The organism is Aeromonas veronii (genome assembly GCA_041319085.1).
Classification (GTDB): domain Bacteria; phylum Pseudomonadota; class Gammaproteobacteria; order Enterobacterales; family Aeromonadaceae; genus Aeromonas; species Aeromonas veronii_F.
On record CP101033.1, the window covers coordinates 1812918 to 1928260 of the forward strand.

Consider the following 115343-nt stretch of genomic DNA (forward strand, 5'->3'; position numbering starts at 1 on the left):
CCGGTGGCCAACCCGGAATAGGACGCCAAGGACGCTGCTGGCCTGTCGCCAGAGCGCTGCAATCTTCCATACCCCCGAATTTTTTGCCGCAAATGAGGCTGCGTTACATGACGATTCACGATTTTGAGCACAAGTTGTTGGGACTGATCGACAGCATGGTTGCCACCGCGACCGATGATGAGCTGTTTGCGGGGGGTTACCTGCGAGGTCATATCTCATTAGCCGTTGCCCGGGCCGAGCTGGAAGGCAAGACCCTGGTGCGGGACGTCAAGAGCTATGTGTTGCGCAGCCTCAACGAGGCGATTTTGCAAGGTGAGCTCTCCGAAGAGGATGAGAAACTGGTGCAGGCGATGTGGATTCGTTTGCAGCAAGACGCAGAAGCTTGATCGGATACACAATTCAAACTGAAGTTTGAGTTTATTCTTCCCTGAAGTTAGTGAAAGGTTAATAATAAGTTTCGCCTTTTGTTTCAGGGATTAAACTATGGCCTCCTCCTCACGCATTGCCAATAAACTGCCGCTCGAGATGCTCTATCACTGGGAGCGGCAGTGTCCTGATCGAACCTACCTGCGTCAAACCATCAACCGTGAATATGTCGACTTTACCTGGGGTGAAGTAGCCGATGAAGCGCGGCGGATGGTGACGGCCTTGCGTCACCTCGGGCTGGTGGCGGGTGACAAGGTGGCACTGCTCTCCAAGAACTGCGCCCAGTGGTTTATAGCCGATCTGGCGATGCAGATGGGGCAGTTTGTGAGCGTGCCCATCTATCCGACTGCCAACGTCGACACCATCGAATATGTGCTGCGCCACAGCGAGGTCAAGGCGATCTTCGTTGGCAAGCTGGATGACTGGAAGAGTCAGGAAGCTGGCGTGCCCGCCGATCTACTGCGCATTGCCTTCCCCTATGACACCATGCCGGCCAGCTACCAGTGGGACGACCTGCTGGAAGCGCACGAGCCGATCCCTGACAGCCCGGTGCAGGCGCCTGACTCCCTGTTGAGTCTGGTCTACACCTCCGGCAGTACCGGTAAGCCGAAAGGGGCCATGCTGAGCGTCGAGCGTTACGCCTGGTCGTGCGAGAAGCTGGTGGAGACGGTGGGCTTGAGCCAGGCTGATCGGGGCTTCTCCTATCTGCCGCTGGCCCATATTACCGAGCGGGTCTACATCTACGGCGGCAGTCTCTATGGTGGCGCTACTATCGCGTTCCCCGAATCCCTCGACACCTTTATCGAGGACGTCAAACGCTGCCGTCCCACCGTCTTTATCTCGGTGCCGCGGCTGTGGGCCATGTTCCGCATCAAGATCCACGAGAAGCTGCCCCAGAAGAAACTGGAGTTGCTGCTCAAGATCCCGCTTATCTCCGGCCTTATCAAACGCAAGTTGCAAAAGGGGCTGGGGCTGGATCAGGCCCGGGTACTTGGCTGCGGCTCCGCGCCTGTCTCCCCTGCGCTGCTTGAGTGGTATCTGAGCATCGGCCTCAAGGTAACCGAAGCTTGGGGCATGACCGAGAACCACGCCTACTCCACCATCAACTACCCGTTCCGCGCCGACAAGATTGGCACCGTCGGCAAGGCGGGGATCGGGGTGACCATCAAGATCTCCGACGAGGGGGAGATCCTCTGCCGCTGCGAAGGGATGATGCTGGGTTACTACAAGGATCCCGAGCACAGCGCCGAGGCCATCGATGCCGAGGGGTGGTTGCACACCGGCGACATGGGCAAGCTGGACCGGGAGGGTTACCTCACCATCACCGGCCGGATGAAGGATGTGTTCAAGACCGCCAAGGGCAAGTATGTGGCGCCGGTGCCTATTGAGGGGCTACTGGGGCAGGAACCCATCATCGAACAGCTTTGCGTAATTGGTTACGGCATGCCCCAGCCCATTGCGCTGGTACAGCTGGCCGAGAGCGCCATGAAGGGCAATCGGGAGGAGGTCAACGCCAGACTGGAAGCGGCGCGGGTGCGGGTCAACGATCAGCTGGAGTCCCATGCCAAAATTCGCGGTATTCTGGTGGTGAAGACCCCCTGGAATATCGAAAACGGCGTGCTGACCCCCACCATGAAGATCAAGCGTCACCTGCTGGAGCAAAAGTATGCCCATGTCGGGGATCGCTGGCCCTCATCCCAAGTGGTGGTGTGGGAGGAGTAACTCCCGCATTTTCCACAGCGCGACAAACAACAACGGCCCTTGATGGGCCGTTGTTGTGTTTGGGGGTTATTCACTCACAGCTGTTGAGCGGGCACGTGAGAAACGAGCCCCCGGTTAGATCTGCGCCAGCGCGGCTGCCAGATCGGCAATCAGATCGTCGGCATCTTCCACCCCGATGCTGAAGCGGATCAGGTCGTCATTGACCCCGGCGGCGAGGCGGCTTGCCTCGTCCATGGCGGCGTGAGTGGTACTGGCCGGATGGCAGGCCAGACTCTCGAGATCCCCCAGACTCACCGCCTGCACGAACAGTTGCAGGTTGTCGAGCAGGGTGGCGCAGCGTGCAAACCCTCCTTCAAGTTCAATGCTCACCATGCCGCCAAAGCCGCTGGCGAAGGCGCCGAGAGCATCGTGACCCGGATGGTTGGCAAGGCCCGGGTAGATCACCTTCTTCACCGCCGGGTGGGCGGCCAGAAACTCGGCCACTTTCTGCGCATTGTGCAGGTGGGCATCCATCCGCAGGGGCAGGGTTTTGACCCCGCGCTGCAGCAGGTAGGCCTCCTGCGGGCCGATGGGAGAGCCGATATGCTTGAGGGCCACGGTGCGGATCGACTTCATCAGGGCGTGGGAGCCTGCCACCACCCCGGCGATGATGTCGCCGTGGCCGCCCAGATATTTGGTGCCGCTGTGCATCACCACATCGACCCCGAGCTCCAGCGGGCGCAGCAGGTAGGGGGTGAGGAAGGTGTTGTCACACACTGTGATGGCGCCCACCTTGCGGGCCGCTTCCACCACCAGTCGCGGATCCACCACCTTGAGGGTGGGGTTGGTCAGGGTTTCAAACAGTACCAACTTGGTGGCGGGGCGGATGTTGGCCAGCAGATCCCGGTCACTCTCGTAGGCGGTGACCTTGATACCGGCGCGGCTGAAGGTTTGCTTGAGGAAGGCATCGGTGCCGCCGTAGAGCGGGCCGATATAGGCCACTTCATCGCCGCTGTCGGCCAGCGCATACATGATGGCGCTCACTGCCGCCATGCCGCTCGCCACCACCAGCGCCTCATCTGCACCTTCGAGGGCTGCCAGCTTCTGCTCCAGCTCGGCGGTGGTGGGGTTGCCAAAGCGACTGTAGATAAAGCCGGGGGCTTGACCTGCAAAGCGCTCCTTGCCCGCCTGGGCGTTGAAGTAGCTGAAGGTGCTGCTCTGGTAGAGCGGGGTGGTGAGGGCACCGGTCTGTGGGTCGATCCGCTGGCCGCTGTGTACGCTCATGGTCTTGAATTTCATCGTGTTGCTCCGTGATGGCCAGGCTCTGGCCATGACTGGTTGTGTTTTGTAGTTCGTTGCTTGTTGCTTGTTGCTTGTTGTTTTTGTCAGCGCGGGTATGTGCATGCGGCTTGTGGCTTATGCATATACCCGCCTGCGGATCTTTGCGCTGCTTAGGCCGGTACCGCTTTGCTCTCTGTGCGTGGGAGGCGAGCGTGTTCCACCGGCCCATAGTGACGGGCCGCCACATCCGGGTGGGAGCGCAGCCGCCCCTTGAGCACGTTCTCCCCTACCTGATAGAAGAGCGGGTTGGTTGGGTCACTCTCGGGCCCTTGCGCCTGTGCTGCCAGCTCGGGGGAGAGTAAGCAGCGGCACGGTGGCATCGAGCCGCGCCGCCATAAAGAAGGCGCAGGAGAGGCGTGAGACGCCGGGCGGCGGGCTCACCACCCGATGCAGGGTCGCCTTGAGATAGCCGTTGGAGGCGAGCTCCAACAGCTCGCCGATATTGACCACCAGCGCTCCCGGCAGGGGCGGTGCCGAGATCCAGCCGTCGGCCGTCTCGACCTCAAGCCCGGAGTGTGCACCGCCAGCTTCTCCTGCTCCGGCAGGGCAAAGAAGCGCTCTGTCAGCGCCAGAGTCTCTTGCATCTCAAGCTTGCTCAAGCCGTGGCCGACCAGATAGAAAAAGCCGACGTCGCGGGCGGCCGCTGCCAGCTTGGCCAGCATAGGGCGACGCACCTCGGGCGCCCCGTTGAGGGCAGCCAGATCGATGATCGGCAGTGGTGAATGTTCCATGTGCACCTCCTCACTCGTTCGTTATCTCTGGCGCCATCTCTTCTGCTGCCTCTGGAGCGGGCAGGCCTGATGAGCGGCAAACGGGATGGCGCGACAGCATGGCGGTATGCGCTTGCGGTGTGGCGCCATCTGGAATGAAGGGGATGCTACTGTTCGGTGTTATAAGGCGGAAGCAACAAATTATTCTTAGTTATATACAAAATTCGAAATGTAATTCGGAACCTAACTGGAGGACGAGTTTTTGCACAATGATTGAGGGCTCAAGGGGAAATGATGAAAGATGGAGGGGTAGCCAGAGGCAAGCTGCCAGCGGCAAAAATGCCCAAAGCAGAAGGGAGGCGGATGCCTCCCTTCTGTTTGAGCGGGTGTTCACCTGACCGGAAGCACAGGCGAGTGATCGCGCATGTCTGGCCTTAACCGCCTGTTGGCTATCAGTAACCCAGGGTAAAGCGCTGGCGCAGGTGAGCCGGTTTTTCCACCTCGTTCAGCACGCCATCGGCCAGATCGCCAACCGTGATCCCGGCAGGTTGTTCGCCACTGAACAGCACCTGATCGCCACCCAGTCGATAGCCGCCGCGCTTCTCGCCCGGTTCGAGGAACACCGGGGGAGAGACAAAGCGCCAGTCGAGGGCGGTTTCACGGCGCAGGGCGGTGAGACCGTCACGGGCCGCCAGTGCCCCCTGTTGCCATTCGGTCGGGAATTCCGGGGTATCCACCAGTTGCACGCCGGGAGCGACCTCCAGACTGCCGGCGCCACCTACTACCAGCAACCAGCTGTTGGCCGCTTTGGCTGCTGCGACAATCGCGTTGGCGCCCTTGAGGTACTGGTCGTAGATATCCGGTGCGGTCCAGCCCGGGTTGTAGGCGCTGATCACCCGATCGTGCCCCTTGAGCACCTCGGCCAGCGCTGCAGGGTTCTGGGCATCCACCGCCACGGCGGTGACCTGTGGATGGGTGGCCACCTTGCTGACATCGCGGACGATGGCGGTGACGTGATGGCCGCGGCTGACGGCCTCGTTCAGGATGGCTGAACCGACAAAACCGCTGGCACCGATCAGGGCAATCTTCATGGGGAACTCTCCTTCACTGTTGGAATGGGGCTATCCTACGCCGCCATTTATGATTTAATAATCACCTCAAAAATGCATTCACTTATAAGCTGGATTTAATAATGGAACAGCTCAGACGTTACGCCATCTTCGCCGCCGTGGTGGAGGCGGGCAGCATGACAGGGGCGGCCAAATTCCTTGGCATGACCCCCTCTGCCGTCAGTCAGCATATCAGCCAGCTGGAGAGCCTGCTCGGGCTGCCCCTGCTCCATCGCTCCACCCGTCGTCTCAGTCTGACCGAAGCGGGGGAGGTGGTGTGGCAAGGGTGCCGGGCGTTGCAGCAGACCCTGAGCGAGACCGAGCTGCGCCTCTCCGAGGTGCGCGACGCCCTGCTAGGTGAAGTGCGGATCACTGCCCCGGTGGGGATGGCGGGTCAGCCGCTAGCACTGGCTCTCTCGCCGCTGTTGCAGGCCCACCCCGGCCTCACCATCCAGATCATCGCCGACGACGAGAAACGGGATCTGATTGCCGAGCGGATCGACGTGGCATTGCGGGTCGGCACCTTGCCCGATTCGACCCTAGTGGCCCGCAAACTGGGCCAGACCCGGATGCTGCTCTGCGCCGCTCCCGCCTATCTGGCGCGCAAGGGGACGCCGCGCATGCCCGCTGATCTGGCCACCCACGACTGGCTCTGCGGCGAGATGCTGGGCAACGGTTTGCTGCTGCTTGACGAGAAGGGGGGCGAGCATAGAGTGAGGTTCAAGGCCAAGGTGCTCTGCAATAACGTGTTGCCCCTGCGCCAGTTTGCGCTGGCGGGGCAGGGGATCTCGCTGCAACCGGAGGGAGAAATTGGCGAGGATCTGGCGCAGGGGCGTCTGCTCGAACTGCTGCCCGGTTTTCAGGGGGCGCCGATGGAGATCCACGCCATCACGCCGCAGCGGGAGATCCCGGAGAAGGTGCGACGGGTGGTGGAGGCGCTGCGTTCCCATTTCGGGGCCGCTTGAATGGCCCTCATGCCATCTTGTCGCGAATGCGCTCGAACAGGCTCTGCAGGCAGGCTTGATCCCGATCGGCGGCCCGCACCGCGCCGTACATATGGCGACGGATACCGCTGCCGAGAGGACGGGCGCAGAGCATCCCCTGTCTGACAAACTCCTCGCAGGCCCAGCGCGGCAGGGCGGCGACGCCAAGGCCAGCGGCGGCCATCTGCAGCATCACGGAGGTGTTGTCCACCGGCTTGCAGCGGGCGGGCTCGATGTCGGCCGGTTGCAGGAAGCGGCTGAAGATATCCATACGGCTGCGCTCCACCGGGTAGACCAGCAGCACCTCGGGGCGCAGATCCTCAGGCTTGATGGTCTGCTGGCCACAGAGGGGGTGATCCGGCGCCATCACCAGCACCAGCTCGAAGGCGAACAGCGGCTCGAAGTGGAGATCGCCGCGCGCCTGCACGTCCGAGGTGAGCAGCAAGTCGAGCTGTCCGCTGAGCAGGGCACTGATGGCATCAAATCCCGGCACCGACTCCACCTCCAGATCCACCCCCGGCCACTGGCGGCGAAAATCGGGCAACAGCGGCAGTAGCCATTGGATGCAGCTGTGGCAATCGAGCGCCAGATGCAGCCTGCCCGCATCGCCGCTCTGCAGGGCTTGCAACTGCTTCTCGGTCTGGGCCAGGGCAGGCAGTACCTGACGGGCGAGGGCGAGCAGCTGGCTGCCCGCCGCGGTCAGCACCAGCGGGCGGCTTTTGCGCAGGTAGAGCTCCAGATTGAGGCGGGTCTCCAGCTCTTTGAGCTGGTGGGAGAGGGCGGACTGGGTGAGGTTGAGGGTCAGCGCCGCACCGGCCAGCGAGCCCTGCTCGGCCAGCGCGGTCAATGTTTTCAAGTGTTTGATCTCTATCCCTGCATTGCTTGGCACTGCCATAAGATGGCTCCTTGTGAGATTGGGTATGGCGCTGAGGTTGCGGCCGGCGGTTACCCTGCTGCGCTTCTTGACTCCGGCACCTCTTTCACCTGTAAAAATCGGCCTCTGTATCCTCGCGGTGAACCTGATTGGCGGTCAGTTGAGGATTATTTGAGAGCCACTTGAAGAGGATTCAATAGCCAGTGTCACCTTATCTTGTCATTTTGGATGTGTAAACATCTGGACGGCTAAATCATCCAGTTTCCCATCAGATGAATGAGCATAAGGACATGAACCTATGACATGCGCACACACCCTGGGCTTTCCCCGTATCGGCGCCAAGCGCGAGCTGAAATTTGCCCTCGAATCCTACTGGCGTGGCGAGACCACTCAGGCCGAACTCGTTGCCGTGGGCAAGACGCTGCGTGAGCGCCACTGGCAGGCCCAACACGCCGCCGGGGTCAATCTGCTGCCGGTGGGCGACTTTGCCTGGTACGATCAGGTGCTCGGTACCAGCCTGCTGGTGGATGCAGTGCCTGCCCGTCACCGTCATGGCGAGACCGATCTCGACACCCTGTTCCGGGTGGCCCGTGGTCGTGCGCCGACCGGCCCATCTGCCGCCGCTGCCGAGATGACCAAATGGTTCAACACCAACTACCACTATCTGGTGCCGGAATTTAGCCGTGACCAGCGCTTCAAGCTGGGCTGGAGCCAGCTGTTTGACGAGGTGGAAGAGGCCAAGGCGCTGGGGCTGCCGGTCAAGGCGGTGTTGCTGGGGCCGGTCTCTTATCTGTGGCTTGGCAAGGAGAAAGAGAGCGGCTTCTCCCGCCTTGAACTGCTCGATCGCCTGCTGATCGTCTATCAGGAGATCCTGGCCAAGTTGGCTGCCCAAGGGGTGGAGTGGGTACAGATCGACGAACCGGCGCTGACGCTGGACTTGCCGGACGAGTGGCGGCTGGCCTACCTCAACGCGTACGAGCGCCTCGCGGGCCCCTGCAAGCTGCTGCTCACCACCTATTTCGGCTCGGTGGCCCATCAGCGCGACATCATCACCAGCCTCAAGGTAGATGGCCTGCATCTGGATCTGGTGGCCGCCCCCGAGCAGCTGGAGACCCTGGTGCCGCATCTGCCCGCCCAGTGGGTCATCTCCGCCGGGGTGATCAACGGCCGCAACGTCTGGCGTGCCAATCTGGCCAAGCTGGCGCCGACTCTGAAGGCACTGAAAGCCAAACTCGGCGAGCGGCTCTGGGTGGCCTCATCCTGCTCATTGCTGCACAGCCCGGTGGATTTGACCCTCGAATTGGAGCTGGATCCCCAGACCCGCAGCTGGTTCGCTTTCGCCCTGCAAAAATGCTTCGAGTTGGGACTGCTCAGAGACTATCTGGATGGGGGCGAGCTCGACAAGATCACCGCCTACAGCCAGCCCATCGTCGATCGGGAGTCCGACAGCCGGGTGCACAAAAAAGCGGTGCAGTCACGGCTCGCCAGCCTCACCAACAGCGATTTTGATCGCCACAGCCCCTATCCGGTCAGGGCCGAGCTGCAGCGCTCGGATCTCAAGTTGCCACTGCTGCCCACCACCACCATCGGCTCCTTCCCGCAGACCTCGCAGATCCGGGTATTGCGGCAGGATTGGCGCGCCGGCCGTATCGATGACAGTGCCTATGAGGCGGGCATTCAGGCAGAGATCCGCGATGCCATCGCGCGTCAGGAGGCCATCGGGCTGGACGTGCTGGTACATGGTGAGGCCGAGCGCAACGACATGGTGGAGTATTTCGGTGAGCTGCTGGATGGCTTTGCCATCACCCGCTTCGGCTGGGTGCAGAGCTATGGTTCCCGCTGCGTCAAGCCGCCGGTGATCACCCGCGATATCGACCGCCCGACCCCCATGACCCTGGCGTGGACAAAGTTTGCCCAGAGCCTGACCGACAAGCCGGTCAAGGGGATGCTGACGGGCCCTGTGACCATCCTCTGCTGGTCCTTCCCTCGCGAAGATGTGAGCCGCGAGCAGTCCGCCCTGCAAATCGGGCTGGCCATTCGCGACGAGGTGGCTGACTTGGAAGCTGCGGGCATCAAGATCATCCAGATCGACGAACCGGCGATCCGCGAAGGCTTGCCGCTGCGCAAGCAGGATCATCAGGCCTATCTCGACTGGGCGGTGCGCGCCTTCCGCCTGAGCGCAAGCCCGGTGGTGGACAGCACCCAGATCCACACCCACATGTGTTACAGCGACTTCAACCTCATCATCGAGGCGGTGGCGGCGCTGGACGCGGACGTGATCACCATCGAGACCAGCCGCAGCCAGATGCAGTTGCTCGAAGCGTTCGAGCGCTTCAACTACCCCAACGAGATCGGCCCGGGCGTCTACGACATCCACTCGCCGAACGTGCCGAGCCAGAGCTGGATTGAGGGGTTGCTGCGCAAGGCGGCCAAACAGATCCCGGCCGAGCGGCTGTGGGTCAACCCGGATTGCGGCCTCAAGACCCGCGGCTGGCAAGAGACGGAAGCCGCCCTTAAGGTGATGGTCGATGCCACCAAGGCACTGCGGGCCGAGCTGGCGTAACCGGCAAGCCGTGACCGCCACTGATAAGGTGGCGTGCTGACAAACGAACGAGAGAGGGGAAGCCACTGCTTCCCCTCTCTCGTTCGTTGGCCACTTTATCTACTGGATCCTTAACCTTGCCGCAGCCCGCTTTGCACTAGGCTCAGAGTTGGCAGAAGTGGATGGAGTCGCGGCCATGAGAGTCAGTCCGGGGAGCGCAATCCTGTGGGGATTGCTGATGTGGCAGAGTGCATGGGCGGCGTCAGCGGCCGAGGTTGAAGCTGGTCTACTTTGACGACGTTGCTCCATATTCGTGGCGTGACGAACAGGGCAAGATGCGCGGGCTGATGATCGACGTGATGGATCGGGTGGCGGCGCAGATGGGGCTGCGGGTGCGCCATGAAGGTTATCCGTGGCAACGGGCGCAAAAACTGGTGCGGATGGCGCAGACCGATGGCTTCGTGACTATCGCCACCCGGGAGCGGCGCAGCTATACCCTGATTGTGGAAGAGCCGGTCACTACCACTGTGCTAACCATTTTTACCCAGCGAGCCCATCCCCTTTTACCCAGCGAGCCCATCCCCGAATGGCGGAATTTCAGTGTGCCAGCCGCTTGAGCGACTTCAAATCGCTTACCTTTCTCGACTATTTCGGTAACGGCTGGGGCAAGGAGAACCTGGCGAGTTTCACCGTTCATCAGACCATCAATGTCGATAACGTCTTTAAAATGTTGGCGGCGGGTCGGGGCGATCTCATGGTGACTGATCCACTGGTGGCACGCTTCAAACTCAACCAGCTGGGTCTCTCTGGGTTGGTGGTCGAGGTGCCGCTGCTGCTTGCCTCTACTCCGTTCAATCTCTGCATTGGCAAACACTCCCGCTTCAATACCCGGATCGCCGAGTTCAACCGTGCTCTGCAACAGCTGCGGCAAAGCGGCGAGTTGGCGCGTATCGTCGAACGCTATCGTTGATGCGTTGCCGCCATCTGCTGTTTGCCAACGGCGTGTCTATCTTGGCGTCATATCGGCGATGGTTGTCCAGAAGGCATCGATCAAGGGCCCCTTGCTGTGGGGCGGACGTATAAGGCCAATGGTCCAGCAGGCTTCCCCATCTCTCAGGGGGAGGGTGAGTACATCCGGGTGCTCTATGGTGGTGGAGGAGGGGACCAGGGTCCAGGCGATCTCTGCCGCCGCGGTGGCAACACCGGCGGCGAAGTCGTTGACGTACTGGATATCTCGAAAACGCAGCCCGCTCTGGGCCAGATAGTTCATCAGGTGATCGTAAAACGACGGTGCCTTGTCCCGACGCAGGATCGCCAGCGGCTTGTCCACCAGATCCGCCAACTCCCTCACACCGCGGTAGCTGGCGGGCAGCACTGCGACGAAGTGGGCCTCGACCACCGGCAGGGCGTGCCACCCCTTGGGGGCGGGCAGGCGGCAAAAGCCGAGATCCAGCTTGCCTTCACTGAGCGCCAGCAATTGGTGGTGAGTGGAGAGATCGTTGAGCTCTATGGTGACCTGCGGCCGCTCGGCGCGAAAGCGGGCGATGGCGGCGGGCACTAGGATCTTGGTGGCCACGCCAAAGCCGATGCGCAGGGTGCCGACATTGCCCGCCAGCACGTCGCGGGCGGTGCGCGACAGCTGCTCGCTCTGGATGACCACAGCGCGGGCATCCTCATACAGCGCCCTGCCCAGTCCGGTGAGGCGAGTGCTGCTGGCGTTGCGCTCGAACAGTTCGCCGCCCAGCTCCTCCTCCAGCCGCCTGATCTGTTTGCTCAGGGCCGACTGGGTAACATGCTGGCGCACCGCCGCCTGGCCGAAGTGCAGTACCTCCCCCAGTGTGACGAAGGCTTTCAGATCCCGTAGCTCCATCAGGGCTCCTTTCATTCCGCTTGGGAATGTTGAGTGGTCATATTTGTCATTGGACGGAATTTTAGAAGTGATGGATGCTGATGCCAATTCATTTCGGGTGCCCCGACAGGGGGCGCCTAGTTATCAGAGATGGCTGACACCATCAGCGCAGAAGGAGCAACACCAGATGCATCACCACAAGTTCAACGACTTCCCGAGCGATTTTCTGTGGGGCGCCGCCTCCGCCGCCTATCAGGTGGAGGGGGGCTGGAATGCCGATGGCAAGGGGCCCTCGGTGTGGGATCTCTTCACCAAGCTGCCGGGCAAGACCTTTGAGGGGAGCAACGGCGATGTGGCGGTGGATCACTACCACCGCATGGAGGAGGACGTGGCGCTGATGGCCGAGATGGGGCTCAAGGCCTATCGTTTCTCGGTGAGCTGGCCGCGCATCTACCCCACCGGTCGGGGGGAGGTGAACGAGGCGGGAGTGGCCTTCTACGAGAAGCTGATCGACACCCTCTTGGCCCACCAGATCGAGCCAGTGCTGACCCTTTACCACTGGGATCTGCCGCAGGCGCTGCAGGATGAGTACGGCGGCTGGGAAGACCGACGCATTATCGAGGATTTCGAGCGCTACTGCGTGACCCTCTATCAGCGCTTTGCCGGCAAGGTGAAGTACTGGGTCTCTCTCAACGAGCAGAATTACAACCTGACCAATGCCTATCAGCTCGGCACCCATCCGCCGGCCGTGCAGGATCGTAAGCGCTTCTTTGCCGCCAACCATATCGCGTTTCTGGCCAATGCCCGTGCTATCAAGGCGTTTCGCCAGCATGTGCCGAATGGCTTGATTGGCCCGAGCTTTGCCTACTCCCCTGCCTATCCGGCGTCGTGCGACCCGAAAGATATGCTGGCCTACGAGAATGCCGAGGAGTTCAACAACCTCTGGTGGCTGGATGCCTACTGCTTTGGCCGTTATCCGCAGGCGGCGCTCGCTTACTTGCGAGAAAACGATGAGGCGCCGCAGATCCTGCCGGGCGATATGGAGTTGCTGCGCGAGGGGACGCCCGACTACATCGGCGTCAACTACTACTACACCCTGACCTACACAGATAACCCCTTGGGCGGTCAGACCCTGCAGCGGATCAACACTACCGGCAAGAAGGGCACCACGCCGTCCAGCGGCATTCCTGGCCTCTACAAGACGGCGGCTAATCCGCACCTTGAGACCAGCAACTGGGACTGGGCCATCGATCCGACCGGGATGCGCATCGCGTTGCGTCGCCTCTCTTCCCGCTACGGTCTGCCGCTGATGATCACCGAGAACGGCCTTGGCGAGTTCGACAAGCTGGAGGCGGGCGACAAGGTGAACGATGAGTACCGCATCGATTACCTGCGCAGCCACGTCAAGGCGTGCCAGGAGGCGATGCAGGACGGGGTGGAACTGCTCGGCTACTGTGCCTGGTCGTTCACCGACATCCTGAGCTGGCTCAACGGTTACCAGAAGCGCTACGGCTTCGTCTATGTGGAGCGTGACGAGCAGGGGGGGTCACTTCGCCGGATCAAGAAAGCGAGTTTCCACTGGTACAGCCAGGTGATCGCCAGCCAGGGCAAGCAGCTCTGAGGTTGATCGCTTCGCGTACCAAGCGGGCCCGGGCAATCCCCCGGGCCCGCACTGTTTGTGGCGGGGGAGAGGGGACAAGCCGGTTTCTCACCGTGCGACTCATCCCTGTTTGCTGATTTTTGTCCTGCCAAAGCCGCCGACCCCTGCTATTATCTGCGGCCGAACATGAGCCAATAAAAATCAGGATATCGTGATGACTGACCACACTTTTATTCCCGGCAAGGACGCGGCGCTGGAAGACTCCATCGAACGCTTCCAGACCAAGCTGCAAGCCTTAGGGTTTGATATCGAAGAGGCCTCCTGGCTCAACCCCGTGCCGAACGTCTGGTCGGTGCATATTCGGGACAAGGAGTGCGCCCTCTGCTTCACCAACGGCAAGGGTGCCAGCAAGAAGGCGGCACTCGCCTCCGCCCTCGGCGAATATTTCGAGCGTCTCTCCACCAACTACTTCTTCGCCGACTTCTATCTGGGCGAGCAGGTCGCCAACGGCGATTTCGTTCACTACCCGAACGAGAAGTGGTTCCCCATCGAGGGTGACCAGTTCCCGGCCGGTCTGCTCGACAGCTTCACCCGCAAGTTCTACAACCCGGACGGTGAAGTGACCGCCGACATGCTGGTGGATCTGCAGTCAAACAACGAAGAGCGCGGTATCGTCGCCCTGCCGTTCGAGCGCCAGTCCGATCACCAGACCGTCTACATCCCGATGAACATCATCGGCAACCTCTATGTCTCCAACGGCATGAGCGCCGGCAACACCAAGACCGAAGCGCGCACCCAGGCGCTCTCCGAGGTGTTCGAGCGCCACGTGAAGAACAAGATCATTGCCGAGGCCATCAGCCTGCCGTTGATCCCGGACGAGGTCATTGCCCGTTATCCGGGAATTGCTGCCTCCATCGCCGCCCTCGAAGCGGAAGGCTTCCCCATTTACAGCTTCGATGCCTCCCTGGGTGGCCGTTATCCGGTCATCTGTGTGGTGCTGCTCAACCCGAGCAACGGCACCTGCTTTGCCTCCTTCGGCGCCCACCCGCGCTTCGAAGTGGCCTTCGAGCGTACCGTCACCGAGCTGCTGCAGGGCCGTGGTCTCAAGGATCTCGACGTATTCGTGCCGCCGTCATTCGATAACGAGCAGGTGGCGGATCACCACAACCTCGAGACCCACTTCATCGACTCCTCGGGCCTTATCAGCTGGGATCTGTTCAAGCAGGATGCGGACTTCGAGTTTGCCGACTGGGACTTCCGTGGCACCTCGCAGGAGGAGTTCGATCACCTGATCGGCATCTTCCATGAGCTGGAGCAGCCGGTCTATATCGCCGACTACGAGCATCTGGGTGTCTACGCCTGCCGTATTCTGGTGCCGGGCATGTCCGACATCTATCCGGCCGAAGATCTGCTGCTGGCCAACAACAACATGGGCGCCAATCTGCGCGAAGTGATCCTGGCGCTGCCATCACTGGAGTGGGATGCCGAGCAGTACATGGCATTGTTTGATCAACTGGATGAAGAGGGGCACGACGAGCGCACCCGTGTCCGCGAGCTGCTGGGTATCGCTGCCGCCAAGGGCACCGCGTTGCACACCCTGCGCGTGGGCGAGCTCAAAGCCATGCTGGCGCTGGCCGCCGGTGAGCTGGAGACGGCCATGGATCTCATCGACTGGACCATGGAGTTCAACCAGTCGGTGTTCTCGGTCGATCGCGCCAACTACTACCGTGCCTTGCGCGCCTGCATCGAGCTGTTCCTGGACGAGGAGCGGGATCCGGAGCAGTATCGCGCCGTCTTCACCCGCATGTATGGCGAAGAGACGCTGGCACAGGCATGGGCCAACGCCAGTGGCGAAGCACGCTTCCACGGGCTGGAAGCGGCCAACTTGTCGCTCTCCCAGTTCCCGCTGCACCAGAAGCTGCTGGCGGCCTATGAGAAGTTGCAAAAAGCCAAGCGAGCCCATCACTGGGCGTGATCGTTGCTGTTGGGGAAGGGGCCGTGTGGCCCCTTCTGTTTATTGTGCAGTAAGGCACGGGTTTGTTATTCAATGATGAAATAAAAAACAAAAAATACCCCTAATGGGGTTGATGACAGGGCAGGGGATGTGCAACCGAACTGCAAAGATATCTTGCCAATGCTAATTTTACATGCATGCTAATAAATTCTTTAAAATCATTTAATTAAAAACACGGCTTTTCTGTTTCAGCTGAAACCTGGTGTAAAGTGGCGTAGCCATTGCACTAAAATATTTGTAGTAAAATTACATTCGCTGTCTGATAAACTTGATCAATGTCAATTTTGGCCATTTGGGCCTTTGTTATGATTTCAACAGGCAAACATTCAGGTAGAAAATAATTGAAAGCTGAATCCCCATTCGATTGTCTCAAGCCCGAAGCCATCGCTGCACTGGCTGAAGACATCACCTATGCCAAGGCGACCAAGCCGGCATACAAGGTCATTCCACTGGCCATCACCGCAGGCGCTTTTATCGCCATCGCGTTTATCTTCTACATCACAGTCACGACCGGTTCCAGCTCCATGTCCTGGGGCATGGCCAAACTCGTTGGCGGTCTCTGCTTCTCTCTGGGCCTAATCCTGTGTGTGCTGCTCGGTGCCGAGCTGTTCACCTCCACCACCCTGACACTGGTGGCCAAGGCTGCCAATCGCATCAGCTGGGCTCAGCTGCTCAAGAACTGGGGGCTGGTCTACTTCGGTAATCTGATCGGTGGTCTGCTGATGGTTGGCCTTATCATCATGTCGGCGGAATATACCGCGGCAGATGGCCAGTGGGGTCTGAACGCCCTGAAAGTGGCCCAACACAAAATTCACCACACCTTCTTCGAAGCGGTGGCACTGGGTATCCTCTGTAACCTGATGGTGTGTCTCGCCGTGTGGATGGCGTTCGGCGCCCGCACTGCGACCGACAAGGTGATGGTCATGCTGCTGCCGGTTGCCATGTTCGTGGCCTCCGGTTTCGAGCACAGCATCGCAAACATGTTTATGATTCCGGTTGGTATCGCTATCCATAGCGTGGCTAGTCCGGAATTTTGGCAGGCCATCGGCCAGGATCCGGCAACCTTTGCTGACCTGACCGTATCCAACTTCGTCCTACACAACCTCATCCCTGTTACCATCGGCAATATCATCGGTGGTGGCGTGATGGTTGGTCTGACTTACTGGTTTATCTTCCGTCGTCATCATTAAGGATGATTGCGAGATACTACATCAATACCGTGTGAGGTAATGAAAAATGGCAGAACTTAACGAACAGTTCCAAAAAGCATGGGAAGGCTTTGCGGCCGGTGAATGGCAGACCTCTGTCAACACCCGTGACTTCATCCAGAAGAACTACACCCCGTATGAAGGTGACGAGTCTTTCCTGGTTGGCGCGACCGAAGCAACCACCAAGCTGTGGGACAAGGTCATGGAAGGGATCAAGATCGAGAACCGCACCCACGCGCCGGTCGATTTTGATACTGACCTGCCCTCCACCATTACCGCTCACGATGCCGGCTATATCGATCAGAGCCTGGAGCAGATCGTTGGTCTGCAGACCGACAAGCCGCTGAAGCGCGCCATCATCGCCAACGGCGGTATCAAGATGGTTAAAACTTCTTGCGAAGTGTACGGTCGTCAACTGGACCCGATGGTCGAGAAGATCTTCACCGAGTACCGCAAGACTCACAACCAGGGCGTGTTTGACGTTTACACCAAAGACATCCTGAACTGCCGTAAGTCCGGTGTTATCACCGGTCTGCCGGATGCCTACGGCCGTGGTCGTATCATCGGTGACTACCGCCGCGTTGCTCTGTACGGTATCGACTTCCTGATGGCCGACAAACTGGCCCAGTTCAAGTCCCTGCAAGCTGACCTGGAAAACGGTGTCAACCTGGAAGCCACCATCCGTCTGCGCGAAGAGATCTCCGAGCAGCACCGTGCCCTGGCACAGATGAAGGTGATGGCTGCCAAGTACGGTTGCGATATCTCCGTACCGGCCAAGAACGCCAAAGAAGCCGTACAGTGGACCTACTTCGCCTACCTGGCGGCAGTCAAGTCCCAGAACGGTGCCGCCATGTCCTTCGGTCGTACCTCCAGCTTCCTGGACGTGTACATCGAGCGTGACCTGAAGAAAGGCCTGATCACCGAGCAAGAAGCCCAGGAGCTGATGGACCACATGGTCATGAAGCTGCGTATGGTTCGCTTCCTGCGTACCCCGGAATACGATTCACTGTTCTCCGGCGACCCGATGTGGGCGACCGAGACCCTGGCTGGTATGGGCGTTGATGGCCGTACCCTGGTCACCAAGAACAGCTTCCGTATGCTGAACACTCTGTACACCATGGGCCCGTCCCCTGAGCCGAACCTGACCATCCTGTGGTCCGAGAAGCTGCCGGTCGGTTTCAAGAAGTACTGTGCCAAGGTATCCATCGAGACCTCTTCTGTTCAGTACGAGAACGACGATCTGATGCGTCCGGATTTCAACAACGATGACTATGCCATCGCTTGCTGTGTGTCCCCGATGATCGTTGGTAAGCAGATGCAGTTCTTCGGTGCGCGTGCCAACCTGGCCAAGACCATGCTGTATGCAATCAACGGCGGTATGGACGAGAAGCTCAAGATCCAGATCGGTCCTAAAACTGAAATGGTCAAGTCCGAGTATCTCGAGTACAACGACGTGATGGATCGTCTGGACCACTTCATGGACTGGCTGGCCAAGCAATACGTTGCTGCGCTGAACATCATCCACTACATGCACGATAAGTACAGCTACGAAGCCTCTCTGATGGCGCTGCACGACCGTGACGTATATCGCACCATGGCGTGTGGTATCGCGGGTCTGTCCGTTGCTGCTGACTCTCTGTCTGCTATCAAGTACGCCAAGGTCAAGCCGATTCGTGACGAAGATGGCGTTGCCATCGACTTCGAAATCGACGGTGAATACCCGCAGTTCGGTAACAACGACGCTCGCGTCGATGACATCGCCTGTGACCTGGTTGAGCGCTTCATGAAGAAAATTCAGAAGCTGAACACCTACCGTGGCGCTGTGGCTACCCAGTCTGTACTGACCATCACTTCTAACGTGGTATATGGTAAGAAGACCGGTAACACCCCGGATGGTCGCCGTTCAGGTGCACCGTTCGGCCCGGGTGCCAACCCGATGCACGGTCGTGACCAGAAGGGTGCCGTTGCTTCCCTGACTTCCGTTGCCAAGCTGCCGTTCGCTTACGCCAAAGATGGTATCTCCTATACCTTCTCCATCGTGCCGAACGCGCTGGGTAAAGATATGGAAGCCCAGAAAGCCAACCTGGCTGGTCTGATGGATGGTTACTTCCACCATGAAACCAACCTGGAAGGCGGTCAGCATCTGAACGTCAACGTGATGAACCGTGAAATGCTGCTGGACGCCATGGAAAACCCGGAAAAATATCCGCAGTTGACCATCCGCGTATCCGGTTATGCCGTTCGCTTCAACTCTTTGACCAAAGAGCAACAGCAAGACGTCATCACCCGTACTTTCACTGCTTCTCTGTAATCGCTGATTGATAAGCAAGAGCTGCAGTGAGCAAAAACCGGCGCTAAGGCGCCGGTTTTTTTATGTTTGTTTTTCATGGCCAAAGAACGCGGTGAATATACCAACCTTGAAATTCAAGATAACAATAGGTATAACCACGCGTTTTATCAGGTGTATTAAGAGAGCGGTATGATGCAAGCCCCCTTTTGGCAGACCAAGAGTCTGCAGCAGATGACTGAGTCCGAATGGGAATCCCTCTGCGATGGTTGTGGCAAATGCTGCCTCAACAAGCTGATCGACGAGGACACCGAGGAGCTGGTGTTCACCAATGTCGCCTGCAATCTGCTCAACACCAAGACTTGTCAATGCGCTGACTATGCCAATCGCTTCAAAAAAGAGCCTGATTGTCTGCAGATCACCCATGATAAAATCGCCGAATATGACTGGCTCCCCTCTACCTGCGCTTATCGCCTGCTGGCTGAGGGTGACACGCTACCGGAATGGCATCCGCTGTTGACCGGCAGCCGTTCAGCTATGCATCAGGCGGGTCAATCCGTGCGTGGCAAGGTCATTCACGAGGATCAGGCGGGTGAGTGGATTGATCACATCATCTCCTGGGCAAGCTGACACGCTCAATTTCCCCCCCGCGTACAGGCACAAGAGCGGTACCCACCAGTCCGGTATTATCAGTTTTTTGCCTTTCTGGGATTGTTTGCTGCACAAGCTGACACACAGTTGGTCCCGTTGAGCCAATAACAGCGCACTCGCTCAAAACTGCGAGGCGCAGCATCGGCAGGGTGGCGCCGCGATAAGAGCGTAAGTGCGCGAGTTCGAGCTGCCACAGCCAAGTTTCGGTTTACGGCGAGCTGACGATTTTTGGTGCAAAGGGAAGTACGGATAGCGAAGGGCAAGCCACGGTCATGTAATGACTTAGGCAGCGGGAGACGAGTGTGGTTGGTGCCGGAGGCATTTTCACTCAGAGACCTGATTGTTCCACCACATAGGCCGAAACAGACGAAGGTGAACACCATCCCTGTGTTAATGAATCGTCCTCATTGTAGTGAAAAATTCACAGTTGAGTAAATAAACAGGCCGTATATACTGGCGCATCTTGTCGGAGTGCTGACCGTTGAACGACGCGAAGCTGAGACCGTTAATTCGGGATCCGTGGAACCTGATCAGGTTAAAACCTGCGAAGGGAACAAGGGTAACTTGCGGGTTACCGCGCCGGAGGAGGAACAAGCCTCTTCCGCTCATCGAAGGGATCACCCTTGATGGGTCAGGGCGCACAGGAGGGAGTCTGTCCCGTCCGGTTGTCCAGCACGTGGGGCGCCTTGCCCACCGCGTGCAGAGAGCGGGAAGCGGCAGAACAGCAGCGCGGAGATCCATCCCGCGCGCACTCCCTCCCGAGATAAACACCCCGCCGCAAGTTCATCTTCTCCTCGAACTCCAGACAAGCAAATACCCATAACTTCAACCAGTTAATGTGAGTTTTGCTATGTCTACTTCTGTATCTGATACCACCAAATCCAGCCGCCGCGAGCAGCGCTCCAGCGCTCAGGCCTTTATCGACAGCCTCAAGGGGATGGCTCACCCCAACTCCCGCCGCATCTTTATCGAAGGCTCCCGCGCCGATATCCGTGTCCCGCTGCGGGAGATCCAGCTGGCCGACACCTTCGTCGGCGGCACCAAAGACGATCCCAAGTTTGAACCCAACGAACCGATCCCGGTCTACGACACTTCTGGCCGTTACGGGGAGGAGGGGGTCGCCATCGACGTGCGCCGTGGCCTGCCGCGCCTGCGGGAGAACTGGGTGCTGGAGCGCGATGATACCGACGAACTGCTGGGGCTCAGCTCCACCTTCACTCAGGAGCGTCTGGCGGACGAGGGGCTGGATCACCTGCGCTTCGATCACCTGAACTCTTTGCAACATAAGCCGCGCCGCGCCAAGCCGGGCCGCCGGGTCACCCAGCTCCACTACGCCCGCGCCGGCATCGTCACCCCCGAGATGGAATTTATCGCCATTCGCGAGAACATGGGGCGCGAGCGGGTGCGCTCTGAACTGTTGCGCACCCAGCATCCGGGCCGCGATTTTGGTGCCCGTTTGCCCCAGAACATCACCCCCGAATTTGTGCGCGATGAGGTGGCCGCCGGTCGCGCCATTATCCCCAGCAACATCAACCACCCGGAAGCGGAGCCGATGATCATCGGCCGCAATTTCCTGGTGAAGATCAACGCCAACATCGGCAACTCGGCGGTCACCTCCAGCATCGAAGAGGAGGTGGAGAAGCTGGTCTGGTCGACCCGCTGGGGCGCCGACACAGTGATGGATCTCTCCACCGGCCGCTACATCCACGAGACCCGCGAGTGGATCCTGCGCAACAGCCCGGTGCCCATCGGTACCGTGCCCATCTATCAGGCGCTGGAGAAGACCAACGGCATCGCCGAAGAGCTCACCTGGGAGCTGTTCCGCGACACCCTGCTGGAGCAGGCCGAGCAGGGGGTGGACTACTTCACCATCCACGCCGGCGTCTTGCTGCGTTTCGTGCCGATGACCGCCAAGCGCCTCACCGGCATCGTTTCGCGCGGCGGCAGCATCATGGCCAAGTGGTGCCTGTCCCACCACAAGGAGAACTTCCTTTACCAGCACTTTCGCGAAATCTGCGAGATCTGCGCCGCCTATGACGTGGCCCTGTCGCTGGGCGACGGTCTGCGTCCGGGTTCCGTCTATGACGCCAATGACGAGGCCCAGTTCGCCGAGCTGCGCACTCTTGGCGAGCTGACCAAAATTGCCTGGGAGTACGACGTGCAGGTGATGATCGAGGGGCCGGGTCACGTGCCGATGCACATGATCGAGCGCAACATGACCGAGCAGCTGGAGCACTGCTACGAGGCGCCGTTCTATACGCTGGGCCCGCTCACCACCGACATTGCACCGGGTTACGATCACTTCACCTCCGGCATCGGTGCCGCGCTCATCGGCTGGTACGGCTGCGCCATGCTCTGCTACGTCACTCCCAAGGAGCATCTGGGGCTGCCCAACAAGGGGGATGTGAAACAGGGGCTGATTACCTACAAGATCGCCGCCCACGCTGCTGACCTTGCCAAGGGCCACCCGGGGGCTCAGATCCGCGATAACGCCATGTCCAAGGCGCGTTTCGAGTTCCGCTGGGAGGATCAGTTCAATCTTGCGCTCGACCCCGACACAGCCCGCGCCTACCACGACGAGACCCTGCCGCAGGAGTCCGGCAAGGTGGCCCACTTCTGCTCCATGTGCGGCCCCAAGTTCTGCTCCATGAAGATCACTCAGGATGTGCGCGCCTACACCGCTGAACTGAATGCCGCCAAGCTTGAAGCGGTGGAGATCAAGCTGGTCGGCATGGATGGCCAGCAGGAGCAGGTAGTGGCCGAGGTGGAGAGCGGCATGGCCCGCATGGCAGAGACCTTCAAGGAGACCGGTGGCGAGATCTACCATCAGGCGGCGGTGCTGAAACAGGCCGCAGGGGAGGAGGCGTGAGCAGCGCAAGCGGGGCTGTCAGCCCCGCCGATCTGCTGCCTGTGACGGACTCCCGCCCAGTTGTCTGGACCATCGCCGGTTCCGACTCCGGCGGTGGCGCCGGCATTCAGGCCGACTTGCACACATTGCACGACCTTGGCGTGCACGGCTGCTCCGTCATCTCTGCCATCACGGCCCAGAACTCGGTGGCGGTGAAGATGGTCGATCCCGTGCTGATGCAGACCTTCACCGCCCAGATCGACGCCCTTGGCGTCGATCTGCCGCCCGCCGCCATCAAGATCGGCCTGCTGCCGACCCGGCTTCACGTCGAGGTGCTGACCCGCCGACTGGCGGCCATCGAGACCCCCTTCGTGGTCTACGACCCGGTGGCCATCGCCAGCACCGGCACCCCGATGGCGGAGCCCAATATGCTGGAAGCGGTGCGCGAACAGCTGTTGCCACGTCTGTCGCTCATCACCCCCAACGGCCCCGAACTGGAAGCCCTGACTGGCATCCCGACGACCAGCCCCGGGCTGTTGCGGGCGGGTGCCGCGCGGCTGCGCGAACTCGGCGCCCGCGCCGTGCTGGTCAAGGGCGGCCATCTTGCGTGGAGCGGGGAGCTGTGTCTGGACTACTACCAGGATGAGACCCGCGAATTCTGGTTGGCGGCGCCGCGCCTCGACACCCGCCATGGCCACGGCACCGGTTGCTGCTACGCCAGCGCCATCGCCGCCGTGGTGGCGCAGGATTATCCGGTGGATGACGCCATCACCCTGGCGCGTGCCTACCTGCAACAGGGCTTGGCGGCGGCGCAAGGAGTGGGCGCAGGCCCTGGCCCCATCGCCCATCTTGGCTGGCCGAACAATCTTGCCCACTTCCCCCGCGCCGTCTTGGCGGGCTCAATGCTCGATCGCCGCTTCGGACTTTATGAGACAAGCAGCACCCGCCTGCCGGATGGCCCCTTTGCACCGACCGAACACAACCTCGGCCTCTATCCGGTGGTCGATTCGGTCAAGTGGCTGCGCCGCCTGCTGGGGCAGGGGGTCAAGACCATTCAGTTGCGGATCAAGAATCTGCCCGCCGCTCAGGTGGCACCGGCCATTCGCGATGCGGTAGAGCTCGGTCGCCGCCATGGGGCACGGCTCTTTATCAACGACTACTGGCAGCAGGCCATCGAGGCGGGCGCCTGGGGCGTGCATCTGGGGCAGGAGGATATGGAGACCGCCGATCTCGCCGCCATTCAGGCGGCCGGACTGCGCCTTGGCATCTCCACCCATGGCTACTTCGAGCTGATGCGGGCGCGCGAGCTGGCCCCCTCCTATATCGCGCTGGGCCATATCTTCCCGACCAATACCAAGGCGATGCCTTCGCGCCCGCAGGGGCTGGTGCGGCTGCATCGCTACCGCGCCTTGATGGCGGAGTGGCCCACTGTGGCCATCGGCGGCATCAGCGAGGAGCGGGTGGCGGCGGTCAAGGCGAGCGGGGTGGGCAGCATTGCGCTGGTCTCGGCCATTACCGCCAGCGACGACTGGCAGGGGGCCACCGAGCGGCTGCTCGCGGCCGTGGGGGCAGGGGATGAGCCACGCTCTGCCACCGTTATACGGGAGGCTGAACATGCGCTCTGATGGTGCGTCTCTTAGTGACCAAGAGTATCTGAGATACGGCCGCCAGCTGATGCTGGCGGAAGTGGGTGAGGCCGGTCAGGCACGGCTCAAGGATAAATCCGTGTTGATCGTGGGCTTGGGCGGGCTCGGCTCGCCGCTCGCCCTCTATCTGGCCGGGGCCGGGGTGGGAACCTTGTGGCTGGCCGATGGCGATACGGTCGATTCCAGCAACTTGCCGCGCCAGATCCTGTTCGACTCCGAGGCAGTCAACCACTCCAAGGCGGAGCTGGCCCGCGAGCGCTTGGTTGCCCACAACCCGCTGGTGGAGCTGATCGCCATCAACCAGCGACTCGATGCCGCCAGCCTGCCGGAGTTTGTGGCCGAGGTAGATCTGGTGATCGACTGCTGCGACAACCTCGCCACCCGCCAGGCCATCAACGCCGCCTGCGTGGAGCAGGGCAAGCCCTGGATCTCCGCCGCCGCAGTGGGTTGGCAGGGGCAGTTGATGGCGCGTACCAGCAGCGATCACGCCTGCTACGCCTGCCTCTATCCGCTGTATACCAAGATCAAGGAGAGCTGCGAGACCAGCGGCGTCACCGGCCCGCTGGTCGGGGTGATGGGCTCTTTGCAGGCGCTGGAGGCATTGAAACTGCTGCTCGGGATGCCGAGCCCGGTCGCTGGCACATTGCGCCGCTTCGATGCGCTGGCCCATCAGTGGCAGACCCTCACTCTGGCCCCGGATCCCGATTGCCCGGTTTGCGGACAGCGCCGATGCCCGACACACGATAAGGAGATCACCCCATGACCTTGACCATTCGACTCAACGATAAAGCCCAGCCGCTGGCGACGGAGCAGAGCGTGGCCGACCTGCTGGCGGCGCAAGACGTTAATCCACAGGGCGTAGCGGTGGCCCTTAACGGTGCCGTGTTGCCCCGTGGCTGCTGGGCCGAGACCCGTCTCAATGACGGGGACGAACTTCACCTCTTTACTGCCATTGCGGGAGGCTGACCCATGATGCTCACAGTCCGATCTTCGAGCGTTCTGCCTTGTGGCGGAACCTCATCTCTTCTTATCGCAGTGGCGGGAGACTGACATGCTCAAGATTGCCGATCACACCTTCTCATCGCGCCTCTTTACCGGCACCGGCAAGTTTGCCCGCCCGGAACTGATGGCCGCCGCCATCGAGGCGAGCGGCTCTCAGCTCGTCACCATGGCCATCAAGCGGCTCGAACCGGGCAAGGCCCACGACGATATCCTGAGCCCCTTGCTGCAACTCGGGGTCAGGCTGCTGCCCAACACCTCCGGTGCCAAGACCGCCGCCGAGGCGGTGTTTGCCGCCCACCTCGCCCGCGAGGCGCTGGGGACGAACTGGCTCAAGCTGGAGATCCACCCCGACCCGCGCTATCTGCTGCCCGATCCCATCGAGACGCTGAAAGCCGCCGAGCAGCTGGTGAAAGAGGGCTTTGTGGTACTGCCCTACTGCGGCGCCGACCCCGTGCTTTGCAAACGGCTGGAAGAGGTGGGCTGCGCTGCCGTGATGCCGCTTGGCGCCCCCATCGGCTCCAATCAGGGGCTGGTGACCCGGGAGTTTCTCGCCATCATCGTCGAGCAGGCCAATGTGCCTGTGGTGGTGGATGCGGGGATCGGTGCGCCGAGCCACGCCGCTGCCGCCTTTGAGCTGGGTGCCGATGCCGTGCTGGTCAACACCGCCATCGCGGTGAGCGGCGACCCGATCGCCATGGGTCGCGCCTTTGCGCTGGCCTGCAGCGCCGGGCGCAGCGCCTATGAGGCGGGCCTCGGCGCCCGTGCCCTGCAGGCCCAGGCCTCCAGCCCGCTCACCGATTTTCTGGGGGCGTTATGAGTCATGATGCTGGTGCGATGAGTGACTTCGAGCCTTTTGCACAACCCCAAGTGCGCCTGAGTGATAGCCCCCCTCTCGGCTCTTCACAAAATAAGGGAGAGGAGTTGGGGGTGAGGGCTAAGGAGTCTTTCTTTATCGACCGCTGGCAGGAGCTTGATTGGGACGATATCGGCATGCAGATCCGTGCCAAGACGGCCGCCGATGTCGAACGGGCGCTGGGTTCACCCCGCCGCACCCTGAGCGATTTTATGGCGCTGATCTCCCCTGCCGCCGAAGCGTATCTGCCACAGATGGCGGCCGAGGCCGAGCGGCTGACCCGCCAGCGCTTTGGCAACACCATCGGCTTCTATGTGCCGCTCTATCTGTCGAACCTGTGCGCCAACGACTGCACCTACTGCGGCTTCTCCATGAGCAACCGCCTTAAGCGCAAGACCTTGAATACAGAAGAGATTGAACGCGAGTGTCTGGCCATCAAGGCGCGCGGTTTTGACAGCGTGCTGCTGGTGACCGGCGAGCACGAGCACAAGGTGGGGCTCGCCTATTTTCGCGAGGTGATGCCCATCATCCGCCGCCACTTCAGCACGGTGGGGATGGAGGTGCAGCCCCTCTCGCAGGCTGAATATGCCGAGCTGAAGAGCCTCGGCCTCGACGCCGTCATGGTCTATCAGGAGACCTACCACGCCCCCACCTACGCCCGCCACCACCTGCGCGGCAACAAGCGGGACATCGCATGGCGCCTTGCCACGCCGGATCGGCTGGGCCGCGCCGGTATCGACAAAATCGGCTTGGGGGCGCTGATCGGTCTCTCCTCGGACTGGCGCGCAGACAGCTACTTTGTCGCCGAGCATCTGAGCTGGCTTGAGCGTCACCACTGGCAGAGCCGCTACTCGCTCTCCTTCCCGCGCCTGCGCCCCTGCACCGGCGGACTTGAACCTGCAGTGGTGATGTCGGATCGCCAGCTGGCCCAGCTGATCTGCGCCTGGCGCCTCTTCTCGCCGACCCTGGACTTGTCCCTCTCCACCCGCGAGTCCGCCACCTTTCGCAACGGCGCGGTGCGCCTCGGCATCACCCAGATGTCGGCCGAGTCGCGCACCCAGCCGGGGGGCTATGCCGAAGGGGATAAAGAGGAGCTGGAGCAGTTCGCCATCCACGACGACCGCCCGGTGGGCGAAGTGGCCGCCGCCGTGCGGCAGGTGGGGTTGCAGCCGGTGTTCAAGGACTGGGAACCCTTCTTGGGCCGATAGGGGCGGCCATGCCCCCCTTTGCCGGTGGTATCAGGGCGTTCAGCCAGACTCCGTGCCTGTGGCAAGCAGGCACAGCCTTGCCGTGCAATCGTAGGGTCGATTAGCCGTCAGGCGAAATCGTCCGTTCTGTGTGATGTTAGAACATGGAAAGATCGCCCAACGGGGGTACGAAATAGTCCCGTACCAGCCAACATCAGATGGCATATTAGATAGCATATCGAAAATCGCACATAAAGAAAAAGCCCAAGCAATTCAATTGCTTGAGCTTATCATTTGGCGGTGAGGGAGGGATTCGAACCCTCGATACGTTGCCGTATACACACTTTCCAGGCGTGCTCCTTCAGCCACTCGGACACCTCACCAAATTTTGGTCTGTGGTTTAACGTGTTCAGCCAACACGGTGTTCACGGCGCTGGAACGGGGCGTAATTTAGGGGAAAGGGCTGTGTGGGTCAATCTCTTTTCCCCTTATTTTTCATAATCTTTTCCGAATGCCTAACCCTTGCGCAGAATGCTGGTTTTGTAAACCGGATCAGGGCTTGTCGAGGATGATCAGACTGTCCGGTAGCTCGTTTTGATCCCGGGTGGCCGGGAAGGCGTCGGTCAGAATCGCGCTGACGCGTGCTACGCACTCCAGAAAACCCTGTTCGATCTCCTTGTTGTGCACTCGCGCCACGAAGTCGTCGATGATCTCCTGCCACTGGCCATTGTCGATATGCTGGGCGATGCCATCATCCACCAGGATCTCCACATAGTGCTCGGCGGCGGAGACGAAGATCAGCACTCCGAGCCGGTCGCGGGTGCGGTGCAGCCCCTGCTCGACAAATTGCAAACGGGCCATCAGGGCCGCCCGATGCTGGCGCACCTTCTTCGGGATCAGCCGCATCTTGATGGGGGTCCAGTGGAACAGCAGGCTCAGCAGCAGCCAGACCGACCACTGCACCAGCAGGATCTCGTACCAGCCGAGCCAGAAGCCGAGCTGGAACACCAGCAGCGGGGTGAGCATGGCCAGTAGTGCCGCCCAGAGAGTGGGGATGTAGCGATAGCCATCGCTGGCCGGTGCCAGCACGGTGACCAGTTCAGCATCAGTCTCTAGCTCCGCTTCGCGCACCTTGGCCTGAAGCGTGTGGAAGAACTGTTTAGAAATCATGATTTGTCTCTTTACTCCTGTTACCAGCCACCGGAGGCTCCGCCCCCGCCAAAACTGCCGCCGCCACCGCTGAATCCGCCGTCAGAGCGACCACCGAAGGAGCCAGCATTAAATCCACCGGCCATGTAGGCCGCCCGACTGCGCCCTCCCGGCCTACCGCCTCGCGACCTGCGAAGGTTGTGGAGCACGATCATCACAATCACCACCAGAATAAACAGCCAGAGGTCGCCACCGCTGTCACTCTTGGGCTGCTCGACCGGCTGATATTCCCCGGCGAGTGCCTTCATGATGCTCTGGCTGCCCGCCATGATCCCGGCTACCATATCGCCGTGCTTGAAGGCGGGCAGGATGCGACCATAGATGATGTTGGCGGCGATGGCGTCGGGCAGGGCGCCTTCCAGCCCGTACCCCACTTCGATCCGCACCTTGCGCTCATCCTGGGCGATCAGCAACAGCACTCCGTTGTTCTTGCCTTTCTGACCGATCCCCCAGTGGCGACCAAGCTGGTAGCCGTACTCCTCGATGGTCTCCCCATCGAGGCTGTCGACAGAGACCACCACCAGCTGGATACCACTGCGCTGTTCAAAGGCGGCCAACTGCTGGGTCAGCTGATGGGCCTGTGTGCGGGACATCAGCGCCGCCTCGTCCACCACCCGTCCACTCAAGGTCGGAAAGTTCGGCGCGGCCTGCAGCGCCGCCGTCCAGATCAGCAGAAAAGGGAGCAGTGCACGCAGCATCATCTTCATTGGAAGCTGACCTTGGGCGCCTCATCGGCACCGGGTTTGGCACTGAAACTGGGTTTGGCTTCCAGATCCGAGTAGAGCAATTTGGACCAGATAACGCCGGGGAAGGTGCGGATCTCGGTATTGAACTGGCGCACCGCCTCGATATAGTCGCGACGGGCCACCGAGATGCGGTTCTCGGTTCCTTCCAGCTGGGCCTGCAGGGCAAGGAACTGCTGATCCGCTTTAAGCTCGGGGTAGCGTTCTACTACTACCATCAGGCGGGAGAGGGCGCTGGAGAGCTGGTTCTGCGCTGCTTCAAACTCCTTGAGCTGGGCAGGATCGCTCACCTGCACGCTGCCGACCCGGGCGCGGGCATCGGTGACCGCTTTGAGGGTCTCCTGCTCATGGCTGGCGTAGCCCTTGACGGTCGCCACCAGATTGGGAATGAGATCAGCGCGGCGCTGATACTGGTTTTCAACCTGTCCCCAGCTCGCCTTGACCTGCTCATCCAGGGTCGGAATATTGTTCATACCGCAGCCGGTCAGGCCGAGCAGCAGGGCTAGGGTCAACAGGCTCTGCGTGGTTTTGCGCCAGAGTGATGTGGCCATCTTGTTGTTCTCCATTGAAATGTCGAGCGATAGTGCGCCATTGATATAGTGCATTACCATACCAGCTTGCGGTCAGTTGCCACAACGCGCAGGTAACTCGGGTCGTTTGTTGATGCCGGAGACTGTGGGCAGTTGGGGCTTGTCCTTGAGCCAGGAGGCCAGCTCTTCCCCGCAGCCGTTGCCGGGCGGAATGGGGGCCTGGGGCTCGCAATCTGGGCTGCCGATCGGGCAGCGCAGCCGCACATGGAAGTGGCTGAAGTGGCCCACCCAGGGGCGCAGCTTGGCGACCCAGGGCTCATTACCAGCCTGCTGACAGACCGCGGATTTGATCACCGGATTGACAAAGATGCGGGCCACCTCGGGTTTGCTGGCCGCCAGCCGCAGCAGAGTGAGCTGCTGGGTGCCAAAGCGCCCCGGCAACATTTTGTAGCTGGGTTCGTCGATCAGCGCCCACTCCTTGGGGGCATCCTGCTCCCACTTACTGATGGGACGGTTGGCCATGCGGAACCAGATATCGGCATCAAGGCCAGTCTGGTGGCTGCGATGACCGAAGGTAAAGGGGCCGCCGCGGGCCATCGCCAGATCGGCGATATAGAGATCCGGCAGCCCGGCCATGCGGGTCTGGTTGGCCAGCGCCTGCAGGTAGTGGATAAGGTCGGGGTGGCCGTAGTAGCGCAGCCGCTTGGTGCGGATCACCTGATAACCCGGCCCCTCTAGGGGCAGGGATATGCCGTTTTTCAGGCAACCGGCGGCATAACCGCCGATGGCTTCCGCTTGCAATACGGTCGCCAGCAACAGGGACGTCAGCATGCGCGTGCTCCTTGTCTTGCTTCGAGTCGGCTCAGCAGTACGAACAGACTCAAACATATAAATAAATAGGCTGCGGCCACCAGCAGCCAGATCTCGTAGACCAGCCCGCTGGAGTTGGCCATCTCGGTACCGACGAAGGTGAGTTCCTGTACCGAGATAAGCGAAACGATAGCGGTATCCTTCACCAGTGCGATGAGCTGGCCGGTGAGGGGGGGGATCATCAGCAGCATGGCCTGCGGCAGGATCACCTGGCGCAGCCGCACCCAGGGAGAGAGCCCGAGACTCTGCGCCGCCTCCCACTGGCCACGGGGGATGGCGGCCAGCCCGGCGCGGATGATCTCGGCGACGAAGGCGGCGCTGATCATGCCCACGCAGAGGGTGCCCGAAATGAGGTTTTCCCAGCGGGCTGGTGGGCCAAACAGCGCCTCTTGCCATGGGGAGAGTGATACAGTGCCGAGCCAGCGGGAGAGGCCGCTCGCAGGCAGCAGCTGGTTGGCGATAAAAAAGTAGAAGATGAAGATAAAGACCAGCGGCGGCAGATTGCGGATCAGCTGGATAAACAGGGTCGCGGGCATCACCAGCCAGGGGCGGCGGCTGAAGGCGGCTACCCCCAAAGCAGTGCCGAGCAGTAGCGCCAGCACCATGCCGAGCAGGGCGATGCGCAAGGTGGTGAGCAGGCCGCTGAAAAAGTAGGGCAACTCGCCGTGAGGGCCGGGGGTGAACAGCAGATCGAAGGCCTCATGCCAGCGCCATTGATAGGCCACCCCGATGTGCAAGCGGCTAGCCAGCCAGAGGCCAGCCAGCAGCAGGCTCAGGGCGATCGCCCCATCCAGCCAGTTAATGCGCCAAAATGGCTTCCGGACGATGCGCCGGATGATGTCGTTTAGAGCAATCAACATCAGGGATTGGCGACCTGCGCTTCCCACGCCAGCGACTTGAACCAGTAGTCATGGCGCGCCTTGAGCCAGCCATCGGCCTGACGGGCGGCGATCCACTCGTTGAATTGTTCAGCCAGGGCATCATCCCCCTTGCGCAGGGCAAACCCTTCACTCCCCTCTGCCAGCGGTTTGGCAAACGGCATAAAGAGAGCATCCGGGTGGCGCAGCGCTTCTTGTTCGGGTTTCGGTGAGGAGGAGAGGGCGCCGTGGGCGCGGCCGTTCAGCACCTCCTGAAATACCTGTGACTCGTCATCAAACTGGCGCAGGGTGGCCTTGGGGAAGTGCGCTTTGGCGACCTGTACCGGCGAGGCGCCACGGCGTACCGCCAAGATCACCCCGCGCTGGTTGAAGTCCGCCACGGTTTTCTTCTCTTTGGCCATAGTGCTGGAGGCGGCCAACTGCACCCCCGAATGGGAGTAGGCCTGGGTGAAGCGCACGCTCTTCTCCCGCTCGGGGGTGATGGTGAGGCCGCCGATGATGACGTCATACTTTTTCGCCAGTAGGGAGGGGATGATGCCATCCCAGGCGGTGGGGACGAACTCCACCTGCCAGCCGTTGTCGGTGGCGAGGCGACGGGCCACGTCAATCTCGAAACCGATCAGGGCCCCTTGCTTGTCGCGCATTGCCCAAGGGGCGAAGGTGGACATGCCGACTTTCAGGGTACCGCTTTGCTCGATCTGTGCCTGGGTGTCGGAGGGGGCGGTTTGTGCCAATGCGGGAGTGAGCAGGCTGGTCAGTAGCAGGGCAGCGCCCGACAGGGTGGTCTTGAATGACAGATTCATGGCTAGCGTCCTTGTTGATCCGGATTCAGGTGACGGGCCAGCGCCCGCGAACAGGCTGACAGCGTCAGGGTTAACAGCAAATAGAGGGCGGCCACGGTAAACCACACCTCAAAAGTCAGAAACGTATCGGCAACCAGAGTACGCCCTTCGTTGGTCAGATCGAAGATGGCGATCACACTCACCAGCGCCGAATGTTTGATAAGGGAGACCAGCTCGTTGGTGAGCGGCGGCAAGGTGATGCGCACCAGCTGGGGCAGGATCACCTTGCGCAGGGTGATGGCCTGTGACAAGCCAAGCGACTGGGCTGCCTCCCACTGCCCTTTGGGAATGGCCTGGATGCCTGCACGCAACACTTCGGCGGTGAAGGCGCCCTGATAGAGGGAGAGGCTCAACACGGCGCAGGCAAGGGGGGCCAATCCCAGCATGGGGCCCAGCAAGAAATAGAGAATATAGAGCTGCACCAGCTGGGGCGTGGTGCGCACCAGCGCCAGATAGCCGATGGCGAGCCAGGGGCCGAGCCGGGAGGGGAGCAGCCGCAGGCTGACCACGCACACACCGACCGCCATCGTGCCCAACAGACTGAGCAGCGCCACCTGCAACGTGACCAGCAGGCCGTTTAGCAAGGGGCCGGCATAAAGGTTCCCTCATCCCATTCGCCGAGAAAGGGCAACACCCGCGGCCACTGCCACTCATAGCCCATCTGGCGAGCGCCGCTATAGAGCGCCCAGCCCAGTAGCGCAGAGAGCATCACAGTGCCTGACAGCCAGCCAAGCAGGCGGGGGCGATTGAGCCTAGCCATGATAGCTGAGCACCTGTTCGAGGAAGGCCCGGGTGCGCGGGTGCCGGGGGGCGTTGAACAGCTGGGCGGGCGGGGCCGACTCGATGATCTTCCCCTCATCCATAAAGAGCACCCGATCCGCCACCTGACGGGCAAAGCCCATCTCGTGGGTGACGCAGATCAGGGTCATCCCCTCGTCAGCCAGCTCGCGGATCACATCGAGCACTTCGCGGATCATCTCGGGGTCGAGGGCGGAGGTGGGCTCGTCAAACAGCATCAGCTCGGGTTGCATGCAGAGGGAGCGGGCGATGGCGACCCGCTGCTGCTGGCCGCCGGAGAGCTGGTGGGGGTACTTGTCGGCCTGCGCCTGAATCCGCACCCGCTCGAGCAGCCCGAGCGCCCGGGCTTTGGCCTCCTGGGGCCGTAACCCCAGGGTATGCACCGGCGCCACCATCAAGTTTTCCAGCACCGTCATATGTGGGAAGAGGTTGAACTGCTGAAACACCATGCCGACCCGACCTTGCAGGCGGCGCAGGTAGGCGGGGGTCACCGGCTCGCCAAACAGGAACAGCTGGCCGTCGTCGATCCCCTCCAGCCCGTTGATGGTGCGGATCAGCGTCGATTTCCCCGAGCCTGACGGGCCACAGATGACCCACTTCTCTCCCCGTTCAATGGTGAGATCGATATGATGAAGAGCCTGAAAGTCGCCATAGAATATGTCGACGCCACAAAAGCGCACACAGGGTTGCGAACTGGTCAAGAAGCGGGCTCCACTGAGGATCATTTACGCCATGGTATTGATTTTATAGGGGGATGACAAAGAAAACCCCCTTGTCAGCATCCTGATGACTATTCACAATGGCGCCATTTCGTGATGACAGGAGCTTTTCATGCGTATTACATCCTTGCTGACCGGTTCGCAGGTGCAGCTGTTGATGCCGCCAGTGGTGCGCTATCGCTGCGTCATTTTTATGTTGTTGCTGGTGAGTTGGGGCGTGGTGGCGGCCTCCTTGTGGGATGGCTGGGGCGCCATGGCGCTGCTCAACTGGGTGGGCGTGGTGTTTGGTGGCATCACCGGGATCATGGTGTCACTGCCCCGCAGCTGGCAGCCCTGGCGCTTGGCGGAACTGGGCTGGGATGAACAGCATATCTATCTGCTCAATGGCAACAAGGATGAGGCACTGGCGTTGCCGCGCAGTCAGCTGGTAGCGCTCGAGCGGGAGCGGCGAGTGGGTCACGATGGCCAGTGGCTCGACTTCAGCCTTGATCTGCAACTGAGTGAAGAGGAGCTGGCGGCGGCCATGGCCTTGCTGGATCTCAAGGCGGGGGAGCTCCATCTGGTGAGTCCGTCGGTCTATCGCTTCGGCTTTAAACGGGCCTGGCACGGTCGCCGGATGCTGGCGCAACGGTTGTCAGATCTGCAAGCGGCCTGAATCGACTATTTTCTCGACAATTCCCGGCAAAGCTCAGATACTGCCAGTGACTCGAATTGATCTTGTCTGCACTGTTAACCCAAGAGATCAATCACTTGACGACAGTGTAGTGAGGGCCACGGCATGAAGCCATGGCAGGTCCGGCATAGGGGTTGTGCCCTTACCGTTATGCCGGGAATTGCATAGAGAAGGCACCTTGAATCGAGAGTGGATGGCATGAAGATTTACGTAGGTAATCTGTCGTACCGGATGACGGCCGACGAACTGAAAACCCTGTTCAGCCAGTTTGGACAGGTCGACAAGGTTGATATCATCATCGACCGCGATACCGGCCAGTCAAAGGGGTTTGGTTTTATTGAAATGCCGGTCGATGGTGATGCCGAAAAGGCCATCGCTGGTCTGCATGGCACTGAAGTCGGTGGTCGTACCATCACCGTCAACCAGGCCAAACCGAAGACAGATGCTCCCCGTGGTCGCCCGCAACAGCGCCACCGCTAAGGTGCCTCGGCAATAAAAAACGGCATGGGTTTCCCCCATGCCGTTTTTGTTTCTGGACGTTGTGCTGTTATCAGGGGACGTCGTAACCGAGCGCCGCTTTGCGGATACGGAACCACTGCTGGCGATTGAGGGTGATGGATTCGGCGGCCACTGCAGCGGCAATCCGCTCCCGCTTGCCGGAGCCAATCAATGGCAGTGGCTGGCTTGGCAGCATCATCACCCAGGCGTAGACCACCTGCTCGATAGTCTGGGCGCCCACTTCCTGGCGGATCTGCTCCAGTTCGGCACGCAGCGGGGCATAGGCGTCATCGCTGAACAGTCGGCCGCCGCCGAGGCATGACCAGGCCATCGGTTTGATGCCAAGCTGCTGGCACTGATCCAGGGTGCCATCGAGGGTCCCTTCCTGATGCAGCGGCGAGATCTCCAGCTGGTTGGTGACCAGCGGGAAGGGGAGGCGTGATTGCAGTAGCTCGAACTGACGGGCGGTGAAGTTGGATACCCCGGCGTGCTTGATCTTGCCCGCCTGTTTCAGGGTGATAAAGGCGTCGGCCACTTCATCTGCGTTCATCAGGGGATCCGGGCGGTGGATCAGCAGCAGGTCCAGATGGTCGGTGCCGAGCTTGCGCAGCGAGGCCTCGGCGCTGGCGATGATATGGTCCTTGCCGGTGTTGTAGTGGTTGAGAGCATGCTCCGGCTTGGCAGTGAGGGCGATACCGCATTTGCTGACGATCTCCATCCGCTCGCGCAGGGAAGGCTCAAGGCGCAGGGCGTGGCCAAAGGCCTCTTCGCACTGATAGCCGCCATAGATATCGGCGTGATCGATGGTGGTGACCCCCAGATCCAGATGATATTTCATCAGGTCGAGCAGAGTGGCCGGAGAGAGTTGCCACTCCATCAGGCGCCAGTAACCCATGATGAGGCGAGAGAAGGTGGGACCTTGCGGATGCAGGGCGACACGGGATACAGACATGGTTGACTCCTTGAAAAACGCGATGCGAAAACGATGTGCAACATGGATGACTGCGGGCATCTTGGCCCCATGTGGTTGGCAAAGCAATAATGGGGAGTAGCATTATTCGAACTTTGGTTCTCACCAAAGGGAGAGAAAGGGTGGGATTGGCCGAGCGGTACCTATATCTGTTGCTATATCCATAACAAGAAAGCGACCATCAGGTCGCCTTCTTGTTATCCATCATTTTTGAGCCGCGGCGCTATCAGAGCACCATGGCCGCAATCCAGCCAAAGATCACCAGCGGGATGTTGTAGTGAATAAAGGTCGGCACCACGCTGTCCCAGATATGGTCGTGCTGACCATCGGCGTTAAGGCCGGAGGTAGGGCCCAGGGTCGAGTCAGAGGCCGGCGAACCCGCATCCCCCAGTGCGCCTGCGGTACCGACCAGCGCGATGATCGCCGTCGGTGAGAAGCCGAGCTGCAGGCAGAGCGGCACATAGATGGTGGCGATGATGGGCACGGTGGAGAAGGAGGAGCCGATCCCCATGGTGATGAGCAGGCCCACCAGCAGCATCAAGAAGGCGGCAATGCCCTTGTGCTGGCCGATGCCGGAGGCGACGACTTGTACCAGCGTGTCAACACCGTGAGTTGCCTTCATCACTGCGGCAAAACCGGCGGCGGAGATCATGATGAAGCCGATCAGCGACATCATGCGCACCCCCTGGGTGAAGGCATCTTGGCTTTCGCGAAACTTGATGACGCCACCACAGGTGAAGATGACAAAACCGGCCAGCGCACCCAGCACGATACTGTCGGTCATCAGTTGCAGCCCAAGCGCCACACCAATGGCCAGCAGGGCCACCCAGATGTGGGTGAGGTTGAGTTCAACGGTCTCAGGCTCCGCATCCAGGATCTTGGCCAGATCGTACTGGCGCGGTTTGCGATAACTGATGAACACTGCGATCAGCAGGCCCAGCACCATACCGGCGACTGGAATGGCCATCGCCAGCGGGATCTGGCTGCTGGTGATGGGCACGCCGTTATCGATCAGGTTCTTGGCCAGAATATTGTTCAGGAAGATGCCGCCAAAGCCGACCGGCAGCACCATATAGGTAGCTGTCAGGCCAAAGGTGATGACACAGGCCACCTGACGACGGTCGATCTGCATCTGCGCCATCACATGCAGCAGCGGCGGGATCAGGATGGGAATAAAGGCGATATGAACCGGGATCAGGTTCTGGGACGAAATCGCCACGGCCAGCACGGAACAGAGCAGCAGGGTCTTGACCCACATGATGCGGGTCGAGCTGGCATCCTTGCCCAACTGGCTGATCACCTTGCGGGCCAGCAGGTCGGTGATCCCGGAGCGGGAGATGGCAACCGCAAAGGCGCCCAACATGGCGTAGGAGAGGGCAATCTCGGCGCCACCGCCCAGGCCACCGCTGAAGGTGGTGAGGGTATCGGTCAACGACAGTCCACCGACCAGGCCGCCAGCAATGGCCCCCAGCGCCAGCGAGACCACCACATTGATCCGCAGCAGACTGAGCACCAGCATCAGCCCGACTGCGATAACAACTGGATTCATTTGATTTCCTTATGGCTTGTTATTGCTATCTGTCATGTAAAGGGAGTTAGTTTGCGAAAAATGTGACAAATGTCGAGAAAAAAAATCTGTCAAACCCCTCATATCGCAGCAGCATGAGGCCCAATGTTGATCAATATGGGGTTTTGTGATCTATTTGTCTGCTTGCATCGCACGCTAGTTACAGATAGCCGTTTCTGGCGAGTGGGTGCTATTCATCATGCTCCCGAAAAAACGAAGGCTGCCTGTGGCAGCCTTCATCCGTTTATTCCTGACCGTCGTCGGTAGGGGTCTCCGGCGTGTCGTCATCCGGATGAGCCGGCGGCCAGCCCCCCATGCTCTTCCAACGGTTGACAATATGACAGAACAACTCGGTGGTGCGTTCGGTGTCATAGAGGGCCGAGTGCGCCTCTTTATTGTCAAACGGGATGCGGGCGCTCTGGCACGCTTTGGCCAGCACGGTCTGACCCAGCGCCAGCCCTGAGAGAGCGGCGGTGTCGAAGGTGGCAAACGGGTGGAACGGATTGCGCTTGAGGCCGGCGCGCTCGGCGGCGGCCATCACGAAGCCGTGATCGAAGGTGGCGTTGTGGGCCACTATGATGGCACGGCCGCAATCCTGCTCCTTCATCCCCTTGCGGATCCCCTTGAAGATCTCGGTCAGAGCCTCTTTTTCCGAGACTGCGCCACGCAACGGGTTGTAGGGGTCGATGCCGGTGAACTCCAGCGCGGCCTTTTCCAGATTGGCCCCTTCGAAGGGTTCGACATGAAAGTGGAATACCTGATCGGGAACGAGCCAGCCCTGCTCATCCATTTTCAGGGTGTACGCCGCGATTTCGAGCAAGGCATCGGTCCTGGCGTTGAACCCGGCTGTTTCAACATCGATGACGACGGGGTAAAAACCACGGAAACGGCCCTTGAGGGTATGAACTGCGTCGGTCATGGGATCTCGGTCGGGATAAAATGAGGCGGCATTATGGCAAAAAAGCACCGGTTTGTCCTCCCATCCCATGCAGGAGGCCGCGGCAATATGCCGCTGGATTCAATATCTGTGCAGCCACCAGCGGGCGGCGATCAGCGCCGTGACAGTGCCAAGCAGAGCGCTGGCCAGCACATCCACCGGCCAGTGCATCCCCATCACCAGGCGCGACAGGCCAACCCCCAGGGCCCACACTGGCAGCAGCCAGACGCCCGTGGGGGCGCGGGCCAGCCAGATGAGGCCAAAAAACTGGGCGAGACTCATAGCGGCGATGCTGTGGCCAGAGGGGAAGGCGTAATTCACCTCTTTTTGCCAATGGTGGCCGAGCCACTCGGGCAGGGCCAGCAGCTGGCTGGCGGCGTGTACCTGTTCGCTGCGCACATCGACGCTACTTGCGTAGAAGTGCTTGATGGCCGGGATCAGCGCCTGACTCTCCAGCCAGATAAGGTAGGGTCTGGGCTCCTCGGTCAGGTGCTTGATCAGACTCTTTAGCACCCAGTCGCTGGCGAGCAGGACCGCCAGTGCACACCCCAGCGCAATAAAGGGGGTCCGGTCCAGTTTCAGCTTGTATCGAGTCAGCAACAACAAGAGGGCGCCACTGACTCCGATCCCGGGGATATCGACCATGCGTGTGAGGGCGTATGACCACCATAACCAGCCAGATTGCAGGGAGCCGGTTAGAAAAGGCTGCCAGGACAGCATGGCGAGCAACAGCAGGGGCAGGATCAACAGGGTAGTGAACCCGAGCACCTGACGGCGGGTGAGTGAGGAGGCTGAGGTTGACGCTAAAAGCGACGGAGCGTGTGGCGGCATGGTGGGTATAGGCGATCGCAAATAAAGAGGGGCATTGTGCCACCGTGTCTTGCCCAGAAAAAGGCGCACTGGGGCTTTGTTACCTCTGCTTACACATTTGTTGCGACATCCCCTGTTTGAACAGCGGGATGGCGTGGCCGCCGCACAATGTGGCCCCCTTTCGCGCCGGATTGCATCACAGGCTGAAATCTCGGGCGGCTTTGCGCTAGAATGGCGCCCCCGTGGCGGTTGTGACCAAAGAGAGTCCGATGAAGATAGTCGTTGATGAGAATATGCCCCATGCCGTGGAGCTGTTTGCCGAATTTGGCGAGGTGATCGCCTTGCCCGGACGGCAGATGCAGACCCGCGATCTGCTGGATGCCGATGTGCTGCTGGTGCGTTCGGTCACCCGCGTCAACGGCGATTTGCTGGCGACCAGCCCCAAACTCGGGTTTGTCGGCACCGCCACCATCGGCACCGACCATGTGGACAAGGCCCTGTTGGCAAGCCGCAATATTCCCTTCTTCAGCGCCCCCGGTTGCAACAAGTATTCGGTGGGGGATTATGTGCTCTCCGCCCTGCTGGTGCTGGCGGAGCGCTACGAACTCGACCTCTCGTCCATGTCCCTGGCGGTGATTGGCGCGGGCAATACCGGTGAGTGCGTGGCTGGCAAGGCCGAAGCGCTCGGCATGCGGGTGCTGCGCTGCGATCCGCCCAAGGCGCGGGATAATCCTGCCGGCGGTTTTGTTGATTACCAGACCGCTCTTGGCGCCGATATTGTCAGCTTCCACGTGCCCATCACCTGCGAAGGGCCGGATGCCACCTACCATCTGCTCGATACCGAGCAGATTGCCGCCCGTCCTGCCGGGCAGATCCTGATCAACGCCTCACGGGGCGAGGTGTGGGATAACCGGGCCCTGCTGGCACGTCAGCTGAGCGATGAGCCATTGCGACTGGTGATGGATGTATGGGAGAACGAGCCCGAGCCACTGGCAGCGCTGGTGCCCCATACCGAGATTGCCACCCCCCATATCGCCGGTTACAGCCTGGAGGGGAAGGCGCGCGGCACCTGGATGCTCTATCAGGCGCTCTGTCAGCAGTTGGGGCGCCAGCCTCGTCAGGATTTGAGTCAGCTGTTGCCTGCCCCCGATGTGCAGGCGGTAGTGCCGGGCCGCACGCCGGATCAGGCGCTGATCAAGCAGCTGGTGCATCTGGTCTATGACGTGCGTCGCGATGATGCCCGTTTCCGGGCCCGACTCGGCCTACCCGGCAGCTTTGACGAGCAGCGCAAACACTATCCCGAGCGCCGTGAACTATCCTCCCTGCAGATCGAGGGAGCCTTTGCCAGTCAGGCGCTGGGCGTGTTGGGATTTGCGCTGTCACGCCCCTGAATCGGGGGCTAAGAGTTGGAAGATAACGGGACGGGGTGAGCCGTACTGGCCACACCTATCCCATTTTTTACTGAGCTGGCGCAGATGCTAATGCGCCGGCTCAGCCCTATCAGGCAGCGTCATCTCGCCGTGCGGGAGCCTGCCGACCATGGCGCCACCCGGCACCATTGCAGCATTATCAGAGGAGAACAGAATGAGCCAGCAGTTTAACGTAGCGGTATTGGGTGCCAGCGGCGCCGTGGGTCAGGCGATGATCGAGATCCTGGAAGAGCGCGAATTTCCGGTAGCGACCCTCTATCCGCTGGCTTCCAGCCGCAGTGCCGGTGATTCCGTGCGCTTTGGCGGCAAGAACCTCGAAATCCTCGATGTGGAGGAGTTTGACTGGAGCCAGGTGCAGATCGCGCTGTTCTCCGCCGGTGCCGAGGTCTCTGCCAAGTGGGCACCGATTGCTGCCGAGCACGGCTGCATCGTCATCGACAACACCTCCTGCTTCCGTTACGACGAAGATATCCCGCTGGTGATCCCGGAAGTGAACCCGGATGCGCTGGCCGATTTTCGTAATCGCAACATCATCGCCAACCCCAACTGCTCCACCATCCAGATGCTGGTGGCGCTGAAGCCTTTGCATGATGAGGTAGGTATTGCCCGCATCAACGTGGCGACCTATCAGTCCGTCTCCGGCTCGGGCAAAGAGGGGGTCAGCGAGCTGGCGGGGCAGACCGCTCATCTGCTCAACGGTCGTCCGGTGGAACCGACCCTCTATCCGCAACAGATCGCCTTTAACCTGATCCCGCAGATCGACAGCTTCACTGACAACGGCTACACCCGCGAAGAGATGAAGATGGTATGGGAAACCCAGAAGATCCTGGGGGATGCCAGCATCGCCGTGAACCCGACTTGCGTACGGGTGCCGGTCTTCTACGGCCACGCCGAGGCGGTACATGTCGAACTGCACCAGCCGCTCGATGCCGAACAGGTCAAGGATCTGTTGCGCAATGCGCCAGGCGTGACCCTGTTTGATGACGAAGGGGACTATCCGACCCCGGTGCGCGATGCAACCGGCAAGGATGAGGTGCTGGTGGGTCGGGTGCGCCAGGATATTTCTCACCCGAGTGGTATCAATATGTGGATCGTGGCCGATAACGTTCGTAAGGGCGCGGCAACCAACAGTGTACAGATTGCCGAGCTGCTGGTTCGCGACTATCTGTAAGGCTGGTCAGATGCCACCGATGCGCAGCAGGAAGTGCTGCGTATCCGGCCTGTGATCCGAATTGTGATAAATCGGGGGTGTGACCCATGCCGCACTCCGCCACTTCAAGATTCTTTCGCGATATCAACTGATTAAGTTTTTTCCTACACTCAGGGGCAAGTTGGGTGCTAAATGTGTCGGACTGCTGGCTTGCTAGGCGAGCCTGATTTATATTGAACCGACTTTTTGGGGTAACTATCCAGATTTTTCAATGTGATAGGGCCGTCATACGAAGGAACGAATATGGGACATTCCCGCATAACATTGGCAACGCTACTCGCATTGGGTCTGCTGGGCACCGTCCAGGCAGAAGACACGGTGCGGGAGCCTTTTTTTGTCGAGCTAAAAGGCCCTGACGAACCTGCACCTCCCGCCGTCACTTCCCAGCCGTTGGCGCAACCTGTCGCCAGACCCGTGGCGCAACCGGTGCGTGCAACCGCCCAGCCGGTGCGTCAGGTCACGGCCAATGCCGGTAGCTATGGCCCTGTTCGTCCGACCGATACCCTCTGGAGCCTGGCGAGCAAATATCGCCCCTCCAATCGGGTCAGCGTCTACCAGACCATGGTGGCGATCTACGAGAAAAACCCCCGCAGTTTTGCCGATGGCAATATCAACCACATTCTGGTGGGGTCACGCATTCTGCTGCCGACCGTGGCCGAGGCGAGCGTTATCACCGATGCCCAGGCACGCGCCAGGTTCCGCAGCGACAACGCCAGCTGGAAGGGGTTAAGCCCCAAATATCTGGCTGACAAGCAGGCCCACACCGTCAAACCGGCTGCCGCCAAACCCGCGAAGCCCGCGAAGGTTGAGGCTGCCAAGACCGAGCCGGTGAAGGCTGCGCCTGCGCCGCTGCCAGTGGCGAAAGCCGCACCCATTGCCGCGCCTGTTGTGGCACCGCAGCCGGCGGCTGAAACCAAAGACGTGGCCAAGGTGGGTGAGCCTGCGCCGAAAGAGGCGGTGGCGCCAGCTCCGGCGCCGAGCGCCGCAGAAGGCACCACTCCCGTGCCTTTGCCTTCCGATCTGGATAAACCGGTGGGCAAACCGGCCACCGAGATGGCGCTGGCACTTGAAGATGCCAATGCCCAGCTCGGCCAGGTGACCGAAATGAACCATAGGCTTAAGCTGCGTCTGCAATCTCTGACCGAAGAGGTGGAGACCCTCAAGGCCCAGTTGCAGGATCAGACTGCGCTGCAAAAAGAGATTGCCGAGCTCAAAGCCCAACCGGTCCCGCCGGTGGCAGCCGCGCCTGAACCTGAAAAAAACTGGTTGATGGATCTGCTCGCCTCGCCGCTCAACCTCGCCATGATAATCTTGCTACCGGTGCTGCTGGTATTGGCGCTGGTGACCCTGTGGCTCCGGGCCCGTGCTCGCCGCGAGCTGGAAGAGCAGGAGAAGAGCCTCTCCGAATCCACCGCCATGATGATGGATCAGGGACAGAGCGAGTTTGATGATCTGCTGAGCGTTGATGTAACCGACAACGAGCCGGTGCGCCCGGTGCCGGATCTCAACACCCCCGATGGCTTTATGCCGGTGGCGCCGAGCAAGCCGGACGTGGATCTGGTGTTCAGCGACGGTGGCGAGATGGATCTGCAAGGCTTCGAGCCTGAGCGGATGGCGGCCCAGCCAGTCAGTCGTGACCCGGATCTGGTGCCGGATCTTGATCTCTCGCTGGATGAGCCCATTGCCCTTGCCCACGAGCCTGCCCTGGATCTGGCCAGCGAGTTCAACCCCAAGCCCAAGGCCGCTGATGAAGTCATGAGCGAAGAGGAGCTGCAGGCAGCCCTGTTTGCCGAGCTGGATGCGGATCTCTCTGCCGACCTCGAGCCCGATTTGAGCACCATTCACGGTGTGGGTGCCGCTCACGACGATCTGGCCAGCTTCGATCTCGGCGATTTCGACAATGCCCTCGACGAGCCCGCTGCGGGCAAAGATGACAATGCCATTGATCTCAGTGCTGCAGACGGTGCCGATGAGAGTGCTGATGCGATGCTGGCAGAGTTGGGTCTTGAGCCTGTCAAGGCGAAGAAAGCCGAGCTGGATCTGGAGTGGGATCCCAACGAGCTGGCGCTCTCCGAATTCGAAGATGCGTTCGCCGAGGTGGAGTCTCATCCGGCAAACGTTCAGCCCCGTGAGCAAGCGCAGGAGAGTGGCTATGTCGAGATCGACAAGTTGCTGGCCGATGCGAATGCCACCGCACCTGAGCAGGAGCCTTATCAGGGCTTCTCGCTGGATGTGGGGCTCGATGGCTTCCCCGAGGTGCTGCCGGAATCCACCGGGTTTGACGTGGATGCTGACGACGGCGGTGTGGGGGCCAAGTTGGATCTGGCCCGAGCCTACCTCGAGATTGACGATAAGGATAGCGCCCGCGAGCTGCTGCAAGAGGCGGCGGAGCAGGGCAGCGATCACCAGCGCGCCGAAGCCGAGAAGTTGCTCAAGCGGTTGGGCTAAGTTTTCCTATCAAGGGATCAACAAAGCGGGGGCAGCCAGTGGCTGCCCTCTTCTTTTGGCGAGTTGCGATGGTGCGAGCATGGCCGCGCAGGCTGGCTATCCGAGCCCATTGCGCGCGTGGTGGGACTTTTCGGGCTGAGCGCGTATAATCCGCCCCGTTTCTTTCACCGCGTTTTCACAACAAGACAAGTTTATCCATGCGAATTGCCCTAGGTATTGAATATGACGGCAGCCGTTATTTCGGCTGGCAGCGTCAGCGTGAAGTGATCAGCGTGCAGGCTGAACTGGAGACGGCGCTGAGCCGGATCGCCAACCACCCTGTCTCCATCCAGTGTGCCGGACGCACCGATGCCGGTGTCCATGCGACCGGCCAGGTGATCCACTTCGATACTGAGGCGAACCGCGCCGAAGGGGCCTGGACCCTGGGGCTCAATTCCAACCTGCCGCCGGATATCGCCGTGCGCTGGGTCAAGCAGGTGGACGAGCGCTTCCACGCCCGCTTCAGCGCCACCGCCCGTCGCTACCGTTATGTCATCTACAACCACAACTACCGGCCGGCGATCCTCGGCAGTGGTGTCAGCCACTACCACGAGACCATCGATGCCGAGCTGATGCACCAAGCGGGCCAGGGCCTGCTGGGGGAGCACGACTTCAGCACCTTCCGTGCCGTCGCCTGCCAATCCAACACCCCGTGGCGCAATGTGACCCATCTGTGTGTCAGCCGCTCCGGCCCCTACATCGTGCTCGACATCAAGGCCAATGCCTTCCTGCACCATATGGTGCGCAACATCACCGGCTCTCTGCTGCTGGTGGGGCAGGGGCTCAAGCCAGTGGAGTGGATTGCCGAAGTACTGGCCGCCCGGGATCGCAATCTGGCCGGGCCGACTGCCAAGGCCGGTGGCCTCTATCTGGTCGACGTGGATTACCCGGCCGAGTTTGCTCTGCCGCAGTTGCCGCTCGGCCCGCTGTGGCTGCCGGACTCGGCACCGGGTACGACCAGTTTTTAGTAACTGCGCCCGAAAAATTGTGGTTTAATGACCCGTCATTTGTTGCCATCGAGCTAGTAAGTCATTGAACAATCTAGGCTCGATGCGTTTTGTCAGGCACAAAAGCATTAAGGAATTCCATGAGCTGGCTTGAGAAGATTCTTCCCAAGAGCAAGATAACTGCGCCCCGTCGTCACAACATTCCGGAAGGGGTGTGGACCAAGTGCAGTGCTTGTGAACAGGTGCTCTACCGGGCAGAGTTGGAGCGCAACCTCGAAGTGTGCCCCAAGTGTGATCATCATATGCGCATCAGCGCCCGCGCCCGTCTCGAGAGCTTCCTCGATGAGCAGGGTCGTACCGAGATCGGTGCCGAGCTGGAGCCGCAGGATGTACTGAAATTCAAGGATTCCAAGCGCTACAAGGATCGTTTGTCCGCCGCTCAGAAAGAGACGGCCGAGAAAGATGCGCTGGTGGTGATGAAAGGGACCCTCAAAGGGGTACCGGTTGTCGCCTGTTCGTTCGAATTCTCCTTCATGGGGGGCTCCATGGCCTCCGTGGTCGGTGCTCGCTTCGTGCGTGCCGTCGAGGAGTGCATCAAGGAAGGCCGTGGTCTGGTCTGCTTCTCCACCTCTGGTGGTGCTCGCATGCAGGAAGCGCTGTTCTCCCTGATGCAGATGGCCAAGACCAGTGCGGCGCTGGACAGACTCACCAAGGCGGGCCTGCCCTATATCTCCGTGCTGACCGACCCTACCATGGGTGGTGTCTCCGCCAGTCTGGCGATGCTAGGTGACATCAACGTGGGCGAGCCCAAGGCGCTGATCGGCTTTGCCGGCCCACGCGTTATCGAGCAGACCGTGCGTGAGAAACTGCCGGAAGGCTTCCAGCGCTCCGAGTTCCTGCTGGAGAAGGGTGCCATCGATCTCATCATCGATCGCCGCGACATGCGTAACCGTCTGGCCAGCCTGCTCGCCAAAATGCTGAATACTCACGTCATCGAAGAGTGAAGATGAGTTCAAACATGCAACAATCCCAAAGCCGGTCGCTGGTCGACTGGCTTTCTTATTTGGAGCAGATCCACCCGGTCAATATCGACATGGGGCTGGATCGGGTCGGTGCCGTTGCCCGGCGTATGGGCCTTACCCAACTGCCGTTCAAGGTGATCACGGTGGCGGGCACCAACGGCAAGGGCTCAAGCTGTGCCATGGCGGCCAGCATTCTGATGGCTGCAGGCTACCAGGTCGGCGTCTACTCCTCTCCCCATCTGCTGCGCTTTACCGAGCGGGTGCGGGTCAATGGGCAAGAGCTGCCCGACAGTGACCACTGCGCCGCCTTTGCCGAGGTGGAAGCGGCACGCGGCGAGATAGCGCTCACCTTCTTCGAGTTCGCCACCCTGGCCGGTTTGTGGCTCTTCTGCCGCGCCGCACCGGATGTGCTGCTGCTGGAAGTAGGCTTGGGCGGTCGGCTCGACGCCACCAATGTGGTGGAGTCCGATGTGGCGATGATCACCTCCATTGCCCTCGATCACTGCGACTGGCTGGGGGATACCCGCGAGGCGGTAGCGGTGGAGAAGGCCGGGGTCTATCGCGCCAGCAAACCCGCCATCAGCGGCGAGCCCAACCCGCCTGCGACTATCGCCAGCGAAGCGGCGCGCCTCGGCGCTTCGCTGCGTCAGGTCGGTATCGATTTTCGTGGCGATGAGCACGAGACCAGTTGGGATTATCACGGCCTCAACCAGTGGCGCGACCTGCCCAAACCGGCGCTGCCGCTGATGAATGCGGTGACCGTGCTGGCGGCGCTGGAATCCCTCGGCTTGCCGCTGCCGGAGTCTGCCATCCGTGACGGGTTGGCCAACGCCCGGCTGGCTGGCCGGATGCAGCAACTGCAAAGTGTGCCGCTGGTGATCGTCGATGTGGCCCACAATCCCCACTCGGCAGCCTATCTGGCAGCTCAGTTGCGTACAATGCCCTGCGCAGGTGTGCGCCGCGCCGTGGTCGGCATGCTCAAAGACAAGGACATGGCGGGATCGCTGGCCGAACTCGATGGCCTGATTGGCGAGTGGTATCTGGCCAGTCTGACCGGCCCGCGCGCCGCCACCGCTGCGCAGCTGGCTGCGGCGCTGGGGGAGGGCAAGGGGCCAGCCAGGGCGTTTGGTGATGTCAGCGCCGCTTATCAGGCAGCGTTGGCCGCATCGAGTCCGGACGATATGGTCATTGTGTTTGGTTCGTTTTACACTGTCGCCGATATTCTGGCGGGTGTTGCTTCCTAGGCTGCACCCTTGCTCCCCTGCCTGCAGCAGGGGAGTCAAATCGTGTACTGAGTTAGGTAAAGGTAGGATTCAACTTGGCTTCGAAGTTTCAAAACCGTCTGGTGGGCACCGTCATCCTGGTGGCCCTGGTTGTTATTTTCCTGCCGGACTTGCTGGATGGTCACAAGCTGGCGCAAAAGGAGGAGGCCTTTGCCAAGATCCCGCTGCGCCCCGAGCTGGAGCCTGCCAAGCCTGCGCTGCAGGTCTCGGCCGCCAGCACCTTGCCATCCGAGCATCTGGCCAGCCAGCAACAGGCTTCTGCGGCCCAGCAGTGGCAAGTGGAAGAGGTGGCTGATCCCATGACCCTCGCCAGTCCGGGCAACGGGGCGCAGTCGGCGACAACTCCTGCCGCACCGGCACCGCAAACTGCACCGGTCCATTCACAACCGAATGCACAACCCAAACCACAACCCAGACCACAGCCCGCGCCGCAAACCAAGCCGGAAGTGGTAGCCAAAAAACCGGTCGAGCCGCCCAAGCCAGTACCCAAGCCCGCACCAGCCAAACCGGTTGATGTCGCCAAGGCACCCGCGCCGGTCAAACCGCAGGTGGGTCAGATCAAGTCCCTCGATGATCTGATTGAAAGCAAGCTGACCCAGCCGGCCACACCCGCGCCCGCTGCCGCGCCAGCGCAGGGCAGCTGGATCCTTCAGCTTGGCGCCTTCAAGAATGTCGACAGCGTCAACGCGCTGGTGAGCAAGCTGCGGGCGGCGGGCTACTCTGCCCACACCTCGCCGCGCTCACCGGTGCAGGGCCAGCTCAACCGGGTCTTTATCGGGCCGGATGTCTCCAAGGCCAAGCTGCAGGGAATGCAGGGGCGGATCTCCCAGATGACGGGCCTCAGTGGCTCGGTGGTCTCTTACAATCCATAACGGTGTTGGCTATGACGTTCTGACACAAACACCGCGCCCCGTGCGCGGTGTTTTTTTATCTGGAGGTCGAGATTTTCAAGGGCGGCGCCGCGTAGGCACCTGGTTGGGATTTTCGGACAGTTGGGGTAGTCTGAGGTCTTCTACTACTCACAGGAGTTCAAGATGATCCTCTCGACGACCCCCACGCTGGAAGGCAAAACCATTAGTGAATACCGCGGCATCGTAGTTGGCGAAGCCATCCTCGGCGCCAACATTTTCAAGGATCTCTTTGCCGGGATCCGCGACATCATCGGTGGCCGCTCTGGCGCCTATGAAAAAGAGCTGGCCCGTGCCCGTGAGATCGCCTTCGACGAGCTGAAAGAGCGTGCCGCCGCCCTGGGTGCCAATGCGGTGGTCGGTATCGATATCGACTACGAGGTGGTGGGGCAAAACGGCAGCATGCTGATGGTCAGTATCAGCGGCACCGCCGTGGTGGTCTGATATCCCGTCGCAAGCTGTTTTGGCTAAAGCCGATAACCGGGTTGTCGGCTTAATGTGATGGTCAGCCTGACCCACAGCCCAGCAGGCTACGCTTGCTGGGCTGTTTCTTTTCTACTTCAGGAGAGCATCATGCCAACTATCACACTCTTTGGACTCGACATCGGCAAGCACTCCTTTCATCTCATCGGACAGGATGCCAACGGCCCCCCCCTTCAAACGCCAGTTCACTCGTTCCAGCCTCATTCAATACCTCGCCCAGCACCCCGTCTGTCGCAGTGTGATGGAAGCCTGCTGTGGTCCACACTGGCTATGCTCAGGCCGTGTGCGACAGGTTACGGGGCGACCAGATAGAGGTCCCGGCTATAGACGATGTCTTGCGGGTTCTCATAGGGATAACCCTTGACGAACGGCTTGAGCAGTCGCGATTTGACGTAGAAGTAGAGCGGCGCGATAGGGGCGTCAGCCTCGATCAATGCTTCTGCCTGCTGGTAGAGCTGATTGCGTTCGGCCGCATCCTGCGAGTCGTGGGCCTTGGCCAGCAGGGCATCGTACTCCTTGTTGAACCACTTGCCGCTGTTGGCGCTGCTGCTGGAGGTCAGGATATCGAGGAAGGTGGAGGCATCGTTATAGTCCCCGTTCCAGGAGTAGCGGCTCACCCCGAAATCCCCCTCGTTGAGGGTAGAGACCATGGTCTTCCACTCCATGTTGTTGAGGGTGGCGCTGACCCCCAGGTTATGTTTCCACATGGAGGAGACGGCCAGCGCGATCTTTTTATGGCTCTCGTTGGTGTTGTAGAGGATATCCACGCTGAGCGGTTTGTCCGGGCCATAACCAGCTTCGGCCAACAGCGCTTTGGCCTGCTTGATCCGCTCCTCTTTGCTCTGCTGCTGACTGGCCGGTTTTTTCAGGTCAAAACCATCGACACTCGGCGGGGTCAGGCTGAAGGCGGGCAGTTGCCCTTGTCCCAGGATCTTGTCGGTGATGGTCTCCCGGTCGAGGGCCAGCGAGAGCGCCTTGCGCACTTTCGGATCATCGAACGGTTTGCGGTTCACGTTGAACACATAGTAATAGGTGGCGAGCATGGGGGCGCTGACCAGATCTTGCGGGCTCTGGCTCTTGATGTGCTTGTACTGCTCCAGCGGGTAGGTGGTGTAGTGCAGCTCGCCGGTGCGGTAGCGGTTGTAGGCGGCGGTTTCGGAGACGATCTCCAGATAGACCACCTTATTCAGGACGGTGTGCTGGTTGTCCCAGTAGTGGGTATTGCGCTCGGCACTCAGCCGCTCATTGGGGGTCCACTCCTTGAGTACAAAGGCACCGTTGGAGACGATATTGCCCGGTTTGACCCAATCCTTACCGAATTTTTCAATGGTGGCCTTGGGGGCCGGGAAGGTGGTGTAGTGAGCCAGCATCTTCAGGAAGAAGGGGACCGGATTTTTCAGGGTGACCTGCAGAGTATGGTCATCCAGTGCCTTGACTCCCAGCGCGTCCGGGCTCTTCTTGCCCTGGATCACCTCACTGGCATTGGTGATACCCATCAATTCGATAAACCAGGCGTAGTTGGAGGCGGTCTTGGGATCGGCTGCCCGTTGCCAGCCGTAGACATAATCGGCGGCGGTGACCGGTTCACCGTTAGACCATTTGGCCTCGGGCCTTAGCTTGAAGGTGTAGACGGTACCGGTCTTGTCGACCTCGTAGCTGACAGCGCCTGCGGGCTGGGTCTTGCCCTTGCCATCCAGTACGTAGAGCCCTTCAAACAGATCGTTGACGATCTCGCTACCGGCACTCTCTTCCACCAGCTGGGGGTCGATGGTGGTGGGCTCGGTGCCGATATTGGTCACATAGATTTGTTGGGCATCCGGCAGCAGCTTGGTACCGGCAGGCACCTGGGCAGCCCAGGCGGGAAGGGCAAACAGTCCGGCAACCATGCCGGCAATGAGAGTCTTGTTCATTGATAATCCTTGAGTTTTATTTGCTTCCAAAGCGAAATCAGTGTGCTGGATTAGCGAGCGGATCTCAAGAGACAATGGCTGTGCCATGAGCAGGCCCATCAGACTCCATTTTAAATGGCCCAGGGCCAGTCAGGTCATGGCTTGCAGCAGGTTATTGCCACGAATTAAGGTGCAAAAGGTTATCGAATGAAACCATTAAAAAAGCGACTTTTACCATAAAGTCAGGCAAAACAGCTTATTTATTAGGCCGCTTAATTCGCTGCAAAAACAAAAAACAGACGTTACATTAGGTTACAAATCAAGGCCGCCGGTGATCGGCATTTTTTTTGCCGACACCTGCAAACGTTTTCAATGCCAACGGATGCGATCTAAAGGAACAAAAATGCGAAACATGATCACCATGGGTGAGTTCATCGTCAAAAAGCAGGCGGATTATCCAACCGCGACCGGCGAGCTGACCTCGCTGCTCAGCTCGATCCGCCTTGCTGCCAAGGTGGTAAACCGGGAGATCAACAAGGCGGGACTGGCGGACATCATCGGTTCCATGGGCGCTGAAAACGTACAGGGCGAAGTGCAGCAGAAGCTGGATGTTTACGCCAATGAACGCTTCAAGGCGGCGCTGGAAGCGCGCGGCGAGGTGTGCGGCATGGCTTCCGAAGAGGAGGAGGATTTTGTCTCCTTCGATTCCGAGCTCTCCCGTCACTCTAAGTACGTGGTATTGATCGACCCCCTCGATGGCTCATCCAATATCGACGTCAACGTTTCCGTCGGGACCATCTTCTCCATCTACCGCCGGGTCAGCAAGCCGGGCACCGGTGTCACCCTGGAGGACTTCCTGCAGCCGGGCAACCGTCAGGTCGCCGCCGGCTATGTGGTCTACGGCTCCTCGACTATGCTGGTCTACACCACCGGCTTTGGCGTCAATGGCTTTACCTACGATCCTTCCATCGGCTGCTTCTGTCTCTCCCATGAGAACATCCGTATTCCGGAAGAGGGCAAGATCTACTCCATCAACGAGGGTAACTACATCAAGTTCCCGGACGGGGTGAAGAAGTACCTCAAATATTGCCAAGAGCGTGACGAGGCGACCCACAGACCTTACACCTCACGTTATATCGGCTCCCTGGTCTCCGATTTCCATCGCAACCTGCTCAAGGGCGGCATCTACATCTATCCGTCCGGCACCAACTCGCCGAACGGCAAGCTGCGCCTGCTCTATGAGTGCAACCCGATGGCGTTTCTGGTGGAGCAGGCCGGTGGCAAGGCTTCCGACGGCTTTGGCCGGATCATGGATATCCAGCCCACCGCGCTGCACCAGCGTACCCCTTACTTCGTTGGCTCGACCAAGATGGTGGAGCGCGCCGAGGCCTTTATGCGTGAATTCTCCGCCCATGAGGATCCAGCCAACCAGGGCTGATCGTCAGAGGTGTAGGTTGGTGCTGAGCGCAGCGAAGCCCAACATTTACCGGCGCGATTCCCTCTCCCCCCTAGGATAGGGCAGGGTGAGGGGAATGGTTTTCACTGCCCCCCTCATCCCCGGCTCTTCTCCCACAAGGGGAGAAGGGCGACGCTAGTCACCAGCCAACATAAACAAAACGGGAGCCGATATGGCTCCCGTTTTAGTTGGCGTTATCTGTCGGGCTCGCCGCCAGCGTTGCAAAGCCTCACAGGCTATTGTTGGCCAGATCTGCCAGCAAACCATCGACCAGTTTCAGGCGCATGGCGCGATCCTGGGTCGGCACCTGGAAACGCAGCCGGGTCGGCCCGTCCATCTTGTAGACCCTTGGCTGGCTGGAGAGCAGCTTGACCAGATAGGCCGGATTGACCTTGGTCTCTTGCGTGAAGTCCAGATAGCCGCCACGCTCGCTCATCTCCACCCGGCGAATGCCAAGGGCAGTGGCACGTTGGCGGAAGGCGGCCAGCTCCAGCAGGGTTTTGGTCGCCTCCGGCAAGAGGCCAAAGCGGTCGATCAGCTCCACTTTCAGCTCGCGAAGCTCCTGCTCGTCTGCCGCGCTGGCGATCCGCTTGTACATGGAGAGGCGCATGTTGACGTCCGGAATATAGTCATCCGGCAGCAGCGCAGGCAGGCGCAGCTCCACCTCGGTGTGCTGGCTCATCAGCTGCTCCAGCGAGGGCTCCTTGCCATTTTTCAGCGCCTCGACCGCCTGCTCCAGCATCTCCATGTAGAGGGTGAAGCCGACCGATTCGATCTGGCCGCTCTGATCGTCGCCGAGCAGTTCGCCTGCGCCTCGGATCTCCAGATCGTGGGTCGCCAGCGCAAAACCGGCGCCGAGATCTTCGAGCGAGGCGATCGCCTCCAGCCGCTTGGCCGCATCCTTGGTCATTAGCTTGGGATGGGGGGTGAGCAGGTAGGCGTAGGCCTGATGGTGGGAGCGGCCAACCCGGCCCCGCAGCTGGTGCAGCTGGGCCAGACCGAGATGATCCGCCCGATCCATGATGATGGTGTTGGCGCTCGGCACGTCGATGCCGGTCTCGATGATGGTGGTACAGACCAGCAGGTTGAAGCGCTGGTGGTAGAAGTCCGACATGATCCGCTCAAGGTCGCGCTCGCGCATCTGGCCATGGGCGATGCCGATGCGTGCCTCCGGCACCAGCTCAGCCAGATCGGCGGCGCACTTCTCGATGCTCTCCACGTCGTTGTGCAGGTAGTAAACCTGACCACCACGCTTCAATTCCCGCAGCACCGCCTCGCGCACCACCGCCGGTTCGTGCTGGCGCACGAAGGTCTTGATGGCGAGCCGCTTGGCGGGTGGGGTGGCGATGATGGAGAGATCCCGCATGCCGGACATCGCCATGTTGAGGGTGCGCGGAATGGGGGTGGCGGTGAGGGTGAGGATATCCACGTCGGCCCGCAGTGTCTTGATCTTCTCCTTCTGGCGCACCCCGAATCTGTGCTCCTCATCAACGATGAGCAGCCCCAAGTCCTTGAAGGTGAGTTCGGAGCCGAGCAGCTTGTGGGTGCCGATGATGATATCCACCTTGCCCTCGGCCAGCTCTTTCATCACGGCATTTTGCTCTTTGGCGGAGCGGAAGCGACTCAGTACCTCGACCCGCACCGGCCAGTTGGCGAAGCGATCGCGGAAGTTGTCGTAGTGCTGCTGGGCCAGCAGGGTGGTGGGCACCAGCACGGCGACCTGCTTGCCGCCGTGCACGGCCACAAACGCCGCCCGCATCGCCACTTCGGTCTTGCCAAAACCCACGTCGCCGCACACCAGTCGGTCCATGCTCTTGGCCTGACACATATCGCCCAGCACCGCATTGATGGCGTTGAGCTGATCGTCGGTCTCCTCGAACGGGAAGCTGGCGGCAAACTGGCGATAGGCCTCTTTGTCGTGCTTGAAGGCAAAACCGTCGCGAGCGGCGCGATGAGCGTAGACATCCAGCAACTCGGCTGCCACGTCGCGCACCTTCTCTGCCGCCTTGCGCCGCGCCTTGCTCCAAGCCTCGCCGCCGAGTTTGTGGCTGGGCGGGTTATCAGAGCCGGTGTAGCGGCTGATAAGGTGCAAACTGGTGACCGGCACAAACAGCTTGTCGCCGCCGGCATATTCGAGGGTCAAAAACTCGGTGGGCAGGCCACCGGCATCGATAGTTTCGAGCCCCAGATAGCGGCCGACCCCGTGATCCAGATGGACCACCGGCTGACCCTGGGTCAGCTCGCCCAGGTTTCTGATCACCGCATCGGAGCTTAAGTTTTTGCTCTTCTCTCGCGCCCGTTTGCTGCGCACCTTGCCGCCCAGCAGTTCGGTCTCGGTGATCAGCGCCAATGGATCCTGACCGGCCTCCTGCCACAGGAAGCCACGCTCAAGCGGTGCAACCAGCAGGCCGTGACGATCCTGGCTCGCCATAAAGGCGCCGAGGGAGGAGAACTCCTTGGGTTGCAGCGAGATACGCGCCAGCAGATCGCCGAGCACCTCCCGCCGCCCTTCAGACTCCACCGCAAACAGGGTGCGCCCGGCAAAACCTTGCAGGAACTGGTTGAGCGCCAGCAGGGGTTGTTCCTTGCTGTGATCGAGTTGCAGGTCGGGCAGCGCCTCGATGGGCAGATCGTGCTGACCGGCATCGCCCGCAGTGGCGGCCTCTTGCAGCCGCACCGCGCCATATTGGCCAAGGGCGGCAAAGAGCTGCTCCACCGGCAGGTAGAGCTGCGCCGGGGGTAGCAGGGGGCGGGTGTTGTCCCAACGTCTGTCTTCATAGCGCTGGCCGATGTCGTTCCAGAAACGCTGGGCGGCGGGGTAGATATCCCCCACGGTGAGCAGCAGAGTCTCTTCCGGCAGATAGTCAAACAGGCTGGCGGTCTGGTTGAAGAAGAGCGGCAGATAATATTCGATGCCAGCGGGCCAGCGCCCCTTGCTCACCTCCTGATAGACGGAGCCCTCGGCCCGCGACAGTTCGAACTGCTCGCGAAACTGGCCGCGAAACAGCTCGATGGCCGCCTCGTCGGTGGGGAACTCCCGGGCAGGCAGCAGGCTGACCGTCTTGACCGGCTCGCTGGAGCGCTGGGTCTCCGGATCGAACGGGCGGATGGAGTCCACCTCGTCATCGAAGAAGTCGATGCGATAGGGGCTGTTGCTGCCCATCGGGAAGAGATCGAGCAGGGAGCCGCGGGCGGCAAATTCGCCGTGCTCCAACACCTGATCCACCGCCACGTAACCCGCTTCGGCCAGGCGGCCACGCAGCTGTTGCAGATTGAGGCGCTGACCGGCCTTCACCATCAGGCTGTATTTGTCGAGATAGACCCGGGGGGCACAGCGCAACATCAGGGTGGAGATGGGGACGATCAACACCCCCTTGCTCATCTGCGGCAGCTTGTAGAGGGTCTCGAGCCGCTGGGAGATGATGTCCTGATGAGGGGAGAAGGTGTCGTAGGGCAGGGTCTCCCAATCCGGGAACAGCAATACCGGCGCGGACTGATCGGCCTGCAGCTTGTTTGCCAGCAAATAGTGTAGCTCCTGCTCAAGGCGCAGGGCGCTCGGGGTATCGGCGGTGATAAGCAGTACCGGTCCCTTGGCTTCACTGGTGAGACGGGCTGCAATCAGCGAGAGGCTGCTGCCGACCAGCTGGCCGAGCGTGATCTTTTGGCCCGCTTTGGCGGGCAAGGCGGGGAGTGTCATTGGCATGGTTCGATTCTTTTAACGTTGACGTTATCTATCGCTGACGATCGCCGTGATTAGCGCTGACGCTCTTGGGCGCGCAGCTTGAGCTGTTTGGATTGTACATGCAGGCTGGCACGTACCAGCAGTTCACGGTCATCTTCGCGGATCCGCACATAGTCGAGCAGCACCTGGGTGCCATGTTCACCGCCGTCGAGCTGTTTGACCTGGCCATAGCAGTAGATGGCGGCTGCCTCTTCCCGCAGGAAGATCTTGAGGCGCACTATCTGGTGCAGGTGCGGTGCATCGCCGTGATCATGATAGGGGTGCAGGTAGGTGAGCTGGCCGGCACTGAACCGCAGGGTGTGGAAGCGCTGCTCGGGATGGTCCTGCACGGAGAGCACATAGCCCATGATCATGTCGATCTTGCGGGACTGCTGATTGACGATCTCGATCAGATCGTGCATCGACTCGTTCTGGTTGCGCAGCAGGCGAGTGGTCACCAGATCGATGGAGGTAATGGCCGAGGAGATCCGAAAGGGCTCCGGCAGCTCAGCGTCCAGCTCCGCCAGCGAGGGGAGGTGGAAGTCGGCCGGCATGGGGATTACATTGACCGGCGTGGCATGAGTGACGCTGAAGAACTGTTCCTGCATGGAGGCTATCCCTTGTTGTCATGGACGGTTTCCCTTTATTATCCGGTATCTTATTTTGTTGGCAACGTACATATCCTTGAAGACCGGACTTTTTCAGCCCCTTTCGCTGGCCATCGGCCTGCGTTATGCAGGCTCGAAGCGCAGCAATCGCTTCGTCTCATTTATCTCCCTGTTCTCTACCTTTGGCATCGCCATCGGGGTTGCCGCCCTGATGGTGGTCATTTCGGTGATGAACGGTTTCGAAGGACAGCTCAAGGGGCGCATCCTCGGGGTGATCCCACATGTGGTGGTGACCAATCAGGCTGGCCGCATTGATGCAAACCCGCAAGGGCTGCCGGACTTGGTCAAATTACCCCATGTGGTCGCCTCGGCCCCCATGCTCGACAGTGAAGGGATGCTGCAAAGCCCCGGCCAGCTGACCGGGGTGAGCGTGCAGGGGATCGACCCTGCGCAGTGGCCCAAGGATGACATTCTGCACTCCCAGATGCTGGGAGGACGCCTCGATACCCTGCAGGCCGGCCACTACCGCATCGTGCTGGGGCAGGGGGTGGCACGTCGCCTCGATGTCTCCATCGGCGATCAGGTTCGGCTGATCCTGACCGAAGGGACCCGCTTCACCCCGTTTGGCCGGGTACCGGCCCAGCGCCTCTTTACCGTCTCCGGCATCTTCGGGGTCGGCGCTGATGTGGATAACCAGATTGCGCTGATCGCGCTGGGGGATGCCCAGCGGCTGCTGCGCCTGCCGCCAGAAACCGTCGGTGGCATTCGCCTCTGGCTCGATGATCCGTTTGCGGCCGACGAGGTGATCAAGACGCCGCTGCCAGATGGCCTGCTGTGGCAGGATTGGCGCCGTGAGCGGGGCGAGCTGTTCCAGGCGGTCGCCATGGAGAAGCGGATGATGGGGCTGATGCTGGTACTGATCATCGCCGTTGCGACCTTCAACATCCTCTCCGCGCTGGTGATGGTGGTGACGGACAAGGAGGGCGAAGTGGCCATCCTGCGCACCATGGGCATGAGCGAATCGGGGATCGTCAAAATCTTCATGGTACTCGGCGCATCCAGCGGGGTGATTGGCGCCCTGTTTGGCGGACTGGCGGGCCTTGCGCTCTCCTTGGGTCTCAACCCCCTGCTCAATGCGGTCGGGCTCAACCTCTATATGGCGGCGGGCGGCAGTGGCCTGCCGGTGATTGTCGAGCCGGCTCAGGTCATCACCATTTTGCTGGGTGCCGTGCTGCTGAGCTTCAGTGCCACCCTCTATCCGGCGGCCCGCGCTGCGCGGGTGAAACCGGCCGAGGCGCTGCGTTATGAGTAATGCCGTGAATAATACATCTTCTGTTGTTACCTCCGGTGCGAGTACCGGCGTTGTTACTGGTGCCTTTGTGGTCACTGGCGTAAGTGGAGCCCCTGTTATGAATGAAGCCGTATCCCGTGAACCTCTGCTGCGCTGCCAGGCGCTCAATCATGTCTATAAAGAGGGTGAGCTGGAGAATCAGGTGCTCAAGGGGATCGATCTCTGTGTCGCGCCCGGTGAAATGCTGGCGGTGGTGGGGAGCTCGGGTTCCGGCAAGACCACTTTGCTGCATCTGATGGGGGCCCTCGACAATCCATCCAGCGGCGCCGTGCTGTTCAAGGGGGAGGATATCCACCATTGGGACAGCCGTACCCAGGCTCGCTTTCGCAATCAGGAGCTGGGTTTTGTCTATCAGTTCCACCACCTGCTCTCCGAGTTCAGTGCGCTGGAAAATGCGGCTATGCCGCTGCTCATCGGCGGTGAATCGGTAGCGGTCGCTACCGAGAAGGCGACCCGGATGCTGGGGCGGGTAGGGCTCTCCCATCGTCTAAACCACAGACCGTCTGAACTCTCCGGTGGTGAGCGCCAGCGGGTGGCCATCGCCCGTGCGCTGGTCAACGAACCGAGTCTGGTGCTGGCGGATGAGCCCACCGGCAATCTGGATCACGCCAGTGCCACCGCGGTGTACGAACTGCTGTGTGAACTGAACCGTGAACTGGGCACTGCGTTTGTGGTGGTGACCCACGATCTCAGCCTGGCGGCCAAGCTCCATCGCCGGGTCACGCTGGTGAGCGGCGTGATGGCGGAGGTTGCCTGATGTTCAAACCGCTGCCCCTTTTTCTGGGCCTGCGTTACAGCCGCTCCCGCCGTCGCAACGGGTTTATCGCTTTTATCTCTGCCTCTTCCCTGATCGGTATCGCCCTCGGGGTGATGGCGCTGATCCTGGGTCTCTCCGCCATGAACGGTTTCGAGCGTGAGCTCAAAGATCGGGTGCTCTCGGTCGTGCCGCAAGGTGAGTTGGACGCCGTCGAGCGGCCGCTGCCGGACTGGCCTCGTCTGCGCGACTACCTGCTGGCCCAGCCGGGTGTCGAGGCGGCCGCGCCGGTCATTCGCCTCAATGGCCTGCTGGAGCACGGCTCAGCCCTCAAGGGGGTGCAACTGCGCGCTGTGCTGCCCGAGCTGGAAGCCAATCTCTCCGATGCAAGCAAATACATGACGGGCCGCGGCCTGCGTGAGCTGCAGCCCGGCGAGCATGGGGTGATCCTCGGCAAGACCATCGCCGACAAGTTGGGCGTCAAGGTGGGGGACTCGGTCGCCCTGCTGCTCCCGCAAGGGGGCGATCAGGCCGGGATCAAGAATCCCCGACGCGAAGCCCTGACCGTGGTGGGGCTGCTGGAGATCGGCGGTCAGCTCGACGGTCTGCTCGGCTTTGTACATCTGGCCGATGCGCAAGCGATCACCGGTATGGATAGCGATGTGGAGGGCTTCAGCCTGCGGGTGAGCGATGTGCTCAAGGCGCAATCCATCACGGTAGCCGCCGCGCAGCAGTTTCCCCATCACGTCTATATCCGCAGTTGGATGAACAGCCAGGGTTACCTCTATCAGGACATCCAGATGGTGCGTACCGTCATGTATGTGGTGATGCTGATGGTGGTGGCCGTCGCCTGTTTCAACATCGTTTCCACCCTGGTGATGGCGGTGAACGAGAAGCGTAGCGAGATTGCCATCCTGAAAACCATGGGGGCGAGCCCCGGCCAGATCCGGCTCACCTTCGTTATTCAGGGGATGGTCAACGGTGTAGCCGGTGCCCTGCTTGGCGCCCTGCTGGGCGGGCTGCTCTCCAGCAAGCTGACCCAGATCCTGAGCGTTGTTGAAAAGCTCATCGGCCACCGCTTCCTCAATCCGGATATCTACTTCATCGACTTCCTGCCGACCGAGTTGCATATGCAGGATCTGCTTATCGTGACGGGTGCCGCCATCCTGATGAGTCTGGTGGCAACCCTCTATCCCGCCTGGCGGGCGAGCGGTCTGGTACCGTCCCGCGAGCTGGGTCACTGATGCGCGGCATCTGATCCAACGATAAAGAACGAAGGGCCCGCCGATGCAAACCGGCGGGCCCTGCTGTTTTCAGGTCGAGTGACATGGCTTAGTGAGCGTTGAGCTCATCGAGCGGCAGCGAGAAGCTGGCCACGAAGGTGTCGATAAAGTAGCGCATCTCATCGCTCATCCGGGCTTCCAGCATGGCTTCGAGGCGCTTGCGAGCCGGTTCAAACTCCCGGTTGCCTGCATTGATCTCCTCCAGACACTTGGTATAGGCGCAGAGGGTGTCGGCATCCTTGACCAGTCTGGCCAGCTCCTCATCCTGCGTGCCCGATTGTACGCGAGAGTCGAGCAGCGGGCGAAAATCCTCCACCAGTTCCGGCGGCAGCATGGCGAGCAAGCGCTGCTCGGCGGCCAGCTCTATCTTCTTGTACTCGCGGGCTATTTCGGGGTTGAAGTATTTGACCGGGGTGGGCAGATCGCCGGTCAGCACCTCGCTGCTGTCGTGATAGAGCGCCATTACGGCGGCACGGTCGGCATTCACGCTGCCGCCAAACAGCCGGTTTTTGATGATGCCGAGGGCATGAGCCACCATGGCCACCTGCAGGCTGTGCTCGGCGATGTTTTCCGGCTGGATGTTGCGCATCAGGGGCCAGCGGTAGATGAGTTTCATGCGGGCGAGATTGGCGAAAAAGTGGCTGGGTAACATGATGGCCTCAACGAAAGAAAATAGAAAAGGGCAGACCCTAGTCTGCCCTTTTTTTCGTTGCAGGGCAGCGTCTGCCTGCGCATTTCCCGCAGTTAGCGGATATAGCGGCCCGATTCCGCCTCCTGGTTGGTCACAATCATCTGGCCGATAGGAGCCAGGCTGATGAGTGCCAGCTTGAGGTGCTGGATACCGAACGGGATACCGATAATGGTCACGAAGCAGGCCAGCGCGGAAGCGATGTGGCCGATGGCCAGCCAGATACCGATCAGCACGAACCAGAGGATGTTGCCAATCAGCCCCAGAGTGCCGGTGCCGATATCGCTCTGACCGGTCATGGTCTTGCGATTGACCGCCTGCTTGCCAAACGGGAAGAAAGTAAAGATGCCGATCACGAAGCAGGCTCGTCCCCAGGGGATGCCGACCAGCGAGATAAAGCAGATAAGACCGGCTAGCCACCAGGCCAGGCCCATAAAGACACCTCCCAGTACAAACCAGAGCAGATTGAACAAGAAGCGGAAAAAGGCCATATGAGTGACTCCAGATACATCAATTTGGTTGCCACCATAACGAGGGAGGGGTAGGGACGCAATGGTTGATTGGCCCAATCGTCATTTGGCTGGACAAATTAAGTCGCCGCCCGCAACGGTGGCCTGTTTTGCGGCGAAATATGGGCAACAAAGCGGCGTTCGGATGAAAAAAGGTGAGCAAACGCAAAATTATCGTCATCGGATGGTTGAAGTCGGGTGCCTCTCTCCCCATATAAAGGGCAGTTTTGCACGAATTGTGCTTGCACGCCGCTCAATGTGGGGGATGTGTGGCTCGACTCGACCAAAGTGCGCCGCTATAATGCCGCGTCATATTTTCTCATCACAAAGACATATTGTTGTCTTTATAAACAGGAAGACTCCGGGCTTTGCCCAGGGGCAATAAGGGTCAGCACACAGTGCTGAGTTGAACGAGGTAGAAGAATGCAAGTTTCTGTAGAGACAACCCAGGGTCTGGAACGCCGTCTTACCATCACTGTACCGGCCGCTACCGTAGACGCCGCTGTGCGTAAAGAATTGAATGGCCTGGCCAAAACTCGTCGTATCGACGGTTTCCGTCCTGGCAAGGCTCCGGTTGCCATCATCAAGAAGATGTTCGGCGCCATGGCTCACGCCCGCGTTGCTGATGAAATGATGCAAAGCAACTTCATCAAAGCGATCATCGAAAACAAACTGAGCCCGGCCGGTGCCCCGACCATGGATCCGAAAGAGATCCAGGAAGGTCAGGATTTCGAATTCACCGCCACGTTCGAAGTGTACCCGGAGTTCGAAGTTGCAGGTCTCGAGACCATCAAGGTCGAGAAGCCGGTTGCGACCGTGAAGGATGAGGATCTGGCCAACATGATCGACACCCTGCGCAAGCAGCACGCTACTTGGGCTGATGCCGATGTTGCCGCTGCCAATGGCATGCGTGTGACCCTGGACTTCGTTGGTTCCATCGATGGTGAAGAGTTCGACGGCGGCAAAGCTGAAGGCTTCAACCTGGTACTGGGCGCTGGCCGCATGATCCCGGGCTTCGAAGACGCCATCATGGGCAAGAAAGCGGGCGACGAGTTCACCATCGAAGTGACCTTCCCGGCTGACTACCACGCTGAAAACCTGAAAGGCAAAGAGGCCAAGTTCGCTTCCAAGCTGATCAAGGTTGAAGAGCAGATCCTGCCTGAGCTGACCGAAGAGTTCGTCAAGCGTTTCGGTATCGAAAGCGGTTCTGTTGAAGAGCTGAAAGCCGAAGTGCGCAAGAACATGGAGCGCGAACTGGCTCAAGCCCTGAAAAACAGCGTGAAAGAGCAGGTTCTGAACGGTCTGGTTGAAGCCAACCAAATCGATCTGCCGAAAGCAGCTGTTGCTCAAGAGATCGACGCTCTGCGTCAGCAGGCTCTGCAGCGTTTCGGCGGCTTCCAGGGCGGCAACGCTCCCGAGCTGCCGGCTGAACTGTTCCAGGCTCAAGCCGAGCGTCGTGTACGCGTAGGCCTGCTGCTGGGCGACGTGATCCGTACCAACGAGATCAAGGCTGACGATGCCCGCGTAACCAGCATCATCGAGTCCATGGCGACTGCCTACGAAGATCCTAAGGAAGTGATCGAGTACTACCAGAAGAACGAGCAGATGCTGAACGGCGTTCGTAACCTGGCAGTAGAAGATCAAGCCATCGACCTGATCCTGTCCAAAGCGCAAGTGACTGAAAAAGAAGTTGCCTTTGACGAAGTGATCAACAAGTCTGGCGCCGCTGCCTAAGAACATTTGACTTAAGGTCAAGACTGTTAAGTATAATGGCTCGTGTGATCTCCACTCGGGCCATTTTATTTTAGGGACAATGCCTTATGTATAAAAACTATAACGATGTAACTGAATCCCCGCGCAATGCACTCATCCCGATGGTGGTAGAGCAAACTGCAAAAGGGGAGCGTTCCTACGACATTTATTCCCGTCTGCTGAAAGAGCGGGTGATCTTCCTGACCGGTCAGGTTGAAGATCAGATGGCCAATCTGGTGGTTGCCCAACTGCTGTTCCTCGAGTCGGAGAACCCGGACAAGGACATCTATATCTACATCAACTCGCCAGGTGGTTCGGTGACTGCAGGCATGTCTATCTATGACACCATGCAGTTCATCAAGCCGGATGTCAGTACCGTCTGCATGGGGCAAGCCTGCTCCATGGGCGCCTTCCTGCTGGCTGGTGGCGCCAAGGGCAAGCGTTTCTGCCTGCCGAACGCTCGCGTGATGATCCACCAGCCGCTGGGTGGCTTCCAGGGTCAGGCATCTGATATCCAGATCCACGCCCAGGAGATCCTGAAGATCAAAAATACCCTGAACGAGCGCCTGGCGTTCCACACCGGTCAGGACATGGCTACTATCGAGCGTGACACCGATCGTGACAACTTCATGTCCGCCGAGCAGGCCGTGGCCTATGGTCTGGTAGACGGTGTCCTGAGCCAGCGTAGCTGAGCAGGGTGTCCCGGTCTGTTGTAAACTCAACAGGCCGATCCATCCTCTATTGATAAAACGAGGTTGCTGAATGACAGAAAAACGCAAGGGTGAGGGTGATAAGCTGCTCTACTGCTCTTTTTGCGGCAAAAGCCAGCATGAAGTGCGCAAGCTGATCGCTGGCCCTTCCGTCTACATATGTGATGAGTGTGTCGAGCTGTGCAACGACATCATCCGCGAAGAGATCCGCGAGATCTCGCCCAAGCGCGATGGTAACGAGCTGCCGACCCCTCATCAGATCCGCGCTCATCTCGATGACTATGTGATCGGGCAGGAGTACGCCAAGAAGGTGTTGGCCGTTGCCGTCTACAACCACTACAAGCGTCTGCGCAACAGCGGCGAAAACAGTGGTGTGGAGCTGGGCAAATCCAACATTCTGCTAATTGGCCCGACCGGTAGCGGCAAGACCCTGCTGGCCGAGACCCTGGCTCGTCTGCTGGATGTGCCGTTCACCATGGCCGATGCGACCACCCTGACCGAAGCCGGTTATGTGGGCGAGGACGTGGAGAACATCATCCAGAAGCTGCTGCAAAAGTGCGACTACGACGTAGAGAAGGCCCAGCGTGGCATCGTCTACATCGACGAGATCGACAAGATCTCCCGCAAGTCGGACAACCCCTCCATCACCCGCGATGTCTCCGGGGAAGGGGTACAGCAGGCACTGCTCAAGCTGATCGAAGGGACCATCGCTTCCGTACCGCCGCAAGGTGGCCGCAAGCATCCGCAGCAGGAGTTCTTGCAGGTTGATACCTCCAAGATCCTCTTCATCTGTGGCGGTGCCTTTGCCGGTCTGGACAAGGTGATCGAGCAGCGTTCCGTGAAGGGAACCGGTATCGGTTTTGGCGCCGAGGTGAAATCCAAGGATGCCAAGGCCACCCTGAGCGAGACCTTCGCCAAGGTAGAGCCGGAAGATCTGATCAAATATGGTCTGATCCCCGAGTTCATCGGCCGTCTGCCGGTGGTCGCGACCCTGACCGAGCTGGACGAATCCGCGCTTATCCAGATCCTGAAAGAGCCGAAAAACGCGCTGACCAAACAGTACGCTGCGTTGTTCGACCTGGAAGGGGTTGAGCTCGAGTTCCGTGAAGATGCGCTCAACGCCATTGCCCGCAAGGCGATGGAGCGTAAAACCGGTGCTCGTGGTCTGCGTTCCATCGTGGAAGCTGTGCTGCTCGATACCATGTATGACCTGCCTTCTCTGGAAGGGGTCAGCAAGGTGGTGATCGACGAGACCGTGATCAAAGGGGACTCCGCGCCCTTGATGATCTACGAAAATCCCGAGACCCAGGCTGCTGCATCAGAATAACTGTCTGATTTTTAATCAAATGGAAGGGGCTTTTTGCCCCTTTCATGCTTTTTACGGTTTCGGCGATTGAATCTCATCTCTGCGCCCCCATATACTCAGCCAAGCGCTTTGCCAACGGTATAACAAGCCGAGAGGACATATATGAACCTAGAGCGTTCAGAACGCATCGAGATTCCCGTCCTGCCTCTTCGTGACGTGGTGGTTTACCCCCACATGGTCATTCCACTCTTTGTGGGGCGGGAAAAATCTATTCGCTGTCTGGAAGCGGCCATGGAACAGGACAAGAAAGTTCTGCTGGTGGCCCAGAAGGATGCGTCAACCGATGAGCCGACGGTGGAGGAGATCTTCTCCGTCGGGACAGTGGCCAATATTCTACAGATGCTCAAGCTGCCCGATGGCACCGTCAAGGTGCTGGTGGAAGGGGGTCAGCGTGCCCGTCTTGAGCGGATGATCGACGACCGGGACTTCTTCGTTGGCGAGGCGCAGTACATTGCCTCCAATGCGATTGAGGAGAAGGACCAGGATGTGCTGGTGCGCTCCGCCATCGGTCAGTTTGAAGGCTACATCAAGCTCAACAAGAAGATCCCGCCCGAGGTGTTGACCTCGATCTCGGCGATCGACGATGCGGCGCGTCTGGCCGATACCATGGCGGCCCACATGCCGCTCAAGCTGGAAGACAAGCAGAAGGTGCTGGAGATTGTCTCTGTCTCCGAGCGCATCGAGTTTCTAATGGCGATGATGGAGTCGGAGATTGACCTGCTGCAGGTTGAGAAGCGCATCCGTACTCGCGTCAAGAAGCAGATGGAGAAGAGCCAGCGCGAGTATTACCTCAACGAGCAGATGAAGGCCATCCAGAAAGAGCTGGGTGAGCTGGAAGATAGCCCGGACGAGTTTGAAGCCCTCCATCGCAAGATTGAAGAGGCTGGCATGCCGGAAGATGCCCGTGAAAAGGCCCAGGCCGAGCTTGCCAAGCTGAAAATGATGTCGCCCATGTCCGCCGAGGCCACCGTGGTGCGCAGCTATGTGGACTGGATGGTACAGGTGCCGTGGAAGGCGCGCTCCAAGGTCAAGAAAGACCTTGGCAAGGCGCAAGAGGTACTGGACGCCGATCACTATGGCCTTGAGAAGGTCAAGGATCGCATCCTCGAATATCTGGCGGTACAGGCGCGGGTGAACAAGCTCAAGGGCCCCATCCTCTGTCTGGTTGGGCCTCCCGGTGTGGGCAAGACCTCGTTGGGCCAATCCATCGCCAAGGCGACCGGCCGCAAATATGTGCGGATGGCCCTCGGTGGCGTGCGTGACGAAGCGGAGATCCGCGGTCACCGCCGGACCTATATCGGTTCCATGCCTGGCAAGCTCATCCAGAAGATGGCGAAAGTCGGCGTGAAGAACCCGCTGTTCCTGCTCGATGAGATCGACAAGATGAGCTCGGACATGCGCGGCGATCCCGCATCTGCCCTGCTGGAAGTGCTGGATCCGGAACAGAACAACAGCTTCAACGATCACTATCTGGAAGTGGATTATGACCTGTCGGACGTGATGTTCGTGGCTACCTCCAACTCCATGAACATCCCAGGTCCGTTGCTGGACCGGATGGAAGTGATCCGTCTCTCCGGTTACACCGAAGATGAGAAGCTCAACATTGCCAAGCAGCATCTGGTGGCCAAGCAGATCCAGCGCAACGGCCTGAAAGAGTCCGAGATCACCATCGAAGATTCTGCCCTGGTCGGGGTGATCCGCTACTACACCCGCGAGGCGGGGGTGCGGAGTCTGGAGCGCGAGATCTCCAAGATTTGTCGCAAGGCAGTCAAGCGCATCCTGCTGGACAAGAACATCAAGCATGTTCAGGTCAATCAGGCCAACCTCAAGGAGTTCCTCGGGGTGCAGCGTTTCGATTACGGCAAGGCCACCGACCAGAACCAAGTGGGTCAGGTGTGTGGTCTGGCGTGGACCGAAGTGGGGGGCGATCTGCTCACCATCGAGACCACCAACATGCCGGGCAAAGGCAAGCTCACTTATACCGGTTCCCTCGGTGACGTGATGCAGGAGTCCATCCAGGCGGCCATGACGGTCGTACGGGCCCGTGCCGAGAAGCTGCGCATCAACGCCGACTTCTACGAGAAGCGCGATATCCACGTGCACGTACCGGAAGGGGCCACCCCGAAAGATGGTCCGAGCGCCGGTATCGCCATGTGTACCGCCCTGGTCTCCAGCTTGACCGGTAATCCGGTTCGCGCTGATGTGGCGATGACAGGGGAGATCACCCTGCGTGGCGAAGTGCTGCCCATCGGAGGTCTCAAGGAGAAGTTGCTGGCAGCCCATCGTGGCGGCATCAAGCGAGTGCTTATTCCGAAAGAGAACGAGCGTGACCTTGAGGAGATCCCGGCAAACGTCAAACAAGACCTTGAAATTTATCCGGTTCGCTGGATTGACGAGGTGCTGGAATTGGCGTTGCAGGACAATCCGCAGGGGTTTGAACGCGTTTCTGTCGTGTAAATGTTGATGCGCCGCAAATTTGGCGCATTCGGCGGGTGGTTAAGGCTTGCATGCGTCCGATATCGGAAGTAGCCTTGACCACCGTTCGGGTACTCGTGATGAGTCGCAATGCGTTGTGTGGCGCGGGTTTGCGCCAGATTGTTACTTGCAACTGATCAGGAGGCTTGCTATAAAACCTCCACTTGTTGTGGCCAGGGAAATCAGCGCCGCAGCGATGTTCGATAAAAGGGGAATATAAGAGTGAATAAATCTCAACTGATTGACAAGATTGCAGACGGTGCCGATATATCCAAAGCTGCCGCTGGCCGTGCGTTGGATGCCTTCATTGATGCTGTTGGTGAAGCGCTGAAAGAGGGTGACCAGGTTGCTCTGGTTGGTTTCGGTACTTTCGCCGTGCGCGAGCGTGCAGCCCGTTCAGGCCGTAACCCGCAGACTGGTGCGACCATCGAAATCGCTGCTGGTAAAGTTCCTGCCTTCAAAGCCGGTAAGGCCCTGAAAGACGCTGTTAACTAAGTCGGGCGCTGATATCCGTCGGCTACCGTCCTTGGTCGCAGACCAGACAAGTTAGAGAGTCTTCTCTCATACTGATTGACCAAGGCGCATCGCAATCGGTGCGCCTTTTTATTATTTACGCCCATCGAGTTCGGGAGCATAAGTACAAACATGATGTTGGATAAACTACGCGAAGGGGCGCAGGGCAAGGTAGCCAAGGTTATTTTGGGTCTGATCATCCTCTCCTTTGCCTTGGCTGGTGTAGGTAGTTACCTGAACGGCCCGGCCCGTACCGCCCCCGCTACCGTCAATGGCACCGAGATCAGTGCTGCCGCACTGGAAAATGCCTACCGTAACGAGCGGGCCCGCATGGAATCCCAGATGGGAGAGGCATTCAGCCAGCTGGCCGCGAACCCCGATTACATGAAACAGTTCCGCCGTGGCGTGCTGGATCGGCTGATCGATCAAGCGTTGCTGGATAGCAAGGCCCGTGAACTGGGTCTGCGCATCAGCGACGAGCAGATCAAGCAAGCCATCGTGGCCATGCCCGAGTTTGCCGAGAACGGCAAGTTCAACAATGACCGCTACCTGCAGCTCATTCGTCGTGCCGGCATGACGCCCGAAATGTTCCGTGACTCTCTGCGTCAGGACATGGTGCGTCAACAGCTGATGGGCGCCCTGATGGGCACCGAATTCGCCCTCAAGGGTGAAGCGGAGCAGCTCGACAAGCTCTACAACCAGACTCGCGATCTGCGTCTGGTGCGTCTGGCTGCCGCCAACTATGTGGATGATGTTCAGGTCTCCGACAACGAGCTGGAACAGTACTACAAGACCAATGGCGCCCGTTTCATGAACGATGAGCAGGTCAAGGTCGACTATCTGCTGCTGGACGCCGCCAACCTTGCCAAAGATATCAAGGTCACCGAGCAGGATGCCCAGGATTACTACGATCAGCACCAGGATCTGTTCCAGCGTGCCGAGCGTCGTCATGTGGCTCATATCCTGATCCCGTTTGGCAAGGACGAGAAAGCGGCCGAGCAGAAAGCAGAAGCCGTGCTGGCCAAAGCCAAGGCGGGTGATGATTTCGCTGCGCTGGCCAAGGCTGACTCTTCCGATACCTTCTCTGCCAAAAAAGGCGGCGAGCTCGACTGGTTCGAGAAAGGGGTGATGGATCCGGCCTTCGAGAAAGCCGCGTTTGCCCTGAACAAGGCCGGCGACCTCTCCACTGTGGTGAAGAGCCCGTTCGGTTTCCACATCATCAAGCTGTTGGGTATTGAAGCTGCCCAGACCAAGCCGTTTGCCGATGTGAAGGAAGAGACCATCACCCGTCTGCAAGCTGACAAGGCCAAGGAGCTGTTCTTCGCTGAGCAGCAGAAGATGGCTGACAGCAGCTTCGAAAACCCGGACTCGCTGGACTTGACCGCCGAGGCCATGGGGATGAAGGTACAATCTTCCGATTACTTCACCCAGGCGAGCGCTCCCGCTCCGCTGAACGATCCCAAGGTGCTCTCCGTGGTGTTTTCTGAGCAACTGCGCGATAACAACACCAACTCCGATGTGATCGAGCTGGCGGATGGCAAGGCGCTGGTGCTGCACATCACCGGTCACCAGCCGAAGGCCGTCAAGCCGTTGGCTGAAGTGAAAGAGCAGGTGATTGCCGCCATCAAGCATGACAAGGCCGGTGAAGTGGCCCGTGGCAAGGCTCAGGGCCTGCTGGACAAGCTGAAGGTCGGTGAGAGCATCACTGCCGATCTGGATGCACTCGGTCTGAAAGTGGAGAGCCACAAAGGGGTTGCCCGCTTCGATCGCGAACTGGATCAGAACCTGATTGCCCAGGCGTTCACACTGCCCCATCCGATCGACGGCAAGCCGAGCGTGGCACTGGTTGCCGAGACCAATGGTGACCGCGTGGTGGTTGCACTGGACAAGGTTAACGTCCCGGCCGCCGCATCCGGCATGGCCGCTATGCTGCAAGGTCAGCTGGGTCAGGGCAAAGCTCAGGTGAGCTACAAGTCGCTGATCGACGAGCTGCGCAAAGCGGCCAAGATCGAGTACTTCACCAGTGTGGAAGCGACCGTCGAGTAATCGGCACTGCGCAATCCATTGAAAACGGCTCCTTGATGGAGCCGTTTTTTTATCTGTGGGGGCGGGGGATACTCAAGCTCTGCGCTCTGCGCTCTGCGCTCTGCGCTCTGCTCTTTACTGTTTCTGCTTTGCTCTGTGGCTTGCTGTGGCCGTTCCTGGGTCATACGCCATATCCGTCGTCATAAAAAACGGGATATAAAAAAACCGGCACATAGGTGCCGGTTTGTCATTGCTAGCGTGTGCAGAGCAGCGGTTAAACCACGCCCTGGGTGCGCAGGTAATCCTCGTAGGTACCGCCGAAGTCGCGGATACCGTCTTCGCTCAGCTCCAGGATGCGGGTCGCCAGGGAGGAGACGAATTCGCGGTCGTGGGAGACGAAGATCAGGGTGCCCTTGTACATCTCGAGGGCCAGGTTCAAGGATTCGATAGATTCCATGTCCAGGTGGTTGGTCGGCTCATCCATGATCAGGATGTTGGGGCGCTGCATCATCAGCTTGCCGAACAGCATGCGGCCCTGCTCACCACCGGAGAGTACCTTGACCGGCTTTTTGATATCGTCCTGAGTGAACAGCAGACGACCGAGGATAGAGCGAACCGCCTGCTCATCTTCGTTCTCCTGTTTCCACTGGGCCATCCAGTCAAACACATTGAGATCGGTGTTGAAGTCTTCGGCGTGATCCTGGGCGTAGTAGCCGATCTGGGCATTCTCGGACCACTTGATGGTGCCGGTATCCGGCGCCAACTCTCCGACCAGGGTCTTGATCAGGGTCGATTTACCGATACCGTTGGTACCCAGAATGGCGACCTTCTCGCCCACTTCCAGCATCATGTTGAGGCCCTTGAACAGGGGCGCCTCACCGTAGCCTTTGGATACCCCTTCGATTTCCAGGATGTTGCGGTAGAGCTTCTTCTCCTGCTCGAAGCGGATGAAGGGGTTCTGACGGCTGGAGACCTTCACTTCCTCAATCTTGATCTTGTCGATCTGCTTGAGGCGGGAGGTTGCCTGGCTGGACTTGGATGCGTTGGCACTGAAACGGGAGACGAAGGATTGCAGATCGGCGATCTGGGCCTTCTTCTTGGCGTTGTCGGCCAGCAGACGCTCGCGCGCCTGGGTGGCGGCCAGCATGTAGTCATCATAGTTGCCCGGATAGACGCGCAGCTCGCCGTAGTCCAGATCCGCCATGTGAGTACAGACGGAGTTCAGGAAGTGACGGTCGTGAGAGATGATGATCATGGTGCTTTCACGATCGTTGAGCACCTGCTCCAGCCAGCGGATGGTGTTGATATCCAGGTTGTTGGTCGGTTCGTCCAGCAGCAGGATATCGGGGTTGGAGAACAGCGCTTGTGCCAGCAGCACCCGCAGTTTCCAGCCCGGGGCCACTTCACTCATCGGGCCGTTGTGCTGTTCGATAGGAATACCGGCACCCAGCAGCAACTGACCGGCACGCGCTTCGGCGGTGTAGCCGTCATACTCGGCGACCAGCCCTTCCAGCTCGGCAGCCTTCATGTAGTCGTCATCGGTCGCTTCGAGGTTTGCGTAGATGGCATCGCGTTCGGCAATGGCCGCCCACAGCTCGGTGTGACCCATCATGACCACGTCCAGGACACGGGTATCTTCGTAGGCGAACTGATCCTGGCGCAGCTTACCGATGCGCTCATTGACGTCCAGGCTCACATTACCGCCGCTGGGCTCAAGATCGCCGCCGAGGATCTTCATAAAGGTGGACTTGCCACAGCCGTTGGCGCCAATAAGGCCATAGCGGTTGCCGCCGCCAAACTTGACGTTGATGTTCTCGAACAGCGGCTTGGCGCCGAATTGCATGGTGATGTTATTGCTGCTTAACAAGATGAGTGTCCCGGTTGGTCTGTCAAATGGCGCGCATTATGGCACAGATCCCCAAAAAATTTTAGCAAGAACTGTGATCTGGATCGGTCAGCAGTGTATTTGGCCATTGAGGGATCAGCCATGAAAAAAGCCGGCACGAGGCCGGCTTGGTAGCATGATTGACTCATCAGTGGGAGGTGGCGCCAGAGGCACCCAGCCCGGTCTGGGAGCGAACAAACTGCGGCAGGAACTTGGCATGCTCGTCAGCGGCGTTCTGGGAGCTGTCGGTGATGGAGAAGAACCAGATACCGGCGAAGGCCAAGCCCATGGAGAAGAGGGCAGGGTATTCGTAGGGGAAAATAGCCTGGGCATGGCCCAGCACTTTCACCCACACGGTCGGGCCCAGAATCATCAGAGTCACCGCGCTCACCAATCCCAGCCAGCCACCGTAGACGGCGCCACGGGTGGTCAGGCGTGACCAGAACATGGAGAGGAACAGCACCGGGAAGTTGCAGCTGGCGGCGATGGAGAAGGCCAGACCCACCATGAAGGCGATGTTCTGCTTCTCGAACAGGATCCCCAGACCAATGGCCACCACACCCAGCACCAAGGTGGTCATCTTGGAGACGCGCAGTTCATCGGTCTCGTTGGCCTTGCCCTTCTTCAGCACGCTGGCATAGAGGTCATGGGAGACCGCAGAGGCACCCGCCAGGGTCAATCCGGCAACGACCGCCAGAATGGTGGCAAACGCTACGGCAGAGATGAAGCCGAGGAACAGGCTGCCACCCACCGCATTGGCCAGATGAACAGCGGCCATGTTGGTGCCGCCCAGCAGGGCGCCGGTGGCGTCTTTGAAGGCCGGATTGGTACTGACCAGCAGGATGGCGCCAAAGCCAATGATGAAGGTGAGGATGTAGAAGTAACCGATAAAGCCGGTGGCGTAGAACACAGATTTACGCGCTTCCTTGGCGTCACTCACGGTGAAGAAACGCATCAGGATATGGGGCAGACCGGCGGTACCGAACATCAATGCCAGACCGAGCGAGATGGCGGAGACGGGGTCAGCGACCAGACCACCCGGGCTCATGATGGCGATCCCTTTCTCGTGCACCTTGACCGCTTCGCTAAACAGGGCGCCGATATCGAAGTTGACCGATTTCATGACCATGATGGCCATGAAACTGGCACCGGAGAGCAGCATCACAGCCTTGATGATCTGCACCCAGGTGGTGGCCAGCATGCCGCCAAACAGCACGTAGAGCACCATCAGGATACCGACCAGCACCACGGCCACATGGTATTGCAGGCCAAACAGCAGCTCGATCAGCTTGCCGGCACCGACCATCTGGGCGATCAGGTAGAGGGCGACCACCACCAGTGAACCGCAGGCGGAGAGGGTGCGCACTTCAGTCTGCTTGAGGCGATAGGAGGCGACATCAGCGAAGGTGTATTTGCCGAGGTTGCGCAGCCGCTCCGCGATCAGGAACAGAATGATGGGCCAGCCCACCAGAAAACCGATGGAGTAAATCAGGCCATCGTAGCCGGAGGTGTAGACCAGCGCGGAGATCCCGAGGAAGGAGGCAGCGGACATATAGTCACCGGCGATGGCCAGACCATTCTGGAAACCGGTGATACGGCCACCAGCCGCATAGTAGTCGGAAGCCGAGCGGTTGCGCTTGGAGGCCCAGTAGGTGATGAACAGGGTGGCTGCCACAAAGACCACAAACATCACGATGGCCGACACATTGAGGGGTTGACGTTGTACCTCGCCGGTCAGTGCATCTGCTGCCAGCAGGGGGGAGGAGGCCAGTGAGGCCAACAGCAGCCACTTGCCTTTGATGCTTTTTGCGCTCATGACAGTACTCCCTTGAGGATCTTCTGATTCAGCTCGTCAAACTCGCCGTTGGCCCGAAACACATAGATGCCGGTCAGCACGAAAGAGGAGAGGATCAGTCCCACCCCGACCGGAATGCCACGGGTGACGGTGGTGCTGTCACTGAGCGGGGTGCCCAGCCAACCGGGGGCAAAGGCGATGAGCAGAATAAACGCCAGGTAGAGTCCCAGCATCAGAGCCGAGAGGGCCCAGGCAAAACGCTGGCGCTTGGCGACCAGCTCCTGGAAGTTGGGATCTTGCTGGATCCTCAGGTAGCTTTGCTGTTCCATTGCAGTTCTCCATGACATGAGTGTCAGCGGTGGATGGGGTAACCCCGACGAGCAGGGGATCTGCTCATGTAAGCAAAATGTGAATTAAATGTTATTTGTGGGCAATTAGACTTTGGGATAAGCCAGCGGCGAGCCGCAGGTCAGGCGCAGATAGATGAGCGCGGCCGTGGTGGCATCGGCAAGGGCATCGTGGGCGGGCAGGGGGGGCAGTTCAAGATGGCTGCAGATGGCACTCAAGTGCAGGTCGATGGCCGCATCGGGATAGCGGCGATAGAGGTGGTCGTGATAGAGCTGGCTCACCTCTATACCTCGCTGGGGCAGGGTCAATCCCCACAATTTCTGGCAGGCGAGATTGAGAATACGCAGGTCGTAGGCGATGTGATAGCCCACCAGTTCACGCGGGCCGATAAAGGTCAGAAGTAAGCGCAGCGCCGCCTCCAGCGTCATCCCCTGTTGCAGATCCTGATGGCGCAGACCGTGGATCACCACCGATTGGCCGGTCAGGCTGGCCGGTGGCTGCACCTTGATGGCGAGTGCCTCGCCAGTCAGCAGCCGTTTACCCTGAATGCGCACCGCCCCGATGGAGACGATCTCGGCCTGCTCGGGATCAAGACTGGTGGTCTCGAAATCGAGGGCGATCCGTTCATCTTTCGGTGGGGTGGCAAAGAGCGGTGCGAACTCGCCAGTTCGGAACGCACGGCCATACCAGTAGCGTCGAGCGCGGCTCAACATGGCTATTGTCTCAGACGAAAGTGCAAGGTGAGCCACTGCTGGAATTTCTTCACCTGATGCAGCGCCTGGCGCAGCAGATCCCGCTCGCTGTGGCTGAGATCCTGTGTCTGCACCCGGCTGTTGCCGCCCTTGAGTTGGCTGCGCAGCCTCAGCCGGATAAAGAGCCGGAACGCCTCCGCCAGATTGCTGCCATAGTCGGCACTGAGCCGCTCGGCGGCCACCAGTGCATCGATACGCCCCAGGGTCGAGGTCTCCAGTATGCCCCCTTCAAGGGCCAGCATACGGATGCCATGTACCAGCGGGAACAGGCCGCCCCGTTTCAGATCCAGCCCTTCCGGTGGCTGCTCCAGCCGGCCAAACAGGGTGAGCGGGGCATGGAAGGCCACCGCCGGTCGCACCATCTCCGCCAGCAGATCCCGCCTGTCCGCCAACTGCTCGCGCAGCGCTCTGGCAACCGGCAGATGGAGCTGACGGTCCCCTGCTATGGGGTGAGCATCGGCCAGGGTGGCGAGCCACAGCAGCTCATCCTCCTTTGCCGTGGTGCAGGCGCTGGCAATGGCGCTTTGCCACTCGCTGCCCGTTTTCACCCAGGCCGGATTGTTCACCATTACCAGCCCGGGGCAGAGCGGGTAGCCGAGCCGCTCCAGCAGGTTGCTGAAGGCCGCCAGATCGGCCTCTTGGGTGGGCCATGCCAGCCCCTCTGGCAGGATCAGGGCGTTGTCCTGGTCGGTTTTGAGGAGCTGCTCGCCGCGCCCCTCCGAGCCCAGCATCAACAGACAGACGTTATCCTGCACCTCGGGGGGGATCACCAGCGCAAAGGCTTTGGCGATCAGCTGTTCGTTGATGGTGGCGATCAGCTTCATCAAAAAGGCGGTGTGGATCCCCTGGGCAAACAGCGAACGGGTCAATTGTTGCTGTTCGCGGGCCACCGCCTCCAGTGCCGGCAGGCTGTCGGCGCGGGCGATGCGCAGGGTCAGCACGTGGGAGTGGGTCGAGAAAAGCCCCAACACCTGAGTCAGTTGCAAGATGCCAGCCACCTCGTTGCCACGCCACACCACCAGTCGCTTGATGCGATGGCGGGTCATCAGCAACAGGGCATCAAACAGATAGCTCTCCAGCGGCAGACCAATCAGGGGGGTGGGGGTCAGCACCGAGAGGGTGGCCGTCAGCGGCAATCCCTTGAGGGTCAGGGCGTGGAGCAAGGTCTTGCGGGTTGCCAGCGTGAGGGAGCCGTCATGAGCCGGGTAGAGCAGGCAATCGGTCCCCTTGCTCACCATGGCTTCGGTCGCCGCCAGCAGTGACAGCTTGCTGTCGACGATAAGCGGTGCTTGCAGATGGCCGGGTTCGATGCGGGTCAGGATAAATTCCGCCAGATTCTTCTGACCCAGTTGTTCGCGTTGCTCCTGCTGGCGCTGGCGCTCGGCCAGATTGGCTGTGAAGTAGCTGGCAAACTGCGGATCCTGCTCACAGAGCGCCAGAAAGGTGTGGCGAGGGATGAGCTGGCAGAGGCAGTCTTCCAGCGCGGTGAAGCGGTGGCGGCAACGGCCGTCAAACTGGGCGCGCACATCGAACAGATCATCGACCCCGTAATCACCAAACGGGTGGTGAGGGGCCGACTCTTCCACCGCCCCCTTGATGATGAGATAGAGGCCGGGAGGCTCGTCCCCCTCCTTGAGCAGCAGATCCCCGGCCCGAAAATAGCAGAGCGAGAGGTGACGGGAGAGCCGCTCGCGCGCCTCCTCGTCCAGTCGGTCGAACGGTGGTCTGGCAAAATTGAACAGGGTTGACATGACAGCGTCCTCTGCTGGCTTGCGGCACTCATCCAGCTCCCAGTGTGACAAAGGGAGGGGGAGGCGACCAGCCGACTTTAGTCTCAGCTGTACCGGATGATAACACTCTGATAACGTAATGGTATGACCAGTGAGTCGGTTTCAGGGATCAAGGAGAGGACAAGGGAGATGGAAAAACCAAGGATCAAGTGCGAGATCCACGACGGGATTGCCGAAGTGATGCTGACGCGGGGGGATAAACTCAATGCGCTGGACCGCGCCATGTTTAGCGCCATTGACGAGACGCTGACGCAACTCGCTCAGCACAAGGGGCTGCGGGCGGTGATCCTACACGGCGAGGGGCGGGCCTTCTGCGCAGGGCTGGATGTTAAATCGATGCTGAGACAGCCGGTAGCGGCGCTCGATATTCTCAAGCGCGAGGCGGACGAAGCGACCAATCTGGCCCAGCGGGTCGCCTATGGCTGGCACCAGCTGCCGGTGCCGGTGATTGCGGTGACCCAAGGGGTCTGTTTTGGCGGTGGCTTGCAGATTGCGCTCGGCGCCGATTTTCGCTTCAGCACCCCCGATTGCCGCTTCTCGGTGATGGAGATCAAGTGGGGCATCATTCCCGACATGAGTGGCAGCGTCACCATGCGCAACCTGATGGGTCTGGATACCGCCATGGAGCTGGCCATGAGCGGGCGCGAGCTGGATGCCGTCGAGGCGAAATCCCTCGGGATGGTAAGCCGGGTCTGCGCCGATCCGCTGGTGGAGGCGCGGGAGTTTGCCCGCACCCTCATCACCAAGTCGCCCGATGCGCTGGCGGGGATCAAGCAGCTCTACAGTCAGGCCTGGGCTCGTAGTGACGAGGCGATGCTCAAAGAAGAGACCCGCCTGCAAAAGCAGATCCTGGGACGTCCCAATCAGTGGCGAGCCACCCTAAACAGCCTGTTTCGCTGGCGTTTGCCGTTCGGGCCGCGCCGCAATCCGCTCTGACCGCGAACAGATAGAGTGCAAAAGAAATGGCAGCCGAGGCTGCCATTTGTATTGATATCTTATGTCGTTTTGGTTCAGGAGATCTTGCGATTCTGATCCGGTTCGAACGGGTGACCGGATTTCTCCAGTTCCAGATTCTCTTCGGAGCGCTTGCCCACCCAGTAATCGGCGTTCTTGATGCCGAGCTTCTCCGGGTGGAATACAGGGTCAATACCTTGTGCCTGTTGCGCCTCGTAATCCTTCAGGCAGACGAAGGCAGTCTTTTGCAGCAGCAGGATGGCGACGATGTTAAGCCAGGCCATCAGGCCGACCCCGATATCACCCATGCCCCACGCCAGATCCGCCGTCTTGACGGTGCCGTAGACAGTGGCGGCCATCAGCGCAATCTTCAGCAAGAAAGTGAGCCAGGGACGATTTATCTTGCGGTTGATGTAGGCGATGTTGGTCTCGGCGATGTAGTAGTAGGCAACGATGGTGGTGAACGCGAAGAAGAACAGCGCGATAGCCACGAAAATGCTGCCAAAGCCGGGCATCATGCTCTCCATGGCAGTCTGCACATAGCCCGGGCCCGCAGCGATGCCGGCAATACCGGTGTAGAGGGCGGCGCCGTCCGGCCCTTGTACGTTATAGAGACCGGTGATCAGCAGCATAAAGCCGGTGGCGGAGCAGACAAACAGGGTGTCAATGTAGACGGAAAACGCCTGCACCAGACCCTGCTTGGCCGGGTGGCTCACTGCCGCAGCAGAAGAGGCGTGCGGCCCGGTACCCTGACCCGCTTCGTTGGAGTAGACCCCGCGCTTGACACCCCACATGATGGCCAGACCCAGAATGGCACCGAAACCGGCATCCATACCGAAGGCGCTCTTCCAGATCAGCAGGATCACGCCCGGCAGGGCAGAGATGTTGAGGGCGATGATGACGCAAGCCACGATGATGTAGCCGAGCGCCATAAAGGGCACCACGGTACTGGCGAAGCTGGCGATACGCTTGACGCCGCCGAAGATGATAAAGCCGAGCAGCAGCGCCAGACCGGCGGCGGTGACGTTCGGATCGATATTAAAGGCGGTCTGCAGGCTGGAGCCGATGGAGTTGGCCTGCACGCCCGGCAGCAGCACGCCGCAGGCGAAGATGGTGGCGATGGCAAACGTCCAGGCATACCACTTCATGCCAAGCCCTTTTTCGATGTAGAAGGCCGGGCCGCCGCGGTATTCACCGTTGATCTTCTCTTTGTAAACCTGACCCAGGGTGGACTCCACGAAGGCGGAGCTGGCACCGAGGAAGGCCACCATCCACATCCAGAACAGGGCGCCCGGGCCACCGAAGGTGATGGCGGTGGCCACACCCGCGATGTTACCGGTGCCCACACGACCGGCCAGGGTCATGGCCAGCGCCTGGAAGGAGGAGACACCGGCATCGGTGCTCTTGCCATCAAACATCAGGCGAACCATCTCTTTGATATGACGCAGTTGCAAAAAACGGGTGCGCAGGGAGAAGTAAAGACCGACCCCCAGACACAGGTAGATGAGCGCAGGGCTCCAGATTACTCCATTGATGGCATTGACGATTTCATTCATGTACAACAACTCCTTTGTTGTGTTTGTGGCGCTGTCTTGGCGAGATCTTGGCCTCGCTCTCTATCACTGTTTTCGGCCCAGCCTGTTAACAATCCAGTTAACAAATGAGCACGAGGTTGAGGGGTTAAGCAGAGCGCAAAGGCGCGCCATGCATGGGGTGTAACATATCGAGTTGTATCGGTGCTTCCTAGCGAAAAATGTCGTCTTGTTGCAAATTTGTGAATTGACAAGGGCGGGAAGATAATGGCAGGCAGCGTTTTCTATGAGTAAAGATGAGTTCCTCCTTGTTGATCTGCGCCGGGCAATGTGACGGGCGTAACACAATGGAAAGCAAACATGAGGCCAACAATGAAAGATACCTCTGACATATTGACGTTCCGTGCCCCTGAGGCCAACGACGGGAGCGCCATCGCCCACCTGTTCACCCAATTGGGGTATCCTACCGAAGGGCGTGATGTGACGGCGCGCCTGTTGGTGCCGGATCCCGCCAGCTCGGTGCTGCTTGCCTCCCTGGCTGACAAGGTGGTCGGCGTACTGGTGTGGCACAGGCTGGCACCGCTGCATGTTGCACCAGCATGGGGCTTGATCTCGGCGCTGGTTGTCGATGAAGGGGCAAGAGGGGCGGGAGTGGGCGCGGCCTTGCTCAAGCGAGCCAAAGAGATGGCGCGGGCCGCAGGTTGTGCCCAGCTGGAGCTCTCCAGCAGCCTCAAGCGCGAGCTGGCCCACCGCTTCTATCTGGCGCAGGCGTATCAGGAGCGGCCGAAACGGTTCGTCAAACTGCTGTGACGTGGTTTTTGCATCTAAAGAAGGAGTTGGCGTGCTGGGATGGTTCAAATGGCTGGGTGGTCGCCCGCAAACGTCCATGAGTGACGATGAGCTGGCGCGGTGGCGTCAGGCACTGGCGGCAGTGCCCATCTTGCAAGGGCTCAGCGACACCGAGCAGACCACGCTTATTGGCTTGGGGCAACAGCTGCTCAAACGCAAGACCCTGACCCTGATCGGGGTCGAGCTCAGCCCCCGCCAACAGGCGGTGCTGGCGCTGCAGGCGGCGCTGCCTATTCTGCACCTCGGCGTTGACTGGTATCGCGGTTTTCACGAAATCATCATCATTCCCCAGCCCGTGACCCGGCGCCAGGAGGTGCAGGATGAGTTCGGGCTGGTGAGCGAGATTGAAGAGGAGAACGCCGGCGAATCCTGGCCGCAAGGGCCGTTGGTGCTGGCCTGGAGCGAGCTACAGCAGGATGGCGACTGGGACGGCTGTAATCTGGTGATCCATGAGCTGGCCCACAAGCTCGACATGCTGGGCGGTGAGGCGGACGGTGCACCACCGTTGCCGGGGCAGATGAGTAGCCAGCTGTGGCAGCAGGCCTTTCAGGCCGCCTTCGATGAGCTGTGCCAGCAGATCGACCGGGACGAGGTGACCGCAATCGATCCCTATGCCGCCGAACATCCCGCCGAATTTTTCGCCGTCAGTTGCGAGTGCTTCTTTACGGATCCGCTGCGGCTGCAGCAGGTCTATCCCGCGGTATACCGGCAACTGAGCCAGCTCTTTAGTCAGGATCCTGCCCTGCGATTCCCCGCGACCCGCTTGCTGGCGGGCTCAGGCGGATGAGACTTACTGCTCTGTTGGGTTTGGCTGCACTCAGCGTCAACCTAGATCCCGCACGACCTCCAACCGGGGCGATCTCCCGTTACGCAGCCAGCGTGACGATTGCGAGCAGGCACTGTATGAACGTACAATAGTCCCATTCTCGGACAGCCCCTTTACGCTCCATGACTGCAACCCTGCCCACCGCACCCGCCACCCCGCCGCTCGACGGTTTTATCCTGACCCGCCACGGTCGGGACGTGCGCGGTCGCAACGGGCAGGCAGCCACAACCGAAATCGTGATGTGGCTCTGGAGTGCCCAGGGGCCGGTGCGGGTGGTGGTGCCGGGGCAGGAGCCGGTGTTCTTTTTGCCACAGAGCCATATGGAAGAAGCCGCCGAGCTGTTCAAGGGGGCCGGGGTGAGCGGGCGGTTTCGCCGCCTGCCGATGCGCACCTTTGATGGCCGCGCCGTGGTGGGCTGCTACTTTGCCACCCTGAGCGCCTTTCACCGTGCCATCGAGCTGCTGCTCATCCGCGGGCTGGAGCACTTCGAGGCGGATATCCGGCTGCCGGAGCGCTATCTGATGGAGCGTTTCATCACCGCCGGCGTACGCTTCGAGGGGCGCACACTCAAGAAAGGGGGCAAGCAGGGCTACTGGGAGGTGAACGAGGCGCGCTGCGCACCGCAGGCGGTGACACCCACCCTCTCCTGGGTATCGCTGGACGTGGAGTGTGCCATGGACGGGGCCCTCTTCTCTGTCGGTCTTTACAGCGAACAGGACGCGCGGGTCATCATGATCGGATCCCCGGAAGCGGATGCAGAGAGCTGGGGCACCCGGGTCCAGTGGGTGGCGGACGAGAGTGCCCTGCTGAGTGCGCTGGAGAGCTGGTTCAGCCTGCATGACCCCGATCTGGTGATTGGCTGGAACGTGGTCAATTTTGACTTTCGCCTGCTGCTACGCCGTGCCGAGCTTAACAAGCGGCGCCTGCGGCTGGGGCGGGGGCGCGAGCTCTGCTTCTGGCGCTCATCCCGCAACGATCCCCAGACTGGCAACGTCATCATCCCCGGGCGCATGGTGCTCGACGGCATCGACACCCTCAAAAGCGCCACCTGGCAGTTTGCCAGCTACAGCCTGGATGCGGTGGCGAGCGAACTGCTCGGTCGTGGCAAGGATATCGAGGATGTGGCCAATCGGGGGGAGAAGATCACCGAGCTGTTCCACTCCGACAAGGAGGCGCTGGCCCGCTACAACCTGGAAGATTGCAAGCTGGTGTGGGAGATCTTCGACTATTGCCACCTCATCCCTTTTGCCATCGAGCGCGCCTCCCTCACCGGTCTTGAGCTGGACAGGGTCGGGGGCTCGGTGGCGGCCTTTACCAACCTCTACCTGCCGCGGCTGCATCGCGGCGGCTATGTGGCCCCCAATCTGCCGGCTGACGGGGGGCTCGCAAGTCCCGGCGGCTATGTGATGGACTCCAAACCCGGTCTCTATCGCCATGTGCTGGTGCTCGATTTCAAGAGCCTTTACCCCAGCATCATCCGCACTTTCTGCATCGACCCCATGGGGCTGGTGGAGGGGCTGCAGCATCCCGACCACGCGATTCCCGGCTTTCGCGGCGCCCTGTTCTCCCGCGAGCGCCACTTCTTGCCGGATCTCATCGCCACCCTCTGGGCGGCGAGGGACAGAGCCAAGGCGGCCAGCAACAAGGCGCTCTCCCAGGCCATCAAGATCATCATGAACTCCTTCTACGGCGTGCTGGGCTCGGGGGGCTGCCGCTTCTATGATCCGCGACTTGCCTCATCCATCACCCTGCGCGGCCACAGCATCATGCAGCAGACCCGCGAATGGATTGAGGCGAAGGGGTTTGAGGTGATCTATGGTGACACCGACTCCACCTTTGTCCATCTGGGGCGCGAGACCAGCCCCGATGAGGCGGACGAGATCGGCCTGCGACTGGCTCAAATGATCAACAATAACTGGGCTGCACTGATCAAGCGCGAATTCGACCTGCCGAGCTATCTGGAGATCCAGTACGAGACCCACTATCGCCGCTTTCTGATGCCGACCATCCGCGGGTTGGAGAAGGGGAGCAAGAAGCGCTATGCGGGGCTGGTTGGCAAGGCCAGTGAGGGGAGTGAGCAGCTGGTGTTCAAGGGGCTCGAATCGGTGCGCACCGACTGGACCATGTTGGCCAAGCAATTCCAGACCCGCCTCTATGAGCTGGTGTTTCACGATGAAGATCCCAGCAGCTATGTGCGCACCATGGTGGATGAGACCCGTGCCGGTCGTCACGACGATCTGCTCATCTACCGCAAACGGCTGCGCCAAAAACTCGAGGAGTATCAGAAGAATGTGCCGCCTCATGTGCGGGCGGCGCGTCTGGCCGACGAGGAGAACCTGCGCCGCGGGCTGCCCCAGCGCTATCAGCATCGGGGCGCCATCGCCTATCTGATGACCCTCAATGGCCCTGAACCGCTGGAGTACCGGCGCAGCGCCATCGATTACGAACACTATATCGACAAGCAGTTGCGGCCCATTGCCGATGCCATCCTGCCCTTTATCGGCGAGTCGTTCGACCGGATCTGCGGCCAGCAGCTGGATCTTTTCTGATTGGAGCAAGATGGCACTTTACTTCTCATGGGTACTGGATAAAAATACAGTTATAAATCATGGAGAAGTTTCCTATGCGTCTTGAAATCATCATCGACAGAAAACATCAGATCCCGACCTCGACTATGGAGGCGCTGCGTCAGGAGTTGCTCAAGCAGCTTGGCGAAAAATTCCCCGACATCCACGTGCGGGTCGCGCCGGGCAGTGCCATGGCCCTGACCGTCAGCCGTGCCAGCAAGGAAGATAAAGAGCTGGCCGAAGCTATAGTGCAGGAGGTGTGGGAAAACGCCGAGAGCTGGATGCCGGAAGAGAACGTTGCCTCCTGAGCCCACACTGTCAGTGGATAACTCGGGCGTTCGATAAATGGGCGGCAGATAAACGGGCATGCCTGCTACTGATCCGTTTATCCCCGGACAACAAAAAACGCAGCCAAGTGGCTGCGTTTTTTGTCGGTGGTCGGTGGCGAACGGTGGTTTTATGGCTCTGAATTGAGTTAGGCCCGCTACAGCCCCGCCCAGCTTTTCAGGCTCTGCTGCTGCACCCGGCGATTGGCCTCGCGGATCTCCCCTTTGGCACGCAGGTCGGCCAGCGCAATGAGCAGTGCGGCGCGGATCTCGTCACTGCTCATCCCGGCCTTGAGGGCCGGATGATAGGCCAGCTTGAGCAGCACATAGTCCAGCCCGGTCAGGAAACGGTCGATGCTATGGTCGTTAAAGATGGAGGGAAACACCTTGTCAGAGTCGTTGGGTAGCCCCATCACTTGGCTGAACTCTTCCACCACGCAGTCGAGAAAACGCCCCTTGGCTCTGCTGTAGTCCACCGGAATGATGATGGTCGCACGGCGGATCTCGTGCTGCGGGTTGGTGGCGAAGTTGGCAAGGCAGAGCCCCTCCTTGAGCGCCATTTTGACCGATGGATCGCCCCCCATGGTGCGGTTGGCCCAGCTCTTCATCTTGCTGTGATCGGTCATGATTAGGGTGAGGTTGGGCTTTGCGGACACCATGCTGATAGGGTGGCCGGTGATGCGGGCCAAGTGGGCCGCCTGTATCTTCACCACGTCAGCTTGCAGCGGCTTGTCACCCGACTCGTTGATAAGCTGCAGCCGGATCGGCTGTTGCCAGCGAGCAAAACGGGTTTGCTTGACTTCGCCATACTCTCGCTCCATGGCGATGGCCAAAAAGCTTTCGACCAGATAGCTGTCGCTCTGCCAGCGTTCATCTGCTCGGGCGTTCTGTCCCGCGAGTAGAAGTAGCAGGGCCAGCAGCACGCGTAACGTGACGCGGGGACGGGCAGCGTGGCTCAAGTTGGCCATTACCAAAGTGGCAATAAAGCGCGGGGCGCTAAAGGGGATGGCGGCAAATGACATGTTTCCTCCCTGAAACGGTTGTCAGCCTAGCGGCTGGCCTTGTCGATATCGCGCCAGGTGAGCCAGAGTCTGAGATCAAACTCCAGTTGATGATAGTCGGGCTCCATGTGCTGGCAGAGCTGATAGAAGCTCTTGTTGTGATCCTTCTCTTTGATGTGGGCCAGCTCGTGCACCACGATCATTTTCAAAAATGGGGGTGGCGCCTCCTTGAACAGGGCGGCGATGCGGATCTCGTTCTTGGCCTTGAGTTTGTTACCCTGCACCCTGCTGACGTAGGTGTGCAGACCGAGGGCATCCTTGATCACGTTGATCTTGCCATCGAACACCACCTTTGACAGGGGGGCCGAGCTCTTGAGATAGCGGTTCTTCAGCTCCATGGTGTAGGCGAGCAGCGCCTTGTCGCTCTGGATCGGGTGGCTTTCCGGATAGCGTTTGGCCAGTACATCACCCAGTTTGCCCGCGCTAATTAGTTGTTGTACCTGGGCTTTGAGGGGCTCGGGATAGCCACCCAGATAGGTCAGTTCCGCCATGGTGTCACTCGTTACATCAAAAAGAGCGTCATTGTAGTTATCTCTGGCGGGCTTGCCTACTGCGGACCGCCGCTGCCAGGCGTTCTGGCGCAATAAAAAGGGCGGCCATTGCAACAATGGCCGCCCTGTGGGGTGCGATGGACGATCAGCGTCGGCGATAGAGACCCGGATCTACCTCTTCGTAGTGGCTGGTTAGGTATTGATAGAAGGCGAGATGGGAGGGGGAGCTGGGTTTTTTAAGCTCCTCGCTCACCCGATCCGGCTTGGCGATGATGAACTTCGGGTTCTGGCGCTGGATATCGGCCAGCACTCGCTCGCGCACATCATAGGGCGGATTGACGTTGGCAAAGAAGAGATAGGCGGACGCCGGCTGGCGATCAGTCCAGAGATAATATTGCGGCTGGATGCCATCGACCCAGATCTTGTCGCTTGGGACTGTCTCGGCCTTGATGCGATCGACCCGTACCTGCGCCGCCGGATTGAAGGGGCGCCCCTTGAGGGTCCCTTCCCAGGCGTTGTTGATCATCAGCAGCAGCATGGCCAGCGTCGCCAGCCAGGGGGTGGCACTGCGCACATCCCAGGCGCGCCAGAGGGGGATGAGGATCAGCACCGGCAGCGCCCACAGCAGACTGGTGCCGAGCACCTCGTTGACTCGCTCGAGGGACCACTCCTTGGTGCTCCAGCCAAAGGCGAGATGCTGGGCCAGCAGCCAGCTGGCGGTCAAGACAACTAGCGAGATGCAGAGCAGGCCGATGGCATCTACCTGCTGTTCGCTGCGATCCAGCAATACCGCCAGCGGCAGCACTGCCAGTTGCAGATAGAGCACATCGTAGTGATCGAACACATGGCCGGAGACCGAGTTGGCGATCAGGGTGAACAGCACCCCAAACAGGGTTGCCAGCAGAGCGGGCAGATACCACTCCTGACGGCGGCTCAGCATCAGGATGATGAAGGCGGGCAGCAACATGATGAGGCCGGTGCGCAGCAGGCCGACGGCGCCCACCATGGGGGAGAAGCCGTTGCCATAGCTCCCTTCGAAGAAGATGTCGAAGGCGTAGTATTTGAAGGCCGCCAGCAGTTCATGCTGCTGGAAGTAGGCGTAAAGCGGGCCGCCAATCAGCGCCAGCCCCAGCAGGCTGGAGATGAGCAGCAAGATGGCATCGCGCCACTTTTCATGCAGACACCAGTGGCAGAACAGCACCAGATACCAGGCACCCCAGAAGGCGCCGTTGTTGGTGCGCATCCAGGCGACGATGGCGAAGGTGAGAGCCGCCACCAGTGCGGGCCACCAGCGAAATCCCTTGTCCAGCAGCAGGGTGATAAAGGCCCACTGGGCGATGAGGGCGAGGTGGAAGGTCCAGTCCTCGGTCATGTTGCCGTAGTAGTAACGGGTGCCGTAGAGAGCCAGCACCGCCAGCATGGCGCCGAGGCGCGCCTTTAACGAGAGACCAAGCTGGGCAAAGGCCTGCCAGCTGGCCAGCAGTCCGAGCCAGCAAAGCACCCACTCCAGGGCCCAGATCCCGACAAATCCCCCCAGACCGTAGCCCAGCGCATCGAGGGCGAAGATCATCGGCCCCTTGATGTCGATCATGTCGCGATAGAGCACACCCCCTTCGCTCCACATCTTGCCCATCACCGCGAACAGCGAGGCATCAAAGCCCGGCGCCATGGCGTGGAAGAGCGGGTTGCGCAGACAGAAGAGCAGCGCCAGCAGGGCGGTCAGCAGCACGATGGCTGGCTTGATGCCCGGGTTGACGCGAGGAGGGGTGAAACGGATGGAGTGATTCATGAAGTCGCCTGTTCCTGCTGCTGATCTTGAAAGCGGGCCTATCTTGCCGAGCTAGTGAGTGCGATGCAATGGGGCGGGCCCGTGTGGGGCAAATATTCTCGAAAAAGCCCGGTTCTTGCAGGGAACCGGGCGCTGGCTGCGGCAATATTGGCCGTCAGGGGGGGGATGTGGCAACCGCCATCCCCGCTCTGTGTCAACTGATGTACTCAAGCAGGGGCGGTTGCGCTGCCAGTGTGGGCAGATGGCGGGCCCAGCGAATAAAGGCGTCGGCCAGGGTGATGCCGAGCTCCTGATTGTGCTGGGTCAAGGTGCGCGCCAGTGCGGTGTAGCCCTCCTTGCCGGAGGCGGTATAGGCGCTCGACACCCCGCGATAGACCTGTTCGGCATTGACCGCTTGCCACTGGCCGGGGGCGGCTTCCCACTCCAGTCGGGTGATGCGCTGGCCCTTGGGCAGACTGGCTTGATAGGTGAATCGCACCCCTGCGGTGTAGGGGAAGCTGCCATTACCATTGCCGAGCACGCCGTTGTTGGTTGCGTTGTCGATGGCATTCTCCAGCGCTTCCGCCAGCTCGTGACCGTGCACCCGATAGAGGGTGAGGGGAATGGCAAAGGGCAACAGGCGACCGGCAATATCCGCTTCGCTCAAGGGGCCTGGCTCCAGCGAGCAGCGCACGCCACCGGCGTTGTGCAGGGCAAAGTCCACCTCACCCACCTGCTCGCGGGCGGCGGTCAGCATGGCGCGGGCCACCAGCGGGGCAATGTGGCTGCCGTGGGGCAGGGTGGCATCCGGTAGCCGCTGATGGGGCAGTGGCGCCACCAGCCGGGTGACGATGCGTTGGCTCATGGTCTCGATCTCCGGCCGATAGCGTTTGGCCAGATGTTGTTCAAGCTGTGGATCAGGCTCGCAGAAGGTGAGCCCGGCGGGTGGGGTGGAGGCAAAGGGCCAGGGCTGCCAGGGGAGCCACTCCAGCTGTCCCTGACTCTGCACGACGCGGCCCGCCTCATCGAAGGTGAGCTCGCAGACACCGAGGCAGAGGGCGCTGTGGCCAGCGTGCAGAATGGCCACCCCGTTGTTCATCAGCGGATAGGTCCCTTCACTTTGCAGACCCAGCGGCGCGAGATCCCCCAGCAGGCTGTGGGTGTGGCCGCCGATGATGAGGCTGAGCTCGGGGAAGCGCTCGGCCAGCAGCTTGTCCTGATCCAGCCCGAGGTGGCTCAGCAGCACAATATGCTGGATCCCTTCGCTCTTTATCTCCCGCAGCACCTTGGTGAGGGTGTCGGTGACCGCGTGAAAACGGGTGTGAGGATCCGGGTTGGCGATGGCGGCCATCTGGGCGAGGGTGATGCCGAGCAGCGCAAAGGGAACCCCGTCGATCACCCGGCGATGCCAGGGCTGATGGGCGTCGTAGAGGTGAGGGATATCCCACAGCCCGAGGGTTGTGTCGGCTGGCTCCTGGCTGTTATCCAGATTGGCGGCCAGCACCGGAAAATCGAGCTGGCGCAAGAACTCCACCAGCGGGCCGTTGCCCAGATCGAACTCGTGGTTGCCGAGCACCATGGCATCGGGGGCCAGCATGGCGAGCAGGTCGGCGTTAGCGCGCCCTTTGAAGCGGTTGAAATAGAGAGAGCCCTGAAAGGAGTCACCACCGTGCAGAAACAGAAAACGCTGACCGGCTGCTGCGGCTCGGGTGCGCAGTTGGGTCAGTCGGGTCAGGATCCGGGCATAACCGCCGCACTGGGTGCGCCACTGGCCTTCACCGACAGGGGAGAAGCTCATCGGCGCGCCATCGAAGTGGGAGTGGCAATCACTGAAATGGGCAAGTTGAACCGTAATACTCATCTCGGTCCTCCTTAGGGGGAAATGAGCACCGAGTCTACTGCAAACGGGGGGGAGGATACCAGCCCGGCAGGGTGCCGGGCTGGTCAGCGATCAGGCGGGCACCATGATCTGGGTGGCGATGATCACCACCAGCAGGCCGACGCCCACTGGCAGGGAGGTACGTTTGACCACCTCGAACGGCGAGAGCTTGCCCATCCCCGCACAGGCGACCACCACACCGGAGACCGGCGAAATGGTGCGACCCAGGTTGGAGGCTTGCAGCATCGGGATCACCAGATAGGCCGGGTTGATGCCAAGGCTGCTGGCCAGGTTGGGGATCAGCTCCACGAAGGCGTAGAAGGGAGCATTGCCCGAGCCGGTGGTGAAAGCAGCCAAGGTGGTGATCACCACCAGTGACAGCATCATGATCATGCCGCCCGAGCCGAGATCCTGGGCGTGGGTCAGCAGGGTGTCGATAAAGCCGATGGTCATCAGACCCTGGGCGAACACACCGGCACCGACCAGCAGCATGACCACACCGGCGAAAGCGTCAGCCATGTTGCGCCAGCAGACCTGCAGACCGTCCAGCAGCTCCTTGCCATTGCGGATACGGACGAGTTCCAGCAGGCTGGCCAGCACCATGCACATCACGATGATGGTGACGATATCGAGCTGCGGGCCCCATTTGCCGTCAAATATCAGCACCCCGATGATGGGGGTGAACGGCAGGATGGCGTAGAAGGCGGGGGCGCTGGTCAGCAGATCACCCGGGGCGACCGGCTCATTGTGCTCGCCGGACTTCTGGTCAAGGTAGCGCTGCCAGAAGAAGTGGGTCACCGCCATGCAGGCGATCGCCACCAGCGAGATGGGCAGAGTCAGCTTGAAGGCGAAATCCAGCAGCGGCATGTTGGCGGCTTGGGCGGCCATCACCACGTCACCGGAGGTCGGTGACAGAATGATGGCGGCTGGCGAGGCGCACACGGCCGCAGCCGCGCCACGGGAGATCCCCATGTTGACCATCAGCGGGAACAGGGTAGCCATCAGCAGTACACCCAGACCGGTTGCAGAGCTCACCGCCAGCGACATGGCGCAGGCAACCAGATAGGCTGCCACCAGCAGGATATAAGGGGACTTGATGATGCCGAGTGGTTTGCTGGCCAGCTTGACCAGAATGGTGTTGGCGCCAATATGGCTCATGTAACCGGCGAAGCCGCACAGCACCATGATCAGCATCCCCAGTCCACCGCCACGGTCATTGAGCAGGAAGCGGACGTATTCGAAGATATCGGTCGCGATGTAACCGGTGCTGACTACCTTGCTCGGTAGGACCGGCTTGCCCATCATGGCGGTGATGACCAGCAGCAGCAAGCCGCCGCTCAGCAGCACCCCGGTCGCGGAGTATCCTTTGAAAATGGCACGGCCCACCACCAGGGTGACCAGGGTGCCAACGATGAGTTCCAGCATATGTTGCCTTCTGATTGGATGAAAGTGGAGAGAGTCTATTCCGATAGGGGTAGAGTGGCGACGGAAAACAGGATGTTGTGTGAGCTAAATCAACGTTTAACCCTGCGAACAGCATTGAAAGACAGGTAAAGGCACTTCACCCAGCGGGGTTGGCTACCTCGCGATTCTGGGCCAAAGCGGGAACGTAGGGTCTTTGCGAGCGGTGGCTCAATGAGGAGGTAGATCAGTGCTTTTTTGCCAACCGTTATTAAAAATGATCATCTTATTCAGATAGATGGTCATAACATCAAGGTGAAAAACGACCTCCTCGACGGACAGCACGGCAGTCGCTCTGCTCATTAAGCATACAGATTTGGCCGTATGTCATACTCTGCTCACGCAACCTGTGAGCGTGCTCTGATTTCTAGGCACATCATTGTATTGCGCCGACTCGTCGTCACACATAGGCTATACCCGTCATCTGTGTGGCGGTGGGTTTCACCAAGATTGGTACTCCGCCCGTGCAATCAAGGAAGGTCGTCTGGCATGGTCAGCAAGGTTTATGGAGTGGTGGGGGTCGGGTTGTTGCTGTTGCCCCTGATGAGTCAGGCTCAGCCGAGCCGGCCGCAAGTGGTGCCAGAGTCCCGCATCAATGTCCGTTTTTATGAGGTCAATGTAACCAGCCCGGATCAGCTTGCTCGTGCAATAGCCCAGAGTGCTCCCAAAGTGAATGGCAAGCCCGTGCTCGGCAAGGCGAGTTATCAGGTGGACTGGCAGCTGGATACCGAGCAGTTGCCGGGGCACTGCCAGCTCAACCGGGTGACGGTCACGACCAACGCCACCGTGTTGCTGCCTCGCTGGCGTCAGAGCGCGAACAGTCACGATCCTGCCCGTCAGCGCTGGGGACGATTGCTCTCCAGCATGTTTGATTACGAATCCCGCTTCAAGGAGATGGTGCTGCAAGGGGCCAATCAGGTGGGCGGCGCCATTGCGGCACTACCCGGTCATGCGGATTGTCAGGCGCTGCGCTATGCCGCGTGGGCGGCGGGCAGTGGCGAACTGAACAAGGTCAAAGGGCGATTCGACGGTTTCCAGCGTCAGACCGGTTACGGCGAACAGCTCGGGGTGCACTGGCCCAAATGATACCAGTGGACGTATCCAGCTGATGGCGCCGGCACATGACTAAAATGGTAATCCTCGTACTCACATAGCCCGCTTTAAGGTCGGCTGTAACCGCGTCAATAAAAAAGTCATGGCTTTGGACGTAGTGTTCTTGCCTGGCGATAAAATCAGGTCGTAAATGAAGTGTTTTTCATGTCGATTTCATTTGGCTGCCGCTAAATAACCTGTCAACTAATCGACATATAGAGATGGGATGGCGTTGGCGATGTTGTTGAATGAGCTTAACGGGCTAACTAGCCCGTTAAGCAATATGAACATTTATTTGTTATGCCGCTCATAAAGCCGCTGCACCACATCCTCTAATCCCAGCCCTTCGTTTTGCAGCAGCACGGTGAGGTGGTAGAGCAGATCGGCAGATTCGTTAATGAGTTCCTCCCGATCCTTGGCCATGGCGGCCAGCGCCACTTCAACACCCTCTTCACCGACCTTCTGGGCGATGCGCTTGGTGCCTTTGCCGTAGAGGCTGGCGGTGTAGCTGGTGGCCGGATCGGCCCCTTTGCGGGCGGCCAACACCTGTTCCAGCTCTGCCAGAAAACCGAGGGGCGGCACCGGGTGACCATGGAAACAGGAGGTTGTCCCTTTGTGGCAAGTGGGGCCGACGGGGTTGGCGGCAATCAGCAGGGAGTCCTGATCGCAGTCGGTGCTGATGGCCACGAGTTGGAGCACATTGCCCGAACTTTCACCCTTGGTCCAGAGCCGCTGTTTGCTGCGGCTAAAGAAGGTGACCTGACCGGTGGTCTGGGTCTTTTCCAGCGCCTCGCGGGTCATAAAGCCCTGCATCAGCACCTCGCCGCTGGCGGCATGCTGAACGATGGCGGGGATCATACCGTCACACTTTTCCCAGTCGAGCTGCTCGGCAAGGGGGCGCGCGCTGGCGGTTGTTTGTGTGTTATCTGAGAAGTTATTCACGGATGGCGACTCCTTCGGTTTTCAGCCAGCGTTTCAATTCGGGAATGGGGATCAGGCCCTTGTGGAATACGGAGGCGGCCAGCGCCCCGTCCACATCGGCGAGGGTAAAGGCATCGCGAAAGTGTGCCATGGCACCGGCGCCGCCGGAGGCGATCAGCGGCACCTTGCAGACGCTGCGCACCAGCTTGAGCTGGTCGAGATCATAACCCTGACGCATGCCGTCCTGATTCATCACGTTCAGCACGATTTCACCCGCGCCGCGTTTTTGCACCTCCTGTACCCAGTCGAGGGTGTGCCAGGCGGTGGTGCGGGTGCGACTCTCGTCACCGGTAAACTGTTTGACCTGATAGTGGCCCGTGTCGGCGTCGAAGTAGGAGTCAATGCCCACCACCACGCACTGCACGCCAAAGCGCTCGGCCAGTCGGCTGATCAGAGTCGGGTCGGCAAGGGCCGGAGAGTTGATGGAGACCTTGTCGGCGCCAAATTCGAGGATCTGGCGGGCATCCTCCACGCTTTTGATGCCACCGGCGACGCAGAAGGGGATATCGATCACCTCCGCCACCCGGCTCACCCAGCTCTTGTCCACCACCCGCTCGTCGCTGGAGGCGGTGATGTCATAGAACACCAGCTCGTCAGCCCCTTCCTCGGCGTAGCGGCGCGCCAGCTCGACAATGCCGCCCATCACCTCGTGGTTGCGAAACTGAACCCCTTTGACCACCACACCATCTTTCACGTCTAGGCAGGGGATAATGCGTCTTGCCAGCATCAGTTGCCTCCTCTGGTATCGGCTGCGGGAGCTTGCCAGCAGGCGATGGCGTCACCTACCGAGAACTTGCCCTCCAGCAGGGCGCGGCCAAGGATGATCCCCTTGACGCCGGAGCCCTTGAGCGCCTCGATATCCGCGATGCCGCCAATGCCGCCGGAGGCCTGAAAGGCGACGCCCGGGTAGCGGGCGCAGAGATCCCGATAGAGCTCGACGTTGGTGCCAGCCAGGGTGCCGTCACGGCTGATGTCGGTGCAGAGCACATGCTTGAGCCCGGCGGGGAGGAAGCGCTCGATCAGCGCCTCGATGGTTACGCCGCTGTTCTCCTGCCAGCCTGCCACCGCGATATGGCGATTGCCCTGCTCATCGATATTGACGTCCAGTGCCAGCACGATCTGCTCGGGGCCATATTTCTCCATCCAGCTCGCTACCAGATCCGGGGATTTGACGGCGGTCGAGCCAATGACCACCCGGCTGGCACCGGCGGCCAGCAGATCTGCCACATCCTGTTCGGTGCGCACGCCTCCGCCGACCTGAACCGGCGCTTCGGTGGCCGACAGCAGTTGGGTCAGCAGGGGCAGCTGGCGCGCCTTGGCATCCTTGGCACCGTCCAGATCCACCAGATGGAGCTGCACCGCCCCCTGGGAGACATATTCGTCGAAGCGGGCCTGCGGGCTGCTGCTGTATTCGGTCTTCTGCTCGTAGTCTCCCTGATAGAGGCGAACTACCTGACCGTTGATAAGGTCAATTGCGGGAATGATCATTCAAAGCTCCAGAAAATTTTGCAGCAAACGGGCACCGGCTGTGCCTGAGCGCTCCGGGTGGAATTGGGCGCCGAAGAAGTTACTGTGCTCTGCAACCCCGGCGACAATCGCGGTAAAAGGCTTGCCGTAGTCGCAGGTCGCCAGCGTCGCTTCTGTCACCTCCAGCGCATAGGAGTGCACGAAGTAGAAGTAGCTGCCGCTCGGGATCCCCTTGAGCAGAGGATGGGTCTCGTCGTGCTCAATCTGGTTCCAGCCCATATGGGGCAGGCGCAGATTGCCTACCTCCATCAGCCGGATCTTGCCCGGCACTATGCCAAGGCAGTCGATCAGCCGCTCTGCCGAAGTCTCTGTGCCCATGCTCTCTTCGGAGGCCTCCGCCAGCATCTGCATGCCGAGGCAAAAGCCCAGCAGCGGCTGCTTGGCGGCGCGAATAAGGGGCACCAGCCCCCGTTCGTTGAGGTTTTTCATGGCGGCCACCGCGGTGCCGACACCGGGCAGGATCAGCTTGTCGGCCTGCTCGATATCGGCCGCCTGGCTGGAGACCAGCGGCGTCACGCCGAGGCGCTCGAACGCCATTCTGACCGAGGCCAGATTGGCGCAGCCGGTGTCGATGATGACCAGTTTTTGCTTGTTCATCGTGTTTTACCCATGTCGATTGGCGAGATTTGCACCATCAATGCGGTATCGATAATGACCAGCTTCTGCTTGCTCACATCCATCACAGCACTCCCTTGCTGGAGGGAAGGTCGCTTCCTTCCACCCGAATGGACTGACGCAGGGCGCGGCCAAAGCCTTTGAACAGCGCCTCCACCTGATGGTGGGTGTTGCCTCTGCCCACCTTCATCTGCAAGGTGATGGCCATGGCATCGGAGAGTGAGCGGAAGAAGTGGGGCACCATCTCGGTGGCCATCTCGCCCACGTTGTCGCGGCCAAAGCCGCTCGGACAGTCGAATACGAAGTAGGGGCGACCGCTCAAGTCCAGCGCGGTGCTCACCTCCAGCTCGGTCAGCGGGCGCGCATCGATCACTGCCTGCACTTCATCCATCGCCAGCACGAAGCCGAAGCGGCCGATGCCGCGCTTGTTGCCAAGGGCCTGACGCAGCGCCTGACCCAGCGCCAGCCCCACATCTTCCACCGTGTGGTGATCGTCGATATGCAGATCGCCGCTCACTTTAAGCTTGAGGCGGAATCCCGCGTGGGTGGCTATCTGATCCAGCATGTGATCGAAGAAGCCGATGCCGGTGGCGATCTGGTTGCCACCACTTTTATCCAAATCAACGGCCACCTGGATGCGGGTCTCCTTGGTGTAGCGCTCCACCTCGGCCACGCGCCCCTTGGAGAGTAGCTGATCACGGATGGCGAGCCAGTTGTGATCCTGCGGGTGGTAGCGAATACCGCCAATGCCCATGTTCTCGGCAAGTTGCAGATCGGTCTGGCGATCGCCAATCACGAAGGAGTTGGCAAAGTCGATGCGACCGGAGGCGAGGTACTCCTTCACCAGCCCGAGATGGGGCTTGCGGCAGCTACAGCCGTCGGTGGGGAAGTGCGGGCAGATCAGCACCTGTTCCCACTTCACCCCTTGCGATTCAAACAGGTGCATCATCAGGTCGTGAGGGGGCTGGAAGTTCTCCAGCGGCAGGCTGGCGGTGCCCAGCCCATCCTGGTTGGTCACCATCACCAGCACGTAGCCAGCAGCCTGCAACTCGCGCAGCACCGGAATGACCATGGGCTCGAAGCGCAGCTTGGCGAGGCTGTCCACCTGCTTGTCGGTCACCGGCTCTTCAATCAGGGTGCCGTCGCGGTCGATAAACAAAAACGGGGTCTTCATCGCTACATCCTTGTCTTACAAAGTGGGAGAGGGCAGATCACGCAGTACCGCCAGCACGGCATCCATCTCGCCCTGATAGCCGATGGTGACGCGAATGCTGTTATCCAGGCCCGGCTTGCTGGAGAAATCCCGCAGTATGATGCCGGCGGCCTTCATGGCAGCAAAGACGGTTGCGCCATCCACAAAGCGCACCAGCACGAAGTTGCCCTTGTCCTCGAACACCCCTTTGACGCAAGAAAGTTCGCCGAGCGCGGCCTTGAAGGCGGCTTTTTGCTTGTTGAGCTCTATCACTCGCTCGCGCATCAGCTCCAGTCCCATGGGGGAGAGAGCCTGCGCCGCGATCTGGGCGATGGGCTCGGGGATGGGATAGGGGGCGATCACCTTGGCCAGCATGGCGATAACCTCGGGGTTTGCCAGCGTAAAGCCGCAGCGGATCCCCGCTAGGGCAAAGGCCTTGGAGAGGGTGCGGGTCACCACCAGATTGGGGGAACGGGCCAGCAGGTCCACCACAGACGCCTCGGGGCAGAACTCGATATAGGCCTCGTCCACCACCACGATGGCGCGATCCCGAGCTTTTTCCAGCAGGGCGATAAGGCCGTCGCGCCCCACCAGATCCCCGGTGGGGTTGTTGGGGGAGCAGAGAAACACCAGCTTCACGTCACTGAGGCGATCCGCGATGGCGGGCCAGTCGGGCTGGCGGCCGGCAGTCAGCGGCTGCTCGACGATACCGACGCCGCAGGTCTCGGCGCTGATGGCGTACATGCCGTAGGTGGGCGGGCAGATGAGGATCTGATCTTCACCCGCTTCGCAGAAGGTGCGAATAAGCAGCTCGATGGCCTCGTCGGCGCCACGGCTCACCAGCACCTGATCCGGATTAACCCCGGCATAGGCGGCATAGCCGTGCACCACCTCGGCCGGTTGGCACTCGGGGTAGCGGTTGAGGCGGCTCCCCTCGATGGTGAAGGGATAGGCCTGTGGCGCCTCGTTGGCGTTGAGCCAGACGTGGCCCTTGCCGCCGATACGGCGGGCGGATTGATAAGGGGTGAGGGCCCGCACCACGCGGCGCGCCAGATTGGCAATGCTCATGACAAATCCTTCTGCTGTGCTGTTTGTTGGGACGCTGCGGCCAGGGCGTTCAACCTGAGGGTGACGGCATTTTTGTGGCCATCGAGCCCTTCGGCCTGAGCAATGCGCTCGACAATGGGGCCAAGGCCCTGAATGCCACGCTCGCTCAGCTCCTGCACCGTATAGCGGCGCTGATAATCGGCGAGGCCAAGGCTCGAGCAGGTGCGGGCATAGCCATAGGTGGGCAGGGTGTGATTGGTGCCGCTGGCGTAATCGCCGACCGATTCCGGTGTCCATGCTCCCAGAAAGATGGAGCCGGCGTTCTCGAGTTTCTCCAGCAGATCACGGGGGGCGCGGGTCTGCACGATCAGGTGCTCCGGCGCGTAGGCGTTGGAGATGGCACACGCCTCGGCCAGATCGTCACAGAGGATCACCAGACTACTGCCGAGCGCCTGGGCGGCGATATCGCGGCGGCTCAACTTGGCCAGCTGGCTCTTGATTTCGCCAGCGATGGCATCGGCCAGCAGTGGCGAGGTGGTCACCAGCACAACCTGACTGTCGGGGCCATGCTCGGCCTGGGAGAGCAGATCCGCCGCCACGAAGGCCGGGTTGGCGCTCTCGTCCGCAATCACCAGCACCTCGGAGGGGCCAGCGGGCATGTCGATGGCGGCGCCGCGCCAGTCGCAGGAAACCTGCCCCTTAGCTTCGGTCACATAGGCGTTGCCCGGGCCGAAGATCTTGTCCACCTTGGGAATGCTTTCGGTGCCGTAAGCCATGGCCGCGATGGCCTGGGCGCCGCCGATGGCGAACACCTTCTCGACGCCGCAGGCGCGGGCGGCAAACAGGATCTCGTCGCTTGCGGGGGACGGGGTGCAGAGCACCACTTCACGGCAACCGGCGATAGCAGCCGGAATAGCCAGCATCATCACGGTGGAGGGGAGCGGTGCGCTGCCCCCCGGCACATAGAGACCGACCCGGTTGATGGGCTGGGTGCGCAGCTCGCACACCACCCCGGGCTGGGTTTCCACACGCACTACCGGCTGCACCTGCGCGGCGTGGAAGGTGCGAATATTGGCGATGGCCGCCTCGATGGCGTTTTTGATGTCGTCATCCAGTCGTGCGCAGGCAGCTTCAATTTCGGTTTCGCTGACGCGCAACTGTTCACGGGGGGCGCGCTCGAAGCGCTGGCTCAGCTCGCGCAGGGCCTCATCGCCCCGGCTGCGCACCGCTGCAATGATATCCCGCACCACGGCACCAATATCGGCCTCGTCATTGAGGGCGGGCCGGGTCAGCACATCGGCCTGCTGGGCGGGGGAGAGGGTCTTCCAGATCAGGGTCTGCATGATGTCCCTTCCTTATTCCATCATTTTTTCGATGGGCAGCACCAGAATTGAGCTGGCACCGAGGGCCTTGAGCTGCTCCATGGTCTCCCAGAACAGGGTCTCGCTGGAGACGACGTGCAGCGCCACCTGATTGGTGTCACCGGCCAACTGCATGATGGTGGGGCGCTCGGCACCCGGCAACAGATCGGTGATGGCATCGAGCTTGTCTTTGGGGGCGTGCAGCATGATGTACTTGCTCTCGCGCGCCTGCTGCATCCCCTGAATGCGGGGCAGCAATTTGTCGATGAGCTTCTGCTTGGCATCGGACAAGGGGTTGGGCGCCTGCACCAGTACTGCCTTGGAGCGGTATATCACCTCTACTTCTTTCAGGCCGTTAGCCTCCAGTGTCGCGCCAGTGGAGACCAGATCGCAGATGGCATCGGCGAGACCCGCGCGCGGTGCCACTTCCACCGAGCCGCCCAGCATCACGCTCTTGAAGCCAAGCCCCTTTTCGTCAAAGAAGCGCTTGAGCAGCCCGGGGTAGGAGGTGGCAATGCGTTTGCCGGCAAGGCTCGCTGGCCCTGTGTAGGTCACATCTTCCGGCACCGCCAGCGAGAGGCGGCAGCCGCCAAAGTCCAGCTGCTTGAGGGTTTTGACCTCGAAGGGCAGGCCCTGTGAGGCGCGAATAAGCTGCACCTCTTCCAGCACGTTCTCGCCGATGATGCCAAGGTCAACCACCCCTTCCATCACCAACCCCGGGATGTCGTCATCGCGTACCCGCAAGATATCGATGGGCATGTTCTCGACATGGGCGATAAGGCGCTGCTCGCGCAGGTTGATCTTGAGGCCACAGCTCTTGAACAGGGCTTGGGAGTCCTGGCTCAGACGACCGGACTTTTGCATGGCGATACGCAGACGTTGTGTTTCCATTTGCTCGATTTCCTTCTAGTCAAAAACGAAAAAACCCTCGGAAGTGTGTGCTTCCGAGGGTTTATGAATCTTGCGGTCCTTTTGGAAGTCACCAGTTAAGTGTCTTCCAGCAGTCAACCTCCTGAAAGACTAGTCGGGATGATGATGGTGGTGATGAGTCTTCAGGTTGGTGAACTGCATGTAATAAATCCTTTACAAAATAAGATGTCGTAGTTGACGCCTCATTTAAACTACCTGCCTTGACAGAAAATGCAACCCGAAATTGTGATTTGATCGATTAAAGTTGAGAAAACGGTTTTCTGGTCGATAACTATACAATCACCCCTTGCAGGAGTCGCCATCATGCCTAGCCAGGACCTATTGTTCCCCATTTTGCCCCGGGCGCCCGCCGCGCCCGGCAGCGAAGAGATCAAGCGGGAAGTGAACCAGATCAGCAAGAAACACCAGCTGCGCAAGACCAGCACTGACAACAGTGACTCCCAGCAGCGCCAGCAGGCATATAGCACGCCCGCCAAGCGTGATCAGCCGAAGGCGGAAGAGGACGATCACAAGCCGGATCCCGACCATCAGATCGATCTGTTCGTCTAGGCAGATTATCTGTCCCGCTTTTGCCACGCTTTTGGCATAATGGCCGCTTTTGCTGCGGGACGCCCTTTTGACCATCCAGACCCTGTTCAAGCCAGATGGCCCTCTGGCCAGCCATATCGATGGTTTCAAAGCCCGCGCTCCCCAACTGGAGATGGCTGAAGCGGTCGCGCGCGCCATCAAGAGTGGTGGCCGTCTGCTGGTGGAGGCGGGGACCGGTACCGGCAAGACCTACGCCTATCTGGTCCCTGCGCTGGAGTCCGGCAAGCGGGTGGTGATCAGCACCGGCTCCAAGAACCTGCAGGAGCAGCTCTTCTATCGGGATCTCCCGACCATTACCGGTGCGCTCTCCTACACCCCGCCAGTGGCTCTGCTCAAGGGGCGCAGCAACTATCTCTGCATCGAGCGGATGAACCGGCTCTTGAGCGAATCCCATCTGCAAAAGCCTGAAATCCTGAACGATCTGGTGAAGGTCAAATCCTGGTCCACCGCCACCGATAACGGCGATGTGGGGGATATTCCGGGATTGCAGGAGAACGCCGAGATCCTCGCCCACGTCACCAGCACCAACGACAACTGTCTCGGTCGCGACTGCCCCTATTACGACGACTGCCATCTGGTGGTGGCCCGTCGACGCGCCATGGACGCTCAGGTGGTGGTGATCAATCATCACCTCTTTTTCGCCGATATGGCGGTGAAAGACACCGGATTTGGTGAGTTGGTACCAGAAGCGCAAGTCTATGTCTTTGACGAGGCGCATCAGCTGCCGGAGATCGCCACCAACTACTTCGGCAAGTCGGTGGGTAGCCGTACCATTCAGGATCTGGCGCAGGATATCCAGCTGGCCTATCGGGCCGAGGCCCACGACATGGCCCAGCTTGGCAAGGCGGCGGACCGGCTCGCTATCGCCAGTCAGGACTTGCGGCTTGCCTTCGGAGTGGATGGCGGTCGCGGCAATACCCGCGACATGCTGCGCCAGCCGCTCTGGGGTCAGGCCTTGGCTCGTCTCAACGATGCCATCGGGCTCTGCTACGAGGTGCTGAAACTCGCTCTCGGCCGTGGCGAGCAGCTGGATCACGCCTTCGAGCGCATCAGTGAACTGCGCACCCGTCTTGGCGAGGTGCTGGCGGTCAACCAGACCGGTTTCTCTTACTGGTACGACTGCTCACGGCTTCATTTCACCCTCAATCTGACGCCGCTGTCGGTGGCCGAGCGATTCAGTGCCGAGGTGCAAAGACCGGAAGTGGCTTGGGTCTTCACCTCCGCCACTCTGACGGTGGATATGCGTTTTGATCACTTCAAGGCCGAGCTGGGTCTGGCGGGTAGCGCCGAGCTGATCCTCGACAGTCCGTTCGACTATGGCGAGCAGGCGCGGCTCTGTGTGCCCCGCTATCTGCCGGAGCCCAACGCCTTTGGTCGTGGCGAGCTGCTGGCCAATCTGATGATCCCGCTCATCAACAAGACACCGGGCGGCTGTTTCTTCCTCTGTACCAGTCATCAGGTGATGCGTCAGGTGGCCGAAGTGCTGCGCCGGGAGATTGGCCGCACCGTCTTGTTGCAGGGGGAAGACAACAAGCAGCGGTTGCTCAAGGAGTTTGTCGAGAATGGCCGGGCCGTGCTGGTGGCGACCAGCAGCTTCTGGGAGGGGATCGACGTGCGAGGGGCGGCGTTGTCGTGTGTTATCATCGACAAACTGCCGTTTGCCAGTCCCGATGATCCGCTGCTCAAGGCGCGGGTGGATGATTGCAAGCTCAAGGGGGGCGATCCCTTTGCCGAGCTGCAGTTGCCCAAGGCGGTGATTGCCCTCAAACAGGGGGTGGGGCGGCTTATTCGTGATCGCAGTGATCACGGGGTGCTGGTGATTTGTGATCCACGGATGGTCAACAAACCTTACGGTGCCACTTTTATCAAGAGTCTGCCCGCCATTCCTCGCACTCGGGAGTTGGGGACGCTGGGGAGCTTTTTCGATCGCGGTGAACGCGGTGAATAAGTGTGCCGCCAGCTAACAGATTTGAACAACGGGTGAGCATATCTCGCTTGCCGGTTATGTAATTGACTGATTTTATAGAGATTGGAAAGCATGAACGAGTTGAAGATCCTGGCCGTAGATACCGCCACCGAAGCCTGCTCCGCCGCCTTGCTGGTGGGTGACAAGCTGTTCTCCCGTTGGGAGGAGGCGCCACGGGATCACACCCGAAAAATCCTGCCCATGGTTCAGGCTGTGTTAGAGGATGCCGGGATAAGTTTGAGCGACCTCGATGCCATCGCGTTCGGCCGCGGCCCGGGCTCCTTTACCGGCGTGCGGATCGGTATCGGGGTGGCACAAGGTCTGGCGTTTGGTGCGGGTGTCCCGCTGATTGGCATCTCGACGCTGGCCGCCATGGCGCAAGGGGCCTATCGACTGGATGGCGCCCAGCAGGTGCTGACCGCCATCGATGCGCGAATGAACGAGGTCTATTTCGGCCGCTATGCGCTGCTCGATGGCCGCATGCAGCTGGTGGGTGACGAGGTGGTGAGTGATCCCGCTGAGCTGGTTGAAGCCCGTGGCAAGTTGGTGGGTCGGGTGACCTGCGTCGGCACCGGTTTTGAAACCTATGGCGAGACCCTGAGTGGTTTGGCCGATGAGCTGGCGGTGAGTCAGGTGCGCTTCCCGGCGGCAGAAGATATGTTGCCGCTGGCCCGCGCCGCTTGGCTGGCGGGGGAGGCGGTGCCGGTTGAGCAGGCAACGCCGGTCTATTTGCGTGACAAGGTGACCTGGAAAAAACTGCCGGGTCGCGAATAAGGGCAGGAGCGCTGACTTCATGTCGCTCTTGCCGCTCATCAGCTGCAACACAAGCGGGTGGCCCGACAGGCCACACTGGCAACAGGAGAGTGAGATGATGCGTAAGACCAGAAGCGACATGATGAAACGCACTATGGTGGTCGGGGCGCTGGCCCTGCTGCTCGGGGCCTGCAGCTCGGTCCCCAAGGAGCTGGCCTATGAGCCAGAAAACCAGCTGGTGGCCTATCAACCCGCCCTTGGCGGAATGGAGGGCAAACCGGCCCGCTGGAGCGGCGTTATCTCGGCGGTGCACAACAAGGCGGATCAGAGCGTTATTGAAGTGGTCTATCTGCCGCTCAAGTCCAACGGTGTGCCGGAGCAGACCGAGCAGAGCCCGGGTCGCTTTCTGGCCATCATGAAGGGTTTTGTCGATCCGACCCTCTACGCCAAGGGGCGCAGCCTGACGGTGCTTGGCACCATAGGCCAACCGGTGTATAGCCAGATTGGCGAGCACAAGTACCGCTTCTCGGTGCTCAATGTGACGGGCAGCAAGCTGTGGCCGCCAGTCAAGGAGGTGGAGGTGCGCTATATGGACCCCTACTTCTACGACCCCTTCTATGATCCCTTCTGGCCGAGACGGCCGCTGCGTCGCTAAGGCTTGCCATGATTAACGCTATGATGAGCACCATGCACGAGCGGCTGCTGACCCTGGCAGATGGGCGGCGGGTAGCCCTGCTGGAGAACCCATCCGCTGAGCATGATCAGCAGGGCAAACCCCTGTTGATCGCCTTGCATGGCTGGCTCGACAACAGTGCCAGCTTCTTGCCGCTGGCGCCGCATCTGGGGGATTTTCACCTCATCTGTGTCGATCTGCCGGGGCACGGTCACTCCGATCACAAAACCACCCCTTATGTTTTTGTCGACTGGCTGGACGATCTCTACCAGATCGTGCAGGCGGCGGGCTGGTCGCGCTTCACTCTGCTCGGTCACTCCCTCGGGGCGTTGATCGCCTCGGCCTATGCCGGGGTGTTTCCCGAACAGGTAGAGCGGTTGATCATGCTGGAGGGGCTGGGGCCGCTCAGCCAACCCGATGAGGAGGTGCCCTCCCAGCTGCGACGAGCGATTTTAAACCGCAGTCGCACCCGGGAACGCACGGCCAACGGCTTTGCCTCCATCGATGAGGCCGTAGCCGCCCGTTGCAAAGTAGCGGATATCACGCCGCAGGCGGCACATCTTATCTGTGAACGGCAGCTTGAGATGAGGGCAGGGCGCTGGCACTGGCGCAGCGACCCCCGCTTGCGGGATCTTTCACCCCTGAGAATGAGCGAAGGGCAGGCTCGGGCGCTGATGGCGGCTATCCGTTGTCCGGTGCTGTTGATTCAGGGGGAGCAGGGCTTTGCCGCGCTGGAAGCCCAATGGCAGGCCCGTCAGGATGCCTTCCAGCAGATCGAGCGGGTCAGATTGGGTGGAAACCACCATTTTCATATGGAAAATTCGGTTGATACGGCCGTTTGTATCGTAAAGTTTTGTCAAGTTCGGTAGAATCGCCAGCTTTCAATAATTCCAGGTTTGTTTTCTCCCTCACATTTTCCTGTTGTTAATTTGCTGTTAATTGATGTTGCGCTGTGTAAATATGTGCGGCATTAGAGCATCAGCTTAAAACAACCGATTAAAATGGATGTGAACCGGGACGGAGGCAACACAGTGAGCGCACAGGTGCTAGTTATGCAGGAGAAGTTTGTGGAAAAAGTCTGGCTGAAACGTTATCCGGAAGGGGTTCCCGCCGAGATCAATCCAGACCAATACAGCTCCCTGGTCGAGATGTTCGAATCCTCGGTGACCCAGTTCGCCGATCAGCCCGCCTTCGTCAACATGGGCCAAACCATCACCTATCGCCGGCTGGAAGAGCAGTCCCGCGCCTTTGCTGCCTACCTGCAAAACGAGCTGAAGCTGGAGAAAGGGGATCGGGTTGCGGTGATGATGCCGAACCTGCTGCAATATCCGATCGCCGTGTTCGGCATCCTGCGCGCCGGCATGATAGTGGTCAACGTCAACCCGCTCTATACCCCGCGCGAGCTGGAGCATCAGCTCAAGGACTCCGGTGCCAAAGCCATCGTCATCGTCTCCAACTTCGCCCATACCCTGGAAAAAGTGGTCTACGACACCCCGATCAAGCACGTTATCCTGACCCGGATGGGGGATAACCTGGGGCTGGCCAAGGGCACCCTGGTCAACTTCGTGGTCAAGTACGTCAAGAAGCTGGTGCCGAAATACAATCTGCCCCACGCTACCACCATGCGTCAGGCCCTCTCAAAAGGGCGTTTTCTGCAGTACATCAAGCCGGAGATCACCAACGACGATCTCGCCTTCCTGCAGTACACCGGTGGCACCACAGGCCTCTCCAAAGGGGCCATGCTGACCCATCGCAACATGATTGCCAACGTCGAGCAGTGCCTCGGCGTCTACGGTCCCATGCTGGAGCGCGGCAAGGAGTTCGTGGTCACCGCATTGCCGCTCTATCACGTCTTTGCCCTAACCGTGAATTGCCTGCTCTTTATGCGTATCGGCGGCAACAACCTGCTGATCAGCAACCCGCGCGACATCCCGGGCTTTGTCAAAGAGATCAAGAAGTACCCCTTCACCTGCATTACCGGGGTCAACACCCTGTTCAATGCGCTGGTCAACAACGAAGAGTTTCAGGGGATCGCCTTTGACAAGCTCAAGCTGACCATCGGTGGCGGCATGGCGGTGCAACGTGCGGTCGCAGAGAAGTGGAAGACACTGACCGATACTCCGCTGCTGGAAGGCTATGGCCTGACCGAGTGCTCGCCACTGGTGAGCGTCTGCCCTTACGATCTGACTGACTACAACGGCTCCATCGGCCTGCCGGTCTGCTCCACCGAGATCCGTCTGGTGGATGATAACGGTCAGGTGGTTCATGCCCTCGGTACCCCCGGCGAAATGCAGGTACGCGGCCCGCAGGTTATGACCGGTTACTGGCAGCGCCCCGAGGCGACCGCCGAAGTGATGCAGGATGGCTGGCTCTGTACTGGCGATATTGCCGTGTGCGACGAGCAGGGTTTCTTCAAGATCGTCGATCGCAAGAAGGACATGATCCTGGTCTCCGGTTTCAACGTCTATCCGAACGAGATCGAAGATGTGGTCGCGCTGCACCCGAAAGTGCTGGAAGTGGCCGCCGTGGGTGTGCCGCACAAGGTCTCCGGCGAGCTGGTGAAGATCTTTGTGGTCAAGAAAGATGCAAAATTGCAGGAGGACGAGATTATTGCCCACTGCCGCAAACATCTGACTGCCTATAAGGTGCCGAAACTGGTAGAATTTCGTGACGAACTTCCCAAGACCAATGTGGGCAAGATCCTGCGCCGCGTACTGCGCGACGAGGAGATTGCCAAGCAATAACCGGATTGTGGCTGCAGACCTCTCTGCAAACCAGCGCCGTCGTTATGCAAAACCGTGGGTCAGCCCACGGTTTTTTCTTTTTGGCCCTGATCAACTGCGCAGGCACAGATGCACTATCAACTTATCACTCAGCAAGCCGACCTGGAGCACTATCTCGCTGCTCTGGCCGACGTTCCTCTGGCTATCGATACTGAATTCGTTCGCACCCGCACCTACTATCCCCAGCTTGGCCTGTTCCAGATCTATGATGGCGAGCGTCTGGCGCTGCTGGATCCGCTCACCCTGGATCTCTCCCCCCTCTGGCAGCGACTGGGCAGGGAAGGGCAGATCGCCATCCTGCACGCCTCTGGCGAAGATCTGGAGCTGATCCAGCATCAGGCGGGCCACCTGCCCAACCAGATGCACGATACCCAGCTGGCTACCGCCTTTCTCGGTTACGGCGTCTCGGTCGGCTTTGGTGCGTTGGTTAACGAATTCCTCGGGGTCGAGCTGGAGAAAGATCAGGCGCGCACCGACTGGCTGGCACGCCCGCTTACGCCACGTCAACTCGAATACGCGGCGGCGGATGTCTTCTACCTGATGCCGCTCTACGAGAAGGTGATGGCCAAACTGCGGGAAAGCGGCAAGTTTGCTTGGTTCGAGCAGGAGTGTCAGAACCACTCCGCCCGCAAGACCCAGGGTAGCGACCCCCGTCAGGCTTACCTTGAGATCGTCAACGCCTGGCAACTGGGGCGCCGTGAGCTCGCCATCCTGCGCGAGCTGGCTGCCTGGCGCCAACAAGAGGCGGTACGCCGCGATCTGGCCCTCAACTTCGTGGTCAAGGAGCTGCACCTGTTCAAGGTGGCGGAGCGTCGTCCGACCTCCATGCGCGACCTCAACGAACTGGGGCTGGCCCCCATCGAGATCAAGATCCATGGCAAGCGGATGCTCGATATCGTCGCCCGCGCCCAGCAGAGCGATCCTGACAGCTGGCCCGAGCCCATTCGCCGGCTGGTGGACTTCCCCCAGTACAAGGCCGAGCTCAAGCGCATCAAGGCCATGGTGGAAGAGAAGGCCAAGGCGAGCAATATTCCGCCCGAGCTGATTGCCAGCAAGAAGATCATTCACCAGTACTTCACCTGGAGCTGGCGGATGAACGATGAAGAGCGGGCCCGCAGCGACAAGCCGATGCTGCTGCAAGGGTGGCGTCATGAGCTGGTAGGTCATCTGCTGGCACAATAAGCCATCTGCATGCTGATGCTGTGAAGCAATCCTCACCCTAGGGTGAGGATTTTTTTTTAGGGGAATTCAGCAGCCGTCAGGATCCGAGGACGGGCAGCATCCCGATTCTGGCAGCCTTGTGGTCGTGCTGTTTTCTCGGCAAACAGGGTCTGCTGCGAAGCGGGTTAACGGCGGCGCTTAAGGGTGCGGCTCACATAGTGCAGGCCGCTCTGGTATTCGCCGTTCACTGCCTTGAGTGCCAGCTCCAGCGCTTGGCTCGCCAGTGCGTCGTGCTGCTGGGGGAGGGAGTTGATGCCAAAGGGGAGAAAGTCGAGCAGCCGATCGTCTCCGAAGGTGGCCATGGCGAGCTGGCTCATATCGGTCTCTTGTTCCAGCTCTAACTCCAGCAAGTAATCGAGTACCCCCTCCATCAGGATATAGGAGGTGGTGATCAGCGCTTCGGGTAGTTGGCCCAGCTGCTGGTGCAGATCTTTGATCAGGCGATACCCCTCAAGACGGGAGAAGTGATCCCCCTCGCACAGGTGGCGAGCCGCACGGTGGCTGGCGACTGCCTGCTCGAAACCGGCTTTGCGCTCCTGACTGATCGTGAGTGCTGGCAGCGCGGTGATCAGGGCGATATGGCGCAAGGTAGGGGTGAGCAGGGAGCTGGTGAGATCAAAGCACGCCTTCTCGTTTTCACTGGCGACGGTGACGAACTGATCGGCGGCCATGGCCCGGTCGATGGCGAGGATCTGACTGCCTTGTGCCTGCAACGTGCCATAGAAGAGGTCGTCGGGGGGCAGGCAACTGGCCACCAGCAGGGCATCCACATGGCGGCTGGCCAGCATCTGGGCCAGCTCCTTTTCGGTGGCGGGATCATCTTCCGAGCAGACGATCAGCAACTGATAACCTTGCGCCCGCGCCCCCTGTTCCAGCCGCTTGGCCAGTTTGGCGTAACTGGCGTTCTCAAGGTCGGGCAGGATAAAGCCGAGGGTCTTGGTCTGGCCGCCACGCAAAGAGGCGGCGCGGCTGTCCGGTTGGTAGTTGTGGGCGGTGACCACTGCCATCACCTTGTCACGGGTAGCCTGGCTGATGCGGTATTGGTCGGCCTTGCCATTGATCACATAGCTTGCCGTGGTGCGCGAGACACCGGCGAGGGCGGCGATTTCATCCAGTTTCATCATATTGGCTCTGTTTGAGTTGCAAGGCCCACGGTCACTGCCGGGTGAGGGCACCGAAAAGTGTGCGCGGGATCATATCATTGAAAAGCACTCTTTGTGGGTACTTGATCAATTCGCTGAAACGATTCAGTCTGAGTGTAAGTGAAACGATTCAGCCTGTCAGCAACGAAGAGTTCCAGTGGCCTGAAAATCGCATTCCGATCATAGACAACGACGATCGGGTCTATTGTCAGCTGACGAGTTACCAGAATGTTCAATTGTGATGTACCGGCTCGGCCGGAACCTGATGGAGAGTCTCTATGTTGAAGTTGGCACGAGAGCAGATCTTGCTGGGACAGTCGGTGGCGACCAAGTCGGACGCCATTGCCCTGCTGGCAGGCAAACTGACTGAAGCCGGTTTGGTGGATTCGGGCTATGTGGATGGGATGCTGGCCCGTGAAGCGCAACACGCCACCTATCTTGGCAGTGGCATCGCCATTCCCCACGGCACCACCGACACCCGCCATCTGGTGAAGCACACCGGCGTCATGGTGGCCCAGTTCCCCCACGGCATCGAGTGGGATGAGGGGCAGATCGCCTATGTCGCCATCGGCATCGCCGCCAAGTCTGACGAGCATCTGGGCATTTTGCGCCAGCTCACCCATGTGCTGGGTGACGAGCAGGCGGCCGCGCAATTGAAACAGGCCAGCGATGCCGACACCATTATCAATATCCTGACCGGTGCCACTGCAGCGAAAGAGGTGCAATACCTGACCTTGGCAGATTTCCCGGCCGACGATCGCGACCAGCTGTTGCTGGGGGCGGCCGCTCGTGCCAAATCTGCTGGTTGGGGCGATGCCGCCATGGTGACGGCGCTGCTGGCAAGCGAACCTGCCTATCTGGGCGAGGGCGTTTGGTTGGCCCGTGCGCAAGCCGCCCAAACCGGCTGGGTGCTGGCCACCCCGAGCAGCGTACTCACCGCAGGTGAACAGCCGGTCAGCGCCCTGCTGCTGCTGTGTGCCGCAGATAGCAGCCATCTGCCGCAACTTGAGAATCTGGCCAAACTGGCAGCGGCCGATCAGCTGGCCACGCTGGTGAGCAGCGATGGTATTGCCATGTTGCAGGCGGGGCCCGCGAGCGGTCTCAGTGAAACTTTCACCATCATCAATCCCCACGGCCTGCATGCCCGTCCGGGCGCCATGCTGGTCAAGGTAGCCAAAGAGTTTGAATCCGACATCCGGGTTACCAATCTGGATGGCAGCGGCGAGGCGGTCTCCGCCAAGAGCCTGATGAAGGTGATCGGCCTTGGCGTCAAGTGCGGGCACCGTCTGGCATTTCGCGCCGAAGGGGCGGATGCGCAAGCGGCTCTCAAGGGGATCGGTGAGGCGATCGCTGCCGGTCTGGGCGAGGGGGCGCATTGATGAAGATTGTCACCATTACCCTCAACCCCGCCCTTGATCTCACCACCCGTCTCGAGGCGATGAGCCTTGGCGAGGTCAATCTGGTGAGCGAGGCCAACCTGCGCGCCGCGGGCAAGGGGATCAACGTTGCCATGGTGCTCAAAGATCTGGGCCGCGAGGTGGGCGTGACCGGCTGGCTTGGCGCGGACAATGAGCAGAGCTTTGTCTCCCTGTTTACTGAGCGCATGCTGGCAGATCACTTCGTGCGCGTGGCGGGCAGTACCCGCATCAACGTCAAGATCTCCGAGCAGTCCGGTCGGGTCACCGATCTCAACCTGCCGGGGCTCACCATCCACCAAGGGGAAGTGAGCGCGCTGGAGCATGCCATCGACGCGCTGGCAGCGCAGGCGGAGTGGTTCGTGCTGGCAGGCAGCCTGCCCAAAGGGGTGGCCCCCGATTACTGTGCCCATCTGATCCGCCTGCTCAAGGCCAAGGGCAAGCAGGTGATCTTCGATTGCAGCGGCGCGGCCTTAAGCGAAGGGATCAAGGCGGCGCCGACCCTGGTCAAACCCAATCTGGAAGAGCTGAGCCAGTGGGCTGGCCGCCCCATCAAGACCTTGAGCGAGCAGGCCGAGTGCGCTCGCGCGCTGCAGGCAAGCGGGATCCCCAACGTGGTGATCTCCAACGGCGCCGATGGTCTGATCTGGTTTGCCACGGATGCCGTCTGGCAAGCCATTCCGCCGCGGATGCAGGTGGTCAGCACGGTCGGTGCTGGCGACTCCCTGGTCGCCGGTCTCGCCCATGGTCTCAGCCTTGGCTGGGCGCCGGAGCAGACCTTGCGGCTGGCCACCGCCGTCTCGGCCTTGGCGGTCAGTCAGGTGGCGGTCGGCTTTAGCGATATCAGTGTGCTCAACCCTTTACTTGAACAGGTGCGCGTACAGCGTCTGGATGCGCTGGCACCGGTTCAATGCAATACCCCCTCAATGGAAAACTCAGGAGATGCCCAATGAAAGCAATCTTGGTTACGGCTTGCCCGGCGGGCATTGCCACCAGCTTTCTCGCTGCAAAACGGATAGAACAGCAGGCCAAACTGGCTGGCTGGGAACTCACCCTCGACGTCGGCTCCAGCGTGCAGCCCCGTCAGGTGCCGAACAAGGAGCAGATTGCCGCCGCCGATCTGGTGCTGGTTGTCGCCAGCGCCCCGGTGGATCTCGCCGCCTATGACGGCAAGCGGGTCTATCAGGGCAGCATGGATCTCGCCCTGCAGGATCCGGCTGCCTTGCTGGAGGCCGCAACCAGCGGTGCCAGCGTCTATCGTCATCAAGCCGCACCAGCTGTCGCCAAACCAGCCGCCGTTGGCAAGCGCATCGTGGCGGTGACTGCCTGCCCGACCGGGGTGGCCCACACCTTTATGTCGGCAGAAGCGCTGGAGACCATGGCCAAACAGCTGGGTTATCAGATCCGCGTCGAGACTCAAGGCTCGGTCGGTGCCCAGAACGCCCTGACTACCGAGGAGATTGCATCTGCCGATCTGGTGTTCCTCGCCACCGATATCGAAGTGGACATGGCCCGCTTCGATGGCAAGCAGGTCTATCGCACCAGCACCGGCGCGGCGCTCAAGAAAACCCGCGCCGAGCTCGACAAGGCGTGGAATGAGGCAAAACTGTATCGCCACAGTGGCGGCAGCCAGCCCAAGAAAGAGGAAAAAGCGGGCCCCTACAAGCATTTGCTGACTGGTGTCTCCTTCATGCTGCCGATGGTGGTTGCGGGCGGCCTTATCATCGCGCTCTCGTTTGTGTTCGGTATCGAAGCGTTCAAGGTGGAAGGTACTCTGGCTGCGGCCTTGATGAAGATCGGTGGTGGCTCCGCCTTCGCCCTGATGATCCCGGTGCTGGCGGGTTACATTGCCTACTCCATCGCTGACCGTCCGGGCCTCGCTCCCGGCATGATTGGCGGTATGCTGGCCAGCTCGCTGGGCGCCGGTTTCCTCGGTGGCATCGTGGCCGGTTTCCTGGCCGGTTACAGCGCCAAGTATCTGAGTGACAAGGTGCGTCTGCCGACCACCCTGGAAGCGCTCAAGCCCATCCTGATCATTCCGTTGGTGGCCAGCCTCTTTACCGGTCTGGTGATGATCTACGTCGTGGGTGGCCCGGTGGCTGGCATCATGAATGCCATGACCGAGTTCCTCAACAACATGGGCTCTGCCAACGCCGTGCTGCTGGGTGTCATCATCGGCGCCATGATGTGCTTCGACATGGGCGGTCCGGTCAACAAGGCGGCCTACGCCTTCGGTGTCGGTCTGCTGGCCTCCAAAACCTATGCCCCGATGGCTGCGGTGATGGCCGCCGGTATGGTGCCGGCACTGGGGATGGGGATCGCCACCTTCCTGGCCCGTACCAAGTTCATCAAGGCGGAGCAGGAAGCGGGTAAAGCCTCCTTCGTGCTGGGTCTGTGCTTCATCTCCGAGGGAGCCATTCCGTTTGCCGCCAAGGACCCGATGCGCGTCATCCCGGCCTGTATGGTGGGTGGCGCCCTGACCGGTGCGCTCTCCATGCTGTTCGGCTGCGAGCTGATGGCACCCCACGGCGGCCTGTTCGTGCTGTTCATCCCGCACGCCATCAGCAACGTCATGATGTATATCGTGGCGATTGCGGCAGGCTCGCTGCTGACGGGTGTCTCCTACGCCATGCTCAAGCGCGGTGAAGCGCAGGCCAAGCTGGCCACGGCCTGATAGCTGTTCCACCTTTAACTCACAATGTTTAATGCCGCCCGGTTGTAAAACCGGGCGGCATTTTTATATGCATTTTTAAACTGAACGGTCGCAAAGTTGGCGGGAAGGGGCTGCTCAAGCATTCGTCTAATCACACGTTACACGCCGGGGCTGCGCGCAAAAAGGGGAGGGCAGAGGGTTGCGCGGTATCGGTTAAGTTGTGATATTGAGGCATCTTTAGTACAGAAGGGTAATAACGATGGAAGCTGCGTTTTGGCATCAGCGTTGGGAAGAGAACCGGATTGGCTTTCATCAGGCGGACTTCAACCACTGGCTGCAATCCTGGTGGTCGGCCCAGCAAGCGGATGAGCCGGTGCTGGTTCCCCTGTGCGGCAAGTCCCGCGATATGCTCTGGCTGAGCGCGCAGGGCCATCCGGTCGACGGTTTCGAGTTATCGAGCCTTGCCGTCAGCCAGTTCTTCAGTGAAAACCAGCTCGCCGCGACCGTGACCGGAGTGGGCTCTTATCAGTGCCATCAGGTGGACAGCCTGCGCATTTTTCAGGGGGATTTTTTCGCCGCCGCCAGTCTGGGCCGCCGTTACCGGCTGGTCTATGACCGCGCGGCGCTGATCGCCCTGCCGACCGCGATGCGCCGCCAGTATGCGGCCCTGATCAGTTCGCTGGTCGAGACCGGTGGCCAGATCCTGCTGGTGACCCTTGAATATCAGCCGGAGCAGCAGAGTCAGCCCCCCTTCTCGGTGGGTGAGATGGAGGTGCGAGCCCTGTTCGAGCGCGATTTTCGTATCGAGGTGCTGGGGCGCGCCGCCGAGGTGGATCACCCGCGGGTGCTGGCGGGCCAGCTCTCCTACTTCGATGAGGTGGCGTATCGGCTGGTTCGCCGTGGCTAACGGGCAGCTAACGGTCGGCCAAAGGGTGATCTGCGCCGACAAATCATCGGGCTGCGCGCTCTTCGCTACCTCCTTTGACATAGATCAACGTGACTGTCTGGGGGAGTGCCTACTATGAGGCTGTTTCTCAATCACTGTTGGCATTGCAAAGCGAGTATTGGGTCTTTCCCGCTTGCTGATCAGCAACTCAGTGTCTGATTTTCACGCTCATGTTCACTTTTGGCGGCTTTGGTCGCAATTGTTATGGTTTTTCCAGCCGACCCTGATGGGTCGGCTTTTTATTGTCTGCGATTTACTGTGGGCAGGAAAAACGGGGGAGTGCGAGGCCTGATCAGGCCTCGAAGGTGGCGGCATTGAGCCGAAATGCCCGTGGATCGTCGATAAACTGGCCGGTGATCCGCTCGTCATGTTCGTGTCCCTGACCATAGCTGCAGAGGATCAGCCGATCGGAGGTGCGCGAGCGCAGCTGGGTGATAAAGCGCACCAGATCGGCGCGGCTCAACTTGCCCACCTCTTCGCAGACCCGTTCCCGCTGATCGAACCCCAGATCCTTGTTGCCGATGCTGACCCACAACCGCTGGCCGCGACTGCGCAGATTGGCATCCCGTTCGCTCAGCTGGGCTTGCAGCCCCGCCTTGCTCTCCTGCCACTGCTGCTCGGTGAATTCGAGCATGGCGAGCGGGAAGAGATCGATAAACTCCTCCACCGCATCGAGCAGGATCTGCGGCCCCGCCACCGGCGACTGGATATAGAAGATCAGGCCCGGGTGGCGATTGAGGGGCAGGTTGCCAGCGCCCACCACATACCCCAGTTGCTGGCGGGTGCGCAGCTCATGGAAGAAAGTAGAGGACATGATGTGGTTCGCCAGAGTGAAGCAGGCGAGATCCCGCGCCCGGGTAGTGCGGGACTGGTAGTAGACCAGCAGTGCCGAGTCTTCGTGATCGCAACCCTGCTCGCGAATAAGGGTGCCCCTGTCCTGAATGGAGATGAGCGGGCGGCGGGTCTCGCCGCTCGGCTTGCTGCTGGTGCCATTGATATCGCTCAGGTGGCGCTCCATCAGGGCGGCCAGCTCCAGCGCTTCGGCGGCAGTCCAGTCGCCGTGTACCAGCGCCTCGACATGCACCTCGCCAAACAGCTGGGCCACGAAGCCGGGCATCTCCTCCAGCTCGACGGTGCGCAGGTGACGCAGCAACTGCTCGAACGGCGGGTTGTTCGGTTGCAGCAAACTGGTGAGCTGGTTAAAGAGCTGGGAGATGGGGCGCGCCTTGGACTGGTTGTCCCAGTTGCGGATGAGCTGCTCCTTGATCTCGGCGAAGCGACCCGGATCCGGATACCCCAGGGTGCGGTTGCCGAGGATCATGTCGAGCAACAGCGGCTGCTTGTCGGCAAAACCGCTCAGGTTGATGGTAAAGCCCCCCTGATGGGCATAGATCTGATAGCCCAGCCCCGCCAGCTCCGCCGGATAGGTGAGGGCGTTGAGATGGTCGGCCAACAGCTCCACGGCAAGGCGCGCCATGGCGATATTGCGCGGATTTTTGACCGCATGTTCGCTGTCGATGGAGATGTAGAGATTGCCCTTGGGCACGCTGAACAGGTGCTCATGGAGGTGCCAGAGGCGAAAACCGGGGCGATCGATAAGACAGGCGGGCATGTCGGCGGCAAGCTCGGGCGTACGCGGATCGAGCCTACTGCTGATAAAGGGGTTGGGCTTGGGTAGCGCCAGCGCCGGATCCGGCTCGCTCTGCTGCCAGCGAATTTTCTCGGCCTCGGTAATGGTCGTCACGCTGTAGGGGGTCTGATACCAGCGGGCCAGCCGATCGGTCGCCACTTCCGGCGCAGTGATGGTGATACGCAGGTTGTGCGGGGTGAGCTTGGCGAGGAAGCGGCGGATCAGCCCCTCGTCATATTCGCGCATCATGTAGTCGCCGTAGAGCAGATCCTCAGGTTGGTAGCTAAAGAGGTTGAGCACCAACCCGGATACGGTATCGAGGGGGCGGCCGCGCTCCTGAAAGCGGAATGCCGATTCGAGCACGGTGCGTTTTTCGTCGTAGCGCCAGCTCTGCAGCCCTTCGCGGCCAATCAGTTTCAGATAGCCAAACAGGGCGGCGAGGATGTCGTCCACATGCTCAAGGCCCAGAGGGGTCAGGCCGAAGTTGACGCCAAAATCCTTGAAGTTGGCGCCACTGATGCCACCGCCCGCCGAGAGCTGGTTGACCCAGCCTTTCGCCTTGAGCAGGGAGAGCAGGCTGCCATCCCCCTCATAACCAATCAGATGGCTCAGGAAGGTGAGGGGTTTTTTGTCGTAAAACGCGTCCACGTTGGGCAAGGGGAAGCTCAGCGACAGCTTGCGGGTCTCCTTGACCGGATTGATGTGGATGTGCACGCCGAGATCATCGAGCCGGTAGAGCGGCATGGTGAGGGTCGGGGTTCCCAAATTGCGATTCAAAATGGGAGCAAAGTAGCGACAG

General features: G+C 60.2%; 98 protein-coding genes, 1 tRNA gene, 2 pseudogenes, 1 riboswitch and 1 other annotated feature (2 of these 103 cut by a window edge). Of the genes and pseudogenes, 56 read left to right on the forward strand and 45 right to left on the reverse strand.

Annotation, left to right across the window (positions count from 1 at the left end):
- The 3 genes from NMD14_08705 to NMD14_08715 all read left to right on the forward strand — a co-directional run.
- Positions 1-21: the 3' portion of an ATP-NAD kinase family protein gene (locus NMD14_08705; GenBank protein ID XEI34444.1), read on the forward strand. 1095 nt of this gene lie to the left of the window's left edge; the window shows 21 of its 1116 coding nt (coding positions 1096-1116); the start codon falls outside the window, past its left edge; the stop codon is at positions 19-21.
- Positions 22-107: 86 nt separating this feature from the next.
- Entirely contained in the window at positions 108-386 is a 279-nt protein-coding gene (locus NMD14_08710) for a YfcL family protein (protein XEI34445.1), read from the forward strand.
- Positions 387-483: 97 nt separating this feature from the next.
- Positions 484-2148 (forward strand): AMP-binding protein, encoded by a 1665-nt coding sequence (locus tag NMD14_08715; protein ID XEI34446.1) that lies wholly within the window; start codon positions 484-486, stop codon positions 2146-2148.
- 114 nt (positions 2149-2262) lie between these two features.
- Here NMD14_08715 and NMD14_08720 read toward each other — a convergent pair whose 3' ends face one another.
- From NMD14_08720 to NMD14_08730, 3 genes and pseudogenes are all read right to left on the reverse strand, one after another.
- Complete coding sequence (locus tag NMD14_08720; GenBank protein ID XEI34447.1) at positions 2263-3426, reverse strand: PLP-dependent aspartate aminotransferase family protein; 1164 nt, start codon at positions 3424-3426, stop codon at positions 2263-2265.
- Positions 3427-3578: 152 nt separating this feature from the next.
- Positions 3579-4199 (reverse strand): annotated as a pseudogene (locus tag NMD14_08725) (hypothetical protein).
- Positions 4200-4630: 431 nt separating this feature from the next.
- Positions 4631-5269: an NAD(P)-dependent oxidoreductase gene (locus tag NMD14_08730; protein ID XEI34448.1), complete on the reverse strand. Its 639-nt coding sequence runs from the start codon at positions 5267-5269 to the stop codon at positions 4631-4633.
- Positions 5270-5370: 101 nt separating this feature from the next.
- Here NMD14_08730 and NMD14_08735 point away from each other — a divergent pair, with 101 nt between their 5' ends.
- Positions 5371-6252, forward strand: coding sequence for a LysR family transcriptional regulator (locus NMD14_08735; protein ID XEI34449.1), 882 nt, complete (start codon positions 5371-5373; stop codon positions 6250-6252).
- A 7-nt stretch (positions 6253-6259) separates the two neighbouring features.
- Here NMD14_08735 and NMD14_08740 read toward each other — a convergent pair whose 3' ends face one another.
- Positions 6260-7165, reverse strand: a complete 906-nt coding sequence (locus NMD14_08740; protein ID XEI34450.1) for a LysR substrate-binding domain-containing protein — start codon at positions 7163-7165, stop codon at positions 6260-6262.
- 277 nt (positions 7166-7442) lie between these two features.
- Between NMD14_08740 and metE the strand changes: the two genes are divergently transcribed.
- The 3 genes from metE to NMD14_08755 all read left to right on the forward strand — a co-directional run bounded on the left by metE (position 7443) and on the right by NMD14_08755 (position 10656).
- Positions 7443-9707 (forward strand): 5-methyltetrahydropteroyltriglutamate--homocysteine S-methyltransferase, encoded by a 2265-nt coding sequence (metE, locus tag NMD14_08745; GenBank protein XEI34451.1) that lies wholly within the window; start codon positions 7443-7445, stop codon positions 9705-9707.
- Positions 9708-9961: 254 nt separating this feature from the next.
- The gene (locus tag NMD14_08750) at positions 9962-10303 is read left to right on the forward strand and encodes a transporter substrate-binding domain-containing protein (GenBank protein XEI34452.1); all 342 of its coding nucleotides are present in this window, start codon (positions 9962-9964) and stop codon (positions 10301-10303) included.
- Positions 10273-10656 carry a transporter substrate-binding domain-containing protein gene (locus NMD14_08755; protein ID XEI34453.1) on the forward strand — a complete coding sequence of 128 codons (384 nt, stop codon included), beginning with the start codon at positions 10273-10275 and terminating at the stop codon, positions 10654-10656. Before NMD14_08750 ends, NMD14_08755 begins: the two co-directional genes overlap by 31 nt.
- Before the next feature lie 36 nt (positions 10657-10692).
- Here NMD14_08755 and NMD14_08760 read toward each other — a convergent pair whose 3' ends face one another.
- Entirely contained in the window at positions 10693-11556 is an 864-nt protein-coding gene (locus NMD14_08760) for a LysR substrate-binding domain-containing protein (protein XEI34454.1), read from the reverse strand.
- Positions 11557-11722: 166 nt separating this feature from the next.
- Between NMD14_08760 and NMD14_08765 the strand changes: the two genes are divergently transcribed.
- From NMD14_08765 to thiH, 11 genes are all read left to right on the forward strand, one after another.
- Positions 11723-13156 (forward strand): glycoside hydrolase family 1 protein, encoded by a 1434-nt coding sequence (locus NMD14_08765; GenBank protein ID XEI34455.1) that lies wholly within the window; start codon positions 11723-11725, stop codon positions 13154-13156.
- A gap of 193 nt (positions 13157-13349) precedes the next feature.
- Positions 13350-15110 (forward strand): 30S ribosomal protein S12 methylthiotransferase accessory factor YcaO, encoded by a 1761-nt coding sequence (ycaO, locus tag NMD14_08770; GenBank protein ID XEI34456.1) that lies wholly within the window; start codon positions 13350-13352, stop codon positions 15108-15110.
- Positions 15111-15490: 380 nt separating this feature from the next.
- A complete protein-coding gene (gene focA / locus NMD14_08775; GenBank protein XEI34457.1) occupies positions 15491-16339 on the forward strand; it encodes a formate transporter FocA in 849 nt (282 codons plus the stop codon).
- A gap of 46 nt (positions 16340-16385) precedes the next feature.
- Positions 16386-18668 (forward strand): formate C-acetyltransferase, encoded by a 2283-nt coding sequence (gene pflB / locus NMD14_08780; GenBank protein ID XEI34458.1) that lies wholly within the window; start codon positions 16386-16388, stop codon positions 18666-18668.
- Between the two features lie 168 nt (positions 18669-18836).
- Positions 18837-19274 carry a YcgN family cysteine cluster protein gene (locus tag NMD14_08785; GenBank protein ID XEI34459.1) on the forward strand — a complete coding sequence of 146 codons (438 nt, stop codon included), beginning with the start codon at positions 18837-18839 and terminating at the stop codon, positions 19272-19274.
- Between the two features lie 478 nt (positions 19275-19752).
- A riboswitch (TPP riboswitch) is annotated at positions 19753-19865 on the forward strand.
- 367 nt (positions 19866-20232) lie between these two features.
- Complete coding sequence (gene thiC / locus NMD14_08790; protein XEI34736.1) at positions 20233-22164, forward strand: phosphomethylpyrimidine synthase ThiC; 1932 nt, start codon at positions 20233-20235, stop codon at positions 22162-22164.
- Positions 22161-23768 (forward strand): thiamine phosphate synthase, encoded by a 1608-nt coding sequence (gene thiE, locus NMD14_08795; protein XEI34460.1) that lies wholly within the window; start codon positions 22161-22163, stop codon positions 23766-23768. Before thiC ends, thiE begins: the two co-directional genes overlap by 4 nt.
- Positions 23758-24552, forward strand: a complete 795-nt coding sequence (locus NMD14_08800; protein ID XEI34461.1) for a HesA/MoeB/ThiF family protein — start codon at positions 23758-23760, stop codon at positions 24550-24552. The genes thiE and NMD14_08800 overlap by 11 nt, the downstream gene beginning before the upstream one ends.
- Positions 24549-24755, forward strand: a complete 207-nt coding sequence (thiS, locus tag NMD14_08805) for a sulfur carrier protein ThiS (GenBank protein XEI34462.1) — start codon at positions 24549-24551, stop codon at positions 24753-24755. The genes NMD14_08800 and thiS overlap by 4 nt, the downstream gene beginning before the upstream one ends.
- Before the next feature lie 85 nt (positions 24756-24840).
- Positions 24841-25608 carry a thiazole synthase gene (locus NMD14_08810; protein XEI34463.1) on the forward strand — a complete coding sequence of 256 codons (768 nt, stop codon included), beginning with the start codon at positions 24841-24843 and terminating at the stop codon, positions 25606-25608.
- A gap of 173 nt (positions 25609-25781) precedes the next feature.
- Positions 25782-26852 (forward strand): 2-iminoacetate synthase ThiH, encoded by a 1071-nt coding sequence (thiH, locus tag NMD14_08815; protein ID XEI34737.1) that lies wholly within the window; start codon positions 25782-25784, stop codon positions 26850-26852.
- A gap of 274 nt (positions 26853-27126) precedes the next feature.
- Here thiH and NMD14_08820 read toward each other — a convergent pair.
- The 10 genes from NMD14_08820 to NMD14_08865 form a co-directional block, all read right to left on the reverse strand.
- Positions 27127-27214: transfer RNA gene (locus NMD14_08820), tRNA-Ser, on the reverse strand.
- 169 nt (positions 27215-27383) lie between these two features.
- Entirely contained in the window at positions 27384-28001 is a 618-nt protein-coding gene (locus NMD14_08825; protein ID XEI34464.1) for a TPM domain-containing protein, read from the reverse strand.
- Between the two features lie 20 nt (positions 28002-28021).
- A complete protein-coding gene (locus tag NMD14_08830; GenBank protein XEI34465.1) occupies positions 28022-28747 on the reverse strand; it encodes a TPM domain-containing protein in 726 nt (241 codons plus the stop codon).
- Entirely contained in the window at positions 28744-29349 is a 606-nt protein-coding gene (locus NMD14_08835) for a LemA family protein (protein XEI34738.1), read from the reverse strand. Before NMD14_08835 ends, NMD14_08830 begins: the two co-directional genes overlap by 4 nt.
- 57 nt (positions 29350-29406) lie before the next feature.
- Positions 29407-30144 (reverse strand): penicillin-insensitive murein endopeptidase, encoded by a 738-nt coding sequence (gene mepA / locus NMD14_08840; GenBank protein XEI34466.1) that lies wholly within the window; start codon positions 30142-30144, stop codon positions 29407-29409.
- Positions 30138-31043, reverse strand: coding sequence for an amino acid ABC transporter permease (locus tag NMD14_08845; protein ID XEI34467.1), 906 nt, complete (start codon positions 31041-31043; stop codon positions 30138-30140). Before NMD14_08845 ends, mepA begins: the two co-directional genes overlap by 7 nt.
- Positions 31043-31864 carry a transporter substrate-binding domain-containing protein gene (locus NMD14_08850; protein ID XEI34468.1) on the reverse strand — a complete coding sequence of 274 codons (822 nt, stop codon included), beginning with the start codon at positions 31862-31864 and terminating at the stop codon, positions 31043-31045. The genes NMD14_08845 and NMD14_08850 overlap by 1 nt, the downstream gene beginning before the upstream one ends.
- Before the next feature lie 2 nt (positions 31865-31866).
- Positions 31867-32487, reverse strand: a complete 621-nt coding sequence (locus NMD14_08855; GenBank protein ID XEI34469.1) for an amino acid ABC transporter permease — start codon at positions 32485-32487, stop codon at positions 31867-31869.
- Positions 32481-32663 (reverse strand): hypothetical protein, encoded by a 183-nt coding sequence (locus tag NMD14_08860; protein ID XEI34470.1) that lies wholly within the window; start codon positions 32661-32663, stop codon positions 32481-32483. The genes NMD14_08855 and NMD14_08860 overlap by 7 nt, the downstream gene beginning before the upstream one ends.
- The gene (locus NMD14_08865; protein XEI34471.1) at positions 32656-33426 is read right to left on the reverse strand and encodes an amino acid ABC transporter ATP-binding protein; all 771 of its coding nucleotides are present in this window, start codon (positions 33424-33426) and stop codon (positions 32656-32658) included. Before NMD14_08865 ends, NMD14_08860 begins: the two co-directional genes overlap by 8 nt.
- A 106-nt stretch (positions 33427-33532) precedes the next feature.
- Here NMD14_08865 and NMD14_08870 point away from each other — a divergent pair, with 106 nt between their 5' ends.
- Together NMD14_08870 and NMD14_08875 are read left to right on the forward strand one after the other, a co-directional pair.
- Complete coding sequence (locus NMD14_08870) at positions 33533-34075, forward strand: hypothetical protein (GenBank protein XEI34472.1); 543 nt, start codon at positions 33533-33535, stop codon at positions 34073-34075.
- Positions 34076-34324: 249 nt separating this feature from the next.
- Positions 34325-34573: an RNA-binding protein gene (locus NMD14_08875; GenBank protein XEI34739.1), complete on the forward strand. Its 249-nt coding sequence runs from the start codon at positions 34325-34327 to the stop codon at positions 34571-34573.
- Positions 34574-34643: 70 nt separating this feature from the next.
- On the opposite strand, the gene NMD14_08880 is transcribed toward NMD14_08875, so the two are convergent.
- The 4 genes from NMD14_08880 to NMD14_08895 form a co-directional block, all read right to left on the reverse strand.
- A complete protein-coding gene (locus NMD14_08880) occupies positions 34644-35543 on the reverse strand; it encodes an aldo/keto reductase family oxidoreductase (protein XEI34473.1) in 900 nt (299 codons plus the stop codon).
- 244 nt (positions 35544-35787) lie between these two features.
- On the reverse strand, positions 35788-37110 hold the full coding sequence (locus NMD14_08885; GenBank protein ID XEI34474.1) for a Na+/H+ antiporter family protein: 1323 nt from the start codon (positions 37108-37110) through the stop codon (positions 35788-35790).
- Between the two features lie 262 nt (positions 37111-37372).
- Positions 37373-38047: a ribonuclease T gene (rnt, locus tag NMD14_08890; protein XEI34475.1), complete on the reverse strand. Its 675-nt coding sequence runs from the start codon at positions 38045-38047 to the stop codon at positions 37373-37375.
- Positions 38048-38146: 99 nt separating this feature from the next.
- Complete coding sequence (locus NMD14_08895) at positions 38147-38896, reverse strand: phosphatase PAP2 family protein (protein ID XEI34476.1); 750 nt, start codon at positions 38894-38896, stop codon at positions 38147-38149.
- Between the two features lie 248 nt (positions 38897-39144).
- Here NMD14_08895 and NMD14_08900 point away from each other — a divergent pair, with 248 nt between their 5' ends.
- The 9 genes and pseudogenes from NMD14_08900 (at position 39145) to NMD14_08940 (ending at position 48916) form a co-directional block, all read left to right on the forward strand.
- Positions 39145-40266: a 4-phosphoerythronate dehydrogenase gene (locus NMD14_08900; protein XEI34477.1), complete on the forward strand. Its 1122-nt coding sequence runs from the start codon at positions 39145-39147 to the stop codon at positions 40264-40266.
- A gap of 193 nt (positions 40267-40459) precedes the next feature.
- Positions 40460-41476, forward strand: a complete 1017-nt coding sequence (locus NMD14_08905) for an aspartate-semialdehyde dehydrogenase (protein XEI34478.1) — start codon at positions 40460-40462, stop codon at positions 41474-41476.
- A gap of 282 nt (positions 41477-41758) precedes the next feature.
- Positions 41759-43963, forward strand: coding sequence for a pilus assembly protein FimV (locus NMD14_08910; protein XEI34479.1), 2205 nt, complete (start codon positions 41759-41761; stop codon positions 43961-43963).
- 197 nt (positions 43964-44160) lie between these two features.
- A complete protein-coding gene (truA, locus tag NMD14_08915; protein ID XEI34480.1) occupies positions 44161-44970 on the forward strand; it encodes a tRNA pseudouridine(38-40) synthase TruA in 810 nt (269 codons plus the stop codon).
- A gap of 119 nt (positions 44971-45089) precedes the next feature.
- Positions 45090-45953, forward strand: a complete 864-nt coding sequence (gene accD, locus NMD14_08920; GenBank protein XEI34481.1) for an acetyl-CoA carboxylase, carboxyltransferase subunit beta — start codon at positions 45090-45092, stop codon at positions 45951-45953.
- Positions 45954-45955: 2 nt separating this feature from the next.
- Entirely contained in the window at positions 45956-47215 is a 1260-nt protein-coding gene (folC, locus tag NMD14_08925; GenBank protein ID XEI34482.1) for a bifunctional tetrahydrofolate synthase/dihydrofolate synthase, read from the forward strand.
- 74 nt (positions 47216-47289) lie between these two features.
- Entirely contained in the window at positions 47290-48126 is an 837-nt protein-coding gene (dedD, locus tag NMD14_08930) for a cell division protein DedD (GenBank protein ID XEI34483.1), read from the forward strand.
- 162 nt (positions 48127-48288) lie between these two features.
- Positions 48289-48606: a heavy metal-binding domain-containing protein gene (locus NMD14_08935; GenBank protein XEI34484.1), complete on the forward strand. Its 318-nt coding sequence runs from the start codon at positions 48289-48291 to the stop codon at positions 48604-48606.
- 129 nt (positions 48607-48735) lie between these two features.
- Positions 48736-48916 (forward strand): annotated as a pseudogene (locus tag NMD14_08940) (IS110 family transposase).
- A gap of 22 nt (positions 48917-48938) precedes the next feature.
- On the opposite strand, the gene NMD14_08945 reads toward NMD14_08940, so the two are convergent.
- Entirely contained in the window at positions 48939-50555 is a 1617-nt protein-coding gene (locus tag NMD14_08945) for a peptide ABC transporter substrate-binding protein (GenBank protein XEI34485.1), read from the reverse strand.
- A gap of 382 nt (positions 50556-50937) precedes the next feature.
- Between NMD14_08945 and fbp the strand changes: the two genes are divergently transcribed.
- Positions 50938-51972, forward strand: coding sequence for a class 1 fructose-bisphosphatase (fbp, locus tag NMD14_08950; protein XEI34486.1), 1035 nt, complete (start codon positions 50938-50940; stop codon positions 51970-51972).
- A gap of 247 nt (positions 51973-52219) precedes the next feature.
- Here fbp and mfd read toward each other — a convergent pair whose 3' ends face one another.
- Both mfd and NMD14_08960 read right to left on the reverse strand, forming a co-directional pair.
- Positions 52220-55687: a transcription-repair coupling factor gene (mfd, locus tag NMD14_08955; protein ID XEI34740.1), complete on the reverse strand. Its 3468-nt coding sequence runs from the start codon at positions 55685-55687 to the stop codon at positions 52220-52222.
- Positions 55688-55743: 56 nt separating this feature from the next.
- A complete protein-coding gene (locus NMD14_08960) occupies positions 55744-56319 on the reverse strand; it encodes a PilZ domain-containing protein (protein XEI34487.1) in 576 nt (191 codons plus the stop codon).
- Between the two features lie 76 nt (positions 56320-56395).
- Between NMD14_08960 and NMD14_08965 the strand changes: the two genes are divergently transcribed.
- The 3 genes from NMD14_08965 to lolE all read left to right on the forward strand — a co-directional run bounded on the left by NMD14_08965 (position 56396) and on the right by lolE (position 59668).
- A complete protein-coding gene (locus NMD14_08965; protein ID XEI34488.1) occupies positions 56396-57631 on the forward strand; it encodes a lipoprotein-releasing ABC transporter permease subunit in 1236 nt (411 codons plus the stop codon).
- A gap of 97 nt (positions 57632-57728) precedes the next feature.
- On the forward strand, positions 57729-58427 hold the full coding sequence (lolD, locus tag NMD14_08970) for a lipoprotein-releasing ABC transporter ATP-binding protein LolD (GenBank protein ID XEI34489.1): 699 nt from the start codon (positions 57729-57731) through the stop codon (positions 58425-58427).
- Positions 58427-59668, forward strand: a complete 1242-nt coding sequence (gene lolE / locus NMD14_08975; GenBank protein XEI34490.1) for a lipoprotein-releasing ABC transporter permease subunit LolE — start codon at positions 58427-58429, stop codon at positions 59666-59668. The genes lolD and lolE overlap by 1 nt, the downstream gene beginning before the upstream one ends.
- 88 nt (positions 59669-59756) lie before the next feature.
- Here lolE and yfbR read toward each other — a convergent pair whose 3' ends face one another.
- Entirely contained in the window at positions 59757-60359 is a 603-nt protein-coding gene (gene yfbR, locus NMD14_08980; protein ID XEI34491.1) for a 5'-deoxynucleotidase, read from the reverse strand.
- A gap of 92 nt (positions 60360-60451) precedes the next feature.
- A complete protein-coding gene (locus NMD14_08985; protein XEI34492.1) occupies positions 60452-60886 on the reverse strand; it encodes a YccF domain-containing protein in 435 nt (144 codons plus the stop codon).
- Between the two features lie 441 nt (positions 60887-61327).
- Between NMD14_08985 and tig the strand changes: the two genes are divergently transcribed.
- The 6 genes from tig (at position 61328) to ppiD (ending at position 69766) form a co-directional block, all read left to right on the forward strand.
- The gene (tig, locus tag NMD14_08990) at positions 61328-62638 is read left to right on the forward strand and encodes a trigger factor (protein XEI34493.1); all 1311 of its coding nucleotides are present in this window, start codon (positions 61328-61330) and stop codon (positions 62636-62638) included.
- A gap of 86 nt (positions 62639-62724) precedes the next feature.
- Positions 62725-63348 carry an ATP-dependent Clp endopeptidase proteolytic subunit ClpP gene (gene clpP, locus NMD14_08995; GenBank protein ID XEI34494.1) on the forward strand — a complete coding sequence of 208 codons (624 nt, stop codon included), beginning with the start codon at positions 62725-62727 and terminating at the stop codon, positions 63346-63348.
- A 70-nt stretch (positions 63349-63418) separates the two neighbouring features.
- Entirely contained in the window at positions 63419-64693 is a 1275-nt protein-coding gene (clpX, locus tag NMD14_09000; GenBank protein XEI34495.1) for an ATP-dependent protease ATP-binding subunit ClpX, read from the forward strand.
- A 141-nt stretch (positions 64694-64834) separates the two neighbouring features.
- A complete protein-coding gene (lon, locus tag NMD14_09005) occupies positions 64835-67189 on the forward strand; it encodes an endopeptidase La (protein XEI34496.1) in 2355 nt (784 codons plus the stop codon).
- Between the two features lie 240 nt (positions 67190-67429).
- Positions 67430-67702, forward strand: coding sequence for a DNA-binding protein HU-beta (gene hupB, locus NMD14_09010; protein ID XEI34497.1), 273 nt, complete (start codon positions 67430-67432; stop codon positions 67700-67702).
- Between the two features lie 150 nt (positions 67703-67852).
- On the forward strand, positions 67853-69766 hold the full coding sequence (gene ppiD / locus NMD14_09015) for a peptidylprolyl isomerase (protein ID XEI34498.1): 1914 nt from the start codon (positions 67853-67855) through the stop codon (positions 69764-69766).
- Between the two features lie 253 nt (positions 69767-70019).
- Here the strand turns inward: ppiD and NMD14_09020 are convergent, their stop codons facing one another.
- From NMD14_09020 to NMD14_09040, 5 genes are all read right to left on the reverse strand, one after another.
- Positions 70020-71612, reverse strand: a complete 1593-nt coding sequence (locus NMD14_09020) for an ABC-F family ATPase (protein ID XEI34499.1) — start codon at positions 71610-71612, stop codon at positions 70020-70022.
- A gap of 166 nt (positions 71613-71778) precedes the next feature.
- Positions 71779-73446, reverse strand: a complete 1668-nt coding sequence (locus tag NMD14_09025) for a cation acetate symporter (GenBank protein ID XEI34500.1) — start codon at positions 73444-73446, stop codon at positions 71779-71781.
- The gene (locus NMD14_09030; protein XEI34501.1) at positions 73443-73754 is read right to left on the reverse strand and encodes a DUF485 domain-containing protein; all 312 of its coding nucleotides are present in this window, start codon (positions 73752-73754) and stop codon (positions 73443-73445) included. Before NMD14_09030 ends, NMD14_09025 begins: the two co-directional genes overlap by 4 nt.
- A gap of 105 nt (positions 73755-73859) precedes the next feature.
- A complete protein-coding gene (locus NMD14_09035; protein XEI34502.1) occupies positions 73860-74486 on the reverse strand; it encodes a 3'-5' exonuclease in 627 nt (208 codons plus the stop codon).
- Positions 74487-74488: 2 nt separating this feature from the next.
- Entirely contained in the window at positions 74489-76276 is a 1788-nt protein-coding gene (locus NMD14_09040; GenBank protein ID XEI34503.1) for a DUF294 nucleotidyltransferase-like domain-containing protein, read from the reverse strand.
- A 168-nt stretch (positions 76277-76444) separates the two neighbouring features.
- Between NMD14_09040 and NMD14_09045 the strand changes: the two genes are divergently transcribed.
- The gene (locus NMD14_09045) at positions 76445-77251 is read left to right on the forward strand and encodes a crotonase/enoyl-CoA hydratase family protein (GenBank protein XEI34504.1); all 807 of its coding nucleotides are present in this window, start codon (positions 76445-76447) and stop codon (positions 77249-77251) included.
- A 74-nt stretch (positions 77252-77325) separates the two neighbouring features.
- Here NMD14_09045 and NMD14_09050 read toward each other — a convergent pair whose 3' ends face one another.
- Positions 77326-78825: an alanine:cation symporter family protein gene (locus tag NMD14_09050; protein ID XEI34505.1), complete on the reverse strand. Its 1500-nt coding sequence runs from the start codon at positions 78823-78825 to the stop codon at positions 77326-77328.
- A gap of 348 nt (positions 78826-79173) precedes the next feature.
- Between NMD14_09050 and NMD14_09055 the strand changes: the two genes are divergently transcribed.
- The 4 genes from NMD14_09055 to NMD14_09070 all read left to right on the forward strand — a co-directional run bounded on the left by NMD14_09055 (position 79174) and on the right by NMD14_09070 (position 83351).
- Entirely contained in the window at positions 79174-79611 is a 438-nt protein-coding gene (locus tag NMD14_09055) for a GNAT family N-acetyltransferase (protein ID XEI34506.1), read from the forward strand.
- A gap of 76 nt (positions 79612-79687) precedes the next feature.
- Positions 79688-80437 (forward strand): zinc-dependent peptidase, encoded by a 750-nt coding sequence (locus NMD14_09060; protein ID XEI34741.1) that lies wholly within the window; start codon positions 79688-79690, stop codon positions 80435-80437.
- Positions 80438-80598: 161 nt separating this feature from the next.
- Entirely contained in the window at positions 80599-83025 is a 2427-nt protein-coding gene (locus NMD14_09065) for a DNA polymerase II (GenBank protein ID XEI34507.1), read from the forward strand.
- Positions 83026-83099: 74 nt separating this feature from the next.
- A complete protein-coding gene (locus tag NMD14_09070; GenBank protein ID XEI34508.1) occupies positions 83100-83351 on the forward strand; it encodes a DinI family protein in 252 nt (83 codons plus the stop codon).
- Between the two features lie 176 nt (positions 83352-83527).
- On the opposite strand, the gene NMD14_09075 is transcribed toward NMD14_09070, so the two are convergent.
- The 5 genes from NMD14_09075 to dcuC form a co-directional block, all read right to left on the reverse strand.
- Positions 83528-84391: a DUF2927 domain-containing protein gene (locus NMD14_09075; GenBank protein XEI34509.1), complete on the reverse strand. Its 864-nt coding sequence runs from the start codon at positions 84389-84391 to the stop codon at positions 83528-83530.
- 26 nt (positions 84392-84417) lie between these two features.
- Positions 84418-84921, reverse strand: coding sequence for a M48 family metallopeptidase (locus tag NMD14_09080; GenBank protein XEI34510.1), 504 nt, complete (start codon positions 84919-84921; stop codon positions 84418-84420).
- A gap of 145 nt (positions 84922-85066) precedes the next feature.
- On the reverse strand, positions 85067-86710 hold the full coding sequence (locus tag NMD14_09085) for a hypothetical protein (GenBank protein XEI34511.1): 1644 nt from the start codon (positions 86708-86710) through the stop codon (positions 85067-85069).
- A 193-nt stretch (positions 86711-86903) separates the two neighbouring features.
- Positions 86904-88550, reverse strand: coding sequence for a bifunctional metallophosphatase/5'-nucleotidase (locus NMD14_09090; GenBank protein XEI34512.1), 1647 nt, complete (start codon positions 88548-88550; stop codon positions 86904-86906).
- A 90-nt stretch (positions 88551-88640) separates the two neighbouring features.
- The gene (gene dcuC / locus NMD14_09095; protein XEI34513.1) at positions 88641-89993 is read right to left on the reverse strand and encodes an anaerobic C4-dicarboxylate transporter DcuC; all 1353 of its coding nucleotides are present in this window, start codon (positions 89991-89993) and stop codon (positions 88641-88643) included.
- 525 nt (positions 89994-90518) lie between these two features.
- Between dcuC and NMD14_09100 the strand changes: the two genes are divergently transcribed.
- Positions 90519-91115 (forward strand): DUF922 domain-containing Zn-dependent protease, encoded by a 597-nt coding sequence (locus NMD14_09100; GenBank protein XEI34514.1) that lies wholly within the window; start codon positions 90519-90521, stop codon positions 91113-91115.
- Between the two features lie 297 nt (positions 91116-91412).
- Here NMD14_09100 and hisIE read toward each other — a convergent pair whose 3' ends face one another.
- The 8 genes from hisIE to hisG all read right to left on the reverse strand — a co-directional run bounded on the left by hisIE (position 91413) and on the right by hisG (position 98735).
- Positions 91413-92063 carry a bifunctional phosphoribosyl-AMP cyclohydrolase/phosphoribosyl-ATP diphosphatase HisIE gene (hisIE, locus tag NMD14_09105; GenBank protein ID XEI34515.1) on the reverse strand — a complete coding sequence of 217 codons (651 nt, stop codon included), beginning with the start codon at positions 92061-92063 and terminating at the stop codon, positions 91413-91415.
- Complete coding sequence (gene hisF, locus NMD14_09110) at positions 92056-92829, reverse strand: imidazole glycerol phosphate synthase subunit HisF (protein ID XEI34516.1); 774 nt, start codon at positions 92827-92829, stop codon at positions 92056-92058. Before hisF ends, hisIE begins: the two co-directional genes overlap by 8 nt.
- Positions 92829-93590, reverse strand: coding sequence for a 1-(5-phosphoribosyl)-5-[(5-phosphoribosylamino)methylideneamino]imidazole-4-carboxamide isomerase (gene hisA / locus NMD14_09115; GenBank protein XEI34517.1), 762 nt, complete (start codon positions 93588-93590; stop codon positions 92829-92831). Before hisA ends, hisF begins: the two co-directional genes overlap by 1 nt.
- Positions 93591-94226, reverse strand: coding sequence for an imidazole glycerol phosphate synthase subunit HisH (gene hisH, locus NMD14_09120; protein XEI34518.1), 636 nt, complete (start codon positions 94224-94226; stop codon positions 93591-93593).
- An 82-nt stretch (positions 94227-94308) separates the two neighbouring features.
- Positions 94309-95418 (reverse strand): bifunctional histidinol-phosphatase/imidazoleglycerol-phosphate dehydratase HisB, encoded by a 1110-nt coding sequence (hisB, locus tag NMD14_09125; protein ID XEI34519.1) that lies wholly within the window; start codon positions 95416-95418, stop codon positions 94309-94311.
- A gap of 15 nt (positions 95419-95433) precedes the next feature.
- Positions 95434-96504 carry a histidinol-phosphate transaminase gene (gene hisC, locus NMD14_09130; protein XEI34520.1) on the reverse strand — a complete coding sequence of 357 codons (1071 nt, stop codon included), beginning with the start codon at positions 96502-96504 and terminating at the stop codon, positions 95434-95436.
- Entirely contained in the window at positions 96501-97826 is a 1326-nt protein-coding gene (gene hisD, locus NMD14_09135; protein ID XEI34521.1) for a histidinol dehydrogenase, read from the reverse strand. The genes hisC and hisD overlap by 4 nt, the downstream gene beginning before the upstream one ends.
- 12 nt (positions 97827-97838) lie before the next feature.
- Positions 97839-98735 carry an ATP phosphoribosyltransferase gene (hisG, locus tag NMD14_09140; protein XEI34522.1) on the reverse strand — a complete coding sequence of 299 codons (897 nt, stop codon included), beginning with the start codon at positions 98733-98735 and terminating at the stop codon, positions 97839-97841.
- A 29-nt stretch (positions 98736-98764) separates the two neighbouring features.
- Positions 98765-98889: a sequence feature (His leader region), on the reverse strand.
- A 188-nt stretch (positions 98890-99077) separates the two neighbouring features.
- Between hisG and NMD14_09145 the strand changes: the two genes are divergently transcribed.
- From NMD14_09145 to rnd, 7 genes are all read left to right on the forward strand, one after another.
- Positions 99078-99323 carry a hypothetical protein gene (locus NMD14_09145; protein XEI34523.1) on the forward strand — a complete coding sequence of 82 codons (246 nt, stop codon included), beginning with the start codon at positions 99078-99080 and terminating at the stop codon, positions 99321-99323.
- 67 nt (positions 99324-99390) lie between these two features.
- Positions 99391-101310: an ATP-dependent DNA helicase gene (locus NMD14_09150; protein ID XEI34524.1), complete on the forward strand. Its 1920-nt coding sequence runs from the start codon at positions 99391-99393 to the stop codon at positions 101308-101310.
- Between the two features lie 90 nt (positions 101311-101400).
- Complete coding sequence (gene tsaB, locus NMD14_09155; protein XEI34525.1) at positions 101401-102102, forward strand: tRNA (adenosine(37)-N6)-threonylcarbamoyltransferase complex dimerization subunit type 1 TsaB; 702 nt, start codon at positions 101401-101403, stop codon at positions 102100-102102.
- 118 nt (positions 102103-102220) lie between these two features.
- Positions 102221-102736 (forward strand): Slp family lipoprotein, encoded by a 516-nt coding sequence (locus NMD14_09160; protein XEI34742.1) that lies wholly within the window; start codon positions 102221-102223, stop codon positions 102734-102736.
- Positions 102737-102756: 20 nt separating this feature from the next.
- Positions 102757-103623: an alpha/beta hydrolase gene (locus NMD14_09165; protein ID XEI34526.1), complete on the forward strand. Its 867-nt coding sequence runs from the start codon at positions 102757-102759 to the stop codon at positions 103621-103623.
- 183 nt (positions 103624-103806) lie between these two features.
- Positions 103807-105498 carry a long-chain-fatty-acid--CoA ligase FadD gene (fadD, locus tag NMD14_09170; GenBank protein ID XEI34527.1) on the forward strand — a complete coding sequence of 564 codons (1692 nt, stop codon included), beginning with the start codon at positions 103807-103809 and terminating at the stop codon, positions 105496-105498.
- Between the two features lie 108 nt (positions 105499-105606).
- The gene (gene rnd, locus NMD14_09175; GenBank protein XEI34528.1) at positions 105607-106719 is read left to right on the forward strand and encodes a ribonuclease D; all 1113 of its coding nucleotides are present in this window, start codon (positions 105607-105609) and stop codon (positions 106717-106719) included.
- A gap of 164 nt (positions 106720-106883) precedes the next feature.
- Here rnd and cra read toward each other — a convergent pair whose 3' ends face one another.
- Entirely contained in the window at positions 106884-107882 is a 999-nt protein-coding gene (gene cra, locus NMD14_09180; protein ID XEI34529.1) for a catabolite repressor/activator, read from the reverse strand.
- Positions 107883-108178: 296 nt separating this feature from the next.
- Between cra and fruB the strand changes: the two genes are divergently transcribed.
- From fruB to NMD14_09200, 4 genes are all read left to right on the forward strand, one after another.
- The gene (gene fruB, locus NMD14_09185; GenBank protein XEI34530.1) at positions 108179-109279 is read left to right on the forward strand and encodes a fused PTS fructose transporter subunit IIA/HPr protein; all 1101 of its coding nucleotides are present in this window, start codon (positions 108179-108181) and stop codon (positions 109277-109279) included.
- Positions 109279-110268 (forward strand): 1-phosphofructokinase, encoded by a 990-nt coding sequence (gene pfkB, locus NMD14_09190; protein XEI34531.1) that lies wholly within the window; start codon positions 109279-109281, stop codon positions 110266-110268. Before fruB ends, pfkB begins: the two co-directional genes overlap by 1 nt.
- Positions 110265-111989 (forward strand): PTS fructose transporter subunit IIBC, encoded by a 1725-nt coding sequence (gene fruA / locus NMD14_09195; protein ID XEI34532.1) that lies wholly within the window; start codon positions 110265-110267, stop codon positions 111987-111989. The genes pfkB and fruA overlap by 4 nt, the downstream gene beginning before the upstream one ends.
- A 238-nt stretch (positions 111990-112227) precedes the next feature.
- Positions 112228-112875, forward strand: coding sequence for a thiopurine S-methyltransferase (locus NMD14_09200; GenBank protein ID XEI34533.1), 648 nt, complete (start codon positions 112228-112230; stop codon positions 112873-112875).
- Positions 112876-113206: 331 nt separating this feature from the next.
- Here NMD14_09200 and NMD14_09205 read toward each other — a convergent pair whose 3' ends face one another.
- A protein-coding gene (locus tag NMD14_09205) for an insulinase family protein (protein ID XEI34534.1) crosses the window boundary here: on the reverse strand, positions 113207-115343 show its 3' portion. It continues 650 nt past the right edge of the window; the window shows 2137 of its 2787 coding nt (coding positions 651-2787); its start codon lies beyond the right edge, outside the window; the stop codon is at positions 113207-113209.

What these genes read in the sequence shown, in the direction of transcription:
- NMD14_08850 (XEI34468.1), bottom strand. Translation starts at nt 31,864, where the DNA reads ATGAATCTGTCATTCAAGACCACCCTGTCGGGCGCTGCCCTGCTACTG.
- NMD14_08720 (XEI34447.1), bottom strand. Translation starts at nt 3,426, where the DNA reads ATGAAATTCAAGACCATGAGCGTACACAGCGGCCAGCGGATCGACCCA.
- NMD14_08905 (XEI34478.1), top strand. Translation starts at nt 40,460, where the DNA reads ATGAGCCAGCAGTTTAACGTAGCGGTATTGGGTGCCAGCGGCGCCGTG.
- NMD14_08900 (XEI34477.1), top strand. Translation starts at nt 39,145, where the DNA reads ATGAAGATAGTCGTTGATGAGAATATGCCCCATGCCGTGGAGCTGTTT.
- NMD14_08765 (XEI34455.1), top strand. Translation starts at nt 11,723, where the DNA reads ATGCATCACCACAAGTTCAACGACTTCCCGAGCGATTTTCTGTGGGGC.
- accD (XEI34481.1), top strand. Translation starts at nt 45,090, where the DNA reads ATGAGCTGGCTTGAGAAGATTCTTCCCAAGAGCAAGATAACTGCGCCC.
- NMD14_09090 (XEI34512.1), bottom strand. Translation starts at nt 88,550, where the DNA reads ATGAGTATTACGGTTCAACTTGCCCATTTCAGTGATTGCCACTCCCAC.
- NMD14_08895 (XEI34476.1), bottom strand. Translation starts at nt 38,896, where the DNA reads ATGCCGCCACACGCTCCGTCGCTTTTAGCGTCAACCTCAGCCTCCTCA.
- lon (XEI34496.1), top strand. Translation starts at nt 64,835, where the DNA reads ATGAACCTAGAGCGTTCAGAACGCATCGAGATTCCCGTCCTGCCTCTT.
- hisB (XEI34519.1), bottom strand. Translation starts at nt 95,418, where the DNA reads ATGAAGACCCCGTTTTTGTTTATCGACCGCGACGGCACCCTGATTGAA.
- yfbR (XEI34491.1), bottom strand. Translation starts at nt 60,359, where the DNA reads ATGTTACCCAGCCACTTTTTCGCCAATCTCGCCCGCATGAAACTCATC.
- clpX (XEI34495.1), top strand. Translation starts at nt 63,419, where the DNA reads ATGACAGAAAAACGCAAGGGTGAGGGTGATAAGCTGCTCTACTGCTCT.
- NMD14_08960 (XEI34487.1), bottom strand. Translation starts at nt 56,319, where the DNA reads ATGCAGGAACAGTTCTTCAGCGTCACTCATGCCACGCCGGTCAATGTA.
- hisG (XEI34522.1), bottom strand. Translation starts at nt 98,735, where the DNA reads ATGGAAACACAACGTCTGCGTATCGCCATGCAAAAGTCCGGTCGTCTG.
- NMD14_08885 (XEI34474.1), bottom strand. Translation starts at nt 37,110, where the DNA reads ATGAATCCAGTTGTTATCGCAGTCGGGCTGATGCTGGTGCTCAGTCTG.
- NMD14_08755 (XEI34453.1), top strand. Translation starts at nt 10,273, where the DNA reads ATGGCGGAATTTCAGTGTGCCAGCCGCTTGAGCGACTTCAAATCGCTT.
- truA (XEI34480.1), top strand. Translation starts at nt 44,161, where the DNA reads ATGCGAATTGCCCTAGGTATTGAATATGACGGCAGCCGTTATTTCGGC.
- NMD14_08825 (XEI34464.1), bottom strand. Translation starts at nt 28,001, where the DNA reads ATGATTTCTAAACAGTTCTTCCACACGCTTCAGGCCAAGGTGCGCGAA.
- NMD14_09060 (XEI34741.1), top strand. Translation starts at nt 79,688, where the DNA reads ATGAGTGACGATGAGCTGGCGCGGTGGCGTCAGGCACTGGCGGCAGTG.
- NMD14_09050 (XEI34505.1), bottom strand. Translation starts at nt 78,825, where the DNA reads ATGAATGAAATCGTCAATGCCATCAATGGAGTAATCTGGAGCCCTGCG.
- thiH (XEI34737.1), top strand. Translation starts at nt 25,782, where the DNA reads ATGCAGATCCGTGCCAAGACGGCCGCCGATGTCGAACGGGCGCTGGGT.
- NMD14_08830 (XEI34465.1), bottom strand. Translation starts at nt 28,747, where the DNA reads ATGAAGATGATGCTGCGTGCACTGCTCCCTTTTCTGCTGATCTGGACG.
- thiC (XEI34736.1), top strand. Translation starts at nt 20,233, where the DNA reads ATGGCTCACCCCAACTCCCGCCGCATCTTTATCGAAGGCTCCCGCGCC.
- cra (XEI34529.1), bottom strand. Translation starts at nt 107,882, where the DNA reads ATGATGAAACTGGATGAAATCGCCGCCCTCGCCGGTGTCTCGCGCACC.
- mfd (XEI34740.1), bottom strand. Translation starts at nt 55,687, where the DNA reads ATGACACTCCCCGCCTTGCCCGCCAAAGCGGGCCAAAAGATCACGCTC.
- pflB (XEI34458.1), top strand. Translation starts at nt 16,386, where the DNA reads ATGGCAGAACTTAACGAACAGTTCCAAAAAGCATGGGAAGGCTTTGCG.
- NMD14_08870 (XEI34472.1), top strand. Translation starts at nt 33,533, where the DNA reads ATGCGTATTACATCCTTGCTGACCGGTTCGCAGGTGCAGCTGTTGATG.
- NMD14_09070 (XEI34508.1), top strand. Translation starts at nt 83,100, where the DNA reads ATGCGTCTTGAAATCATCATCGACAGAAAACATCAGATCCCGACCTCG.
- mepA (XEI34466.1), bottom strand. Translation starts at nt 30,144, where the DNA reads ATGCTGACGTCCCTGTTGCTGGCGACCGTATTGCAAGCGGAAGCCATC.
- fbp (XEI34486.1), top strand. Translation starts at nt 50,938, where the DNA reads ATGCGAAACATGATCACCATGGGTGAGTTCATCGTCAAAAAGCAGGCG.
- NMD14_08710 (XEI34445.1), top strand. Translation starts at nt 108, where the DNA reads ATGACGATTCACGATTTTGAGCACAAGTTGTTGGGACTGATCGACAGC.
- NMD14_08835 (XEI34738.1), bottom strand. Translation starts at nt 29,349, where the DNA reads ATGGAGAACAACAAGATGGCCACATCACTCTGGCGCAAAACCACGCAG.
- NMD14_08910 (XEI34479.1), top strand. Translation starts at nt 41,759, where the DNA reads ATGGGACATTCCCGCATAACATTGGCAACGCTACTCGCATTGGGTCTG.
- lolD (XEI34489.1), top strand. Translation starts at nt 57,729, where the DNA reads ATGAATGAAGCCGTATCCCGTGAACCTCTGCTGCGCTGCCAGGCGCTC.
- NMD14_09035 (XEI34502.1), bottom strand. Translation starts at nt 74,486, where the DNA reads ATGTTGAGCCGCGCTCGACGCTACTGGTATGGCCGTGCGTTCCGAACT.
- rnt (XEI34475.1), bottom strand. Translation starts at nt 38,047, where the DNA reads ATGACCGACGCAGTTCATACCCTCAAGGGCCGTTTCCGTGGTTTTTAC.
- NMD14_08800 (XEI34461.1), top strand. Translation starts at nt 23,758, where the DNA reads ATGCGCTCTGATGGTGCGTCTCTTAGTGACCAAGAGTATCTGAGATAC.
- ycaO (XEI34456.1), top strand. Translation starts at nt 13,350, where the DNA reads ATGACTGACCACACTTTTATTCCCGGCAAGGACGCGGCGCTGGAAGAC.
- NMD14_08715 (XEI34446.1), top strand. Translation starts at nt 484, where the DNA reads ATGGCCTCCTCCTCACGCATTGCCAATAAACTGCCGCTCGAGATGCTC.
- NMD14_09075 (XEI34509.1), bottom strand. Translation starts at nt 84,391, where the DNA reads ATGTCATTTGCCGCCATCCCCTTTAGCGCCCCGCGCTTTATTGCCACT.
- tig (XEI34493.1), top strand. Translation starts at nt 61,328, where the DNA reads ATGCAAGTTTCTGTAGAGACAACCCAGGGTCTGGAACGCCGTCTTACC.
- NMD14_08740 (XEI34450.1), bottom strand. Translation starts at nt 7,165, where the DNA reads ATGGCAGTGCCAAGCAATGCAGGGATAGAGATCAAACACTTGAAAACA.
- folC (XEI34482.1), top strand. Translation starts at nt 45,956, where the DNA reads ATGAGTTCAAACATGCAACAATCCCAAAGCCGGTCGCTGGTCGACTGG.
- fruA (XEI34532.1), top strand. Translation starts at nt 110,265, where the DNA reads ATGAAAGCAATCTTGGTTACGGCTTGCCCGGCGGGCATTGCCACCAGC.
- NMD14_08945 (XEI34485.1), bottom strand. Translation starts at nt 50,555, where the DNA reads ATGAACAAGACTCTCATTGCCGGCATGGTTGCCGGACTGTTTGCCCTT.
- NMD14_09200 (XEI34533.1), top strand. Translation starts at nt 112,228, where the DNA reads ATGGAAGCTGCGTTTTGGCATCAGCGTTGGGAAGAGAACCGGATTGGC.
- rnd (XEI34528.1), top strand. Translation starts at nt 105,607, where the DNA reads ATGCACTATCAACTTATCACTCAGCAAGCCGACCTGGAGCACTATCTC.
- hisC (XEI34520.1), bottom strand. Translation starts at nt 96,504, where the DNA reads ATGAGCATTGCCAATCTGGCGCGCCGCGTGGTGCGGGCCCTCACCCCT.
- clpP (XEI34494.1), top strand. Translation starts at nt 62,725, where the DNA reads ATGTATAAAAACTATAACGATGTAACTGAATCCCCGCGCAATGCACTC.
- pfkB (XEI34531.1), top strand. Translation starts at nt 109,279, where the DNA reads ATGAAGATTGTCACCATTACCCTCAACCCCGCCCTTGATCTCACCACC.
- NMD14_09045 (XEI34504.1), top strand. Translation starts at nt 76,445, where the DNA reads ATGGAAAAACCAAGGATCAAGTGCGAGATCCACGACGGGATTGCCGAA.
- NMD14_09065 (XEI34507.1), top strand. Translation starts at nt 80,599, where the DNA reads ATGACTGCAACCCTGCCCACCGCACCCGCCACCCCGCCGCTCGACGGT.
- hisH (XEI34518.1), bottom strand. Translation starts at nt 94,226, where the DNA reads ATGAACAAGCAAAAACTGGTCATCATCGACACCGGCTGCGCCAATCTG.
- NMD14_08875 (XEI34739.1), top strand. Translation starts at nt 34,325, where the DNA reads ATGACGGCCGACGAACTGAAAACCCTGTTCAGCCAGTTTGGACAGGTC.
- hisD (XEI34521.1), bottom strand. Translation starts at nt 97,826, where the DNA reads ATGCAGACCCTGATCTGGAAGACCCTCTCCCCCGCCCAGCAGGCCGAT.
- NMD14_08935 (XEI34484.1), top strand. Translation starts at nt 48,289, where the DNA reads ATGATCCTCTCGACGACCCCCACGCTGGAAGGCAAAACCATTAGTGAA.
- NMD14_09025 (XEI34500.1), bottom strand. Translation starts at nt 73,446, where the DNA reads ATGAGCGCAAAAAGCATCAAAGGCAAGTGGCTGCTGTTGGCCTCACTG.
- hisF (XEI34516.1), bottom strand. Translation starts at nt 92,829, where the DNA reads ATGCTGGCAAGACGCATTATCCCCTGCCTAGACGTGAAAGATGGTGTG.
- NMD14_09085 (XEI34511.1), bottom strand. Translation starts at nt 86,710, where the DNA reads ATGAATCACTCCATCCGTTTCACCCCTCCTCGCGTCAACCCGGGCATC.
- hisA (XEI34517.1), bottom strand. Translation starts at nt 93,590, where the DNA reads ATGATCATTCCCGCAATTGACCTTATCAACGGTCAGGTAGTTCGCCTC.
- thiS (XEI34462.1), top strand. Translation starts at nt 24,549, where the DNA reads ATGACCTTGACCATTCGACTCAACGATAAAGCCCAGCCGCTGGCGACG.
- ppiD (XEI34498.1), top strand. Translation starts at nt 67,853, where the DNA reads ATGATGTTGGATAAACTACGCGAAGGGGCGCAGGGCAAGGTAGCCAAG.
- NMD14_09055 (XEI34506.1), top strand. Translation starts at nt 79,174, where the DNA reads ATGAAAGATACCTCTGACATATTGACGTTCCGTGCCCCTGAGGCCAAC.
- NMD14_08880 (XEI34473.1), bottom strand. Translation starts at nt 35,543, where the DNA reads ATGTCTGTATCCCGTGTCGCCCTGCATCCGCAAGGTCCCACCTTCTCT.
- tsaB (XEI34525.1), top strand. Translation starts at nt 101,401, where the DNA reads ATGAACGAGTTGAAGATCCTGGCCGTAGATACCGCCACCGAAGCCTGC.
- NMD14_09040 (XEI34503.1), bottom strand. Translation starts at nt 76,276, where the DNA reads ATGTCAACCCTGTTCAATTTTGCCAGACCACCGTTCGACCGACTGGAC.
- NMD14_08865 (XEI34471.1), bottom strand. Translation starts at nt 33,426, where the DNA reads ATGATCCTCAGTGGAGCCCGCTTCTTGACCAGTTCGCAACCCTGTGTG.
- NMD14_09160 (XEI34742.1), top strand. Translation starts at nt 102,221, where the DNA reads ATGATGAAACGCACTATGGTGGTCGGGGCGCTGGCCCTGCTGCTCGGG.
- dcuC (XEI34513.1), bottom strand. Translation starts at nt 89,993, where the DNA reads ATGCTGGAACTCATCGTTGGCACCCTGGTCACCCTGGTGGTGGGCCGT.
- NMD14_08760 (XEI34454.1), bottom strand. Translation starts at nt 11,556, where the DNA reads ATGGAGCTACGGGATCTGAAAGCCTTCGTCACACTGGGGGAGGTACTG.
- NMD14_08985 (XEI34492.1), bottom strand. Translation starts at nt 60,886, where the DNA reads ATGGCCTTTTTCCGCTTCTTGTTCAATCTGCTCTGGTTTGTACTGGGA.
- NMD14_08860 (XEI34470.1), bottom strand. Translation starts at nt 32,663, where the DNA reads ATGGCTAGGCTCAATCGCCCCCGCCTGCTTGGCTGGCTGTCAGGCACT.
- metE (XEI34451.1), top strand. Translation starts at nt 7,443, where the DNA reads ATGACATGCGCACACACCCTGGGCTTTCCCCGTATCGGCGCCAAGCGC.
- fruB (XEI34530.1), top strand. Translation starts at nt 108,179, where the DNA reads ATGTTGAAGTTGGCACGAGAGCAGATCTTGCTGGGACAGTCGGTGGCG.
- NMD14_09145 (XEI34523.1), top strand. Translation starts at nt 99,078, where the DNA reads ATGCCTAGCCAGGACCTATTGTTCCCCATTTTGCCCCGGGCGCCCGCC.
- fadD (XEI34527.1), top strand. Translation starts at nt 103,807, where the DNA reads ATGCAGGAGAAGTTTGTGGAAAAAGTCTGGCTGAAACGTTATCCGGAA.
- NMD14_09080 (XEI34510.1), bottom strand. Translation starts at nt 84,921, where the DNA reads ATGGCGGAACTGACCTATCTGGGTGGCTATCCCGAGCCCCTCAAAGCC.
- NMD14_09165 (XEI34526.1), top strand. Translation starts at nt 102,757, where the DNA reads ATGATGAGCACCATGCACGAGCGGCTGCTGACCCTGGCAGATGGGCGG.
- NMD14_08845 (XEI34467.1), bottom strand. Translation starts at nt 31,043, where the DNA reads ATGTTGATTGCTCTAAACGACATCATCCGGCGCATCGTCCGGAAGCCA.
- NMD14_08730 (XEI34448.1), bottom strand. Translation starts at nt 5,269, where the DNA reads ATGAAGATTGCCCTGATCGGTGCCAGCGGTTTTGTCGGTTCAGCCATC.
- NMD14_08735 (XEI34449.1), top strand. Translation starts at nt 5,371, where the DNA reads ATGGAACAGCTCAGACGTTACGCCATCTTCGCCGCCGTGGTGGAGGCG.
- NMD14_09100 (XEI34514.1), top strand. Translation starts at nt 90,519, where the DNA reads ATGGTCAGCAAGGTTTATGGAGTGGTGGGGGTCGGGTTGTTGCTGTTG.
- lolE (XEI34490.1), top strand. Translation starts at nt 58,427, where the DNA reads ATGTTCAAACCGCTGCCCCTTTTTCTGGGCCTGCGTTACAGCCGCTCC.
- NMD14_09030 (XEI34501.1), bottom strand. Translation starts at nt 73,754, where the DNA reads ATGGAACAGCAAAGCTACCTGAGGATCCAGCAAGATCCCAACTTCCAG.
- NMD14_08785 (XEI34459.1), top strand. Translation starts at nt 18,837, where the DNA reads ATGATGCAAGCCCCCTTTTGGCAGACCAAGAGTCTGCAGCAGATGACT.
- NMD14_08810 (XEI34463.1), top strand. Translation starts at nt 24,841, where the DNA reads ATGCTCAAGATTGCCGATCACACCTTCTCATCGCGCCTCTTTACCGGC.